The organism is Pseudomonas sp. GW456-12-10-14-LB2 (assembly GCF_002884345.1).
In the GTDB taxonomy this organism is placed as follows: domain Bacteria; phylum Pseudomonadota; class Gammaproteobacteria; order Pseudomonadales; family Pseudomonadaceae; genus Aquipseudomonas; species Aquipseudomonas paraglycinae.
Window position 1 is genome coordinate 1 of the sequence record NZ_POHV01000021.1, and the last position, 115,343, is coordinate 115,343.

Genomic DNA, 115,343 nt, shown 5'->3' on the forward strand with positions numbered 1-115,343 from the left:
GAACTCAGAAGTGAAACGATGCATCGCCGATGGTAGTGTGGGGTTTCCCCATGTGAGAGTAGGTCATCGTCAAGATTGAATTCCGAAACCCCTGTCTGCTAACGCAGACAGGGGTTTTGTCGTTTCAGTGCTCACAAAAGTCCGATATTCAAACCGCTTTGCGTGCCTTGCTGCTCCGACGAGCCTGCCATTTGCGCCACCAGATGTAGACGCCAGTTCCCGACAACCCTGCAATCAGAACACCCAATATCGCGATCATCACTTGCCCGGTGAAGCCTATGATCCGTCCCCCATGTATCGGCAACTGCAATCGATAAAACCGCTCTCCCAATGTCCCTTCTCCTGCGATCTCCTGCCCCAGTAATCGCCCGTCAGTACCGTGGAAGAACAACCAGGATTTGCCGTGGGCCTCGGTGTCATGCTGCCCAAACCCCGCACCGTAAAAGTTGTACTCAAAGCTGTAATACACCTCGCCGATCGCCGCCGTCAGCCCCAACCTTTTCCCCTCCTGTTGTGCCCTTTCGTATGCCTGTTGATAACTTAATCGGGTGATCCCCAGCTCTTCGGCAGGCATTCGTCCTCGCGCCTCATACACGCTCGGTTCAATCGGAGAAAACAGCGACACCGCGGGTTTGAAGACCTGGCTCGGCAGGTTCATCGCCACACTGCTGACGGCTATCGGCAGCAATAACAACCACAGCCACAAGCCCCCCGCCCGGTGCAGATCGAAGTTGAGTCGATAGGCATGCCCACCCTTGATCTTCCAGGCGTTCGACCACTTCTTCCAGAACGGTTTACCCCTCGGCAACGTCAGCCAGAGGGCGATGAAGCAATCGATTACCCAGGCGATGGCCACCAACCCCATCAACAGCAAACCCCAGTTGCCGGGCAGTGTCAGGTTGTAGTGAAACTCGAGAATGAACGGAACAAAGTTCTCACGCTGAAAGCAGCATTCGCCCCAATAACGCTGGCCTTTCTGCTCGCCACTGACAGGGTCGAGGTAGAACACCTGGTTGCGTTCTTTATACGGTTCGCCCGTCGCGGGATCATTTCGCGGAACCGCCGCCAGCAATGCCGTGTGGCCTGCCTCATTCGGGTACTCCATGTACCAGACCTGCAACTTCGGATGGGCCGATTGCACCACATCAACCAGCTCACCTGGCGGCAGACGCTCCCCCTCGGCCGAGGCCGCGTAAAACTCCGGATTCAACCACTCATCCAGCTCATGGTTGAACGCCAGAATGCTCCCCGTGATCCCGGCCAGCAGCAGAAAAACCGCCGTGGCCAATCCGATATACCGGTGCAATAAAACCAGAAACGAACGCATGAAAATTCCCCACAGATACGACAAAGCCAGCCCCTGAAATCAGGGGCTGGCTTTTCTATGCACAAGACAAAGGCTTAGAACTGGTAACTGACCGTCGCGGCGACGTTGCGCTCTTCGCCCATGTAGCAGAAGTCCAGACTGGCGCAGGAGGCTACGTAGGATTCGTTGGTCAGATTGTTCGCATTCAGGCGTACGTCGACACCCTTCAGACCGACCTTGCCGAGGTCATAGCCAATCGATGCGTCGAACAATGTGTAGGACGGCACTTTCATGGTGTTCTCTGCATCCGCCCAGCTATAGCCGACATAACGCACACCACCGCCCAGTCGCAGCCCGTCGAGTGCCGCGCTGTCGAACTTGTAGTCCGCCCACAGCGATGCCATATGTCGTGGCGCCTGGGTTGGCGAGTTGCCCTTGTTCTCGATCAAATTGGTCGGTGTGCTCAAGGTGCTGGTCATCGACTTCGAGTATTCAATGTCGGTGAAGGTGTAGCTGCCGAGGACTTTCAGGTTGTCGGTCAGCTGCATGTGCGCTTCCAGTTCCAGACCCTGAGAACGGACAGCGCCTACAGCGCGATAGAAGTTTTCCTGCGGCAGGTTGGTCGCCAGGTTCTCCTGATCAATGTGGAACAAGGAGGCGGTGAACAGATTGTCGGTACCCGGCGGCTGATACTTCAGGCCTGCTTCCCACTGTGTACCGTCAGTCGGTGCGAGAGGATTGCCGGCGCTGTCCGCGTAGGAATTCGGATTGAACGACTCGGAATAGCTGACGTACGGCGCGAGGCCGTTATCGAACAGATACAGTGCGCCGGCGCGACCGGTGAGCTTGGTGCGTCGATCGTTGATCTCGGTGCCGACCGGACGGCCCGCTTCGGCGATGCGGTTTTCGTCGGAGGTTTCCACCCAGTCCTGACGCAGGCCCAGCGAGAAGCGCCACTTGTCCATCTCGATCAGGTCTTGCAGGTAAACGCCGGTCTGCTCCAGGCGCCGCAGATAGCTGGTCTCGCCGTATGGCGTAATAGCCGAATTGCCATACACCGGGTTGAATGCGTTGATCGGCGCCAGGCCGCCACTGGTCCAGTCGACCACGGTTTTGCGTCGTTGATAATCCGCGCCCATCAGCACTGTGTGCTTGGTCACGCCGGTGAAAAATTCCGCCTGGAGCATGTTGTCGACGATGAACGCGTGCAGACGTTCATCACCGCCGGTGTAGTAGCGATTCAATTCGTTGCTGGTCGGCGACGTCCAGCCATAGGCGTACACCTGATCCATGTTCACTTTGGAGTCGAGGTAGCGGAAATTCTGCCGCGCGGTGAAGACGTCGTTGAAGCGGTGTTCGAACTGGTAACCGAACGACTGCTGATCACGGGAGTAACCATCGATGCCCGGCTCGCCTTCGAAGAAATGCGGCGAAATGCGATTGCCGTTGCGTTGATGAATCGTGCCGTCGGCCGGCACGCCACCGTGATAGCCGCCGTACGGGTCATGCTGCAGATACGCTTGCAGGGTCAGCGAGGTGTCTTCGCTGAAGTCGATGCTGACGGTCGGCGCTAGGGCGAAGCGCTTTTCCTTGTTGTGGTCGAACTGCGTGTCGGACTGATCCGTTAATCCGATCAGACGATAGGCGATGCGTTTGTCGTCATCGACCGGTCCGCTGAAGTCAAAACCGACACCGCGCTGGCCCTGAGTGCCGACGGTGGCTTGAACCTGGTGATAGGCCTCGTACAGCGGCTTCTTGCTGGTCAGCGCCACCAGACCGCCCGGCGAGCTGCGGCCGTAGAGCACCGACGACGGGCCCTTCAGGATATCGACACGCTCGAGGAAATACGGATCGACCTGCATGGTGCTGTAGGTGCCGCTGTCGCCCATCGACTTGAGGCCGTCGAGGTAGATGTTATCCACCGAACCGTCGTTGAAGCCGCGCATCGCCACGTAGTCGTAACGGTGCGTGGCGCCGTAAGGGTTGGTCAGCACGCCGGGGGTGTAACGCATGGCCTGGGACACGGTTTGCGAGCCTTGGTCATCCATTTGCTCACGGGTAACCACGGACACGCTTTGCGAAGTTTCCAGCAGCGCGGTACTGGTCTTGGTGGCGATCTGACTGTGCGTCGCGTTATAACCGTCCATGCTGCCCAGCGCGTTACCGAGGGCGAAGCCTTTGATGTCGGTGGTCGGCAGAGACAGTGCTTCGGTTTCTGCGACGGAGCGCAACACATAGCTGCTGCCATCCTGGCTGACCGCCTCCAGGCCCGTGCCTCCGAGCAAGTGGCTAAGGGCTTGATCGGTCGAATACTCGCCCTGCACGCCGGGTGACTGCCGGCCTTGGGTTTGCTGCGGCGTCATCGACAACGTGATGCCCGCCTGGCGCGCGAACTGGTTGAGCGCATCGCCCAGCGGCCCGGCGGCGACGTTGTAGCGGTGGCTGCTGACCTCGCTGGCATTGGCCGCCATGCTCAGGCTCGGCAACACGCCAACGCCCAGGGCGGTAGAGAACAGCGCCGCCCGAACGGCGTGACGCAACAGGCCCGATTCGGCAGAGAAATTCAGAGGGTTCTTACAGGTAACGCGCGCAGTCATTGTAGGTTTCCGTAGGCAGTCGCGAAGGCTGAGTTGAAGTGCTTACTGACTAAGCCGGACTTGCCGCGAAAACCCGCCAAAATAATTTCAGGCCACAGACTCCAGCGTCACCCACCAACGGGTGCGGTAGCGCAATTGCACCGGCAGGGTCTGCGGCAGGATCGCCAGCAGCTTGTCGGTGTCCTCAAGACGGAACACGCCGGACAGACGCAAATCCGCAATATTCGACGCACAGCTCAGAAAGCCCTGACGATACCGACCGACTTCGTTGAGGAAGTCACCCAGCCGCATGTTGCGGGTCACGATCAGCTCGTCGACCCAGGCACCGGCGTCCATGTCCAACGGCGGCGCCGGGCGAATTTGATGGTGGTCGATCAAGTAGCTCTGACCGGCGATTGCTTCCGTCGAGTTGCCGGCGGAGTGAATCGCGACCCGGCCACTGGTGACGCTCATGCGCGTGCATCCATCTTCCTGGCGCAGAATGAATCGCGCCTTGAACGGCTCGTAACTGCCATGACGACTCTGCACCCGCAGCGGTCGGTCAAATGGCGCACCTTCATCGGCACCGCCACAGGTGATGATGATTTCGCCACGGGTCAGTTTGATCAGCCGTTGCTGGGCGGTGTAATCGAGATCCACGCTGCTGGCGGTGTTGAGCTCGATCCGCGTGCCGTCCGGCAGCTGGAAGCCACGGCGCTCGCCGGTGGCGGTGGCGTAGTCGGCGCTCCACTGTTGCCAGGCGGAAGTGTCTTTGGCCAACCATCCCGCCGAGCCCATCAGCAGCGCGCCGGACAACAGCTTCAGTGCCTGACGTCGACCCAACCCCTGCGCACTGTTTTCCAGCGTATTGAACGCCACCTGCGCACCGGGCACGGCGCGCAGATTGTGGGTCAGTTCAGCTTGTAGAGACTGCACCCGTTGCCAGGCCAGTTCGTGATCATGGTGTTCGGCGCGCCATTGTTCGCACTGGCGATTCAGGCGCGGATTGCCATGGTTGTTGCGCAGACGCAGGAGCCAGTGAATGGCCTGTCGGACGACCTGTTGCGGTGGCTCGGCGCGTCGGCCGAGCGAGAGGTTATCCACCGGCATCAGTTTTCGTACCGCAACACGTAGCAGTGAAACAGCGCGTCGGCGACGTAGCGTTCTACCGAGCGCAGGGACAGGCCCATCTGCTCGGCGATCTGCTTGTGGGTCAAACCTTCGCACTGAGCCAGCAGAAACGCCTGACGCACTTTCGGCTTCAAGCCTTCAAGCATGCGGGCGATGCCTTCGAGCAGTTCGATCACCAAGGCACGGGATTCGGCACTCGGGGTTTCGGCTTCAGGCAAATGGGCGATGGTTTCCAGATAGGCGCGTTCAATTTCTTCACGGCGCCAATGATCGATCACCAAACCCCGGGCAACCGTGCGCAAGAATGCGCGAGGTGCCTTGAGTTCCAGACGCTCGGTGCGTTGCAGCAAACGCACGAAGGTGTCCTGAGCCAGATCCGCCGCATCGGCGGCATTGCCCAGCCGCGCGCGCAACCAGCCGTTGAGCCAGCCGTGATGACTACTGTAAAGCGCCTGTACTGCAAACTCAGGAGAGGACATGAACGCGACAGCCCGAACGTCACAAATGATAATTAGTCTCATTGTCATCAAGGGTTACAGAATTTGCAACCGGCGCTGCAAAACAGTCATCAAAAATTGACAGGCGAACGCTCTGGCACGCCGTTCGGCGGGAATCTGGCAGAAATGTCGTCCATTTCCCACAAAGCCCTAAGTTTTCTCCTAAGCGTGCCGACAGACTGGTGAGACATGCGTGCACCAAAGTAGAGCAGTCGTCAGAACGCTGCCTGCGCTGTACATGGAATGTTGCATCCGGAACGCATCCCCACTTTTCGCATAAGAAGTCCCATGAAATGAATCTCAAGTTCAGCCATAAAATCCTGCTGGCCGCCTCGGGCGTTGTGGTCCTGGCGTTCGCGCTGTTCACTTTGTACAACGACTATCTGCAGCGAAACACCATTCGCCAGAACCTCCAGTCCTCGGTCCAACAGGCCGGCGACCTGACCGCGAGCAGTGTGCAGAACTGGATGAGCGGGCGGATTCTGGTACTGGAAAACCTCGCACAAAACGTCGCTCATCAAGGCAAGAACGCCGACTTCCCGGGGCTGGTCGATCAACCGGCCTTCACCTCGAACTTCCAGTTCACCTACGTCGGCCAGGCCAACGGTGTGTTCACCCAGCGCCCTGACGCGAAGATGCCGGACGGCTACGATCCGCGTCAGCGCCCTTGGTACAAGCAGGCCGTGGCCGCTGACCAGACCATGCTGACCCCGCCATACATGGCCGCCGTTGGCGGTCTGGTGGTGACCATCGCCATGCCGGTGAAAAAGAACGGCGAGCTGCTCGGCGTCGTGGGCGGTGACCTGAGCCTGGAAACTCTGGTGAAGATCATCAACTCGGTGGACTTCGGTGGCCTGGGCCACGCGTTCCTGGTCAGCGGGGACGGTCAGGTGATCGTCAGCCCGGACAAAGACCAGGTGATGAAAAACCTCAAGGACATCTACCCGAACGCCGATGTGCGCATCCAGAAGGGCAACCAGAACGTGGTGCTCAACGGTCAGGAGCGCATCCTGTCGTTCACCCCGGTCGCAGGTCTGCCGAATGCCGAGTGGTACATCGGTCTGTCGATCGATCGCGACAAGGCCTACGCCGCACTCAGCCAGTTCCGTACCTCGGCACTGATCGCAATGTTCGTTGCTGTCGGCGCGATTGCGGTGTTCCTGAGCCTGTTGATCACCGTGCTGATGCGTCCGCTGATCACCATGGGCCGTGCGATGCAGGACATCGCTCAGGGTGAAGGCGACCTGACTCGCCGTCTGGTAGTGGAAAGCAAGGACGAGTTCGGTGAGCTGGGCAGTTCGTTCAACCAGTTCGTGGAGCGGATTCACGCGTCCATTTCCGAAGTGTCTTCCGCGACTCGCCACGTACACGACCTGTCGCAACGGGTGATGGCATCGTCCAACGCCTCGATCATCGGTTCCGACGAACAAAGCGCTCGCACCAACAGCGTCGCTGCGGCGATCAATCAACTGGGTGCCGCCACCCAGGAAATCGCCCGCAACGCCGCCGATGCCTCGCAACACGCCAGCGGCGCGAGCGAGCAGGCCGATGACGGTCGTCAGGTGGTCGAGCAGACGATTCAGGCGATGACCGAGCTGTCGCAGAAGATCAGCCTGTCGTGCACCCAGATCGAAACCCTGAACGCGAGCACCGACAACATCGGCCACATTCTCGACGTGATCAAAGGCATCTCCCAGCAGACCAACCTGCTGGCGCTCAACGCGGCCATCGAAGCGGCCCGTGCCGGTGAAGCCGGACGCGGTTTTGCGGTGGTGGCGGACGAGGTGCGTAACCTCGCTCACCGCACCCAGGAATCGGCGGAAGAGATCCACAAGATGATCACTTCGCTGCAGGTCGGTTCCCGTGAAGCGGTGACCACCATGAACGCCAGTCAGGCGTCCAGCGAGGAAACCGTTGAAGTGGCGAACCAGGCCGGTCTGCGTCTGGTCAGCGTGACCCAGCGCATCGGTGAAATCGACGGCATGAACCAGTCGGTGGCAGCGGCTACCGAAGAGCAGACTGCCGTGGTGGAAACCCTCAACGTCGACGTCAACCAGATCAACCTGCTGAACCAGCAGAGCGTGGCCAACCTCAATGAAACGTTGAAGGATTGCGATGCGTTGTCGCAGCAGGCCAACCGTTTGAAACAACTGGTCGACAGCTTCAAGATCTGATCGCTAGCGGTCAAAAAACAGCCCGCTGCGGAGTGATCCACAGCGGGCTTTTTCATGCCTTACACAAACAGCTTCTGCACATTGCCCATCGCATCATCGGCGAACCCCTGCACGAAATCCTTGAACCCCGGCAGTGCCTCTGGGCCGCCGCTGGCCGGTTCGGCAATGATCGTCCAGGTCGCCCGCGACTTGCCCGCGCCCAGCGATTCCACATTCATCGCCGCCCACAGATTGGCCACGCCCAGCGTGTTGTAGATCGTGGTCCAGGTCATGCTCAGCGCCTGGTCGTCCCGGGAGTTGAGTTGCTCGACCACCACGTTGCCATCCTTGAAGAACTTCTTGCGCAGCGAAGACACGCCTTCGCCGGTCATTTCGATGTGCGACAGGGCCGGAATGAAGCGGTCGAAACCGTCGAATTTGCCGACCACCGCCCACACTTGTCTGGCGTCCACCGGCACTTCCACCGAAGACACGACGTGGCAGCCGTGAGGATTCTTGATCAGGGTGTCGGGTTGCAGATTGCTCATGGTGTTGCTCCTTGGTGGTTGAGTCAGATGAAGTTGATTTCTTTCAGGTAGTCGCAGCCGCGACGCAGCAGCGCCGGAGATTTCTCCGGGTAGTGCGCGCCCATCTGCTGTACGCCGGCCTGGGCGTTGGCGTGGCCGATCAGGGAGATGTCGCCGATGTCTTCCTCGAAGCCGTTGAGGTAGAAACCGAGCACGCCGAACAGCGCGTTGTCGGCATCGACCCGGCCCAGTTGCTGCTGCCAGTCGGCGACGCTGACCAGTGAAAACTCGCTGCCGGTTTCGCGGAACGACGCAACGTAGGCGTCCCAGCTCAGAGGCTCCGGGTTGTGCAGGTTGAACACCGCTCGTTCGGCCGAATAACGGCTGGCGTGGAAGGCGATGAACCGGGCGAGAAAATCCACCGGCATCAGGTCGAAATTCAGCGCGAAGGCCGGCACCTGCCCGAGCTGGATCGAGCCCTTGAGCATCAGCATCAAGCGGTTCTTGTGCGGCTGGCAGACGCCGCTGAGGCTGTTGAAACTGATGTTGCCGGGCCGATACAGATTGACCCGCACCCCACGCTCCCGCGCCCGTTCGAGGATGCGTTCACCGACCCATTTCGACAGGTTGTAGCCGTTGCGGATGTAGATCGGCGGCGTCGGTGCGGCGGGCAGTTCCAGCACCCGGCCTGCGTCGTCGACGGTGCTGGAGGCCGACAGCGTCGAGACGAAATTGAACACCTTCTTGCTGCGCCCTTCGCACAGCCGCAGCAGTTCGAAAATCGGCTCGACGTTGTCCGCCGCCAGCGACTCGTAATCGAGCACGTGATTGACGTTGGCCGCGTTGTGCACCAGCGCGCCGAACTCGCGATCCAGTCGCTCGAAATCGTCATCGGCCAAGCCCAGTTGCGGCCGGCTGATGTCCGCCGAATAGACCCGCACCCGACTCAGGTCCAGATGCTCCAGGCGGTTCTCTCGCAGCGATTGGGCAAAGCGCTGCGCCGCCGTTTGCCCGCCGCCGTCGCGCACCAGACACGCCACCTCGCTGGCGCCCCATCCCAGCAGCGCCTCGACGATGTGCACGCCAACAAAACTGTTGGCGCCGGTGACGATCACCTTGTGCACATCGCCCATGCGGCTGATCGGCAACGGCTCGATGTCCAGCGCTCGCTCGGCGTCGGCCATCGCCTGGGCGCTGAGCACCGCGCTGTCATCGGTGCCGCGTACCAGAGTGGCGAGCTTGGCGATGGTCGGCAGTTCAATGAAGCGGTTGATCGAAATACTGCGACCGAACTCCTCCCGTAGACGCAGGAGCATGCGCGACAGCAGAATCGAGTGACCGCCGAGATTGAAGAAGCTTTCGTCGGTGGAAATGTCGCTGGTCGGCAGCTCCAGCAACTCACCCCAGATCTCCAGCAGCAGCGCTTCGTCGGCGTTGGCCGGCAGGCATTTCGGGCCGCTGTCCTGCACGCTGACCGGCAGCTCCAGCAAGGCCTTGCGGTCGACTTTGCCATTGGCGGCGAACGGCATGTTCGGCAGTTCCGTCCATGCCACCGGTTGCATGTAGTCGGGCAAAAACTGCTGTGCGTGTGCCTTCAACGACTCACGCGCGGCATCCGATTGCGGCTGCGCAAGGAACGCCAGAATCCGCCGCTGACTGTCGATCACCACCGCGATCTGCCGATACAGCTGACTCTCGCGCAGGCAGCGTTCGATCTCTTCCGGCTCGACCCGGAAGCCGCGGATCTTTACCTGATTGTCGCGGCGTCCGCACAGCTCGATACCATCCTCGCCCCACTTGGCCATGTCGCCGCTGCGGTAGGCGCGCAGACGCTGGCCGTCCGGCAACTCCAGATCCAGATAGCGTTCGGCGGTCTGCTGTGGATTGTTCAGGTAACCCAGGCATACACCGGGGCCGACGATGAACAATTCGCCCACCGTTTGCTCAGGCACCGGTTGCAGATCGTCATCGAGGATCAGCACCTGACTGTTGGCAATCGGCCCGCCGAGGGTGCGATTGCTGTCGCCCGGTTGCAGTTGTCGCGCGGTGATCAGCACCGTGGCTTCGGTCGGGCCGTAGAGGTTATGCAGCTTGCCTTGGCGCGTCAGCTGCTCGATCACGAACGGCTCGCAGACGTCGCCGCCGGTCATGATTTGCCCGACGCTTTGCAGTTGCTCCAGCGGCAGGATGCTCAACAGCGCCGGCGGCAGGAACGCGTGGGTCAGTTGCCGACGGCGAATCAGCGCCACCAGTTGCAGCGGATCACGCCGCTGGTTGTCGTCGGGCACCACCAGTTCTGCGCCTTCGAGCAGGGTCGGGAAGATGTCGATCAGCGACGAGTCGAAACTCAGCGACGAGAACTGCAACACCCGGCTCTCGGCGCGCAACTGCACGTAATCGGCGTACCACGCGGTGAAGTGCGCGAGGTTCGCCTGACTCAGCAGCACACCTTTCGGATGCCCGGTAGTACCCGAGGTGTAGAGCGCCATGCACGGCGCATCGAGCTCGGGCCGACGACGCATCAACGGTTGCGACAGATCGGCGTCGGTGCGGTCGATGCGACAGACATCCAGCCCTGGCATCGAACCGCTCAGCGGATGTTCGCCGTCGTGCAGCAGCAACAGCGCCCCGGCGTTTTCCAGAATGTACTGCTGGCGCTGAAGTGGATGGCTCGGCTCCAGCGGCAGGTACACCGCGCCGCTGCCGAGAATCGCCAGGATCGAAGCAAACAGTGCATCGCATTTCGGCAGGCAAATCCCGACTACCCACGGTTGCGGTTGTGTCTCCAGCATTGCCAACAAGCGTTGCTGGATCGCCCGGCTGTGATCATGCAACTGGCGATAGCTGATCGACTGCTCGGCGAGGTGCAGCGCCGGGCGTTCCGCGTGCTCGATCAGGCTCCGTTGCAGCCGCTCGATCACCGGGATCTGCGCCTGTTGCAGCAACGCCGAGTTGGCCGTGGCATTGAAGCGATGGACATAAGCCAGGCTGTCGAGAAACAGCAGGTTTTCCACCTGCTCGAAGTCCGGCGCACGGGCCGTCGTCGCATGCTGGAAATACTCGGCATCGCGGGAAAAGCGGCTGACCAGTAGCGCCACTTCGTCCACCACCTGCGCCAGTGTTCGCTGGCGCAGGGCCTGACCGTTGCCGGACGGTTCGTCGGCGATGGGCACGCGGCTCAGCAGTGTCGAGTTGCACAGGCACAGCAGATCGAGCACCGGCAGATCGCCGGAGCCCGTTGCACCGATGCCCAGACGCAAGGTCAGGTGCGGTGTCACGCCGTGATCCTGCGGCGCAATGCTGCCGTCATCGATCACCAGATCCACCGACGGAGCAGTCTCTGTCAGCAATGAATGACCGTGTTGTTCGAGCTCCTGCGCCAGGTCGGTCAAGACTTGGCTGCGGCCCCTCAGCAAAATATCGAGACGTCTCATGTCAGCCTCCTTGTCAAACCAGGTAGTCGCGCAGGGCGTGCTGCACGCACGGTGTGTCGAGCAGCGAGCTGTTGTGGAAAAACCGCACGATGTTGCCCACCAGCGGGTGATGGCGATTGATCGGGAAGGCCAGCCCGGCCATCTCGTCTTTCAGGGTGCGGCGGGTGGCATCGTTGACCGGCAAGGCGTCGATCAGGCGCAGGTCGAAGGACTTCTGGATGTCATTGGTCAGGTAATGGCCGATGAACACCGGCAGGATCTGCGCGATGCATTCGCGATCCGCATCGCTCGCGGTGTGCCAGTAGATGCGCACCATCCGCGCCCAGAAACTCGAGTGCCGGCCCTCGTCGAGCAAGTGATCAGCCATCAGGCCCTTGATCGACGGCTTGACCGTGTCGTCCCGGGCGAATGCCGCGACATCGCCGGTCACGGTGTTTTCGGCGATGGCCACGCAGATCAGTTCCACGGCGCTGCGCAGGTGTGGCGGAGCCAGTTCGACGGCGGCCGGAATCGCCCGGCTCAGTTCGATTTCATTCGGCAGCTCGATCGGCTCGATGCCGGTCATGGCCACCGTCTGTTGCATGAAATCCATCGCCACCAGCGCGTGGTAATCCTCGTCCACCACCACGGTCATGGCGTCGTAACGACAGGCGAACGGGAAGGGCACGGCGAAGCGATTCTTGGCGATGCTGCGGGCGGTCTTGTCGACGATCTCGGTTTCGAAAATCACCACGTCGTTGATGAATTTGTACAGCGTCTGCACCAGGGCGAAATCACGCTGTTCCGGGCATTCGCGCAGGAAGGTTTCGCTGAGCACCAAGGGCTGGCGGCTGAGCGGATAGATCAGCCGCGCGTCGTCCTCCAGCACGCGGCGTGGCCGGGTGCGAATGGTCGCGCGGCTTTCCCAGGCGTCGGCGAAAGACTGGTAGTCGGCGGCGTTCATTGGGCCACCTCCGCCAGCGGCTCACGCATGCTCAGACGCAGGCCGTCCCACAGGGCGATGCGGCTTTCCACGGCGGCGATGGCGCTGGCGTAGACTTCGGCTTCGCGCTGCGGATCGCCGTCCACCAGCCGGTCCAGCAGTTGCTCGGCGGCCGGGCCGTGGTCTTCGGAGTCGACCTCGATGTGTCGCTCCAGGTAGTAACGGAAGGTCGGCGCCTGTTCGACGCCGATGCCCCAGGCATCGAGCATGCGCTGGAACATGGTCGGGATCACGCTCTCGCGACCGTGAAGGAATGCGGCGGCAACGCTGTGACCGGGTGCATGCAGTGCGGTGTGCAAGGTGTCACGGACGAACCGCGCAGCGGCCGGATCGACCTCGACGCTTTGCAGGGCGACGTCGTAACTCACGCCTTCCTGTTGCAGCGTCACGAAGCGCTCCACCGCTGTCGTGTCCGCACCGACTTCGCGCATCGCATCGAGGTACAGTTCGAAGTGACTGTAATGCCCGTGTGGCAGCCGGTCGTCAGATTCTTCCCCGAGCACGATTTCATTGATCAGTCTTGCTGCGTGCGGATCCCGTGGCGGCAACCACGGCAGACGCGTGCAAGTCAGTTCCTGCTGCAGGCGCTTGGTCAGCGACATGAAGTCCCAGACCGCAAATACATGGGACTCCATGAATCGGCGCAATGTCGTCAAAGAATCGATTTCGGAGAAGATCGGATGAACGCTGAGTTCGGCTTTCTTTAGTGTAAGTTGCTCTTTAGTTGGCATGGTTGCGAGACTCTGGCTAATAGGGAAGTAAGGACTGCTCAATCAATCGCTAATAACGTTGAACAAGTTTCTCCAGGCGAACGACAGCCTCATTCGGTTTCGATGAAAGCAGGCAATGTCTGAAGGGCCCAAAACTACAGCGGACGGTCAAGCCGTCGCAATCAAGGCCGTACTGCAAGGTTGTGCCGGGCTTGTCATTTCGGATCCAAACTCGGCGAAGAAAAACTAATACATCGCAAAACAACTTAACAAGTTTATTTTTAATTATTTTTAGTTGGCTGTTTTTGAAGTATGAGTGGGTCTGATAAAACTTATAAGTTAAGTTTTATTTGGGCGTAGTTGCTCCTTTCGGCGTTTAATGGCCAAAATTGAACGACAAGAGTGAATGCCTCACTCGAAGCAACTTTCCAATTGAGTAATTGAATGAATATGAGGGGATGAAGTCGGGCTGTAACGGCGCCGTTTCTTCCTGTTCCCGTGACAAGGCTCCTTCCGTAGGTTCCTGGTGCGGGGACTGCTGCCGGGGCGGCGCGTCCCCGTTCTATATTGGGTTGGCGGTCCAAGGGTGCGCGTAAATCAGCGCCGCGGCTATCGTCGAAAATGACTTCCTTGCGGTGCAAATTCCGGGCTGTTCAAAGCAGGGGGAGGTTAGAGCGCAGGCGTCGATGTGCCACGGCAAATGACCGTGACCGGTGGGGGGATTTGTAAGCGGGTTATTCGCCGGGTGAGTGGAGGCTCACCCGGGAGGGAGAATTCAGCGTGCTGCTTTGCGGCTTTGGCCGGCTGAGCTGGCTAGGTAACGGGTGATCACCTCGACACCGCGATTGAGGTGTTGCTCCAGCAGTGTCACGGCGTGCGGGGTGTCACGCTCTTTCACGGCCTGCAACAACGCGCGGTGATCGTCCTGGGAGAGTTTGCCCAGGCCCATGGCCTCGAGGTTGAAGCGCAGGAAGCGTTCTTCTTCATTCAGGCCGTCTTCCACCAGTCGCAACAGCCGGCCATTGGGCGCCTTGCTGTAGAGCGCCATGTGAAACAGACGGTTGAGCCGGCCGATTTCGGTGTAGTCGTGTTCGTTTTCCAGTTCTTCGATGTAGCCGGCCGCGCGTTCGTGATCGGCCGGGGTCAGCAGCGGGATCGACTGGCGCAGCGCTTCTGACTCCAGCAGGATGCGCAGCTCATAGGTTTGCGTTGCATCGCCCTGAATCAGCGGCGCCACCACGGCGCCCTTGTGGGCAATCACGCTGAGCAGGCCCTGAGCCTCAAGTTGGCGCAAGGCTTCGCGCACCGGCATGCGGCTGACACCGAACAGGTCGGCCAGGTCCTGCTGGCGCACGGCGGTGCCGCAGGGCAGGCGCCCGTCGAGAATCGCGGCGCGCAGGGTTTCTTCGATGACCGAGCGCGCCAGATGCGCGGGAATCGGGCCGTCGACTTTGATGCTGTGGAGTGGCTTGGGCTTCTGGGTCACAACTGCACACCCTATGACTGCGGATTTGGATCCAAAGGACACTAGTGATTGCTCTACAGGTTGTCAAACCGTGTAGAAGAACCCTGTCACATCTGAAGTTTAGCGCGCCAGCGATGATCTCAGGGTGCCATTGTTTTTTGCTGGGCTAACCTTCACCATCAAGCGCTTTCCTCTCTGCCCTGGATGCCTTGCATTGGCGGTACGTTTCGCGTTCCCACGGATCGCGCGCTGGCTTGCCTGCGCGCTGCTGCTGGCCGGCATCATGCTGGGCGGCCTGCATGCCGATTGGGATTTTTCCGCGATCAGCCGCAAGGCCACGGCGCTGTACGGGCCGTTGGGTGCCGGGCAACAGCGGATCGATGCCTGGCAGAATCTGCTGGCCACGCAGAAGCAGGTCAGCGAGATGGAAAAGCTTAAAGTGGTGAACCTGTTTTTCAACAAACAGATGCGCTACGTCGAAGACATCGATCTGTGGCACGAGGTCGACTATTGGGAAACCCCTATCGAAGCCTTGTGGAAAGGCGCCGGCGACTGCGAAGACTATGCGATCGCCAAGTATTTCAGCCTGCGCCACCTCGGTGTGGCCAGTGACAAGTTGCGCATCACCTACGTCAAGGCGCTGCGCCAGAACCGCGCGCACATGGTCCTGACTTACTATTCCAGCCCTGACGCCATGCCGCTGGTGCTCGACAGCCTGATCGACCCGATCAAGCCGGCCGCCGAGCGAACCGATTTGCTGCCGGTCTACTCTTTCAATGCCGAAGGGTTGTACCTGCCGGGCGCCAAGGGCAACAAGAAGGTCGGTGACACCAAGCGTCTGTCACGCTGGCAGGATGTGTTGAAGAAAATGCAGGCCGAAGGATTTCCGGTCGAGACGACTAACTAGGAGCACGCGCTCAGATGTCTTTGTTCAAACAGCTGTTGATCGCTATCTGTCTGTTCCTGGTGGTCGCCTTCACCGGGAGCTTCATGGTCAGTCTGGAGAGCTCGCGCACCCAGTACGTCAACCAGTTGCGCTCCCACGCCCAGGATGCGGCCACGGCGCTGGCGCTGTCGTTGACGCCGAACATCGATGACCCGGCGATGGTCGAGTTGCTGGTCAGTTCGATCTTCGACAGCGGTTATTACTCGAGCATCCGCGTGGTCGACCTGAAGACCGACCAGACCATCGTCGAGCGCAATGGCATTCCGGCGGTCACCAACGTGCCGGACTGGTTCGTCAAATTGATCGGCCTGGAACCGGCCGGTGGCGATGCGCTGGTCAGCCGTGGCTGGGAGCAGGCGGCGCGGGTCGAGGTGGTCAGCCACCCGATGTTCGCTTTGGCCAAACTCTGGCAGAGCGCACTCGGCAGCCTGGGCTGGTTGCTGGTCTGCGGCGCGGTGAGTGCGGTGCTGGGCGCGTTGTTGCTGCGTCGGCAACTGAAGCCGCTGGATTACATGGTCAAGCAATCCCACGCCATCGCCCGTCGTGAGTTCCTCAGCCTGCCGGACCTGCCGCGCACGCCTGAATTGCGCCGTGTGGTGCTGGCGATGAACCAGATGGTCGAGAAGCTCAAGGCGCTGTTTCAGGAGCAGGCAGAGCGCAGTGAAAAACTGCGCACCGAATCCTATCAGGACAACCTCACCGGGTTGGCCAACCGGCGTTATTTCGAGATGCAGCTGAATGCGCGGGTGAGCAACCCGGAGCAGGCCAGTTCCGGTTATCTGCTGCTGTTGCGGGTCAAGGATCTGGCTGGGCTGAACCAGCGCCTTGGCGGTCAGCGCACCGATGAATTGTTGAAAGCGGTTGGCGAGCAACTGTCCCGAGAGTGCGCCAAATACCCGGAAACCCAGAACCTCGTCACCCGCATTCGTGGTGGTGAATTCGCCGTGCTGGCGCCGGGGCTGACCCGAGAAGAAGCGCTGCAACTGGCGCAGAGTCTCGACAGTGCCCTGAGCAGCCTGCACGCGACAGGCGCCACCGACGTGGCTGCCGTGGCTTCTATCGGCCTGGCACCGTTCGCTCACGGCGACTCGCCGCAAGCGGTCCTCAGCCTCGGCGATCAGGCGCTGGCCCAGGCCGAAGGGCAGGGCGAGCAGAACTGGGCATGCCTCGATCAGAGCCTGGTGGCGGACGTCGGTGACGATCACCACGCTTGGCACCGTTTGCTCGATCAGGCGTTGAATCAGCGGCGTTTCGAGCTGTTCTTCCAGCCGGTAGTGGCGGCGCAGGACACGCAACTGGTGCTGCATTACAAGGTGCTGTCGCGCTTGCTCGACGAGCAGGGCCAGACCATTCCCGCCGGGCGCTTCCTGCCGTGGCTTGAGCGCTTCGGCTGGACCGCGCGGCTGGACCGGTTGATGCTCGAGCGGGTGCTGGAGCAGATGGCCGGTCATGAAGAATCCCTGGCGCTGAATCTGTCCTCGGCGACCCTGGCCGATCCGCAGGCGTTGAACAAAGTGTTCGAGATTCTGCGAGCGCATTCCAACCTCGGTGCGCGCCTGACCCTGGAAATCGGCGAGGAACAATTGCCGGAGCAAGCGGTGCTGGAACAGTTGACCCGGCGCCTGCGCGAGCTCGGTTTCTCCCTGAGCCTGCAGCGTTTTGGCGGACGCTTCAGCATGATCGGCAACCTGGCGCGGCTGGGGCTGGCGTATTTGAAGATCGATGGCAGTTACATCCGGGCGATCGATCAGGAAAGCGACAAGCGTCTGTTCATCGAAGCGATCCAGCGTGCGGCGCACAGCATCGATCTGCCGCTGATTGCCGAGCGGGTCGAGACGGAAGGGGAATTGTCGGTGATTCGCGAGATGGGGTTGTATGGGGTTCAGGGGCAGCTGTTCGGTGAGCCCAAGCCCTGGAAATAATGCAGCGCCAAACTGATCGTTCCCACGCAGAGCGTGGGAGCGATCGACTGTAGGCAAATCAGATCAACCCGCCCTCATCCTCATCAATCAACTGACTCAACCCGCCCAGCGCTTCCCGCGCCTGGGTCCGGTCCATCAACTTGGCCTGGGCCGCCGCTGGCAGGTCGGTGACGCGGATCACGCCTTTCTGGGTCAGCACCTGAATCAGGTCATCGAGTACCCGGATCATTTCCAGGTCGCTCTGCTTGAGCTGTTTGAGGCTGTTCTCCACGGCCTCGTTGGCGTACCAGGCCTGGATTTCGTGGTGGTCGGCCGGCAGCGTTTCCGTGGCCTCGGCGTAGGCCGCAGCTTCCACGCGAATCAACTGACCCTGCGCATCGCGTTGCACGTAAAACATTGAGCATCCCTCGGAAATGGACCAGCGTCATGCTGTCAGCAGCATAGCCAACTGCGCGCGAGTATGCGGTGCGCCGACGAAATCGTCACCGGTTCAAGCACCGCAAACGTGACGGCCGCCCCAAGTGGGGCGGCCGTTTTTCACGCATCAGCTGTTGTTGTGGTCGACCTTGATGGTCGGATCGCTGCCGGCAATCAGGTTGTGAATGTTGGCCGTGGACCAGTTGTTGCCTTCCAGTTTGATCGTCACGTCCGGTGTGGCGGCTGCGGCATCGCCCGAGTTGAACTTGCCGCCCGAGCTGACTTGCAGCGACGACACACCGTCGACCGTGGTGATCTTCAGGAAGTTGTCGATGGTGCTGCCACTCTCACCCTGCAACAGATCACGCAGGTCGATGCGGTCGCCTTCGCTGGCCTTGAAGTCCTTGATCACGTCGTTGCCGGTGTCGCCCGCCTTCCAGACGAAGGTGTCGGCACCCGAACCACCGATCAGGATGTCGTTGCCCTGACCACCGATCAGCGTGTCGTTGCCGGTGCCGCCGAGCAGGATGTCATTGCCCTTGCCGCCGTCGAGCAGGTCGTTGCCGCCCGAGCCGAACAGGATGTCATTGCCCGCGCCGCCCAGCAGCGTGTCGTTGCCGTCGTGGGCACCGGACACATCGAACGCCTGATAGTGCTCGGTGATGTACTGGTGCACGTTGCTGGTGGTGACTTTGCTGACGTCGACCCCGGTTTCCTTGGCCACGAACGCCTGCATCGCCTGGTAACCCTCGCCGGCAATGCCGTTGAAGCTCACCAGGTCGCCGAACAGGATGTCGTTGCCGTCGCCACCGCTGACGGTGTCGTTGCCCGGCATCGTCGCTTCGGTGTGGCCGATGATCGAGTTGGCCAGGTCCTTAGGATCGATGTTGGTTTGCGGCGTCTTGTCCGAATCGTACGGTTTCAGGTCGTTGAGGCTGACACCGCTGTTGATGCCGATGGCCTCCACGTTCGACAAACCGTTGAGCAAGGCGAAACCGCTGCTGGCGTTATCGGTGGTCGTGGTCGTGGTGCTGCTGCCGTTGCCCGCCAGGCTCGAGATCTCGTAGGTACCGTCACCCTGAGCGTGGATGGTACCCAGGCTGTTCCAGCTCCAGCTGCCGTTCTTGTACGTCTGCAATACCACGGCGCCGGCAGTGTTGATACTCAGGTAGTGGGTGTTGTCGATGTAGGTGCTGAAGCTGTCGCCCAGTTTGTAGTTGCTGGTTTTCACCACGTCATCGAGCTTCACGTTGCCGTACAGCGTCGGGTTGGTCTGCTCGTTGCTCTGGTAGTAGGTCGGCTGGCCGTCGGTGATGAAGTACGTGAGGTTCTTCGCCCCGGTGTTGGCCAGCGCTTCGGCGCTCTGGAAGAAGTTCGCCGTGGCCTTGAACACGTCCTCGTAGTTGGTGCCGCCGCCGGACGACATCGAGTCCAGCACGGCCTTGAGCAAGGTCAGCGCGTTCGGGTCGTTGAGGTTCACCGACACCGACTTGTTGACCTGGGTATCGAAGTCCACCAGGAAGATGTTCACCGTGCCGGAGTTGCTGCCCAGGCTCTGCTTGAGGGTGTTGAACACCGACGTCAGCGAGTCCTTGGCGGCGTTGATTGACGAGGCGCTCATACTGCCTGAGCTGTCGACCATGAACGCGATGTTGTAGTTGGTGCCCGGCACCACGGTCAGGCCGCCGATGTCGGCGACGATGATGTCGTTGCCGTCGGTGCCGGTGACGGTGTCGTCCGCCGAAGTGGCGACCACCGCGTTGTAAACCGCTGGCACCACGGTGACCGGGATGGTCGCAGTGGTGCTGGCCGAGCCGCCGACTTGTTCGGTGGAGGTCGAGGTCACGGTCAGGTTGAACTGGCCGTTGTAGTAGGTCGGCGGGGTTACGGTCAGGGTGCCGAGGTTCCAGCCGGTGACGTTGGCGTCGCCGCTGGTGGCGGTCACGGTGAAGCTGTGGCCTGCGCCGTCGCTCAGTACCGAGCCGACCGGTGCGCCGCTGATCTTGATGCTCAGGGTTTCCGAGCCGTCGGTATCGGTCAGCGCGGTGCTGATCGACGACAGTTTCACCGTGGTGCCTTCGGCGCCGGTGTTGAGTTTGTAGCCGTCGTAATAGCCTTCGCCGTTGTTGCCGTGCAGATCGGAGACGGTCACGCCGGCATTCACCAGATCCTGCACGCCGGTGTAGATCGGCACGCCGGCACTGCTCAGGTCGATCGGCGTGCTGCCGTTGACCGACAGGTTGACGTCGTAGCTGCCCGGGCCGCTCTGGTTGTGGTGGTAGATGTCCAGGGTGTAGTAACCGCTGGTGGTCGGGGTGAACGAACCGTTGAGGTTGCCGCCCGCGCCCCACGTGGTCGAGGCCACGTTCTTGCCGCCGATGGTCACCAGCAGGCTGTCATCACCGGTGCCGCTGAAGGTATAGGTCTTGCCGGCTTCCAGATAAATCAGGCCCGAGGTTTTCGACGCAGTGCCGGCGGTCACGCTGCCGTCGGACTGCACGTTGTTCACAGTGCCGCTGGTGTTCGGCTTGCCTGCGCCGTCGATCACGTTTTTCAGGGTGGTCGAGTTGGCGCCGCTGCCGTCGGTGCCCAGGCCCGACAGACCGGTCCAGACTTCCTTGATCAGGCCGGTGGACTTCACGCTGTTGTCGGCCACCGACAGGGTCGGTGCATCCGCCACCGGCGTGATGTCGATCTTGATGGTGCCAGTGTTGCCCAGCAACTGGCCGTCGGTTGGCTGGAATTTGATCTGCGCGTAGTCGGCCTGATTGTTACCAACGCCAGTGCCACCGTAACCGTTCACACCCGACTCGTTGGCATCCGGCACGAAGCGCAGCTTGCCGGCGTCGATGTCGGCCTTGCTGACAGTCTGGTTGTTGGCGACGTCTTTCCAGGTCGAGCCGTCCAGATACTGCAGTTTGCCTTCGCCCGGCAGCTGGGTGATTTTCACGCCCAGGCTGCTGGCCGGGCTGTCGACGTCGCTGACGCCGAAGGTCGACCAGCCGAGAACCAGCGGGGTGTCTTCGGTGCCGGTGACGTTGACCGGTGCAGCGACCGGTGCGTCGTTGACCGCCACCACGTTGACCGTGGTGGTCGCGGTGTTGGAGTAGTTACCGCCATCGGTCACGGTCACGGTGATGATCCGCGGCACGGTGCTCGGGTCTTCACTGCTGTTGGTGAAGCTGATGTTCTTGATCGCCTGCATGTAGTCGGCCAGCGTCGCGTTGCCCGACAGGGTCAGGGTGACGGTGCCGTTGGTGCTGTTGGCGTTGATGGTGATGCCGTTGACGCTGTTGCCCAGATTCAGCGCATCGCCGTCCTGACGGTTGGTCAGCACGACGGTGGCGCCGGTCAGCATGGTGCTGTCCGGGTCGGTGATCTTGATGTCGGTGTCGGCAATCGACACGCCTGCGCCCGGGGTGTTCTCGGTGAAGGTCACCTTGTAGTCGGCACCCGTTGCACCGCTGGAGTTGTTGGCGTCGAGGTCGATGACCGGCGGTGCATCGTTGTCGATGATCGAGGTGCTGACGCTGCCATTGGTGCTGCTGACCGCCAGGTTTTCGAAGTTGCCACCGGTGGCCGAGTCGATCTTGACCACGAAGTTCTCGGTGCCTTCGGTGATCTTGTCGTCGATGGTCGCAACGTTGAACTGCGCGCTGCTGGCACCGGCCGGGATCTTCACGGTGTACACGCCGGTGAAGTCCGAACCGTCGGCGGCGGTGCCGCTGTAGACGATTTTCAGGGTCACTTCGGTCTGCGCCGGGTGGGTCAGGCTGACGGTGTAGCTGGCGGTCTGGCCTTCGGTCACCGAGGTGCTGCCGGTGATGCTGACGGTGGTGGTGTCGATGGTATCGGTGACGCTGGTCACGGCTGGTGTGTTGCTGGTCACCAGGTTTTCGAAATTGCCGCCGGTAGCGTTGGTGATCGTGGCCTGCACATTGCCGGCGTCCTTGTAGACGTCATCGGCTGGGGCTGGAACCGTCACGGTGCCGGTGGTTTTACCCGCTTCGATGGTGATCACCGAACCGTTGCTCAGGGTCACGGTCACTGGCGAGCCAGCGGCATTGGTCAGGGTTGCGGTGTAGGTGATCGAACCACCTTCGGCCACGGTGCCGGTCGCGCTGAGCGACAGGTTGGTGGTGTCGATGGTGTCGGTGACGGTGGTGCTGACCGGTGTCTTGTCGGCCACGAGGTTTTCGTAGTTGCCGCCGCTGACGTTGGTGATCGCGTTGGTCAGCGGCGTGTGGCCGGTCAACGCGTCGTTCGGCGCGGTAGTGGTCACGGTGCCGGTGGTTTTGCCGACTTCGATGGTGATCGACTGACCGTTGGCCAGGGTCACGGTCACAGGCGAGCCTGTCACTGGCGCGCCGACGGTCGCGGTGTAGACCACGTTGCCACCTTCGGCCGCCGTCGTGGTCGCGGTCAGCTTCACGGTGGTGGTGTCGATAGTGTCGGTGACGCTGGTCACGGCTGGTGTGGTGCTGGTGACCAGGTTCTCGAAGTTGCCGCCGGTGGCGGACTTGATCGTCGCCTGCACGTTGCCGGCGTCTTTGTAGACGTCGTCAGCTGGCGCAGGAACGGTCACGGTGCCCGTGGTTTTACCGGCTTCGATGGTGATCACGGCGCCGTTCGACAGGGTCACGGTCACTGGTGAGCCAGCGGCGTTGGTCAGGGTCGCGGTGTAGGTGATCGAGCCACCCTCGGCCACGGTGCCGGTCGCGCTGAGCGACAGGTTGGTGGTGTCAACGGTGTCAGTCACGGTGGTGCTGACCGGCGTCTTGTCGGCCACGAGGTTTTCGTAGTTGCCGCCAGAAACGTTGGTGATCGAGTTGGTCAGCGGTGTGTGGCCGGTCAACGCGTCGTTCGGCGCGGCAGTGGTCACGGTCCCGGTGGTCTTGCCGACTTCGATGGTGATTGACTGACCGTTGGCCAGATTCACGGTTACCGGCGAGCCAGTCACCGGCGCACCCACGGTAGCGGTGTAGGTGACGGTGCCACCCTCGGCCGCTGTTGCGGTTGCGGTCAGCTTCACGGTGGTGGTGTCGATGGTGTCAGTAACGCTGGTCACTGCTGGCGTGGTGCTGGTCACCAGGTTTTCGAAGTTGCCGCCCGTGGCATTGGTGATCGTGGCTTGCACGTTGCCGGCGTCTTTGTAGACGTCATCGGCTGGCGCAGGAACGGTCACGGTGCCCGTGGTTTTGCCCGCTTCGATGGTGATCACGGCGCCGTTGCTCAAGGTCACGGTTACCGGAGTGCCCGCAGCATTGGTCAGGGTTGCGGTGTAGGTGATCGAGCCACCCTCGGCGACCGAGTTGGTAGCGCTCAGGGACAGGTTGGTGGTGTCGACGGTGTCAGTGACGGTGGTCGAGACCGGGGTCTTGTCGGCAACCAGGTTCTCGTAGTTACCGCCGCTGACGTTGGTGATGGCGTTGGTCAGCGGTGCATGACCGTTCAGCACGTCGTTCGGCGCGGTGGTGGTCACGGTGCCGGTGGTTTTGCCGACTTCGATGGTGATCGACTGACCGTTGGACAGGTTTACGGTCACAGGCGAGCCGGTCACCGGCGCGCCCACGGTAGCGGTGTAAGTGACGGTGCCACCTTCAGCCGCGGTCGCGGTTGCAGTCAGCTTCACGGTGGTGGTGTCGATGGTGTCAGTAACGCTGGTCACCGCTGGTGTGGTGCTGGTGACCAGGTTCTCGAAGTTGCCACCGCTGGCGTTGGTGATCGTTGCCTGTACGTTGCCGGCGTCCTTGTAGACGTCGTCGGCTGGCGCAGGAACGGTCACGGTGCCGGCGGTTTTGCCCGCTTCGATAGTGATCACTGCACCGTTCGACAAGGTCACGGTCACTGGCGAGCCAGCGGCGTTGGTCAGGGTCGCGGTGTAGGTGATCGATCCGCCTTCGGCCACGGTGCCGGTCGCGCTGAGCGACAGGTTGGTGGTGTCGACGGTATCGGTGACGGTGGTCGAAACCGGGGTTTTATCAGCCACCAGATTTTCGTAGTTGCCGCCGCTCACGCCGGTGATGGCGTTGGTCAGCGGTGCATGACCGGTCAGCACGTCGTTCGGCGCGGTAGTGGTCACGGTGCCGGTGGTCTTGCCGACTTCGATGGTAATGCTCTGGCCATTCGACAGGTTCACGGTCACAGGCGAGCCAGTCACTGGCGCACCTACGGTCGCGGTGTAGGTAACGGTGCCACCCTCGGCCGCTGTTGCGGTCGCGGTCAGCTTCACGGTGGTGGTGTCGATGGTGTCAGTAACGCTGGTCACTGCTGGCGTGGTGCTGGTCACCAGGTTTTCGAAGTTGCCGCCCGTGGCGTTGGTGATCGTGGCTTGCACGTTGCCGGCGTCTTTGTAGACATCGTCCGCTGGCGCAGGAACGGTCACGGTGCCGGTGGTTTTGCCCGCTTCGATGGTGATCACGGCGCCGTTGCTCAAGGTCACGGTTACCGGAGTGCCCGCAGCATTGGTCAGGGTTGCGGTGTAAGTGATCGAACCACCCTCGGCGACCGAGTTGGTAGCGCTCAGGGAAAGGTTGGTGGTGTCGACGGTATCGGTCACGGTAGTGCTGACCGGCGTCTTGTCGGCCACCAGATTTTCGTAGTTGCCGCCCGTCACGTTGGTGATCGCGTTGGTCAGCGGCGCGTGGCCGTTGAGCGCATCGTTAGGTGCCGTGGTCGTCACGGTGCCGGTGGTCTTACCCACTTCGACGGTGATGCTCTGGCCATTCGACAGGTTCACGGTCACTGGCGAGCCAGTCACCGGCGCGCCAACGGTAGCGGTGTAAGTGACGGTGCCGCCTTCAGCCGCCGACGCGGTCGCGGTGAGTTTCACCGTGGTGGTGTCGATGGTATCGGTGACCTGGGTCACGGCCGGAACGGTGCTTGGCACCAGGTTCTCGAAGTTGCCACCGGTGGCGGTCGAAATGGTCGCTTCGACTTTGCCGGCGTCTTTGTAGACGTCGTCTTTCGGTGCGTCGACGGTCACGGTGCCGGTGGTTTTGCCGGCTTCGATGGTGATTACGGCGCCGTTGCTCAAGGTCACGGTCACCGGAGTGCCCGCAGCGTTGGTCAGTGTGGCGGTGTAAGTGATCGAACCGCCCTCGGCAACCGAATTGGTGGCGCTGAGGGTCAGGTTGGTGGTGTCGACCGTGTCGGTGACGGTGGTCGAGACCGGCGTTTTGTCAGCCACGAGATTTTCGTAGTTGCCGCCCGTCACACCCGTGATCGAGTTGGTCAGCGGCGTGTGGCCGTTGAGCGCATCGTTCGGTGCGGTGGTGGTGACGGTGCCGGTGGTCTTGCCGACTTCGATGGTGATCGACTGACCGTTGGACAGTGTCACGGTGACTGGCGAGCCGGTCACAGGCGCGCCCACGGTGGCGGTGTAAGTGACAGTGCCGCCTTCAGCCGCCGACTCGGTCGCGGTCAGTTTGACCGTGGTGGTGTCGATGGTGTCGGTGACTTCGGTAACCGCCGGAACAGTGCTCGGCACCAGATTCTCGAAGTTTCCGCCGGACGCATCCTTGATAGTGACTTCGACCTTGCCGGCATCTTTGTAGACGTCGTCTTTCGGTGCATCGACGGTCACGGTGCCGGTGGTTTTGCCAGCTTCGATGGTGATCACGGCGCCGTTGCTCAAGGTCACGGTCACCGGAGTGCCCGCAGCGTTGGTCAGTGTGGCGGTGTAAGTGATCGAACCGCCCTCGGCAACCGAATTGGTGGCGCTGAGGGTCAGATTGGTGGTGTCGACGGTGTCAGTGACGGTGGTCGACACCGGCGTTTTGTCGGCTACGAGGTTTTCGTAGTTGCCGCCAGTCACGCCGGTGATCGCGTTGGTCAGCGGCGTGTGGCCGTTGAGTGCATCGTTCGGCGCGGTGGTGGTGACAGTGCCAGTGGTTTTGCCCACTTCGATGGTGATCGACTGACCATTGGCCAGGGTCACGGTCACAGGCGAGCCGGTCACTGGCGCGCCAACAGTCGCGGTGTAAGTGACGGTGCCACCTTCAGCTGCCGTTTCGGAAGCGGTCAGCTTCACGGTCGTCGTATCGACGGTGTCGGTGACTTCCGTTACGGCTGGAACGGTGCTCGGAACCAAGTTCTCGAAGTTGCCACCGGTTGCGTCCTTGATGGTCACTTCAACCTTGCCGGCGTCTTTGTAGACGTCATCGGCAGGCGCAGGAACGGTCACGGTGCCGGTAGTTTTACCGGCCTCGATGGTGATGACGGCGCCGTTCGACAGGGTCACGGTCAGCGGTGTGCCGGCCGGGTTGGTCAGGGTGGCGGTGTAAACGATCGAGCCACCTTCGGCCACGCTGTCGGTCGCGGTCAGCGACAGATTGGTGGTGTCGACGGTGTCGGTCACGGTGGTGCTGACCGGCGTCTTGTCGGCGACGAGGTTTTCGTAGTTGCCACCGCTCACGCCAGTGATCGCGTTGGTCAGCGGCGTGTGGCCGTTAAGCGCATCGTTTGGCGCAGTGGTGGTCACGGTGCCGGTGGTCTTGCCCATTTCGATGGTGATCGACTGACCGTTGGCCAGCGTCACGGTGACTGGCGAACCGGTCACAGGTGCGCCGACGGTAGCGGTGTAAGTGACGGTGCCACCTTCAGCTGCCGATTCAGTCGCGGTCAGTTTGACGGTGGTGGTGTCGATGGTGTCGGTGACTTCGGTCACGGCCGGAACGGTGCTCGGCACCAGGTTCTCGAAGTTGCCACCGGTGGCGGTCGAAATGGTTGCCTCGACTTTGCCAGCATCTTTGTAGACGTCGTCTTTCGGTGCATCGACGGTCACGGTGCCGGAGGTTTTGCCGGCCTCGATGGTGATGACAGCGCCGTTCGACAGGGTCACGGTCACCGGAGTGCCGGCCGGGTTGGTCAGGGTCGCGGTGTAGACGATCGAACCACCCTCGGCCACCGAGCCAGTTGCGCTCAGGGTCAGGTTGGTGGTGTCGACGGTGTCAGTCACGGTGGTGCTGACCGGGGTTTTGTCAGCCACGAGATTTTCGTAGTTGCCGCCAGTCACGCCAGTGATCGCGTTGGTCAGTGGCGCATGGCCGTTGAGCGCATCGTTCGGTGCGGTGGTGGTGACGGTGCCCGTGGTTTTGCCGACTTCGATAGTGATCGACTGTCCGTTGGACAGGGTCACGGTCACAGGCGAACCGGTGACAGGCGCGCCGACAGTCGCGGTGTAAGTAACGGTGCCGCCTTCAGCCGCCGACTCGGTGGCGGTGAGTTTCACCGTGGTGGTGTCGATGGTGTCGGTGACGTTGGTCACGGCCGGAACGGTGCTCGGCACCAGGTTCTCGAAACCACCGCCAGTAGCGGTCGAAATGGTTGCCTCGACTTTGCCGGCGTCTTTGTAGACGTCGTCTTTCGGCGCATCGACGGTCACGGTACCGGTGGTTTTACCGGCCTCGATGGTGATGACAGCGCCGTTCGACAGGGTCACGGTCACCGGCGTACCTGCCGGGTTGGTCAGGGTCGCGGTGTAAGTGATCGAACCACCCTCGGCAACCGAATCGGTGGCCGTCAGGTTCAGGTTGGTCGTGTCGACAGTGTCCGATACCGAGGTGTCGGCGGACTTGCCGTCGACCGCCAGGTTTTCGTAATTGCCACCGGTGGCCTTGTCGATGGTCACGCTCAGCGAGCTGCCGCCCGCCAACGGGCTGTTCGGCGCGACGAAGTTCACGGTGCCGGTGGTCTCGCCGACGGCGATGGTGATGGTCTGTCCGTTGGACAGGGTCACGACGAGCGGCGAACCGGTCACTGGCGCCGTCACGGTCGCGGTGTAGACCACGGTTTCGCCTTCGGCGACGTTGGCGGTAGCGGTCAGCGACACGGTGGACGTGTCGATGGTGTCATTGACGGTGGTGACCGCCGGGGCGGTGCTGGTGACCAGGTTTTCGAAGTTGCCACCGGTGGTGGTCGAAATGGTCGTCTCGACTTTGCCGGCGTCCTTGTAGACGTCGTCCTTCGGTGCATCGACGGTCACGGTGCCGGAGGTTTTTCCGGCCTCGATGGTGATCACGGCGCCGTTGCTCAAGGTCACGGTCACCGGGGTGCCGGCGGCGTTGGTCAGGGTCGCGGTGTAGGTGATCTGGCCACCTTCGTTGACTTCCGGCGTGGCGCTCAGGGTCAGGGTGGTGATGTCGATGGTGTCGGTCACGGTGGTGCTGACTGGCGTTTTATCGGCCACGAGGTTTTCGTAGTTGCCGCCGCTCACACCGGTGATCGAGTTGGTCAGCGGCGTATGGCCGTTGAGCGCATCGTTTGGCGCGGTGGTGGTAACGGTGCCGGTGGTCTTGCCAACTTCGATGGTGATCGACTGACCGTTGGCCAGGGTCACGGTCACAGGCGAGCCGGTCACTGGCGCGCCAACGGTGGCGGTGTAGGTAACAGTGCCGCCTTCAGCAGCCGACTCGGTCGCGGTCAGTTTGACGGTCGAGGTGTCGATGGTGTCGGTGACATCGGTGACGGCTGGATCGGTGCTTGGCACCAGGTTCTCGAAGTTGCCGCCAGTTGCATCCTTGATGGTCACCTCGACCTTGCCGGCATCCTTGTAGACGTCATCGGCAGGCGCAGGAACGGTCACGGTGCCGGTGGTTTTACCGGCCTCGATGGTGATGACGGCGCCGTTGCTCAACGTCACGGTCACCGGGGTGCCGGCCGGGTTGGTCAGGGTCGCGGTGTAAACGATCGAACCGCCCTCGGCCACCGAGTCAGTGGCGCTGAGGGTCAGGTTGGTGGTGTCGACGGTATCGGTGACGGTGGTCGAAACCGGGGTCTTGTCGGCTACGAGATTCTCGTAATTGCCGCCGGAAACGCCAGTGATCGCGTTGGTCAGCGGGGTGTGACCGTTCAACGCGTCGTTCGGTGCGGTGGTGCTGATGGTGCCGGTGGTCTTGCCGACTTCGATAGTGATCGACTGACCATTGGCCAGGGTTACGGTCACAGGCGAACCCGTCACCGGAGCGCCGACGGTCGCGGTGTAAGTAACGGTACCGCCTTCAGCCGCTGACTCGGTCGCGGTGAGTTTCACCGTGGTGGTGTCGATGGTATCGGTGACTTCGGTAACAGCCGGAACAGTGCTCGGCACCAGGTTCTCGAAGTTGCCGCCGGAGGCATCCTTGATCGTGACTTCGACTTTGCCGGCGTCCTTGTAGACGTCATCTTTCGGCGCATCGACGGTCACGGTGCCGGTGGTTTTACCGGCCTCGATGGTGATGACGGAGCCGTTGCTCAACGTCACGGTCACCGGAGTGCCGGCCGGGTTGGTCAGGGTCGCGGTGTAGGTGATCGAGCCACCTTCGGCCACGGTGCCGGTCGCGGTCAGCGTCAGGTCGGTGGTGTCGACGGTGTCATTCACGGTAGTGCTTACCGGAGTCTTGTCGGCCACCAGATTTTCGTAGTTACCGCCGCTCACACCGGTGATCGCATTGGTCAGCGGAGTGTGACCGTTCAACGCGTCATTCGGCGCAGTAGTAGTGATGGTGCCGGTGGTCTTGCCGACTTCGATGGTGATCGACTGACCGTTGGCCAGGGTTACGGTCACTGGAGAACCGGTCACCGGAGCGCCAACGGTCGCGGTGTAAGTGACAGTGCCACCTTCCGCCGCCGACTCGGTCGCAGTCAGTTTGACTGTGGTGGTGTCGATGGTGTCAGTGACTTCGGTAACGGCAGGAACAGTGCTCGGTACCAGATTCTCGAAGTTGCCACCGGTTGCATCCTTGATGGTCACTTCGACCTTGCCGGCGTCCTTGTAGACGTCGTCTTTCGGTGCATCGACGGTCACGGTGCCGGAGGTTTTGCCGGCCTCGATGGTGATGACGGAGCCGTTGCTCAACGTCACGGTCACGGGAGTGCCGGCCGGGTTGGTCAGGGTCGCGGTGTAGGTGATCGAGCCACCTTCGGCCACCGTGCCGGTCGCGGTCAGCGTCAGGTCGGTGGTGTCGACGGTGTCAGTCACAGTGGTGCTGACCGGCGTCTTGTCGGCCACCAGATTTTCGTAGTTACCGCCGCTCACGCCAGTGATCGCGATGCTCAGCGGTGTGTGACCGTTGAGCGCATCGTTCGGCGCGGTGGTGGTGATGGTGCCGGTGGTCTTGCCGACTTCGATGGTGATGGTCTGACCGTTGGCCAGGGTCACGGTGACCGGCGAGCCGGTCACCGGAGCGCCAACAGTGGCGGTGTAGGTGACGGTGCCGCCCTCGGCCACCGACGTATCGGCGCTCAGCTTCACGGTCGACGTATCGATGGTGTCAGTCACTTCAGTGACGGCCGGAACGGTGCTCGGAACCAGATTCTCGAAGTTGCCGCCGGACGCATCCTTGATGGTCACTTCGACTTTGCCGGCGTCTTTGTAAACGTCATCGGCAGGCGCCGGAACGGTCACGGTGCCGGTGGTTTTACCCGCTTCGATGGTGATCACCGAACCGTTGCTCAGGGTCACGGTCACTGGCGTGCCAGCCGGATTGGTCAGCGTGGCGGTGTAAACGATCGAACCGCCTTCGGCCACGGAACCTGTAGCGCTCAAGGTCAGGTTGGTGGTGTCGACGGTGTCGGTGACTGACGTCACGGCCGGAGTCTTGTCGGCGACCAGGTTTTCGTAATTGCCGCCGCTGGTGCCGTCGATCTTCACGCTCAGCGTGTTGCCGCCGGCCAGTGCATCGTTCGGTGCGGTGTAGTTGACGCTGGCGCTGCTGGCGCCGACCGGGATGGTGATGGTCTGGCCGTTGGACAGCGTCACGACCACTGGCGAGCCGGTCACCGGTGCGGTGACGGAGGCGGTGTAAATCACCACGCCGCCTTCAACGGTGCTGGCCGTAGCGCTCAGGGAAACGGTGCTGTTGTCGATGGTGTCGGTGACGTCGGTCACCGCCGGGGTCTTGTCGACCACCAGGTTTTCAAAGTTGCCGCCCGTGGTCTTGGTGATGCTGGCGTCGACTTTGCCGGCGTCCTTGTACACGTCGTCGCCCGGTGCGGCGACGGTGATGGTGCCGGTGCTCGCGCCTTTGGCGATGTTGATCACCGCGCCGTTGCTCAGGGTCACGGTCATGGCCGTGCCGGCCGGGTTGGTCAGGGTCGCGGTGTAAACAATCGAACCACCCTCGGCGACCGAACCGGTGGCGCTCAGGCTGATGTTGGTGGTGTCGACGGTGTCGGTGACCTTGGTCACCACCGCCGAACGGTTGGCATCGACCTGTTCGAAGTTGCCGCCGCTGTGGCTGGCAATCGCGGTCTGTACCTTGCCGCCATCGATGTAAGGCGTGTTGGCCGGCGCAGGGAAATTCACCGAACCGCTGGTGGCACCGGCGGCAATGTTGATCACCGCGCCGTTGGCCAGGGTCACGGTCATGGCGGTGCCGGCCGGGTTGCTCAGGGTCGCGGTGTAGGTGATCTGGCCACCTTCGCTGACGGTGTCGCTGGCGCTCAGGGTCAGCGTGGTCTTGTCGATGGTGTCGTTGACCGTGGTGCTGACCGGCGTCTTGCTGACGTCGAGCTTCTCGAAGTTGCCGCCGCTGGCATCGGTCATGGTCACGGTGAGCTTGCTGACATCCTTGTAGACGTCATCGCTCGGCGCCGGGATGGTCACCGAACCGCTGGTCTTGCCGGCCTCGATAACGATGGTCTGGCCGTTGCTCAGGTTGACGGTCACCGGCGTCTGCGCGGCGTTGGTCAAGGTCGCGGTGTAAGTGATCGACGTGCCTTCGAGCACATAGCTTTCGGCGCTGAGGGTCAGGTGCGTGGTGTTGATGGTGTCGGCGACGTTGGTCACCGCTGGCGTCGGGTTGGCCACCAGGTTTTCGAAATTGCCGCCGGAAGTGTCCTTGATGGTCACTTCGACTTTGCCGGCATCTTTGTAGACGTCATCGGCAGGAGCCGGAACGGTCACGGTGCCAGTGGTTTTGCCGGCTTCGATGGTGATGACGGAGCCGTTGCTCAACGTCACGGTCACCGGGGTGCCGGCCGGGTTGGTCAGGGTGGCGGTGTAGATGATCTGCCCGCCCTCGTTGACGTTGCCGGTGGCGGTCAGCGATACGGTGGTGGTGTCGACGGTATCGGTGATGGTGGTGCTGACCGGCGTTTTGTCGGCCACGAGGTTTTCGTAGTTGCCGCCGCTCACACCGGTGATCGAGTTGGTCAGCGGTGCATGGCCGGCCAGTACGTCGTTCGGCGCCGTGGTAGTCACGGTGCCGGTGGTTTTGCCGACTTCGATAGTGATCGACTGACCGTTGGCCAGGGTCACGGTCACCGGCGAGCCGGTTACCGGGGCGCCAACCGTCGCGGTATAAGTGACGGTACCGCCTTCAGCGGCCGATTCGGTCGCGGTCAGTTTGACGGTTGAAGTGTCGATGGTGTCGGTGACCTGGGTCACGGCCGGCACAGTGCTTGGCACCAGGTTTTCGAAGTTGCCGCCGGTTGCGCCGGTAATGGTCGCTTCGACTTTGCCGGCATCCTTGTAGACGTCATCGGCAGGGGCCGGAACGGTCACGGTACCGGTGGTTTTGCCGGCTTCGATGGTGATGACGGAGCCGTTGCTCAACGTCACGGTCACCGGAGTGCCGGCTGGATTGGTCAGCGTCGCGGTGTAGATGATCGAGCCGCCCTCGGTCACGGAGTCGGTGGCGCTCAGGGTCAGGTTGGTGGTGTCGACAGTGTCGGTCACGGTGGTGCTGACCGGCGTCTTGTCGGCGACCAGATTCTCGTAGTTGCCGCCGCTCACGCCGGTGATCGCGTTGGTCAGTGGTGCGTTGCCGGCCAATGCGTCGTTCGGTGCGGTGGTGGTGACGGTGCCGGTAGTTTTGCCGACTTCGATGGTGATCGACTGACCGTTAGCCAGGGTCACGGTGACAGGCGAGCCAGTCACCGGTGCGCCGACGGTGGCGGTGTAAGTAACGGTGCCGCCTTCAGCCGCCGACTCGGTCGCGGTCAGTTTGACGGTGGTCGTGTCGACGGTGTCGGTCACGTCGGTGACGGCCGGAACGGTGCTCGGCACCAGGTTCTCGAAATTGCCGCCGGTGGCGTCCTTGATGGTCACTTCGACTTTGCCGGCGTCTTTATAGACGTCATCGGCTGGCGCCGGAACGGTCACGGTGCCGGTGGTTTTGCCAGCTTCGATGGTAATGACGGAGCCGTTGCTCAACGTCACGGTCACCGGGGTACCGGCCGGATTGGTCAGGGTCGCGGTGTAAACAATCGAACCACCCTCGGCGACAGTGCCGGTGGCGCTAAGGGTCAGATTGGTGGTGTCGGCCACGTCTGTCACCGTGGTCGAAACCGGGGTTTTGTCGGCCACCAGATTTTCGTAGTTACCGCCGGAAACGCCGGTGATCGAGTTGGTCAGCGGTGCATTGCCGGTCAACGCATCGTTCGGCGCAGTGGTGGTCACGGTACCGGTGGTTTTGCCCACTTCGATGGTGATCGACTGACCATTGGCCAGCGTCACAGTGACCGGCGAACCGGTCACTGGTGCGCCGACAGTAGCGGTATAAGTGACAGTGCCACCTTCAGCCGCTGATTCGGTCGCTGTGAGTTTTACCGTGGTGGTGTCGATAGTGTCGGTGACTTCGGTAACGGCCTGAACGGTGCTTGGCACCAGGTTCTCGAAGTTGCCGCCGGTTGCGTCCTTGATAGTGACTTCGACTTTGCCGGCGTCTTTATAGACGTCATCGGCTGGCGCCGGAACGGTCACGGTGCCGGTAGTTTTGCCAGCCTCGATGGTGATGACGGAGCCGTTGCTCAACGTCACGGTCACCGGGGTCCCGGCAGGATTGGTCAGGGTCGCGGTGTAGACGATCGAACCGCCTTCGGCCACGGAACCGGTGGCGCTCAGCGACAGGTTGGTGGTGTCGATGGAATCGGTGACGGTGGTGGTCGCTGGCGTCGTGTTTGGCACCAGATTCTCGAAATTGCCGCCGGTGGCACCGGTAATCGTGGTGCTGACGGTGCCGCCGTTGTTGTAAACGTCATTCGGCGCGGTCGGCACGTTGACGCTGCCGGTGGTCTGGCCGGCGCCGATGGTGATGGTCGAGCCGTTCGACAGGGTGACGGTCACCGGCGTCTGCGCCGGGTTGGTCAGGGTCGCGGTGTAGGTGATCTGGCCACCTTCGACCACGGTGCCAGTAGCGGTCAGGGTCAGGCCGGTGGTGTCTCGCGAATCGACGATCGTGGTAACGGCCGGTGTCGGGTTCGGCACCAGGTTTTCGAAGTTGCCGCCCGTGGCACCGGTGATGGTGGTGGTGACGGTGCTGCCGTTGTTATAGACGTCATTCGGTGCGGTCGGCACGTTGACGGTGCCGGTGGTCTGGCCGGCGCCGATAGTGATGGTCGAGCCGTTGGACAGGGTCACGGTCACCGGCGTCTGCGCCGGGTTGGTCAGGGTCGCGGTGTAGGTGATCTGACCGCCTTCGGTCACGCTCGGGCCCGCCGTCAGGGTGACGGTGGTGGTGTCGATGGTGTCGGTGACCTGGGTCGTGGCCGGGGTGGTCGGCGGGGTCACGGTGATGCCGTTGCCGCCGGTGGTGCCGGTGACGGTCACGTCGATCTGGGTCGGGTCGTTATAAACAGTGTCGTTCGGTGCCAGCGGCACGTTGACGGTGCCGGTGGTGGAACCGGCCGGAATCACGATCACCGCGCCGTTAGACAGGGTGATGGTCAGGTCGGTCAGCGGCGCCTGGGTCAGGGTCGCGGTGTACACCAGAACGCCGCCGGCTTCGGTAATGCTCGGCGTGGCGCTGAGGCTCAGGGTCGATTCGCGCAGGGCATTGGCGTTGGTGTCGGTGGTCTGGCCGCCAGTGATGTTCTGGGCGGCCTGGCCGGCAGCGTTGATGCCTGCGGTCGGGAAACCAATGGTCGGGTCGACACGGCCAGCGGTCGCATCGAGCATCACGAAGCTGTGACCGCCACCGGCGGCACCGCCAGTTCCTGCGGCGCTAGGGCCGGCGGCGGTGGATTCAAGGGCGGTAGTCGGGTCGACACCGGCGGCGATGGCTTGTTGCAGCTCTTCTACCGACGGCGCGGCTTGCGCGGTGGCTTCGGCCAGGTCGGTGCTGGAATCCGGGGCATCGGCGCTCCACTGAGTGTCGCGGCCCAGATCGATCGTGCGGCCATCGGCCAGTTCCAGGGACACGGCGCCGGAAACGCCGGTGTCGACCTGATCGCCGGTAAACAGCCGGTCGCCTTCAACGAGTACGCGACGGACGCCCTCTGGGGACACCACGAAAACCTGACCAACAATGCTTTTGACGATGGCAACAACACTGCTCATTGAAGACTCTCCGGGTGTCACGTTCAGTTGACTTCCATAGACCTGATGGCTGTCTGCGCCGATTCAGTCTGGACGTACTTTTAAAAAAAGATGAAACAAAGTTGACGCTGTTGTTCGTCAATATTTTGGCTAGATTCTTTCGCTATTAACTTTATGCCAAACTATTGACCTTCTGGGTGCCATCCTAAACAATCGCCCCAGTAATGTCACATTGATATTTATGCGGCGACCTGCCCTTCAGCGTGTGATCCAGTTCCGGTTTTAAACTTTCCGACATACGGTCATTCCGGTTGCCATCTTCCGACGCAGCTCGTCATTTTGCTGTGATTCAAGACAAGAAGTTCTGGGAAATCTTTACCATGCGTTCGCACCTGTTCAAGGCTCTACCCTTCGCTCTCGCCGCGTCTTTCGTACAAGCACAATCCTTACCAGAAGCCATGCAGCAGGCGCTGGATGTCCATCCGGAAATCCAGGCAGGGGTCAACAGCCGACTGGCCGCGGATTATCAATTAAAGGCTGCAAAAGGTGGATACCTGCCCAAGGTCGATCTGCTGGGCGGTTATGGCCGTGAAGGCACCGACAGCGTGACCACCCGTGCCGCCGGTGGTGGCAATCACTGGGAAACCCTGAACCGCAGCGAGTCAAGTTTGCGTCTGTCGCAAATGGTTTTTGACGGTTTTGCGACGTCCAGCGAAGTCGGGCGTCAACAAGCCACCGTCAACTCCCGCGCGTATTCCTTGCTCGGCACTTCCGAGCGCACTGCGCTGACCGTGGCCCAGGTTTACCTGGACGTGCTGACCCGTCGTGAGTTTGTGCGTCTGGCCGAGGAAAACCTCAAGAGCCACCAGCGCATCTACGACCAGATCCAGCTGCGCACCCAGCGCGGCGTCGGCAGCGGTGCCGACCTCGATCAGGCCGAAGCGCGGATGGCCCAGGCCCGCAACAACCTGATCACCGAGCAGACCAACCTCGCCGACTCGGAAACCAATTTCCTCAGCGCCGTCGGCCAGATGCCCGATCAGCTGGAGCGTCCGGCGCCGTTCATGGCGATGATGCCGGCCAACCTGAATGAAGCGCGCCAGCAGATGCTGGAAAACAGCCCGATCCTGCGTTCGGCCGAGTCCGATATCGCCGCGGCCGAGAAGCAATACGAGACTGCCAAGTCGACCTTCTACCCGCGTTTCGACGCCGAGCTGGGCCGCACCGCCGACAACGACCTCGACGGCCAGAACGGTCACAACAACGAATGGCAGGCCATGCTGCGCATGCGCTTCAACCTGTATTCGGGCGGCAGCAACAAGGCGGATCTGGAATCCAAGTCGTACCTGTCGAACCAGGCGCTGGATATCCGCAACAACGCCTTGCGCCAATTGAATGAAGAACTGGGCCTGGCCTGGAACGCCCTGAACAACGCCAACGCTCAGGTGCCGATCGCTCAGCAGTACGTTGATCACAGCACCTCGGTGCGCACCGCATATCAGCGTCAGTTCAGCCTCGGCGAACGTACCCTGCTGGATTTGCTCGACAGTGAAAACGAGCTGTTCACCGCTTCGCGGCGTCTGGCTGAAATCAAAAACATTCAGTTATTTACTCAGTATCGAATCAAGGCGACCATGGGCGAATTGCTCAAGAGCCAGGGAGTGGTCGCACCCTTGGCATCCGTTGTGCAGAACGACGTTAAGCCCAAGGTTCAGCTGCCTGGGATGAATTGAGTTGTCCCTTTTCAACTGCTAAAGAGTGTCGAGCGTGGAATCAGAAGTCAGTCGAGTTCATCTCAGTCATGATCCACGCGCGTTGCATGACGATCCGTTACTGGACGGTCTGCTCGCTCTTTGCATGCTCCACCAGAAACCCGCCAGCGCGGCGATGCTGACCACCGGCCTGCCGCTGCCCAAACAACGCCTGAGTGTCGAGCTGCTGCCCCGTGCGGCGGCGCGCGCCGGGCTGCAAGGACGGGTGCTGCAGCGCAAGCTGGAAGAGATTCCGGCGATTGCCATGCCGGCGCTGTTGCTGCTCAAGGATGGCCGCAGTGCCGTCCTGCTCGGCTGGCAGGGTGAGAACGACGCGCGGGTGCTGCTCAGCGAAAGCGACGGCGGTGAATCCCTGGTCAGCCGCGAGCTGCTGGCCGACGACTACACCGGCAAAGTGTTCTTCGCCCAGCCCCAGCACAAATTCGACGTCAACCACGGCACGCTGATCCCGCGTGCGCGCTCTTGGTTTCGCGACACCCTCAAGCGTTCGCGCTGGCTGTATGCCGACGCCATCGCCGCCAGTTTTCTGATCAACATCATCGCCATGGCCGCGCCGCTGTTCGTGATGAACGTCTACGACCGCGTGGTGCCGAACCAGGCCGAAGCGACCCTGTGGGTCCTCGCGCTGGGTATCACCGGCGCCTATCTGTTCGACCTGATCCTCAAGAGCCTGCGCAGCCTGTGCCTGGATCTGGCCGGCAAGAAAACCGACCTGATCATCTCTGCCACGCTGTTCGAGCGCATCGTCGGCATGGCCATGAAATACCGCCCCGCGCGGGTCGGCAGCTTTGCCCAGAACATCCATGAGTTCCAGAGCCTGCGTGACTTCCTCGCCTCGCTGACCCTGACCAGCCTGATCGACCTGCCGTTCACCCTCCTGATCTTCATCGTCATCGCGATTCTCGGCGGGCATCTGGTGTGGATTCCGGTGCTGGCCTTTCCGATTGCGCTGCTGATCGGCTACGCATTGCAGAAGCCGCTGGTGGCAACCATGGAACGCACCATGGCCCTCGGCGCCGAGCGTCAGTCGAGCCTGATCGAAACCCTAGCCGGCCTCGACGCGGTGAAGGTCAACAACGCCGAAAGCGAACGCCAATATCAGTGGGAGCAAACCATCGGCACCCTCAGCCGCCTCGAGCTGCGGGTGAAAATGCTCTCCGGTCTGGCGATGAACATCACCCTGCTGATCCAGCAATTGGCCGGGGTGATCATGATCGTCTTCGGCGTGTACCAGATCATCGCCGGCAACCTGAGCATGGGCGGCCTGATCGCCTGCTACATGCTCAGTGGCCGCGCCCTCAGCCCGCTGGCGTCGTTGTCCGGTCTGCTGACCCGCTACCAGCAGGCGCGGGTGACCATGACCTCGGTCGACCAGATGATGGAGTTGCCGCAGGAGCGCAATTTCGAAGAACGCCCACTGAGCCGCAAGGTGCTGCAAGGCGCGATCGAATGCCGCCAGCTCAGCTTCACTTACCCGGAGCAACAGAACCCGGCGCTGAAGAACATCAACCTGGTGATCCGTCCCGGCGAGAAGATCGGCATCATCGGCCGCAGCGGTTCCGGCAAAAGCTCACTGGCGAAACTGCTGGTCGGCCTCTATCAGCCGGACGATGGTGCGTTGCTGGTGGATGGCGTCGACATTCGACAGATCGACGTCAGCGAGCTGCGCTACAACATCGGCTACGTGCCGCAGGACATCCAGCTGCTGGCCGGCACCCTGCGCGACAACCTGATTTCCGGCGCTCGTTACGTCGAAGACGAACTTGTCCTGCAGGCCGCTGAACTGGCCGGCGTCCACGAATTCGCCCGACTGCACCCGCAGGGTTATGAACTGCAAGTCGGCGAGCGCGGGCAGAACCTGTCCGGCGGTCAGCGCCAGAACGTCGCCCTGGCCCGGGCGCTGTTGCTCAATCCGCCGATTCTCTTGCTCGACGAACCGACCAGCGCCATGGACAACACCGGCGAAGAACGCCTCAAGCAACGCCTCGCGGCGGTGGTGGAAAACAAGACCGTGGTGCTGGTGACGCACCGGGCATCGCTGCTGTCGCTGGTCGATCGCCTACTGGTGGTCGACCGTGGACAGATCCTCGCCGACGGCCCGAAAGCGGCCGTCATGGAAGCGTTGAAGAAGGGGCAGATCAGTGTTGCTTAAGTCGGGTTTCAAGGATTCGATCCGCCGCTACTTCAAGGGCTCGGCATCGCTGCAGGGCCAGCCGCTGCCAGAGGTCAACAAGGCCTTGATCGAGGACGCGCCGCGCGTGGTGCGCCTGACGATCTGGGCAATCATCGGCTTCTTCGTGTTCCTGATGCTGTGGGCCAACTTCGCCGTCATCGACGAAGTGACCAAGGGCGACGGCAAGGCGATTCCCTCGTCGAAGATCCAGAAAATCCAGAACCTCGAGGGCGGGATCGTCTCCGAGCTGTTCGTCAAGGAAGGCCAGATCGTCGAGGCCGGCGCACCGCTGGTACGGCTGGATGACACGCGATTCGCCTCCAACGTCGGTGAAACCGAGGCTGATCGCCTGTCGATGCTGCTGCGGGTCGAGCGCCTGAGTGCCGAGGTCGATGACCGGCCGCTGAATTTCCCCGAGGACGTGCTCAAAGCCGTGCCGGGTCAGGCGAAAAGTGAAGAATCGTTGTACATCAGCCGTCGTCAGCAACTGCACGATGAAGTCGGTGGTTTGCAGGAACAGTTGATCCAGCGTCAGCAAGAGCTGCGTGAGTTCACCTCGAAGCAGGCGCAGTACCGCCAGCAACTCGGTCTGCAACGCCAGGAAATCAACATGTCCGAGCCGCTGGTGGCCCAGGGTGCGGTGTCGCCGGTGGAAGTGCTGCGACTCAAGCGTGCCGAAGTGGAAACCCGTGGTCAGCTCGACGCCACTACGCTGGCAATCCCGCGCGCCGAATCGGCGATCAAGGAAGTGCAGCGCAAGATTGACGAGACCCGCGGCAAATTCCGCAGCGAAGCCCTGACCCAGCTCAACGAGGCGCGCACCGACCTGAACAAGGCCCAGGCCACCGGCAAGGCGCTGGAAGACCGGGTCAGCCGGACGCTCGTCACCTCGCCGGTGCGGGGCATCGTCAACAAGATGCTGGTCAACACCATCGGCGGCGTGATCCAGCCGGGCAGTGACCTGCTGGAAATCGTGCCGCTGGACGACACGCTGCTGGTCGAAGCGAAGATCCGCCCGCAGGACATCGCGTTCCTGCATCCGGGTCAGGAAGCCACGGTGAAATTCACCGCGTATGACTACACCATCTACGGTGGGCTCAAGGCCAAGCTGGAACAGATCGGCGCCGACACCATCACCGACGAAGACAAGAAAACCACCTATTACGTCATCAAGCTGCGCACCGAGCGCAGCCATCTCGGCACTGACGAGAAGCCGTTGCTGATCATCCCGGGGATGGTCGCGTCGGTGGACATCATCACCGGCAAGAAGACCGTGCTGAGCTATCTGCTCAAACCGATCATCCGGGCGCGCGCCGAGGCGTTGCACGAACGCTAGATCTTTATTGGCCTTTCGGGCCTCATCGCTGGCAAGTCGAATCGTCGCACCGCAGCTCCCACAGAGTTCTTTAATGAGCACACAATTGTGTTCTAACCGAGCTCCCTGTGGGAGCTGGCTTGCCAGCGATGGCGTCAGTTTGAACACCACATCCCTGTCAGTAAGTGACACAAATGGTCACTCACCATCCAGTCCATTCCTAAGCAATCGCCATATCGTTATTCGTTAACAGTATTTAAATTCCGCTTCTTATAGCTATAAAGTCAGCCTCCTGCGTACCTGCCGACCAATCGGCGCGCCGCACGACACGAACCAACACGCAATCCAGCGTGAGTTTCTGATCGACGCGCGCGCCCTTGAGCGCGCCGTGCGTGGGAGATTGATTGATGTCCGCAGCTACTGCTACCCCAAGCGCCGCGACTGTCGCGCCGCAAACCTTCGAGATCCGCCCGTTCAGCGGTGCCGTCGGCGCCGAAATCATCGGCCTCGACCTGACCCGTCCGGTCAATGATGAAGACTTCGCCCGCATCCACCGCGCGCACCTCGATCACCACGTCGTGGTGTTCCGCGACCAGCGCATCACCCCGCAACAGCAGATCGACTTCAGCCGCCGCTTCGGCGTGTTGCAGATCCACGTGCTCAAGCAGTTCCTGCTGGCCAATCACCCGGAAATCCTCATCGTTTCCAACATCGTCGAGAACGGCCAGAACATCGGCCTCGGTGATGCCGGCAAGTTCTGGCACTCGGACCTTTCCTATAAAGAGCTGCCGAGCCTCGGCTCGATGCTGCACGCCCAAGAGCTGCCGTCCGAAGGCGGCGACACCCTGTTCGCCGACATGCACAAAGCCTGGGACAGCCTGCCCGACGCCCTGCGCAAAGCCGTTGAAGGCCGCTCGGCTGCGCATTCCTACACCGCGCGTTACAGCGAAACCAAATTCGAAGGCAACTGGCGCCCGACCCTGACCCCGGAGCAATTGGCCCAGGTCGCCGAGGTTGTGCACCCGGTGGTCCGCACCCATCCGGAAAACGGCCGCAAGGCCTTGTTCGTCAGCGAAGGCTTCACCACCCGCATCGTCGGCCTGCCGGAAGACGAGAGCAAACAACTGCTCGACGAGCTCTACGCCCACAGCGTGCTGCCGCAGAACATCTATCGCCATCAATGGCAGCCACACGACCTGGTGTTCTGGGACAACCGCTCGCTGATCCACCTTGCCGCCGGTTGCCCTGCGCACCTGCGCCGCAAGCTGTATCGCACCACCATTCAGGGCGACGCGCCTTTCTGATTCGCCGGAGATCCGATCATGTCCAAACGTCTTCCATTCGCACCGCTGGCGGCGGCCATCGGCCTCGGTTTCAGCCTGATCGCCGGCAGCCTGGTGGCGCCGACCGTGGCCCACGCCGAAGGTGAAATCCGCATCGCCGAGCAGTTCGGCATTGTTTATCTGTTGCTCAACGTGGTGCGCGATCAGGGACTGATCGAGAAGTACGGCAAGCAGGAAGGGCTCGACATCAAGGTCGACTGGACCCAGTTGTCCGGCGGCGCGGCAGTCAACGATGCGCTGCTCTCCGGCTCCATCGACATTGCCGGCGCCGGTGTCGGGCCATTGCTGACCATCTGGGATCGCACCCACGGCAAGCAGAACGTCAAAGCCGTGGCCTCGCTGGGCAACTTCCCGTACTACCTCGTCAGCAACAATCCCAAGGTCAAAACCATCGCCGACTTCACCGAGAAGGACCGCATTGCGGTGCCGGCAGTGGGCGTTTCCGTGCAGTCGCGCTTCCTGCAATACGCGGCGGCGAAGCAGTGGGGCGACAAGGAATTCAATCGCCTCGACAAGTACACCATCGCCGTTCCGCACCCGGACGCCACCGCTGCGTTGATCGCCGGCGGCACCGAACTGACCGGGCATTTCTCCAACCCGCCGTTCCAGGATCAGGCGCTGGAAAATCCGAACGTGCACGTGGTGCTCAACTCCTATGACGTGCTCGGCCCGAACTCGCCGACCGTGCTGTTCGCCACCGAGAAATTCCGCAACGAGAACCCGAAAACCTACAAGGCGTTCGTCGAAGCCCTGACCGAAGCCGCGCAGTTTGCGCAGAACGATAAAGGCGCGGCGGCGGACACCTACATCCGCGTGACCAAGGCCAAGATCGACCGCGCCGCGTTGCTGAAAATCATCGACAACCCGCAGTTCGAATTCAGCGTCACGCCGAAAAACACCTACCCGCTCGCCGAATTCCTCTACCGCGTCGGCGCGATCAAGAACAAACCCGAATCGTGGAAGGACTACTTCTTCCAGGACGCCAAACCGTTGCAGGGGAGCTGATCGACATGAACGCCCCTTTGCAAGGCCACGCGGCCAGCAACCCGATCGCCACCGCGCAAGCGCTGCTGGCGGTCGACCAGGTCAGCCTCGAATACCGCACGCCGCAGCGCGTCGTGCGGGCCACCCATCAGGTCAGTTTCGAAGTCGATCAACAGGATCGCTTCGTGCTGCTCGGTCCTTCCGGCTGCGGTAAATCCACCTTGCTCAAAGCCGTCGCCGGGTTCATAGCGCCGTGCGAGGGCGAGATCCGTCTGCAAGGCCAGCGCGTCGATGCGCCGGGGCCGGACCGGATCGTGGTGTTTCAGGAGTTCGATCAACTGCCACCGTGGAAAACCGTCAAACAGAACGTGATGTTTCCGCTGCTGGCTTCGCGCACGCTGAAGAAAAAGGAAGCCGAAGAGCGCGCGCTGCATTATCTGGAAAAAGTCGGTCTGGCGGCGTTCGCCGATGCCTATCCGCACACCTTGTCCGGGGGCATGAAAGCGCGGGTGGCGATTGCCCGGGCGCTGGCGATGCAGCCGAAAATCCTGCTGATGGACGAGCCGTTCGCCGCGCTGGATGCCCTGACCCGCCGCAAGATGCAGGAGGAATTGCTGCTGCTCTGGGAGGAGGTGCGGTTCACCTTGCTGTTCGTCACCCACTCGATTGAAGAAGCGCTGGTGGTCGGCAATCGCATCCTGCTGTTATCGCCGCACCCGGGCCGGGTGAGGGCGGAAGTGCACAGTCATCAATACGATTTGCACAGCCTTGGCGGCGTGGCGTTTCAAGAGTCGGCACGGCGCATTCACCGTTTGCTGTTCGATGAAGGGCAGTCGCCGGAAGCCGAGCGCGAACTGGATTTCACCGATATCCGCATCGCTTATTGAGCCGCCTGGAGGATTGCCCGATGAGCCATTCATCATCCGTACGTCAAGAATTCGAAAACGATCTGCAACCGCTGACCAGCGTCCCGGTGGAGCGCGAGCTGCCGCTGGGCCAGCGCCTGTGGCAACAGGGCTGGCTGCGCAAAAGCGTGATCCTGATTTTGCTCGCCGTGCTCTGGGAGGTGGTCGCCCGGGTGCAAAACAACGACCTGTTGCTGCCGAGCTTTTTGCAGACCAGTCATGCGCTGTACGACGGCCTGCTCAGCGGCGAGCTGCTGGGCAAGGTGTGGATCTCGCTGGTGGTGCTGATCAAGGGTTACCTGATCGGCATCGTCCTGGCCTTCGCTCTGACCACGCTGGCGGTTTCGACCCAGGTGGGTCGGGACTTGCTCAGCACCCTGACTTCGATGTTCAACCCGCTGCCGGCGATTGCGCTGTTGCCGCTGGCGTTGCTGTGGTTCGGCCTGGGGCAGAACAGCCTGATTTTCGTGCTGGTGCATTCGGTGCTGTGGGCGCTGGCGTTGAACACTTACGCCGGGTTTCTCGGCGTCTCGGAAACCCTGCGCATGGCCGGGCGCAACTACGGCTTGAAGGGCATGCGCTTCGTGCTGTTCATCCTGATTCCGGCGGCGCTGCCATCGATCCTCGCCGGGCTGAAAATCGGTTGGGCCTTCGCCTGGCGTACCCTGATCGCCGCCGAACTGGTGTTCGGCGCCACCAGCGGCAAGGGCGGCCTGGGCTGGTACATCTTCCAGAACCGCAACGAGCTGTACACCGACAAGGTGTTTGCCGGTCTGGCGGTGGTTATCCTCATCGGTCTGCTGGTGGAGAACCTGGTATTCGACACGCTGGAGCGGGTGACGGTGAAACGCTGGGGGATGCAGCGCTGATTTTCTGATCTGCTAGCATTGCGTGCGAATCAATCCTGATCGGTCACGAGTGCTCAGCATGCAACTCCCGGACATGAACCTGTTGGTCGCCCTCGACGCCTTGCTCGACGAGGGCAGCGTGGTCGGCGCCGCGCGGCGGATGAACCTCAGCCCGGCGGCCATGAGCCGCACGCTGACGCGGATCCGCGAAGCCATTGGCGATCCGATTCTGGTGCGCGCCGGTCGCGGCCTGGTGCCGACGCCCAAGGCCCTGGAGCTGCGCGAGCAGGTGCGCGATGTGGTCGAGCAGGCGGCGCTGCTGTTTCGCTCGGCCGATGCGGTGGAACTGGGGACGTTGCGCCGGCGCTTCAGCATTCGCGCCAACGACTTCTTCGTCGGTGTGTACGGCGGCAAGCTGTTCGACACCCTCGATCAACTGGCGCCGCACTGTGAGTTGCGTTTCGTTCCCGAAGGTGATGGCGACGATGAAGCCCTGCGCGAAGGGCGGATCGACCTGAGTGTCAGCAACACCCGCCCGGTGACGCCGGAAGTCAAAGTGCAGAACCTGTTTTCCACCCACTTCGTCGGCTTGGTGCGCGAGGATCATCCGCTGCTGGATGGCGAGATCACGGCCGAACGTTACGCCGGTTTTTCCCACATCAGCATGTCCCGCCGGGGCATCGCCCGTGGGCCCATCGACACCGCTTTGAATGCCCTGGGGCTGGAGCGACGGGTGGCAGTGATTGCGCCGAGTTTCCACGCGGCGATGTTCGCCCTGCCGGACTCCGACCTGATTTTGCCGGTGCCCAAGGAAGCGCTGCTCAGCGTGCGGCGGCTGGGCTTGAAGCTGCGCTCGTTCAATCTGCCGGTCCCGTTGCCGACCCTGATGCTGACCCAGGCCTGGCACCCGCGTTTCGACAAGGATCCGGCCCACCGCTGGCTGCGTGAAACCCTCAAGACCTGCTGCGACGAAACCTGGCTGGCGGCACAGCCCTGACGATTGCGTCTGGCGCACTTATAAGCTGCCAATAAGTCAATTTTCGTCAGCACTAAGCCCTACTAACATGCTCCGGTATTTTTCCCTCCGGAGTTTGCTTGCATGACATCCCTGACGGTCACGGCACCGATTGCCGCTACCGCTCCGATGGCAGCCGCGCCACCGGTGTTCGGGGCGCGGATCATCATCGGTCTGGTCGGTGTGCTGCTGGCGGTGCTGGTGTCGGGTCTCAACGAGATGGTGACCAAGGTCGCCCTGGCCGACATTCGCGGCGCCCTGAGCATCGGTTACGACGAAGGCACCTGGCTGGTCGCCAGTTACACCGCGACCTCGGTGGCGGCCATGGCGTTCGCGCCGTGGTGCTCGGTGACCTTTTCCCTTCGTCGCTTCACCCTGTGCGCCATCGGCGTGTTCACCCTGCTCGGGGTGCTTTGCCCGTTCGCCCCGAACTACGAAAGCCTGCTGCTGATGCGCATCCTGCAAGGCTTGGCCGGCGGTGCGCTGCCGCCGATGCTGATGACCGTTGCCCTGCGTTTCCTACCGGCCAATATCAAACTGTATGGCCTCGCCGGTTATGCCCTGACCGCTACCTTCGGCCCTGGTCTCGGTACGCCGCTGGCCGGGCTGTGGACTGAGTACGTCGGCTGGCAGTGGACGTTCTGGCAAATCATCGTGCCGTGCCTGATCGCCATGGCCGCTGTTGCGTACGGCTTGCCGCAGGATCCGCTGCGTCTGGAACGCCTCAAGTCATTCAACTGGAAAGGCCTGCTGCTGGGCTTTCCGGCGATCTGCATGCTGGTGATCGGCCTGCTGCAGGGCAATCGCCTGGACTGGTTCGAGTCGAACCTGATCTGCGCTTTGCTCGGCGCCGGTTCGCTGTTGCTGGTGGCGTTTCTGATCAATGAATGGTCGCAGCCGATTCCATTCTTCAAGTTGCAGATGCTCGGCATTCGTAACCTGTCGTTCGCGCTGATGACGTTGGCCGGCGTGCTGGTGGTGCTGCTGGCGGTGGTGCTGATTCCATCGAGTTATCTGGCTCAGGTGCAGGGTTACCGGCCGGTACAGACCGCGCCGATCATGCTGATCGCGGCGTTACCTCAGTTGATCGCGCTGCCGCTGGTGGCGGCGTTGTGCAACCTGCGTTGGGTCGATTGCCGCTGGGTGCTCGGCATCGGTTTGAGCATGCTGACGCTGTCGTGCCTGGGCGGCTCGCAGCTGACCTCGGAATGGATTCGCGACGATTTCTATGTCCTGCAATGGCTGCAGATTTTCGGCCAGCCGATGGCGGTGCTGCCGTTGCTGATGCTGTCGACCGGCAGCATCCAGCCGCAGGACGGGCCGTTTGCCTCGGCCTGGTTCAACACCGTGAAAGGCCTGGCGGCGGTGGTCGCCACTGGCGTGATCGAAGCGCTGACCACTTCGCGCCTGCATTTTCACTCGACGATGCTGGTCGATCGTCTCGGCAACTCGCCGTTGGTCGCGAGCAATGACCCCGGCCTCGCCCATCGCCTGCACGAACAGGCGGTGGTGCTGACTTCTTCGGATCTTTATCTGTGCATGGCCGGCGTCGCGGTGGCGCTGATCCTGCTGATTTTCTGGCTGCCGACGCGGATCTTCCCGCCGCGCGCGCCGACCTGACTGAAATAGAAGGTTCTTATGACGACTCAAGCAAAGCAAAAACTCGCGGTGGCTGTGGCCGCTGCGTTGGCGGTCGGTGTGCTGGTGTATCTGGCGATGCCCGGCCTGTTCGGCAAGCGTACTCAGCAGAACACCAACGATGCGTTCGTTTCTGCCGACTTCACTCTGGTGGTGCCGCGTGTGGCGGGGTTCATCAAAGAGGTGCTGGTGGAAGACAACCAGCAGGTCAAGGCCGGGCAGTTGCTGGCGCTGATCGATGACCGCGACCTGCGCGCCGCCGCCGAGGCCGCCGATGCGCAAACCCTGGTCGCCCGCGCTCAATTGCAGAACGCCAGGGCCACGCTGGAGCGCCAGACCTCGGTGATCGCTCAGGCGCAGGCGTCGGTGGTTTCGGCCAAGGCTGAAATGGCCTTCGCCCAGCAGGAATTGAACCGCTATAACCACTTGGCCGGCGTCGGTGCCGGCACCGTGCAGAACGCGCAACAGGCGCGCACCCGGATCGATCAGGCCTCTGCGCGGCTGGACACGGCCACCGCGAAACTGGCGGCGGAACGTAAACAGGTCGAGATTCTGACGGCGCAGCGCGATGCCGCCGAAGGCAGTTTGAAACACGCTCAGGCCGCGCTGGAAATCGCCAGTTTCGAGCTGTCCTACACGCGCATCACCGCGCCCCAGGACGGCATGATCGGCGAGCGCGCCGTGCGGGTTGGCGCCTATGTGACGCCGGGCAGCAAACTGCTGGCGGTGGTGCCGTTGAAGCAGGCCTATGTGGTCGCCAACTTCCAGGAAACCCAGCTCACCGACGTGCAGCCGGGGCAGGACGTTATCGTGCGGGTCGACAGCCTCGGCGGCGAAGCCCTCACCGGCCGCGTCGAGAGTATTGCCCCGGCGACCGGCGTGACTTTCGCGGCGGTCAAACCGGACAACGCCACCGGCAACTTCACCAAAGTCGTGCAGCGGATTCCGGTGAAGGTCCTGCTGGATCCGGGCCAGCCGCTGGCCGAACGCTTGCGGGTGGGGATGTCGGTGGAGGCGAGCATCGACACCGAAAGCTCGGCGACGTCGGTGCGTGAGGTGACACAGCGATGAAGCGCTTTCATTCCCTGACAGTGGTCCTGAGTCTGTCGGCGCTGGCGGCGTGCACCGTCGGCCCGGACTTCCAGAAACCCGAAGCCACGCAGATTGCCGAGTGGGCAAAACCGTCAAAAACTGCCGTCAGCCAGGCTGTCAGCGAACCTTTGAACGAGCGCTGGTGGGAAGTCTTTCACGACGCGCAACTCTCGGCCCTGACCCAGCGCGCCCTGCGCAGCAACCTCGATCTGCAACTGGCCAGCAGCCGTCTGCAACAAAGCCGCGCTGCCCGTCAGGTGATCAGCGCCGACCGCTATCCTACGACTGCCGCCACCGGTAGCTACGCACGCAAACGCAACAGCGGCGAGGGCCTGAACGACCCGTCCGGGCACAACGGCGATTCTGCCTTCAACCTGTGGGATGCCGGTTTCTCCGCCTCCTGGGAGCTGGACTTCTGGGGGCGCGTACGCAGGGAGACCGAAGCCGCCGACGCCAATCTCGAAGTCGCGGAAAACGACCGTCGCGGCGTGCTGTTGGCGGTACTCGCGGACACCGCGCAGAACTACATTCAACTGCGCGGCGTGCAGAACACCCGCGCCGTCACCGAGCAGAACCTCGATGTCGCACGGCACAGCCTGAAGCTCTCGCAACTGCGCCTCAACGACGGCGTGGCCACCGATCTCGACGTCGCCGAAGCGGCCGCGCAAGTGGCGGCCATCGAATCGCGACTGCCGGCACTGGAACAACGTCAGGCGCAACTGATCAACGCCATCAGCCTGTTGATGGGCGAACCGCCGCAGGCGCTGGCGAAAGAGTTATCCACAGATGCGCCGGTGCCGCAGTCGCCGCTGACCATCGCCATCGGCCTGCCGTCGCAACTGGCCGAACGCCGCCCGGACATCCGCCAGGCCGAAGCCCGATTGCATGCCGCCACCGCCAACATTGGCGTGGCCAAGGGCGATTTCTATCCGCGCATCACCCTGTCCGGCAATCTCGGCTCGCAAGCCATGCAGCTCAGTGATTTCGGCTCCTGGGGCTCACGGGCCTTCGGCATCGGCCCGCAATTCAGCCTGCCGCTGTTCGACGGCGGCCGCCTGCGCGGCGTGCTGCAACTGCGCGAAGCCCAACAGCAGGAAGCGGCGATCGGTTATCAACAGACCGTCCTGCGCGCCTGGCACGAAATCGACGACCAGTTGACCGCCTACAACGCCAGCCAGCGCCGCCGCGACAGCCTCGCCGAAGCCGTGCGCCAGAACCAGATCGCCCTGCGCACCGCACAACAGCAATACGTCGAAGGCGTGGTCGACTTCGTCAACGTCCTCACCGTGCAAGGCGCACTGCTCGCCACCCAGGAACAATGGGTGGAAAGCTCCACCGGCGTTTCACTGGCGATGGTCGGGTTGTACCGGGCGTTGGGTGGGGGATGGGAGTCGGTGTATCCGGTGGGGGAGATGGCGCAGCGTTGATTCTCCCACCCGAATGATGGCCTTTCGCTTGACGCTAATCCCCGCTGTCGTAGACTCCGAGCATCCGTCAGGGAGTAACGGTTATGCGGCGTTTTCGTGGTTGGGTTGTCGGATTGACCTTTGTAACGTGTGCAGTTCAGGCTCAAACGCCCGCGCCAGACGATCCGCTGCTGGATAACGGCGGGGCGGCGAATGCGTCGGCCAGCAGTGAAGCGCGCGGGGTGTTGCGGGCGCGGGATCAGGCGACGCTGGCCAGTGAGTTGTCGGGGCGGATTATCGAGTTGCCGTTCAGCGAGGGCGAGTCGTTCAAGAAGGGCGATACCCTGGCGCGGTTCGACTGTTCGGCTTATCAGGCCCAGTTGAACGCCGCGCAAGCCGCCAGCCGTGGCGCCGGTGAAGAGCTGGCGCACAACCGGCAACTGGCGGCGCTCAATTCCGTCGGGCGTTTCGAAGTGGCCCGGGCCGAAGCCAAGGTCAGCGAGACCCAGGCGCAATCTCAGGTTTATCAAGTCCAGGTCAAACGCTGCAGCGTGGTTGCGCCATTCGACGGGCAAGTGGTCGAGCGCAAGGTGCAACGCTACGAAAGCGTGCCGGCCGGTGCACCGCTGCTCGATGTGGTCGACAACCGCACGCTGGAAATCCATCTGCTGGTGCCGTCGCGCTGGATGGCCAGGCTCAAGCCCGGTCAGTCGTTCAGCTTCGTGCCCGATGAAACCGGTCAGGCCATCGACGCCACGGTCAAACGCCTCGGTGCGCGGATCGATGAGGGCAGTCAGACCCTGTTGCTGGTCGCAACACTCCCCGAAGCCAAAGGCTTGCTCGCCGGTATGAGCGGCACCGCGCGTTTTCCGGAGCTTAAGTGAACGCCCCGGTGAGCGGCGCCGCCGAGCAAGTGTTCGCGCGGTTTCTCGATCTCGAACGGCAGACCCGCGCGGCCCAAGACATTTCGCAACTGGCCTACAGCCTGGTCAATGACGGCCAGTCGCTGTTCGGTTTTCGCCATGCGGCGCTGTTGATCGCCGGCAAGGTGCAGGCGGTGACCGGGGTCAGCGCGGTGGAGCCGAATGCGCCGTTCGTGGCGTTCGTCGAGCAGGCTGTGGCGCAGTTGTTCAAGCAGGATGTGCTGAAACAGGCGCGGGTGATCACGCCGGAAATGGTCGGCGAATCGATTCAGGCCGATTGGCGCAGCCTGTCGGCCATGCAAGTGTTCTGGTTGCCGCTGATCGACCGTCAGGGTCAGGTGTTCGGCGGTTTGTGGCTGGCCCGTGATCTGCCGTGGAACCCTTCCGAGCAAGTGCTGCTGTCGCAACTGGGCGACACCTACAGCCATGCCTGGCTGGCGTTGCAACCGCGAAAACCTTGGCGGCTGCGCTGGACCCGTAAACGCCAGGTGGCGCTGGTCGCCTTGTTGTTGCTCGGGCTGTTGATCCCGGTGCGCCAGTCGGTGCTGGCGCCCGCCGAAGTGGTGCCTCAGGGCGGGCGCGTTGTCGCCGCACCGCTGGACGGGGTGATCGCCGAGTTTCTGGTCAAACCCAACCAGAGCGTGAAAGCCGATGACCTGTTGCTGCGTTTTGAAAGCACGACGCTGAAGGCTCAGGCCGATGTCGCCGAGCGTGCGCTCGGGGTCGCCGAAGCGGAGCTCAAAGCCAATTCCCAGCGCTCGTTCGTTGATGCCGAATCCAGCTCCCGGGTCGACCTGCTGGCCGCCCGCGCCGAACAGAAACGCGCCGAACGCGACTACGCCCGCGAACTGCTCAACCGCAGCGAAGTGCGTGCCGAGCGCGACGGCATTGCGGTGTTCGCCGATGCCGAGCGCTGGACCGGCAAACCGGTGCAGACCGGCGAACGGCTGATGGAAATCGCCGACCCGAGCCAGGCCGAACTGCGTATCGAACTGGCCGTGGGCGACGCGATCTCGCTGGAGCCGGGCGCCGAAGTCGCGCTGTTTCTCGACAGCGACCCGTTGCAACGTCACCTCGCCACCCTCGAACGTTCGGCCTACGAGGCGCAGCCCACCGCCGGCGGCCAGTTGGCCTATCGGCTGGACGCCAATTTCGCCGACGCACCGCCGCGCATCGGCCTGCGCGGCACCGCCAAAATTTTCGGCGACCGCGCGCCGCTGGCCCTGTACCTGCTGCGGCGTCCGCTCGCCGGGCTGCGCCAGAGCGTAGGCCTTTAAATGACCCTGCCGAGCCTGCGTGCCGACCTGCAATTGTCGCCCGCGGCGCCGGCATTGGACGGTTCGCCGCGCTGGACCCTGGCCGACCCGGTGCGCGGGCGCTACTTCAAACTCGGCACGGCGGCCATGCGCCTGTTGCGCCACTGGTCGCTGGGCGATCCCGAACAAGTGCTGCGCGCCGCCAACCGTGAACCGGGGTTGCCTCTGGACGGCAACGAGCTGGCGCAACTGCTGGAGTTCCTGCGCGGTCACGATCTGATCAGTGCCCTCGACGAGCAACAGCGCGCCAGTTATCGGCTCAAGGCCCTCGTACAACGCCAGAGCCTGTGGAAAATCCTGCTGCATCAATACCTGTTCTTCCGCATTCCACTGTGGCGCCCGGACGCTTTTCTCAACCGTGCCTGGCCGTGGCTGGAGCGCTTCGGTCCGAAGGTTTTGCGCTACGGTCTGCCGGCGACGCTGGCGTTCGGGGTGTTTCTGGTGTCGCGGGACTGGCAGCGGTTCGTCGGCACCTTTCCGCACCTGTTCAGCCTCGGCGGCGCGATCGCGTTCGGCATCTCGCTGTTCTTCGCCAAGTTCTGTCACGAGTTCGGTCATGCGTTCATGGCCAAGCGCGCCGGGTGTCGGGTGCAAAGCATGGGCGTGGCGTTCATGGTCTTGCTGCCGATGTTCTACACCGATGTCAGCGATGCCTGGCGGGTCAATGATCGAAGCGCGCGACTGCTGATCGGTGCCGGTGGGGTGCTGGCGGAATTACTGCTGGCGAGCATCGCGCTGCTGGTCTGGTCGTTCCTGCCGGACGGGCCCGGTCGCACGGCGGCGTTCATGCTCGCCAGCGCGACCTGGATCACCACGCTGGTGGTCAATCTCAACCCGTTCATGCGATTTGATGGCTACTTTCTGCTCAGCGATTTGTGGGAGGTCGACAACCTTCAGGGCCGGGCCTTTGCCTTTTGCCGCTGGCGCCTGCGTGAGTTCTTGTTCGGCTATGGCGCGCCGGCGCCGGAGCCTTGGTCGCCGACGATGCAGCGGCGTTTGCTGATCTGGGGGTATGGCTCGTGGTTATGGCGTGCGGCGTTGTTTTTCGGGATCGCGCTGGCGGTCTATCACCTGTTCTTCAAGGTATTGGGGATCTTCCTGATGCTGGTGGAACTGGTGTGGTTTATCTTCCTGCCGATCATGAGTGAGTGGCGCCAGTGGTGGAGCCGCCGCGAACAGGCTCACGGCCCTCGGGTGTTGCTCAGCAGCCTGGCGGTACTCGGCTTGTTGCTGGTGCTGATCGTGCCGTGGCGCAGTTCGGTGGAATTGCCGACGATGCTCGAGGGCGGTCGCGCCAGTGCCTTGCACGCACCGACGGCGGCGCGGGTCAAAGCCGTGAAGGTCGAGGATGGTCAGACCGTGGCTCAGGGCGACGTGCTGATCGAGCTGGAATCACCCGATCTCGATTCGCGGCAGGCCATCGTTCGCCGGGAAATCCGCATCCAGCAATTGCTGATGCGCCGTCAGGCCGGCCGCAGTGAAACCGCTGCCGACGCGGGTATCGTCGAGCAGCGTCTCGCCGAAGCGGTGGCGGAATACCGTGGCCTGACCGCCCAACGCGAACGCCTGCAGTTACGCGCACCCCATGCCGGCACCGTGCGTGACCTGCTGCCGAACCTGACGCCGGGCCGCTGGCTGTCGAGCAAGGATGCGCTGGCGCGGGTGGTCGAGGACGGCACGCGACTGCGTGGTTACCTGGCCGAAGCCGAACTGTGGCGGGTCAAGCCCGGTGCCACCGGGCGGTTTATCGCCGACGACCCGATGCATGCCGCCATCGCGGTGCAACTCAATGAAATCGACACCAACGGTGTGGCCTATGTCGATCAGGAAGCGCTGACTTCCGATCACCACGGGCCGATTGCCGTGCGCCGCGATCAGCAGCAACGGGCGGAACCGGTGCAGGCGCAATACGGCGTGCGTTTGACTACGCTGGATCAGGCACCGACCCCGGTGCAGCCGCTGCGCGGCGTGGTGGTGTTGCAGGGCAGCGGCGAATCGGTGCTCGGCGTGGCCTGGCGCCGGATGGCGGCGCTGGGGGTCAGGGAAAGCGGTTTCTAGGGAGCATGAAGATGACGGACAACCTGGCGGCGGACGGATTGGTGGTGCGGCCTTCGCGGGCGTCGGACGGGCCATTTCTGCACAGCCTCTATCAATCGGCGCGGCCGGATCTGCAATGGATCGACGGCGAGCAGGAGCAAGTGCAGCAAATCGTCGCCCAGCAGTTTCAGGTGCAGGAGCAGGGCATGGGGGAAAACCATCCCAACGCCATGCACTACATCGTAGAAAAACTCGGCACGGCCATCGGCGCACTCAGCACCGATTTCGGCGTCAATGAAATCCGCGTGTTGTACCTCGCGTTCATTCCACAGGCCCGGGGCAAAGGTTACGGACGAACCGTGCTGCAAGGCGTGCAAAAAGCCGCGCAGCAAGTGCGCTGCCCGGTGGCGACGGTGGTCTGGGCCAACAACCCCCATGCGCGCCAGCACTACCTGGCGCTGGGTTTTGCGGTGGAGGAGCGCAACCCGGCGGCGGAGCGGCTGGTGTGGTATCCACAGGCTTGAGTCAGATGATCGAGTCAATGTCGAAAGTGTGGGGCGCGCCAATTCTGTGACCGTAGAGCGTTACCAGCAGCGGGTCATCCTCGGCGGCGTCAGGTGCCATGGCGAGCTGTTCTTCTGCCTGGTTTTCCCGGTGCAGCTGCCAGCGCGGCAGGCTTTCGGCCAGACGTTCCGGTTGTTCTGCCAGCGATCCATAAACATCCGTGGTCGTCAGGCGCCGGTGCCGCAGACTGGCCAGCCGTTCGCGGGTCGTGCGGATGTTCTCGATTTCATGATTGAGCGCTTCGACGATGTTTTTCCGGCTGCGCACATAGCTGTCCGGCCGTCCCGGCAAATTGCTGCGCTGGCGGCGCAACTGATCGGTGATGCGCTGCAGCGCTGTCTCAACCAGCGCGAATTCTCGCTCGGTAACCAGCGTGCGGTTTGACTCCTGTGCCTCCTGCCAACGCCGCAACACCGCCCAGCACGCCGGGATGTAGGCCCCGGTCATCGAATGGTGCCCGGCGTCGAAGATCTGCTTGAGCAACGTCGGCCGATCCGGCAGGCCGTGCCGCTGCCGGATCGCCACGTCGCAGGCTGCGTGCTGGGTGATGGTGTCGCAGCCCGGCTCCCAGAGGATTGACGACACCTGCTGGCGGCCGAACTCCACCGGCATGGCGTGTCGCAAACGGCCGTGGTGGTCGTAGGCTTCCCCGGTCCAGTTGGTGATGCCCGCGACGAACACCGACAGACCGAGCGGGACATTCACGAAGGTCAGCGCTGCCCCGGTGCCGTAGATATCGGCTTTGGTGTTCATCCAGCTGCCGGGCACGCTGGGCACCGGGTCGTTGTGGTTGACCATGCGGTGATGCACGAGATCGGCTGCACCCTTAACGAAATCCGCGTCGCCGGCGCGGGGGGCGCCGTAGGTGTAGAGCTGGATTTTGTAGCCCTCAGGCCTACGGCGGAGCATTTCGGCCAGCAGCAGCGTGATTGCGCCACCGAGGCTGTGGCCGCAGATCAGGAGTGTTTGGCCGGTGTAGAACTTTTCGAGGTAATTGACGGCGAATGCGCCAGCTTTTTTGGCCGCTTCATAGAAACCTCGATGTACCTGGCCTTCGCCTTCCGCAAACGGCACCTGCAAGGCATCGGCATCGCGTAACCCATCGGCGACGATCTCGGCGGTGCCGCGAACGGCGATCAGGATCAGTTCGTCGTTGTGGGTGATGAAGGCTTGGGTGTCGGTAGCCTCATTTCCTTCGCTTCTGTCATCAAGGAAGTGAACCTTGGCTGGATGTTCTTGCGACTCGATCCTCTTCGGGTCATTCACTTCGTACAGATCCGAGTCGAATGGAACGATTTCCAGGCGTTTGGAATACGGCACGTCTTCGTACAGAGGGTAATAGGCTTTGATTTGATTCGAGTCGACTTTCCATAGTTCGTCGGACTTGGCCAAGGCGTCGCCAAACCAATTGCCTACGCTGGGTTGCAAAGGAAAGGTCACTCGATTTTCTTTGATGGGAGCACTTTCTGGCTTCTGACCGAAGGGGCAGTAGCTCAAGGTTGCCATCAATGAGAGCTGGTACAGATTGAGTGCACAGAATTGCGGAGCTGTGGATAACATCGGTCGCAACGCGCGTAACGGGCGCACTTCAAGAACAGTGTGACGTTGTGGCATCAGAGCGACACCCAGTTTGCCGTGTTCGCGCATGATGGCTGCACAGCCGGAGTCGAGAGGGTAATCGCGATACACCTCGGGTGGCAGATGCGAGGCATATCTGACCAGGTGACGGACTTCGACTTGAAAGTAGTCTGCACCGTCAGCAATCTCGGGTCGTTCCCGTGTGCGGGTGGCATTCCGGTTCAGATAACGAGTTTTTTCGGCGCGTACCTGAAGTTCGGTTATTTTTAGGGGGTAATGTCGCCTGCTTTGCAAACTTGAGTAGAGCTGTTCCTTTCCTTCATACGATTGATCAAATAGCAACGATATAGGCCCCGCAAAGTGATAGTCCACTCTGCCCTTGCCCGCTGCATCCAGACGTCCTATGTATTTATGGCCTTCCGAATCAGTGGCGACATAGGCCAATCCAGCATAGGGCTCACCCGAGTAAAACTCATCGATGAGTTGAAAACTTGTCCATTTGCCACCGGCAGGACATGTCAGCATGCGGCCGCCTAACGGCGACGGCAGATCCTTTTCAATTGATTCCATCGTGAAACCTCCTTACTCAGTGCAACTTGGATAAATGGTGCAGACTCGGCCATCCGGCATTGTGAAAGTGCTGAAGTCGGTGTAGTTGCCATAACAAAAGGCGTACTGATCCTCAAAGTTGTCGCCTAAGCATCGCTTCCAGCCATTTGGAAAATTTACCCAGGTGTCCCTGAAGTAAGGTTGTTCTTCCCTTGCTACTTTGATTTTCATCCTCACGGTTGTGCCTGGAAGTTGATCGTGGGTGTATGCCGCAAACGGGCGCCCCGGCTGTGGAGTGCCCTGAGCATCGGTTTCCTTGCAGTCGAGTATTTTTCGCAGGATCCTCGGCTTACCTGAGGTGCGAAAAAGCCACTGACATTGGCCGTAGAAAATGCTTAGACCTTTATGGTTAAAAGTGCCTTTGTAGCGATCGTCCAATTCCGACCGTATAACAACAGCTGCACTATCAGCGCTAATGTCGCTCCAGTCCTTCCCGTAGGCGGCTCTGATGTCCAGATCAATTCGACGTATTACCATCGGGCAACCATTGATGGTCTTGCGGATGGCGATTTCGGAAACCGGCTCGTACGTTTCTCGCCAATTCCTGTTGTATCTGTTGGCTGTTTTGCGGAGGTCTATGGCTCTGCAGTTTTCACTACTATTGATCGGCTCATACTCTGCGAGGGCTTCATAGGCGAACCCTGGCGGTAGCTCTGCCGTGAAAGTGAATGTATTTGCCGGTTGGGTTTTGCACCCAGCGATGAGGGCAAGGCAAACAACCAAAGTCGCACTGCGCAGCGCGAGTCCAATCGTCGGGGAGGTCAGTGTTGGAGATTGCAGCTCCTTTTGAATTGATGTCATGGCGAAACCTCCTTATTCCGTACAGCCCGGATAAATGGTGCAGACTCGGCCATCAGGCATTTTGAATGTGCTGAAGTCGGTGTAATTGCCGTTGCAATAGGCATGCGGATCGTCATATCCATCACCCAGGCATCGCTTCCAGCCATTCGGAACTTTCACCCACGTATCCCCCCATCCGGGTTTCTCTTCCTCTGCCAAAGTAATCTTCATCCTCACCGTTTTGCCCGGCAGTTGATCAGGGTTAAAAGCCCCGAAGGTCTTCCCGTAGGCGCGTGCTCCTTGGGCATCGACCGTTCTGCAATCCAGGATTTTTCTTAGAATTCGCGGTTTGCCCGAGGTGCGAAACCACCACTCGCACTGACCTTGGAAGGTGCTTTCACCGGCCTCGTTGAATACGCCTTTGAACTGCTCCTCCAGATCATCGCGGATGAAAACCATGGCTTCGTCACCACTGAAGTCGCCCCGTGTTTTGCCATAGCTCGAATTGATCTCCAGCTCGATTCGCCTCACGACCAACGGACACCCCTTAACAATCTTGCGAATCGTGATCTCGGCATCAGGCTTGTAGTCCGTGCGCCACTTGCTGTTGAACACCGGCGCAAGGTTGTCGCGCCTGTCGAGGGTGCAGGTCTGGCCTTTCTCGGGTACGTAATGAACCACTGCGACGTAGGCAAACCCCGGTGGTAGATCGGCTGTGAATTTGAAGGTATTCGGCTGTTTGCCTTGGCAGCCCCCCAGTGCCGCGAAAACGCCGATAAGGGCGATGGTCCTGAGCTGAATCTTCATGAAGGCATCTCCCCGCTCCAGCTCTTCGAAAGCAGGTAAACCCGATCAAAGTGCTCATCCGGCGTTTCGTCCGGTCGGGGTTGCCAATGAGGCGCGAGGGTCGGGGTTTGCAGGCTCTGGATCAGCAGAAATTCCAGCCGCTCCGGCGCCAGCCAGCCCCAGGCTTCGGCCTGTGCCAGTCGCTCGCGTAGCCAGATGTGCGGGTCCTGCGAGCCCGCCAGCCCGGCGTAGGCCTGCACATGCTCGGCCAGCAGAAAACGGTGGGCATTGGCCAGACGAATCTCCATGGCGGGCTGATCGGGCATCGGCAGGTGCAGCCATGGCGGCGAGTCCGGCAGCGGATTGGTGCCGGGCGCTGGGTTGTCGGTGCTTTGCCAATGCGAGCCCTGCCAGTAACACACGCTGATCGCCGGCCCGAGATACGCCGGTAGCGCCTCGACCGGCAGATGTTCCAGCGCCCGGGCCAGCACCCGGTTGTCGTGGAAGCGGTACAGCGCCTGATGCGGACGGGTGCCGACGAGCAGCCGCTCCTGCCAGTGCCTGACCCATGCCTTCAGTTCGCCCTGACCCAGGCTGGCGAGCCAGCCCCAATGGCTGTCGGGCCTGTCGAGCAGGGCGTCGAGGCGACGGTCGTCGGGCTGGTCGAAGGTGAACAGGAACGGGCCGGTGTCCGCCAGTTCGGCGACCACGGTTTCACCGTAGACGCTGGCGTACTGCTCGTAACGGCTGCTCTTCAGCCAGCGCTGGCGCATGTCGCGTTCGTTCTGCGAGTCGAGTACCAGGCACAGGAGGCGATCCGCCCGGTGTTGCTCGATCAGCCAGTGCGGCACAAAGGATTGGCTCATGCGGCGGCTCCCTCGATCAGGCACGCTCCTCCTCGACAGGCCTCGCAGATCGGGCAGAAATCTGCACCCAGCGTTTTGCTGTCAGCCATCAAGGCGGTTTGCGAGGGAGCTACTAGTGGCGGCAGAGGCGTCGATGGCGCCAGGTCTTCAACGCTGTCGGGCAGCAGAATCGGCGCGCGTAGAAAGGCCGCCGGTGCGCCGCCGATCAGCAGGTCGCTGCTACCGAAAAGACCACCGTGATCAAGCACAAAATGCTCGCCACCGACCTTCAGGCTGATGCTTTTTCCGGCCTCCAGTACCAGATGCTCGCCAGCGCTCAAACACACCTGCCCGGCAGCTTCGACCGTCAGCGACTGACCGATCCGGGTGTGGCTGTTCTGGCTGACGTGCAGGTAGTCGCTGGCCTTGAGATGGGTCTTGCGATCACCGGTAATGGTGCGTTGCTCTTCTGCGTGGAGCACGCTGACGCTGTTGCCCTTGATGGTTTCCCGACGCTGGTTGCCGATATCCAGGTGACTGTCGTGCTCGATCTTCTGCTGCAGATCGCGCTGGGCGCGCAGATAGATCAGCTCCTGACCGGCGCGGTCTTCGATCATCAGTTCATTGAAGCCGCCGCTGTCTGGCGAACTGCGGGAGCGGAACACGCTGCGGGTCTTGTGCGCCGGCAATTCATAGGGCACCGGGTTGGCGCTGTTGGCCAGGCAACCGCTGATCACCGGATGGTCGGGATCACCGTTGAGAAACGTCACCAGCACCTCCATGCCCACGCGCGGAATGATCACGCTGCCATGGGCGTTGCCGGCCCAGTTCGTGGTGGTCCGCAACCAGCAACTGCTCTTGTCGTTGTGCCGGCCTTCGCGGTCCCAGAAAAACTGCACCTTGACCCGGCCGTAACTGTCGCAATGGATGTCTTCGCCTTCCGGCCCGGTGACCACGGCGGTCTGGGTACAGCCGATGGAAGGTTTGTCGTAGCGCAACGGCGGGCGATAGATCGCATCCCACGGTGTGGCTTCGAAATGGTTGCGGTAGCCCTGGACGAAGTCGCTTTTATCGCTCACGGCGATGTCGCTGCCGCTTTCTTCGAGCACCTGAGGCTGTTGGCCTTCGTGTTCGATTTCGGTGAGCAGCCAAAGGTCGTTCAATGCGGGGTCGGGGTGTTCTGACAACGACAGGAAATGCCCCGACACCAGCGCCGGTTCGTCGCTGTCACCCTGAGCCACGCGCTCATCGCTGCGATGACGTTCCAGGATTCGTCGGGCGAGCAGTTTGCCGTGCTCCCGGTCGAGGACTCGCCCCGGATAGACGTAATCCTCCAGATCAGGCTGACAGTTCTCGTTCGGTATCCGCGCGTCGGACTCCAGCACGATGCGCGCTCTTTCGAAATCGTAGGCGCGCCGACTGGCGCGACTGGTGCGGGTATTGAGCCCGCAGTCTAAACGGTGGATCACCGGCCGGTCGGCCACCATCGTGTTGCGCGGTTTGAACGGGGTCGGTCGGGCCAGCCTGGGAAACACGGTCTGGTCGTCGCCGAACACCAGCAGGTGCCTGTCGAGGCTGTGGCGAAAGTGATAGTGCAGGCCGTCTTCCTGGCACAGGCGCTGGATGAAGTGCAGGTCGGATTCGTTGTACTGCACGCAATATTCACGATCCGGCAGGGCCTGGCCGATCTGGAACAGGTAGCCATCCGCGTGAATGCCATGTTCCTGAAGAATCTGCCCGATGATTTGCGCAACGCTCAGGTGCTGAAAAACCCGCTGATTGAAATGATGGCCCAGATTCGTCAGACATGGCGCGAGGGTCAGGTGGTATTGCGTCAGCCGGTACCCGATATCGTCCTTTCCGATGTGCTGGATCTGTCCATGAACGCCATGGCCGTGGTCATCGAAGGCCAGAAAAGCCTGCCGGTGCATGAGGCCGGGAAGATCGATGTCCGGTCTCGGGCTGACCAGTTTGACGTCGAAGGAGTAAGGCTGGCTGATGGATTCGGTGCCGGTGAAGGACAGCACCTGCAGGTCGTGTTTAAAGGCGTCGGTGATGAGGCGCAAACGAGCATTGGCATTGAACATCCGTTGTTCCTTGTCCTGTGACAGATTCGGAACAACGCTACCAAGATGAACCGCGAATTTATGTCGGACGTTTCCCAATTCATTCGGTTTAAAAGCCCGGATTACAAGGGCTTTAGCCGCATCCTGCGGAATCGCCCTACAAGATTTTCAGAGTGGCGAATCAGTTGAACGAAATGCAGAAATACCCCAACTGCGGATCCCGCCCCAGCGCCGGCACCCGCGACACGAAGATGTCCTCTACCCGACCGAGTTCCGGCAGCTCCAGCGCGCATAAACCGTCGACGAATCCGGTCGGCACCAGGCTGTTGAATTCGAGGCAGAAGGGCATGCGTTCGCTGTAGCGGGTTTTCGCCGCGGGGACCTCATCAAGGTGCTCGATCCGGATCGGCAATGCCGTGCCATCGGGCAGGTGCAGCGTGCGTTGCTGTCCGAGCAACGGCTGGACGTGTTGAATCTGAACCGCTTGCAGCATGGTCTGACTCCAGTGAAAAAAGAACGGCCGGGAGCGGTGAAGCCCCCGGCGTTTGCTCAGTTGCGCGACGGGAACAGGCCGTTCAGGGCAACGCTGAAGTTGAGGACGAGGGCCGGGTTCAGGATCGGCAGTGGCTGGCTGCCGCCGGTGGAGGAAATGTCCCCGGTGACGGTGGTGGTCACACCCTTGAGCGGCACCGGTGTGGCGCCTTGGGCGTCGGAGTAAATGTTCGCCGAACCCGGGCCGCCGCCGGAGGCGCCGATGTACGAGTTGGTGGCGGTCGGCACGGTCGCCGGATTGCTGGCGGGTACGGCCAGGGACAAGGCCGTGTTGGCGGTGAGGCCGGTCATCGCGTGGGTGTGGTTGGGCATGTTGGCGATGGTGGCGGTGACGTTTTCGGTGCCGTACACCTGACCGATGACGCGCGGCGTCAGGCCCAGTCCGGTGCCTTGTGCGACGGGCACGCGACCTTGCAGGTTGGGCAGTTGAAAGTTGGTCGTGCCATTGCCGCCGTAGTAAGTGCCCAGCAAGGCGAACAGCGCCTGGTATTGCGAGATGCCCAGGATTTGCCCGTTGCACAAGGCCCAGCCACTTGGGGCGAAGTTGAAGGCGAACGGTTGAATCGTACCCATAAAGACTTCCATGGTTCCTCATCCTTCTGTTGTGTGGTCGGCGCGCCGCGCGGTCGCCCTTGTTGTCGGGCCGGTCGAAACGTTGTGCTGACTCCTTCCTTTTGCGCGGGCAGGTCACGCCACGCCGTAGCGTAGACCCGGATCGACGGACTTGCCGGACGTCGTCGTGGCCGCGCGTCGACTTCGGTGCTGGCCTACAGTGTTGGCAGTTGATGACGCAATTGTGTTCGCAAAAACGCTGAGGGGAGGTTGATGGAGGTCCTTCGCGAGACACCGCTGGGAGATACTCAGGATCCGTTCGCCGCACCGAATGCCGGTGTCCGGCGCCTGTTGCGCTGGGCGCGCGAGCACTGGTTGATACCGATCCTGCTGCTGGCCACCGTGGTGCGTTTTTATGACCTGACGGCTGCCGCGATCTGGGGCGATGAAGGTTCGAGCCTGCTGCTGGCGCGCTATTCGCCGGGCGGGATCTGGACGCATGCCGCGTTCGATGTGCATCCGCCGCTGTACTTCATGCTGCTGCACGGCTGGATCGGCGTGTTCGGCGACGGCCTCCTGGCCATTCGCAGCTTCAGCGCACTGGCCGGCATCGCCACGGTCGGACTCGGCGTGAGCCTGGTCGACCGGCTGGCCACTCGCCGCGCGGCGATCATCGCGGGGGTGTTGCTGGCGCTGCTGCCGACGGCGGTGCGCTACAGCCAGGAAGTGCGCATGTATGCGTTGCTGGGTTTGCTGCTGATCGGTGCGACGCTGGTGCTGGTCAAGTGGATCAGGCGACCGCAGCGTCACCGCTATCTGCTGATCTATGCGCTGCTGATGACGGCGGCGTTGTACACCCACTATTTCGCCGTGCTGGCGGCGCTGAGCCATTGGCTGTATCTGGGGTTGATCCGCCTGTTGCCGGGTTATCGCCTGAAGCATCTCCAGCGCAAGGATTGGTGGCTGGCCAATCTCGCCATCGTCGTGCTCTACCTGCCGTGGCTACCGAACCTGATCGACCTGCTGCAACACATGGACGCGCTCAAGGCCGGCGGCGATGTGGGCTGGGAAGATCCGGTGACCCTGTCTTCGCTGCCGTCGATGATCTGGCTCTGGTTGATTCAGGACGAGGGCGAACATCTCCCGTTGCTGCTGTTCGGCGGAGTGCCCCTGGCTTTGCTGGTGCTGGCGGCTGTCGCCGTTGCCCGTGATCGCAGCGTGAACCATGGCAGCGTGCTGCTGGCGGTCTACACCGGCGTGCCGTTGTTGCTGGTGTTCGCGGTGTCTTTCATTACGCCGATGTTCATCGAGCGTTACCTGACTGCCTACGCGCTGGGGCTGCCGATGCTGGCGGCGCTGGCCATCGACCGTCTCTACAGCAGCGTGCGCGTGCTGGCGATGGCGGTGCTGCTGTCGCTGGTCGGGGTCGAGATGATCGGGGTGAACAACAACGCCACGGTCGACCGCAATGACCAGTTCAACGTCATGGTCGATTACGTCAACCGCCACTTCGCCAGCGGCGACCGGATCGTCACCAGCGACATGCTCTGGTACCTCAGTTACGTCTATTACAACCGCACTGAGGCTCAAGTCCGGCTGTTTACGCCGCCCACTGCCGAAGGGCGCTCGACTCGCCCGAACCATTATGGTTTCGGCACGCTGGTGTCCGATGAGGTCTACCTTGATCGGTTGGGAGACCTGCCGAAGGACAGTGCCCGGGTCTGGTTAATCGGTGATCTGGACATGGAAGTACCCGATCCATTTCTGCCCTTGCCTGCGACCTGGCAACTGCGGGATCAGGTGCAGGCGGGCGGGGCGAAAGCGCGCCTTTTTTCGGTGCAGGCGCCCGATGGATCGGGAGAAAACTGACTTAAACGCTTCACCATTTTATTCGCGATAAAAGCTAAGTTTTTAAGTCCGTTTTGCTCTTTTCTGATATCAAAACACTACTAGTCGAATGGGTATTGTTGGATTACGCTCATCAGACAAAAGGACTTACAAATACGGTGAAGGGATTGCAGCAGTTCCACTTTATCTCCGGCTTGCCGCGCTCAGGTTCTACCCTCCTTTCTGCGATCCTCCTGCAGAACCCTCGCTTTCATGCCGGCATGACCAGTCCGGTCGGCGCGCTGTTCTCCGGTGTCCTTGAACAATGCAGTGCCGGCAGCGAATTCGGCGCGGTGATCGACACCGACATGCGCCGCCGCCTTTTGCGCGGTCTGTTCGATTCCTATTACGCCGACAAGGCCGACAAACCGGTTGTATTCGACACCAACCGCCAGTGGTCTGCGCGACTGCCGGCCATCAACGACCTGTTCCCTCAAGCCAAGGTCATCGCCTGTGTGCGCAACGTCGCCTGGGTGATGGACAGCCTGGAGCGGCTGTACCGCGCCAATCCTTTCGAAAACACCAAGCTGTTCGGCGATGCGGTCGAGCGCAACACGGTCTACAGCCGCTGCGAAACCCTGGCCCAGCGCAATCGCCTGGTGGGTTTTGCCTGGGCGGCGCTCAAGGAAGCCTATTACGGCGAGCACGCCGATTCGCTGCTGATCGTCGATTACGACCTGCTGACCCAAGCCCCGGAGCGGGTGCTGCGGCTGGTCTACGACTTCATCGGCGAACCCTGGTTCGAGCACGATTTCGAGCACCTGGCCTATGACGCGCCAGAGTTCGACCAGGCCCTCGGTGTGGCTGGCCTGCACAAGGTCAAACCCAAGGTCGCCCTGCAGTCGCGGCGCACGATCCTGCCGCCGGACCTGTTCAAGCAATACGCCGATCTATCCTTCTGGCTCGATGGCTCAGCCAGCGCTGCCAATGTCATTCGTATGAAGTCCGACGCCGCGATCAGTTGATCGCGGCGTTTTCATTGATGCGTCAACAACTGTGTTCGAGTCCGGGTGAGCAACATGTGGTGGAGCAAGCAGAAGTCGCGGGTTACCGAAGGCCAACGGACGCTGGCGGCGCCCATGATCATGTCGCTGGAACCGCGCATGCTGTTCGACGGCGCCGTCGCGGCCACTGTGGCCGACACTGCCGCCCAGGCTGACAGCCATGCCACCGCCGATGCCGCGAAAGCGCCGGTCGCCGACCACCCGAGCGCCAGCAAGGACACCCATGGCCAGGCCGATGCTACGCCCGCCGCCAGCCCGGTAGCCGTGCCGGGGCAGAGCGTGGTGTTCGTCGATTCCCGGGTCAAGGATGCCGACAGCCTGCTCAAGGGCGTGGCCCCCGGCACGCAAGTGGTCAAGCTCGATGCCGGCAAGGACGGTTTGCAGCAGATCGCCGATTATCTCGACCAGCATCAGGGCGTGAGCTCGGTGCAGATCATTGCCCACGGCAATGCCGGTGACCTGTGGCTGGGCAACAGTTATCTGTCGGCCGACAACGTTGCCCAGCGCAGCGCGATCCTGGCGGAAATCGGCAAGGACATGAACGCTGGCGGCGACATCCTGATCTACGGCTGTTACACCGCCGAAGGGGATCGTGGCCTGAGCTTCGTCGACTCGCTGGCGCAGCTGACCGGCCGCGACGTGGCCGCCTCCAGCAACCGCACGGGCTTGGGCGGCGACTGGGATCTGGAGATCGCCACCGGCACCATCGAAAGTGCCAACGTGCTGTCGACCCAGGCGATGAGCGAATACCAGTGGGGCCTGGCCACCTGGACCGCCACCAACAATGCCAACACCGGGGTCGGCTCGCTGCGCGCAGCGCTGGCGTCGGCGCAGAACGGCGACATCGTGACCTTCAGCTCCGGGATGACGGTGCAGCTCACCTCGGAATTGCTGATCAACAAGAACATCACCGTCGATGGTGACCTGAACAATGACGGGGTTGCCGACGTCACGCTCGATGGCCAATACCGGACCCGAGTGGTGGAAATCACCTCCGGCAGCACGGTGACCCTGGATGGTCTGGTCATTACCCGTGGCCTGGTTTCGGGCAACGGCGGTAATGGCGGCTACGGCGCAACCGGTGCCATGGGCGGGGGGATTTTCAACGCCGGTATCCTCACCCTGAACAACGTCTCGGTCACCGGCAACGCGGCGGCCGGTGGCGGTGGTGGCGGGGGTGTCACCGGTGCGTTCTACGGCGGTGCCGGTGGTGGTGGCGGTGGTCTTGGCGGTCAGGGCGGTGGTCATGGCGGTACGGCCGGGCCGGGCACCGGTACGCTGGGCGGCCAGGCCGGCAGCGGTGGTGTCGGCGGCTACGGCGGTGGCTACGACGCGACGCACATGGGCGGGCGCGGCGGCTCGACCACGGGCGGCGCGGGCGGTGTGGGCGTGTCCTATTACAGCAACGGCGGCAATGGCGGCACGGCCAGCAACGGCACGATTTCCATCGGTGGCGGCGGTGGCGGCGCTGGCTGGGACAAGGTCGGCGGCGCAGGCGGCAATGCAGCCGGCGGCATTTACAACGCTTCCACCGGCACGCTGAAAATCGTCGGCACCTCGGTCATCAGCAACAACATCGGCGCGGGCGGCGGTGGCGGTGGCGGCAGTGGCCAGGGCAGCAATAACTTGAACGGCGGCGACGGCGGACGAGGTGTCGGCGCGATCTGGAACCAGGGCGGCACGGTACTGATCACGGCCTCCAACTTCAGCTCCATCACTGGCAACGCGGCGGGCAGCGGCTCCGGTGGCGCAGAACTGGGCGGCGGCGTGACGGGCTCTGTACCCTTGGCCTTCGCGGCGATCTACAACAACGGCGGCACACTCAACACCGCTTATGTGGAACCACCGACCGCCACCATCGTGATGGCCGACACCGCCCTGAAAATCGGCGAAACCTCGCTGGTGACCATCACCTTCAGCCGGGCGGTGACCGGGTTCACCAACGCCGACCTGACGATTGCCAACGGCACGCTGACATCAGTGAGCAGCAGCGACGGCGGCCTGACCTGGACGGCGACCTTCACGCCGACCAACAACATTACCGACAGCACCAACCTGATCACCCTCGACAACACCGGGGTGACCGCGATCAACGACGGCGTGGCGGGTGTCGGTACGACCAACTCCGTCAACTACGCCATCGACACCGCGCGGCCGACCGTGACCATCGTGATGTCCGATACGGCGTTGAAGATCGGCGATACGTCGCTGGTGACTTTCACCTTCAGTGAAGCAGTGACCGGTTTCACCAACGCCGATCTGTCTATCGCCAACGGCACGTTGAGCGCAGTGAGCAGCAGCGACGGCGGCATCACCTGGACCGGAACGTTCACCCCGAGCGCCAGCATCAGCGATACCACCAACCTGATTACCCTGGACAACACCGGTATCGCCGACCTTGCCGGTAACGCCGGCACCGGCACCACCGATTCGGTCAATTATGCGATCGATACCGTGCGGCCGACGGCAACCATTGTGGTGGCCGACACCAATCTGGCGGCCGGTGAAACCTCGCTGGTGACCATCACCTTCAGCGAAGCGGTCAGCGGCTTCACCACCGCCGACCTGACCGTGGCCAACGGGACCCTGAGCGGTTTGAGCAGCAGTGACGGCGGCATCACCTGGACCGCCATGCTGACGCCGACCACCAACATTACCGACACCACCAACCTGGTCACCCTGGATAACACCGGGGTTGTCGATCTCGCCGGCAACGCCGGCAGTGGCACCACCAATTCCAACAATTACGCGATCGACACCGCGCGTCCGACCGCGACCATTGTGGTCGCAGACACCGCGCTGAAAATCGGCGAAACCTCGCTGGTGACTATCACCTTCAGCGAAGCGGTGACCGGTTTCACCAACGCCGACCTGACCATTGCCAACGGCACGCTGACTGCCGTGAGCAGCAGCGACGGCGGCATTACCTGGACGGCGACATTCACGCCGACCGCCAGCATCACCGACGCGACCAATCTGATCACGCTGAACAACACCGGCATCGCTGATCTGAACGGCAACGCCGGCAGCGGCACCACCGACTCCAACAACTACGCCATCGATACCGTGCGCCCGACCGCGACCATCGTGGTGACCGACAACAACCTGCGGATCGGTGAAACCTCGCTGGTGACCATCACCTTCAGTGAAGCGGTCAGCGGTTTCACCAATGCCGATCTGACGATTGCCAACGGCACCTTGAGCGCAGTCAGCAGCAGCGACGGCGGCATCACCTGGACGGCGACGTTCACCCCGAGCGCCAGCATCACCGATACCACCAACCTGATCACCCTGGACAACACCGGCATCGTCGACCTGGCGGGCAACGCCGGTAGCGGCACCACCGATTCGAACAATTATGCGATCGATACGGTGCGGCCAACCGCGACCATCGTGGTCGCCGACAGCAACCTCACTGCCGGCGAAACCTCGCTGGTGACCATCACCTTCAGCGAAGCGGTCAGCGGTTTCACCAACGCCGACCTGACGATTGCCAACGGTACGCTGACCGCCGTGAGCAGCAGTGACGGCGGCATCACCTGGACTGCGACGTTCACGCCGAACGTGGGCGTCAATGACGCGACCAACCTGATCACCCTGGCCAATACCGGCATCGCCGACCTTTCGGGCAACACCGGCAGCGGCACGACCAACTCCAATAACTACACCATCGACACCGTGGTGCCGACCGCGACCATTGTCGTGGCGGACTCCAGCCTGAAAATCGGCGAAACCTCGCTGGTGACCATCACCTTCAGTGAGGCCGTGACCGGTTTCACCAACGCCGACCTGACCATCGCCAACGGCACGCTCAGCGCGGTCAGCAGCAGCGACGGCGGCATTACCTGGACGGCCACGTTCACGCCGACCACCAACATCACCGACGCCACCAACCTGATCACGCTGGACAACACTGGCGTGCAGAACCTGTCGGGCAATGCCGGCAGCGGCACCACCGATTCGAACAACTATTCAATCGACACGGTGCGTCCGACCGCCACCATCGTGGTCGCCGACACGGCGCTCGGCGTCGGCCAGACCAGCTTGGTGACCATCACCTTCAGCGAAGCCGTGACCGGTTTCACCAACGCCGACCTGATCATCGCCAACGGTACGCTGAGCGCGGTCAGCAGCAGCGACGGCGGCATCACTTGGACGGCGACGTTCACGCCGGCGGCGGGCATCACCGATACCACCAACCTGATCACCCTGGATAACACCGGCATCACCGACCTGGCAGGCAACGCCGGCAGCGGCACCACCGATTCCAACAACTATGCGGTCGACAGTCAGCGTCCGACGGCGACCATCGTCATGAGCGACATTGACCTGCGTCCCGGCGAAACCGCGCTGGTGACCATCACCTTCAGCGAGGCGGTGACCGGTTTCGACAACTCTGACCTGAGCGTCGCCAACGGCACGCTGAGCAATGTCTCGTCGAGCGACGGCGGCCTCACCTGGACGGCCACCTTCACGCCGAACATCGGTGTCAGCGACCTGACCAACCTGATTGTCCTGAACAACACCGGTATCACCGACCTGGCCGGCAACACCGGCACTGGCACCACCAACTCGGCCAATTACCAAGTGCAGACCCAGGTGCCGACTGCCACCATCGTGGTAGCCGACCCTGCGCTCAAGGCCGGGGAAACCTCGCTGGTGACCATCACTTTCAGCGAAGCGGTCAGCGGGTTCGACAACAGTGACCTGACCATCGCCAACGGCACGCTGAGCAACGTCAGCAGCAGTGACGGCGGCATCACCTGGACCGCGACGTTCACCCCGACTGCCAATGTCACTGACGCCACCAACCTGATCAGCCTGAACAATGCCGGAGTGACCAACGTCTCAGGCAACAGCGGTATCGGCACCACCGATTCCAACAACTTCGCCATCGACACCGCGCTGCCAACCGCCACCATTGTGGTTGCCGATAACCGCCTCGGTATCGGTGAAACCACCACCGTGACCTTCACCTTCAACGAAGCGGTGATCGGGTTCGATCTGGGGGACATCAGCGTCGCCAACGGTTCGTTGTCAAACCTGACCAGCAGCGACGGCGGCGTGACCTGGACCGCAACCTTCACGCCGACAGCCAACGTCAACGATCCGACCAACCTGATCCTGATCGACACCGGCGGCGTCCAGGACCTGGCCGGCAACCTCGGGGCGAGCATCGCCATCTCCAACAACTACATCCTCGACGCGACCCGGCCGACGGTGAACATCGTGGTCGCCAATCCGAATCTGGGCATCGGCCAGAGCACCACGGTGACCTTCACCTTCAGCGAGGCGGTGAGCAATTTCGACCTGTCCGACCTGAGCGTGACCAACGGTGACCTCAGCAACCTGACCAGCAGTGACGGCGGCAAGACCTGGACCGCGACTTTCACGCCGACCGCGAATGTCACCGACCCGAGCAACTTCATTGCGCTGGACACCAGCAACGTCACCGACCTTGCGGGCAACGCCGACAGCACGGTGGCGGTGTCGAACAACTACGCCCTCGACAGCGAACGGCCGACCGCGACGGTGGTGATCGCCAATCCGAACCTGGGCGTCGGTCAGACTTCGCAGGTGACCATCACCTTCAACGAAGCGGTGAGCGGTTTCGACCTGTCGGACCTCAGCGTAGCCAACGGCACTCTGTCCAACCTGAGCAGCAGCGACGGTGGCAAGACCTGGACCGCGACCCTGACGCCGAACGCCAACGTCAACAGCGCCAGCAATGCGATCAGCATCAACACCGCCGGGGTCAGCGACCTGTCGGGCAACAGCGGCAGCAGCGTCAGCAGTTCCGGCAATTACGTGATCAACACGGTGCCTGTGCCTCCTGTGACACCGACTACTCCGTTGATCGTGGTGACACCGGATCCGGAGTTCCGCAGCAGCGATCCGGTCGCGCCGCCGCCACCGCCGAACGTTCCGCTGCAGCCGATCGTCTTCACCGCGCCCACTGGCGACCTCGGTTCACCGCTGACTTTCGCGCCGTTGTTCGAGCAACGGGTGATCGGCAACGGCATCCGTCCGCTGGGGGATATTTTCATCAACCGCGGTGCATTGAGCCCGAGCTTCATTGCCCAGGTTTTCAGCAGCAGCGACAACCTGGGTGACGGTTCCGGTCATGGCTTCCTCGGGTTTGGTGGCGGTGATGGCGGGGTGTTCGGCAGCAGCACGCTGTCGAGCCTGTTCAATCAGGACAGCAGCACCGAGCGCGATTCGCTGAATGCCTTCGACCGTCATTCGATCAAGGGCGGCGATATTTCCCAGGGCCTGCGCGGTGTGTTCGGCGCGCCGACCCTGGGCCAGCAACTGCAACAGATCAAGGACAGCGAGCAGCACCGGGTCGACAACCTGGCGGCAGCACTGCAACAGGTCGGCATCAGCGAAATGCCGGCCTGACAACACACAACAACTCACATATGTGCGGGACCTAGGGGCGATCCAGGGATGAAGAAAAGTCAGAAGTTGTTCGGCGCCAGCCTGCTGGCGCTGGCGATCAGCGGATGTGCAGTGACCAGTGAACCGATCGAACGCAGTGTCAGTGAACAAAGGGCCCGGGCCGACCTGCAAAGCATGTACAAGGGCCAGGAGCCGCTGAGCGGTCCGCTGACCCTGCACCAGGCCATGGCCCGCGCGGTGAAATACAACCTCGAAGGCCGCTTGAAAATCATGGAGGAAGCGCTGGCCAAGCGGCAGCTCGACCTCGCCAGTTTCGACATGCTGCCGCGCATGGCGCTGGACGCCGGTTACGTCGGACGCAACAACGTCAGCGCCTCCAGCAGCCAGAGTGTGCGTACCGGCACTCAGTCTCTGGAACCGTCGACCTCACAGGACCGCGACCGTGACGTCGCCGACCTGACCATGGTCTGGAACGTCCTCGATTTCGGTGTCAGCTACATCAGCGCCAAGCAGCAGGGCGACCAGCGCCTGATCGTTCAGGAGCGCCGGCGCAAGGTGATCAACACCATCGTTCAGGACGTGCGCTCGGCCTATTGGCGGGCGATGGCTGCCGAACGTTTGCTCAAGCAGATCGACAGCCTGATGGCGCGAGTCGACACCGCCCGCCGTAACAGCGAAAGCATGAGTGAACAGCGCATCGGCGATCCGGTGCAGTCCCTCGGTTACCAGCGTTCGCTGATTGAGGCGACCCGGCAACTGGAAGAACAACGCCGCGCGCTGTCGCTGGCGAAAACCGAACTGGCGACCCTGATCAACCTGCCGCTGGGCACCAACCTGACCCTGGCCACCGATGACGGTTACCGGATCCCGGAACTCAAGGTCGATCTGAGCAAGCTCGAGCAGGAAGCCCTGACCAGCCGCCCGGAACTGCGCGAGCAGGATTACCAGACCCGGATCAGCGCCGCCGAAACCCGCAAGGCCATGCTGCGTCTGCTGCCGGGTCTTGAGTTCTCCGCTGGCGGGCATTACGACAGCAACTCGTTCCTGGTCGAGCAGGGCTGGGCCGACTACGGCGTCAAAGTCACCTGGAACCTGTTCAACGTGATCTCTGCCCCGGCGGCTATCGATGTGGCGAAGGCCGGTGAAGAAGTGGCTGCTGCACGCCGTCAGGCGATGTCGATTGCGGTGTTGGCGCAGCTCTACGTGGCCAACGCCAACTATCAGGAGGCGCTGCGCCAGTTCAAGACCAACCAGCAACTGTCGGACATCGACGGGCAAATCGTCGGTCAGTTGCGTAACCGTCGTCAGGCCGACGGCATTGGTGAGCTGGACCTGATTCAGGGCGAGCTCAACACCTTGCAGGCCGACTTGCGGCGTGACCTGTCTTACGCCGATCTGCGCAATGCCTATGGCCAGATCTTCGCCAGCGCCGGCCTCGATCCGCTGCCGGATCAGGTGCAGTCGACCGAAGTGCAGTCGATCGCCACCGCCCTGGCCAACCGCGAAGCCGCGTGGGCCTCGGGGGATATTTCGCTGCCGGTGGCCCATGCCGCCGCGCAGTGACGTATTGGCGCCGACTGCCAGCATCAGCCGTGCCCAACGCGAGGCCCGCAACGGCCATCGCGGCACGGCGATGCTGCTGACCGGTTTGCCGGCGGCGGGCAAATCGACCCTTGCCCAGGCGTTGCATGCCGAGTTGTTCAGTCGTGGTCTGCAAAGTGTGGTGCTCGATGGCGATGGCCTGCGCGTCGGGCTCAACCGTGACCTGGGTTTTACCGATGCCGACCGCCTGGAAAACATCCGCCGCGCCAGTGAGCTGGCGGCGTTGCTGGTGGAGAACGGGCAGATCGTGATTCTGGCGATGATCGCGCCGCTGGCGGATCTGCGCGAGGTGTTTGCCCGTCGTTTGGGCGAGGACTATCGCGAGGTCTGGTGCAGCGCCGCGCTGGCGGTGTGCGAGCAGCGCGATCCGAAAGGGCATTACGCCCGGGCCCGGCGTGGCGAGCTCGCCGGGTTCACCGGCGTGTCGGCGCCTTACGAGGCGCCGGCCCAGGCTTCGCTGGTGCTCGACACCGGCACGCTGACGGTCGAAGCCTGTCTCGACCGGTTGCTGACTTGGCTCGGCGAATCCGCGGTGTTGCCCAAGGCATGAGCCGGCCGGCGTTCTCGCGATTGCCGCTGACCGCGGATCTGCCATTGCTGTTGCAGGCGCTGGCGGCGATTGACGACGCTGCCTGGCGCGGTCATTTCAACACCGCTTATTTCGCCGGCGACTGGAGCGGCGTGGCGCTGATTTCTGCCGCCGATGCGCTGACCGAACTGTCCCCCGGCAGCGCCGAACCCGTTCAACGCGCCCCTTGGCTGAATGATGGTCGCTGGCAGCAGGCCCTGCGGGATCTGCCGCTGGAAATTGTCAGTGCGCGGCTGTTGCGACTGGGCCCGGGCGGGCAGATTCATGAGCATCGCGACTACGATCTAGAGGGCGCGGACGCCGATTTGCGCCTGCATATTCCACTGCTCAGTCCGCCTGCCGTGGACTTCTGGCTCGACGGCCAGCGGATGCCGATGGCGAAGGGAGAATGTTGGTTTCTCGATCTCGCCCGACCGCATCGGGTCGACAATCGCGACAGCACGGTTCGGGTTCATCTGGTGCTCGATTGCCGCCCCGCGCCCTGGCTGGAGCAGATGATTGTTGACGGTTTGCCGAGCACTCCGCTGCCTGATGGCGCGGAGACGGCGCTGCAGCGATTTCAACGGTTGCTGGTCACGGATCCGTTGCTGTCCGCAACGTTGCAGGCATTGCACGACCCCGAATCATTCACCGTCCAGACGCTGGTGTTGGCCGCTGAACGAGGCCTGCATTTTTCCCGTGAAGAACTGCTGGCGGCGATGCGCAATGGTCGTCGGTCATGGAACGAACAATGGCGTCTGTGAATTTCGACGGCTGGTTACCGATCCGCATCTGGAAAACCGTCGGGCAATGGCAGGTCGACTGGTGCTGGTTTGGCGACACATCGCTGCATCAGCCGTTCTTTCGTGAAGCCGTCGAAGACGCGTTGCGCCTGCCGTTCAATCAGGCGTTCCGCCGGCAAACGCCCTTGTCGGCGCTCATGGATTGGCAGGCGCTCAGTCCGGGTCTGCTACCGAGCGCCTTTATCCTTCACGCCTCGCGGTGTGGCTCGACGCTGATCAGCCAGATGCTCGCCCGGCTCGACGATCACATCGTGGTCTCGGAGCCGCCGCCCCTTGACGCCTTGCTGCGTAGCGATCTGCCGGGCGAAGAACGCCGCGCGGCCATCGCCGGATTGCTCTCGGCGTATGGTCAGCGGCGGCGCGGTACGGAGCAGCGGCTGGTGATCAAGCTCGACGCCTGGAACATCGGTGAATGGCCGCTGCTGCAGCAATGCTTCCCCGATACGCCGTGGCTGTTTTTGTATCGCGATCCGCTGGAAATCGCCGTCTCTCACCTGCGCCGCCCCGGCCTGCACATGGTGCCGGGTGCACTCGGCGATTGTGTGCTGGACGACGATTTGCCGTTCGAGGGCAGCGAGGATTTCATCGCCCGGCGGCTGGGGCGCCTGCTGGAGGCGGGGTTGGTGCATTGCCGTGATTCTGCCGGGCTGGCGCTGAACTACAGCGAATTGCCCGACGCGATGAGCGGGCGGCTGGCGCGGTTTTTCGGGCTCAGCGCCAAGCAGTGTGAACAGGCGCTGACAGCGACGGCGCAGCACGCGAAGCAGCCGTCACAACCCTTTGTCGTCGATGGCGAACACAAACGCCGGGAGGCATCGGCGCTGTTGCGGGCACGGATCGAAGATTGCGCCCGTGCGCCCTATGCCGCGCTGGAACGCTTGCGCGCGCTTACGATTTCGCCGACAGATCCGCCATCCCCTTGAGCAGTTCGATCGGCAACGGAAAGACGATGGTCGAACTCTTGTCGCCGGCAATCGAACTCAAGGTCTGCATATAGCGCAGCTGCATGGCGCCGGGCTGGCGGCCGAGCATTTCGGCGGCCTGCATGAGTTTTTCCGAGGCCTGCAATTCGCCTTCGGCGTGGATCACCTTGGCTCGCCGTTCCCGCTCGGCTTCGGCTTGTTTCGCGATGGCGCGCACCATTGATTCGTTGAGATCGACGTGCTTGATTTCGACGTTGGCGACCTTGATGCCCCAGGCGTCGGTCTGGGCGTCGAGCACTTGCTGGATGTCGATGTTCAGGCGTTCGCGCTCGGCCAGCAGTTCGTCCAGCTCATGTTTGCCGAGCACTGCGCGCAGGGTGGTCTGGGCCAGTTGGCTGGTGGCCATGAGGAAATCTTCGACCTGGATGATCGCTTTCTGTGGGTCGAGCACTCGGAAGTACAGCACCGCGTTGACCTTCACCGACACGTTGTCGCGGGTGATCACGTCCTGTGGCGGCACGTCGAGGACGATGGTGCGCAGGTCGACCCGAACCATTTGCTGCACCACCGGAATCAAAAGGATCAGCCCCGGCCCCTTGACCTGCCAGAAGCGTCCGAGCTGGAACACCACGCCGCGTTCGTATTCGCGCAGGATGCGGAACGTCGAGCCGGCCAGGGCGATCAGCAACAGCAGCAGCGCGACAAAACCGATTTGCAGACCCATGATCACTCTCCGAGCGGTGCCGCGTCAGTCGCGGCCACTTGCAGCAACAGACCCTTGCGCCCGACCACGCGCACCGGTTGCCCGGTGTGCAGCGGCGTGGCGCTCAGCACCTGCCAGCGTTCTCCTTGTAATTGCACCCAGCCGTTGCGGCTGTCTTCCGGTTGCACCACCGTCACCGCCGTGACACTGCCGAGCAGGCCGGCATCGCCGCTGACCGGTTGGCGCGGTCGGGTTTTCAGGGCGCGGATCAGCAATGCGATCAGCAACAGGGCGCTCACCAACCCGAGGCCGATCATCATCGGCACCGGCAGTTCGGCGTTGCTCAGGATCAGCGCGCCGATCACGAACATGACGATACCGCCGAGGCCGATCAGCCCGTAGTTGGGCAGCGCGGCTTCGGCGATCAGAAATGTGATGCCCAAGGTAATCAGCCACAGGCCGACCGGACTGACGGCGGTAAACGGACCGTCCGCCGCAACCACCGATCCACTCAGCAGCAACAGGGCAAGCGCACAGCAACGGATGTTCACGTGACCCTCCGCGAGAGTCAGGACTTGTTCTTACAGTCTAGTTGAGGCTGCGGCTGGATGATTTTTGATCAATTTGCCTGTCTCGCCAGTGGGCGGATTTCCCGGTGTTTGCAGCTCGCCGGACTAGACTTTCAAGTACAGCCACAGCGTTTCATTACCGTCCGCCGCGCAGCGTCGGCGGGCACCGAGGTGCATCATGCGTATGGCCAAGAAAGTGCAGAGCAGCCTCAACCGGGCGCAATGCGAATATGACATCGTCACCCACCCGCACTCGTCCAGCAGCCTGGAAACGGCGCGGGTCTCCGGGATTGCCGCAGAACGGGTGGCCAAATCGGTGATCCTGGACGACCGTCACGGGCACTACCTGATGGCGGTGCTGCCCGCCAGCCGCCACTTGGACTTGAGCAAAGTGCGCAGCAGCGGCGAATGGCAAATCACCCGCGAAAGCAATCTGGCGCACATTTTCGACGACTGCGAACGCGGCGCCGTACCGCCACTGGGCGATTCCTACGGCCTGGACATGGTCATCGACCCGCTGCTGACCCGGCAGAAAGACATCTACCTGGAAGCCGGCAACCACAACAACCTGCTGCACATGAGCATGCCCGAATTCCTGAAAATGGTGCCGCATGCGCAGGTGCGGGAGTTGAGTCAGTAGGTTTGCGGCGTTTTTGACGACGCTAATCGCGAGCAGGCTCGCTCCCACAGGTTCTGCGCTAGACCTGTGGGAGCGGGCCTGCTCGCGAAAAATCTTTCACACCCTATAAATCTCGCAGGAGTTCCGACATGGAAAACCCGACGCACAGCCTCCCATCCCTGTTCAAGCAACTCGGCCTGGACAACGACCCGGTCAGCATCGACCAGTTCATCGCCACCCATTCTCCGCTCAAACCGGAACTGCACCTGTGCGACGCGTTTTTCTGGACCAAGAGCCAGGCGGATTTCCTGCGCGACGAGATTCTCGATGATGCGGATTGGGCGGAGGTGGTGGATCAGTTGGATGTGATGTTGAGGAAGGGGCGGGGGTAATTATCAGCTTGCCGTTCGTAAGCTGAATCGACTCATCCGGTTGCCAGTAATGCTTCCTTAGACCAGAATTACGACCTCAATTGAGGTCTTTTATTATGCAAAGTGTTCTGGCCGATATGGCTGTCAGTGTTTCTGAACTGAAAAAAAACCCCTCCGCAGTGCTAAACGGCGCGCACGGAGGAGCAGTTGCTGTCCTGAATCACAACCGGGTCATGGGCTACATGGTGCCGGCTGACGTTTACGAAGCCATGATGGAGCGGCTCGATGATCTCGAGTTGGCAGAAATCGTTCGTTCTCGCAGTCACGAGACTCCCATACCGGTAAGCCTGGATGACCTATAAGCTCGAATTTCTGCCTTCCGCTCACAAAGAGTGGAACAAACTGGGTCATACGCTGCGTGATCAATTTAAGAAGAAGCTGGCTGAGCGTCTTGAGCGTCCGCGTATTCCGGCTGACTCGCTCCACGGCATGCCTGATTGCTACAAGATCAAACTCAAAGCGTCCGGTTATCGACTGGTTTACCAAGTGATCGAAGAGCGGGTGGTTGTCTCGGTAGTCGCCGTGGGTAAGCGCGAGCGAAGCGACGTCTACGAAAACGCGAAAAGACGTTGAGTTGAAGCACGCAACCCAATTTGTTTCAAAACTTGACTGAATTTCCCCACCAATGCGATATTGATAGTTAGCAAACTAACAGTGTGCATTCCCTCGTGCCGAATAACCTCGACGCTCTCCAGATGAATATCAGTAGTGCCATGGTGGTGGCCGCCAGGCATTGGCGGAAGATCTGCCAGACCACGCTGGTCAATTATGGAATCTCCGAAGCCTGCGCCGTCCCGTTATTGATGATCGGGCGGCTGGGCGAGGGTGTGCGCCAGGTGCAGGTGGCGCAGGCGGCAGGGATGGAGTCGCCGTCGCTGGTACGCCTGCTCGATCAGTTGTGTCACGCCGGGTTTGTCTGCCGCACCGAAGATGCCCAGGACCGTCGCGCCAAATGCCTGAGCCTGACCGACACCGGCCGTGAGCTGGTGCAAGCGGTGGAGGCGCAACTGGTGCGTCTGCGTCATGAAGTGCTCGAAGGCATCGACCAGCGCGATCTGGAGGCTACGCTTCGGGTACTGAGAGCTTTTGAGGCGGCCACTCCGCCAACGGTGATCAATCCGTGAACGGGTTTTTTTCCGGCATGCCCCCCGCGCGGGACTGGTTCTACGGGATCCGCACGTTCGCGGCCTCGATGACCGCGCTGTACATCGCCTTGCTCATGCAGATGCCGCGTCCTTATTGGGCGATGGCCACGGTGTACATCGTTTCCAGTCCGTTCCTCGGCCCGACCAGTTCCAAGGCGTTGTATCGCGCGATCGGTACGTTTCTCGGTGCGGCGGCGGCGGTGCTGTTCGTGCCGATGTTCGTCCAAAGCCCTTACGTGCTGGTGGTGGTCATCGCCTTGTGGACGGGGATTCTGCTGTTCCTGTCCCTGCACCTGCGCACCGCCAACAACTACGCGCTGATGCTGGCCGGCTACACCTTGCCGTTGATCGCCCTGCCGGTGGTGGATAACCCGCTGGCGGTGTGGGACGTGGCGGAGTCGCGGACTGAAGAGATCTTTCTCGGCATCGCCGTGGCGGCGGTGGTCGGCGCGATGTTCTGGCCACGGCGCCTGGCACCGGTGTTCAACGATGCCGTGGGCAAGTGGTTCGCCGACGCCACAACTTACAGTCTGAAATTCCTCAGCCGCGACGTGCAGCCCGAAGAGGTCGCAGCCCTGCGCATGGCGATGGTCGGCAGTTTCAACAGCCTGGAGTTGATGATCGGCCAGTTGCCGCACGAAGGTGCGCGGCCGCAGACGGTGCGCAACACCAAGGAACTGCGCGGGCGGATGATCCATCTGCTGCCGGTGATCGACGCCCTTGAGGATTCGCTTTACGCCCTCGAACGGCGCACGCCCGAGCTGGTGGAAAAATTCGCCCCGCTACTCACCGCGACCCGCGAATGGCTTGGCCACAAAGACGCCGATCTGGAACGCTGGCAAGCGCTGCGGGATCAGCTCGAAGCGCTGCAACCGAGCGCCGAAGCCCTCGAAGATCGCAAGCAGTTGCTGTTTTCCAACGCGCTGTATCGCCTCGGCGAGTTCATCGATCTGTGGCAGGACTGCCGCAGCCTGCAGGACGCAATCCTGTGCGAGCGCCAGGACAGCTGGCGCGCGGTGTATCGTCACTGGCGCCTCGGTCGCCTGACGCCATTCATCGACCGCGGGCTGATGCTGTATTCGGTGGCCTCGACCATTCTGGCGATCATCGTCGCCTCGGTGTTGTGGATCCTGCTCGGCTGGACCGACGGCGGCAGCGCGGTGATTCTGGCGGCGGTGTCGTGCAGCTTCTTCGCCTCGATGGACGACCCGGCGCCGCAGATCTACCGGTTCTTTTTCTGGACCGGGATGTCGGTGCTGTTTGCCAGTCTGTACCTGTTTCTGGTGCTGCCGAACCTGCATGACTTTCCGATGCTGGTGCTGGCGTTCGCGGTGCCGTTCATCTGTGTCGGCACCCTGACGGTGCAGCCACGCTTCTACCTCGGCATGCTGCTGACGCTGGTCAACACTTCTTCGTTCATCAGCATTTCCGGTGCTTACGACGCGGACTTCTTTGCCTTCGTCAATTCCAACCTGGCGGGCCCGATCGGGTTGTTGTTTGCGTTTATCTGGACGCTGATCGCCCGGCCGTTCGGCGCCGAACTGGCGGCCAAGCGCCTGACCCGTTTCAGCTGGAAAGATATCGTCAGCATGACCGAACCGGCCAACCTCGCCGAACACCGACAGCTTGGCGTGCAACTGCTCGACCGCCTGATGCAGCACCTGCCGCGTCTGGCGCTGACTGGCCAGGACACCGGTATCGCCATGCGCGAAGTGCGCGTGGGGCTGAACCTGCTCGACCTGCTCGCCTACACGCCGCGAGTGACGGGCGCACCGAACGCGCTGCTCAAGCAAGTGGTGGCAGAGGTCGGCGAATATTTCCGGGCCTGTCTCAAGGCCGGCGAACGCCTGCCGGCACCAAGCGCTTTGCTGATGACCATGGATCGCACCCGCCGCGCGCTCAATGGCCATGGCGATGAAGAAACCCGACTCAACCTGTTGCATGCCTTGAGCGGTTTGCGGCTGGCGCTGTTGCCCGGTGTGGAATTCGTTTCCAACGCAGAGCCCGAAGAACCGCTGCCCGAAGGAGCGCCCCTATGATCGGTGATCTGGACATCAGCGGCATTTTCCTGCCGACCCTGCTGGTGTTGATGGGCATCACTTATGTGCTGTTTGTTTTGGTACACGGCGTGCTCACACGCCTGCATTTCTACCGTCTGGTCTGGCACCGGGCATTGTTCAACGTGGCTCTCTACGCCGTGATGCTGTACGGCGTGGATTCACTCAGTCGATACCTGATGACATGAAAAAACCGTTTCTGACCCTCGGTCGCGTCGTTCTGACGCTGCTGATCGTGACTTTCGCCGTCGTCGTGGTCTGGCGCATGGTGATGTATTACATGTTCGCGCCCTGGACCCGCGACGGCCACATTCGCGCCGACATCGTGCAGATCGCCCCGGACGTGTCCGGGCTGATCCAACAGGTCGAAGTGAAGGACAACCAGTTGGTGAAACGCGGTCAGGTGCTGTTCAGCATCGACCAGGACCGTTTCAAACTGGCGTTGCGCCAGGCCAGGGCGGCTGTCGCTGATCGCGAAGAAACCCTCGCACAGGCGCAGCGTGAAGCTAAACGTAACCGTGGCTTGGGCAATCTGGTGCCGGCCGAACAGCTGGAAGAAAGCCAGTCGAAGGTGGCCCGCGCGCAATCGGCCCTGGCCGAAGCGCTGGTGGCGGTGGACAGCGCTCAGCTCAACCTCGATCGCTCGGTGATCCGCAGCCCGGTGGACGGCTACGTCAACGACCGTGCGCCGCGTTCGCAGGAATTCGTCACCGCCGGGCGTCCGGTGTTGTCGGTGGTCGACAGCAATTCGTTCCACATCGACGGCTATTTCGAAGAAACCAAACTCGACGGCATCCACATCGGGCAGTCGGTGGATATCCGCGTGATCGGCGACCGCGCTCGCCTGCGCGGGCACGTCGAAAGCATCGTCGCCGGTATCGAAGACCGTGACCGTTCGAGCGGCAGCAACCTGCTGCCCAACGTCAACCCGGCGTTCAGCTGGGTGCGTCTGGCGCAACGGATTCCGGTGCGCATTGCCTTCGACGACGTGCCGGATGACTTCCGCATGATCGCCGGGCGTACCGCCACCGTGTCGATCATCGACGATCAACCGCAGGAGCCCACGCAATGAACAGGGCCCTGATGGTCGCCGGACTGGGCATGATGCTGTCGGCCTGCTCGATGGTCGGGCCGGACTATCACGTGCCCGAAGACGCGGCGATCCAGCGCAAGGATTTCCAGGGCGACCTGGCGGTGGCCGGCAAACCGGTGGTGTCGGCCCCGGTGTCGGCGGACTGGTGGCGGCTGTATCAGGATCCGCGTCTGGATCAACTGGTGCAGCAGGCCATGGCCTCCAACACCGATCTGCGGGTGGCGGCGGCGAACCTGTCGCGGGCCCGTGCGCAGGTCGATGAAGCCGAAGCGGCCGGTGGCTGGAGCGGCGGCGTGAAGATGGGCGCGCAACGCTTGCAGGAATCCGGCGAGGCGTTCCTGCTGCCGGAGAAAGTGCCGGTGGCCAACATTGGCGATATCGGCATCAGCGCGTCCTACCAGTTCGACCTGTGGGGCACGCTGCAACGCGGGATCGAAGCGGCGAAGGCCAACGCCGACGCAACCCAGGCCGCGGCCGATACCGCGCGCATCACCCTGGTCGCCGACGTGGTGCGGGCCTACACCCAGGTCTGCGCGGCGAACGAGGAACGGGAAATCGCTCAGCACTCCCTCGATCTGCAATCCCAGAGCACTACCCTGATCCAGCGTCTGCGCGATGCCGGGCGCGGCGACGAAACCCAGGTCACCCGTTCGCAGACCCAATTCAAATCCCTGCGCGCCGACATGCCGCGCTATGAGGCGGCGCGGCAGGCCGGGTTGTTCCGTCTGTCGATGCTGCTGGCCAAGCCTGTCGATCAATTGCCGGCCGGCACCGCGACCTGCGCCGAACTGCCGAAAATCGCCCAGTTGGTGCCGGTGGGCGATGGCGCTGCGCTGCTCAAGCGTCGGCCGGACATCCGTCAGGCCGAGCGGCGTCTGGCGGCTGCGACGGCTGGTATCGGTATCGCCACCGGCGAGCTGTACCCGGACATCAGCTTCGGCGCGACGATCGGCACTGTCGGCATTCTGGACAACCTTGGCAAACCGTCCACCAACCGCTGGGGCTTCGGCCCGTCGCTGAGCTGGAGCGTGCCGACCAACGGCGCCCGGGCCCGAATCCGCGAAGCCGAAGCCACGACCCAGGGCGCGCTGGCGCATTTCGACGGCGTGGTGCTCAACGCCATCCGCGAAACCCAGACCGGCCTGTCCCAGTACTCCGCGCTGCTGCAACGCCGCGATGCGCTGGCCGATGCCGAGCAGTCGGCGAAGCTGGCGGCCGACCAGACGCACCGCTTCTTCCAGGCCGGCCGCGAGTCATTCCTCGCCGACCTGCAGGCCACCCGCACCTACACCGACGTCACTGCGCAACTGGCCGCCGCCAACACCCAGGTTGCCATGAGCCAGATCGATTTATTCCTTGCCCTGGGTGGCGGTTGGGAAAGCGGACGAACGCAAGCCTCGAGCGCCAGCAAACCCTGAGGCCGTTGCTATGCTTTGAAGTATTGAAAGGGCGCCCCGAACCAGGCGCCTTTTCAGTGCACATCGCTAGCGCAGGTCTAGGGGAAACCAATAATGAAAAACCCTTACGCTCTCGGCTTCTGGTGCGCCCTGGTAGCCCTGGTGCTGCTGTCGGCCACCTATTTCTACGGCATCATGCTGGCCCACCAGATCGACAAGGCAATGGTCTTCCTCGACAGCACCGTGGCGCTGATCGCGGTCATGGCGATCGTGGTCGTGGCGTCGGCGCTGGTGCAGACCCAGCGACTCAAGAAACGCCAGCTCGAGCAAAGCAAGACATTGCTGCTGATCTGGGACACCAAGGTCGCGCTGCGCAAAGTCGAAACCGTGTTCGACCGCTACTTCTGGGGCGGCTACTGGCAACCGGGGCGGACCTTCGCCGAAGTCATGGGCGAGCTCACCGGCACGCCGCTGGAAAAAAGCCTCGAAGCTCTGAAAAAACAATGTCTGGCCCTCGACCGACAAGTCGCCGGCGACGGCTGGCACTGGCTCAACAACGCCCGCGAACTGTCGGACGTCGCAACCGCCATGGCCCGCGAGCGTTATCAACTGGACTTCTGCGACCCGCGCAGCGACGGGCCGGGCGGGACGGTGATCGACCGGGATTTCGAAGTGCTGGTGTACACCTGGACCGCACGGCTGAAAAGCTTCGACCATCAGCTCGACGAGATCGAGGTGCAATATTCCTGATCATTAAAAGATCGCCGAACCCGGCGATCTTTTTGTTTGTCCATGTCTCGTGGACATTCTTTAACCTTTAAACATTGGGCCGCGTCGCACTGCCAGTGCTAATCTCCACCGCTAAATTCAGCGGAGTCGCGCCACGGCCCGGTCACGGGTTCAGGGAAGACGACCACACTTTCAGCCACGGAAATCGATCAGGTCATTCATGAATAAATCAGCAGGCGTGCTTCTCGGAATTGTTGTGGCCATTGGCGCCATCAGCGTAGGCGGGGCCTGGTACACGGGCACCAAAATCGAAGGCGTGCTGAACAATGCCGTCGCCAACGCCAACAGCGAGTTGCAGACCGCCATGGCCGGCTCCAACGGCAGTGCATCGCTGGAGCTGGTATCGCTTGAGCGCAACACCTTCAGCAGCACCGCGCACTATCGCCTCAAGGGCGAGGGTGAAATGTTCGGCGAGACGCCGGTCGAGTTGCTGTTCGTCGATCACATCGAACACGGCCCGCTGCCGTTCTCGCGACTGGTGTCGCTGAAATGGCTGCCGGTCATGGCCACCAGTCACTACGAACTGGAAAAGACCCCGATCACCGAAAAATGGTTTGCCGCCACCAAGGGCGCGGCGCCGCTCAAAGGTGTGGTCAACATCGGCTACGACCAGTCCACCACCGGCAACCTCGAACTGCTGCCACTGGAAACTGCGCTGGATGAAAAATCGAACCTGAAGTTTTCCGGTTTGAACATGGATATTTCCGCCAGCGCTCAGGCCCAGAAGGTCAAGGCCGACGGCTACATGGACAGCCTGCGCCTGACCACGGTCGCCGAAGACCAGACCCCGGTGCAGATCGAACTCAACGGCCTGACCCTGGCCAGCAACCTCGCCAAGAGCACCTACGGCTACTACACCGGCGAGAACACCCTGGAGCTGACCAGCAGCAAGACCACCTTCGGCGCCAAACAGTCGGTACTGGGCGTGAAGAACTTCGAGATGAAGAACCGCACTGAAGAGAACGGCAGCAACGCCTCCGGCCGTGCCGACTACAAGGTTGCTGAAGTAACCCTCAACGACAAGAAGATCGGTTCGGCCAACCTGGCCATGAGCCTGAAAAATCTCGACATCCCGTCGGCCATGTCGCTGATGCAGATCTACCAGACCAAGCTGCAGCCATACGAAAAAGCCGCTGCCGAAGCCACCGCCGCCGGCCTGCCGGCACCGGAGCTGAACCTGACCGAAGCCGAGTCCACCCAGGTCAAGGCCGACCTGCAGAAACTGCTGGCGGCCGGGCCGCAATTGGCGCTGGAAGACCTGTCGCTGAAAACCGCCAACGGCGAAAGCCGGGCGAATCTGGTGCTTGATCTGACCAAGCCTGCGTCGATGGACCTGCCACCGGATCAACTGGGCAAACAGTTGATCGCGCTGCTGGACATCAATGTGTTGGTGTCCAAGCCGATGCTGGTCGATCTGCTCAGCGTCCAGGCGCAAATCGATGGCCAGACCGATGCCAAGGCCATCGTCGACCAGGCCAGCGCTGGCGCCGACATGTTCGCCGGCATGGCCGTTGGTTCGCAGTTGGCGACACTGGATGGCACCAACGTTGTCACCAAGCTGCATTACGCCGCCAATCAGGTTGAATTCAACGGCCAGAAGATGACCGTCGAGCAGTTCGTGGGCTTCCTGATGAGCAAGTTCGGCAGTATCGAACAGCCTCAGTAAACGCCTCGCGCGTCACCGAAACGCCCGGCCTCTGCACCCGCAGACGCCGGGCGTTTTGCTGTCTGGCATCCGGGTTAACGGTTAGCCGGGGCCAGTCATCGTCACGAATCTGAACAATTATTGTGTTCTGAATATTGATCTACGCTTGCGTGCAAGACTGCTTGGATAAGCTTGGCTGAGCGTTTTTTGCTTGGCCTCCGTTACGAAATGGGCAAGGGGGGGCGTTGCTACCCGGCTGGCCATGTAAGGATGCTGACGAATGCCGCGTATTGATGTTCCTGTATTACATCGTGGTTTACGCCCTTTGTTTCGAGTCGCGCTGTGCAGCCAGTTGCTCTGGCCGGCGTTCGCGTTCGCCGACACGGCCTACGATCAAATGGTGCTCGACGCCCGGGCCGGGCATTACACGCCCGCGCTGACCGTTTTGCGTCAGGTACCGCCGGCCCAGGCCACCACCGGCCAGGTCAGCGATCACCTGCAAATTGCCGGTTGGGCCGGGCTCGACGCCGAAGTGGTGCAGGTCTACGAGACTCAGGGTCGTGGCCGGGCACTGCCGGTTCAGGCGCTGACCGCCACCGCCCGGGCCTACCGCAACCTCAAACGCTGGGATCAGGCGATCGAGGTCTACAACAAGGCCCTGACGCTGGAGCCGGACAACGCCGACCTGCAACTCGGTCTGGCGCTGACCCAGGCCGACTCCGGCAAGCCCGACGAAGGGGTGATCCGCGCCCGTTCGCTGGTCGCCGCCAAACCCGATGATCCTTCCCGCCGACTGGCGCTGGGCTACGCCCTGAATCGCGCCGGCAAGCCGTACGACGCGCTGTTCGAATACGACCAGGCTTTCGTTCGCGCCGGCAACAAACCCGAGGTCGCTCGCGAATACGTGGTCGCCCTGCAAAAGGCGCGTCTGCCGGAGCCGGCACTGCGGCTGGCCAAACGGCGTCCAGGGCTGATCGATCCCGTCACCTTGCGCCGTCTTGAAGGCGATCTGGCTGCGGAACGCGTGCGACTCGCCGAACTGGCCACCCGCAGCGAAAAAGAACGCTACGTGATCGCTGATCGCGCCCTGGCCGACTACGACCAGTTGCTCGCCACCTGGACTCCGGACGCCACTGCCCACGACGACGTGACCCGCTGGCGCATCGACCGCATGGGCGCGCTCAAGGCCCGGGCGCGCACCGCCGAAGTCATCAGCGAATACCAGAAGCTGCAAGCCGAAGGCGTGAAGATCCCGACCTACGCCCTGCGCTGGGTGGCGGCGTCCTATCTGGATCAGCGCCAGCCGGAAATCGCCACCGATCTTTACCGTCAGGTGCTGGCAGCGCCGGACGCCGATGTCGGCGACCGACTCGAAGACACCACGGCGCTGTATTACTCGCTGCTGGAAAGCGACCGCGCCGAAGAGGCGCGCAAAGTCGCTGAAGATCAGGCCAGGGCTCAGAAGCCGCGCGTCGAACTCAAGGGCCTGCCGATCGGCAACCCCAACGACGAATGGATGGACGCCCAGCAACTGGCGGCGCAGGCCGGCACCTACGGTTCCGACCTGCCTCACGGCGAAGAACGCTTGCAGACCCTGGTGGATCAGGCGCCGGGCAATATCGGCCTGCGCCTGGCCCAGGCGGACTTGTACCTGGCCCGCAACTGGCCGCGCCGCGCGGAAAATCAGCTCAAGGAAACCGAGAGCATCGCGCCGCGCGACATGGGCCTGGAAGTCGCACAGGCCCGCACCGCCATGGACCTGCAGGAATGGCGGCAGATGGATGCGCTGACCGATGACGTGGTGGCGCGCTTTCCTGACAACCGTCAGGTCCAGCGTCTGGCCCGTGAACGCGAAGTGCACGACATGTCCGAGCTGCGCGTCGAAGCCTATGGCGGCAAGGCCAACGGAGGCAGCGGTGGCGATGCCGGCGCGGTCTCCGGCAGCCGCGATTTCGGCATCCAGACCACCCTTTACAGCCCGCCGATCGATGAAGACTGGCGGGTGTTCGCCGGGGCCGGATACGCCACCGGCGATTTTGCCGAAGGCACCGGCCACCACCGCTTCCAGCGTGTCGGTCTGGAGCGTCGTACTCGCGACATGACCCTTGAAGCCGAGGTGTCGAATCATTCCTATGGTTTCGGCGACAAGCAGGGCGCGCGTCTGGCGATTGCCCGCGATATCAACGACCACTGGCAATACGGCGGCAGCCTTGAATACCTCTCGGCCGAAACCCCGCTGCGGGCGTTGAACAGCGATATCAAGGCCAACGGCGGCAGCGGTTTCATCCGCTGGCGCGCCAACGAGAGCCGCGAGTGGCGGCTGTCGGTCAGCCCGTCGCACTTCAGCGACGGCAACAATCGCGTCGAAGCCTTGCTGACCGGAAAAGAGGGCGTCTACAGCGCGCCGAACCTGCAAGTCGACGCGGGCCTGGAAGTGGGCACCAGCCACAACTCCAAGTCCGATGACGTGCCGTACTTCAACCCGAAGTCGGACTTCAGCGTCATGCCGCTGCTGAACGTCAATCACGTGCTGTACCACCGCTACGAAACGGTATGGAGCCAGCAATTCCAGGCCGGCGCGGGGACTTACAGCCAGCGTGATCACGGCACCGGCGGCATGGCATTGCTCGGTTACGGCCAGCGCTACGCCTGGAACGACGTGTTCGAGGTGGGCGGTTTGTTCAGCGTGATCAACCGGCCCTACGACGGTGACCGGGAAACCGATCTGCGTCTGCTCGTCGACCTCACTTTCCGCTTCTAGAAGAGTTTGAAGATGCCTTTGATTTCGCGTTTCATCCTTCTGCTGGGAGTGCTGCTGGTCAGCGCCTGCGCCCAGCAAGCCCCGGCCTTCGTGCCGCCGTCCGAGCGACCGCTGGCAGCCAATGAAAAGCCCTGGCCGAAAAACCACGTGCTGGGCATTGCCTACCACGACGTCGAAGACCGTGATCCCGATCAGGCAGTGGTGGCGGTGCGCACCGAGCGCCTGCTCGAACAGCTCGCCTGGTTGCGGGAGAACAACTACAAACCGGTGACGGTCGACCAGATCATGGCCGCGCGCAAAGGCGGGCCGGAACTGCCGCCCAAGGCGATCCTGCTCAGCTTCGACGACGGTTACTCAAGCTTCTACACCCGCGTACTGCCGGTGTTGCGCGCCTACAACTGGCATGCGCTGCTGGCGCCGGTCGGCACCTGGATAGATACGCCGCTGAACCAACCGGTGGACTTCGCTGGCACGCCGCGTCCGCGCTCGGACTTCCTGACCTGGGCTCAGGTGCGGGAAATCTCGCAATCGGGCCTGGTGGAAATCGCCGCTCACACCGACGCCAGCCACAAAGGCATCCTCGCCAACCCGCAAGGCAACCTGCAGCCGGCGGCCGCGACCCGACGCTACGATCCAGTGAGCAAACGCTACGAATCCGAAGCCGATTTCCAGGCGCGGATCCGCGCCGACGTGCAGGCGATCTCGGAGAAGATCCGCAAGAACACCGGGAAGAAACCGCGCGTCTGGGTCTGGCCTTACGGGACGGCGGACGGCACGTCGCTGACCGTGGTCAGCGAAGAGGGCTATGAAATGGCCCTGACCCTCGATGACGGCCTCGATGCTCTCGACAACCTGATGAGCGGGCCGCGTTTCCTGGTCGCCTCCGACCCTGACGGCGAGCACTTCGCCAACAGTGTGGTTGGCGTGCAATCGGAATTCACCATGCGCGTCGTGCATGTGGATCTGGACAACGTCTACGACCCGGATCCCGCGCAGCAGGAAATCAACCTCGGCAAACTGATCCAGCGCATGGCCGACATGGGCGCCAACACCGTGTTCCTGCAAGCCTTCGCCGATCCGAAGGGCGATGGGCTGGTGCATTCGTTGTACTTCCCCAACCGTCATCTGCCGATGCGCGCCGACCTGTTCGACCGCGTCGCCTGGCAATTGCGCACCCGGGCTCACGTGAAGGTCTTTGCGTGGATGCCGGTGCTGAGTTTCGAACTGGATTCGAAGCTGCCACGGGTGACTCGCTGGGATCCGAAGACCGGCACGACCGCTGTCGACCCGGATCAGTACAAACGCCTGTCGCCGTTCGACCCCGAGGTGCGGCGGATCATCGGCGAGATCTACGAAGACGTGGCACGCCTGACCTCGGTCGACGGCATCCTCTACCACGACGACGCAGTGCTTTCGGACTTCGAAGACGCCGGCCCTCAGGCGCTGAAGGCCTATGCCGCCAACGGCCTGCCGGGCTCGATCGCCGCTCTGCGTGACGATCCGGTGGCGATGCAGCGCTGGACGCGCTTCAAGAGCCGCTACCTGATCGACTTCACCAACGAACTGACCGCCAAGGTGCGCGCGATTCGTGGCCCGCAAGTGCTCACCGCACGCAACATCTTCGCTGAGCCTGTGCTCAATCCGCACAGCGAAGCGTGGTTCGCGCAGAACCTCGACGACTTCCTCGGGACTTACGACTGGACGGCGCCGATGGCCATGCCGCTCATGGAAAAACAGACCCATGCGCAATCCGGCCCGTGGCTCGAAGAGCTGGTGGCGAAGATCAAACAGCGCCCTGGTGCGCTGGACCGCACGGTGTTCGAACTGCAAGCCCGAGACTGGACGAAAAAAGATCAGGCCGACATCGACGGCGCACAACTGGCCGACTGGATGAGCCGCCTCAAGCGTCAGGGCGCCACCAGTTTCGGCTACTACCCGGACAACTTCCTCGAGAACCTGCCGGACCTGAAAACCGTGCGGCCTGCACTCTCCAACAAATGGAACCCATGACATGCTGGATAGACTGCTGGCCCTGCTTGTTCTGGCGATCGTCCTCGGCGTCCCGCTGGGGCTGATCTTCCTGGTCACCGGGCAATTCCTGATGGACTTCGTGTTCTTCTACCCGCTGTTCATGTCCGGGTTGTGGATTTCCGGTGGCCTGTATTTCTGGCTGCACTGGGAGCGGCACTGGCCGTGGAAGGACGACACCCTGCCGCCACCGCTGGAAGGCGAACCGCTGATTTCGATCCTGATCCCTTGCTACAACGAGGGCGACAACGCCGCCGACACCATCCACGCGGCGCTGGCGCAGCACTACCCGAACATCGAAGTCATCGCGATCAACGACGGCTCCAAGGACAACACCGCCGAAGTGCTGGATGCGCTGGCCAAGGAAGACCCGCGGCTGCGCGTGCTGCACCTGGCGGAAAACCAGGGCAAGGCCGTGGCCCTGCGCATGGGCGCCATCGCGGCGCGCAGCGAATATCTGGTGTGCATCGACGGTGACGCGCTGCTGGCGCCGAACACCGCTGCTTATCTGGTGGCGCCGATGCTGGACAACGCACGACTGGGTGCGGTGACCGGCAACCCACGGATCCGCACGCGTTCGACTCTGGTCGGGCGGGTTCAGGTCGGCGAGTTCTCGTCGATCATCGGGCTGATCAAGCGCACCCAGCGGGTGTTTGGGCGGATCTTCACCGTGTCGGGGGTGATCGTCGCGTTCCGTCGCACGGCGCTGAACCGGGTCGGCTACTGGAGCCCGGACATGATCACCGAAGACATCGACATCAGCTGGAAGCTGCAACTGGACCACTGGAGCATCTTCTACGAGCCCCGTGCCCTGTGCTGGATCCTGATGCCGGAAACCCTGCGCGGTCTGTGGAAGCAGCGCCTGCGCTGGGCCCAGGGCGGTGCCGAGGTGCTGTTCAAGAACATTCGCGGGATCTGGCAGTACCGTCACCGTTACCTGTGGCCGCTGCTGTTCGAATACTGCCTGTCGACCGGCTGGGCGTTCACCTTCCTGTTGTCGGTGATCTTCTGGGGCGTCGGCAAGTTCGTGGTCATGCCTGAAGCCATTGCCGTCGATCACCTGATGCCCCCGGCGTTTACCGGTCTGCTGCTTGCGTTTGTCTGCCTGGTGCAGTTCGCGGTCAGCATCATCATTGACCGTCGTTACGAACCGGGCCTGGGCAAGACCATGTTCTGGGTGGTCTGGTATCCGATTGCGTTTTGGTTCGTCAGCCTGCTGACCACGCTGGTCAGTTTCCCCAAAGTATTGTTCGGCCAACACCAGAAGCGTGCGCGCTGGGTCAGTCCCGACCGGGGTATCAAGCCGCTCGGGGACGATGAAGAGGAGGTTATCAAATGAAAATCATCCGGACCCGCCAACGGCCGTTTCTGGTGGTGGTCGATGCGTTCTTCACGGTGCTGGCCTGGATCGGTCTGCTGTATCTGCTGGCGCGCGGTTTATGGCCGCTGATCGAGACCCACGAAGGCGGGCCGCGCATCGACAATTCGGCGTTCGAAGCCCTCGGCACTTTGCAGATTTATCTGTGGGTGGCGCTGGTCAACGCAGTTATCCTGATCGGCTGGGCGCGCTATCAGCAACGCAAGAGCCGAAGCTTCGCTCAGCGCCGCCTGCCGTCCCCGGTGGTCGACGATGAGGGGCTGAGCCGCAGCTTCAAACTGTGCGACGAGCGCTTTCAGAAGCTGCGCGGGCCGGGCGTGATGACCATCCACAACGATCAGGACGGCGATGTCAGTCATGTGGTGCCGCATCTGTGGCCGGTTCAGCCGCAGGAGCTCCCGCCACCGCTGGCCCCGCTGGAGCATCCTCGGGTGATCTTTCTGCACGCCGAGGACGACGACAACCGCGAGCCGCTGAACCGGATCACCTGACGGCGCGAATCAGCCGCCAGGCTTCCTCCATCGGCAGCGGTTGCTTCATGCGTTCGGCCAGCAGCGCCATCGCCCGTTCCTGCTCACAGGCCACCGCCGCCACCACCACGCCCTTGCTCCCGAACAGCCCGATAAATGGCGGCTGTTCGGGTTCGCCGATGAATTCGACTGCATCCCACGCCTCGGCGTGGCCGAGATAGTCGTAGTTGCGGCCGAAATGCCAGGTCCAGAAATACGGCACGTCGAGGTAATGCTCATCGCCACCGAGCAGGTTCGCGGCGGCGATTCGCGCGTGCTGCTGGGCCAGGCGCCAGTGTTCGATGCGTTGCGGTTTGCCGTTCAGCGGGAAGGTGGCGATATCGCCAATGGCCCACAGACTGTCCGCGGCACGCAGGCCGGCATCGACTCGCAAGGATTGATCGTCCTCGCGCAGCAGATCGCCGAAGGCTTCGGTGGCCGGATGCACGCCGATTCCCGCCAACACCAGATCCGCCGACAGGCGCAGGCCGTTGTCGAGCAACACCGCCTCGACCTTGCCGTCGCCGGTGATCTCCCTGGCTTCGTGATCAGTGATGAATTTCACGCCGTTTTCTTCGTGCAGCGCACGGATCGCCTTGCCGACGGCTTCACCGAATTGCGCCGCGAAGGGAATCGCATGGCGCGCCAGCACCGTCACCTCGAGACCGTGCTGGCGCAGGGCCGAAGCGCATTCGAGCGCAATGAAACTGTCACCGATGATCACCGCGCGCTGACCGGGTTGGGCGGCGTCCATGATGGATTGCGCCTGGGCTTTGGAGCGCAGGACAAACACCTGGGGCAGGTCGGCACCGGGCAGTTTCAGCGCGTTGGGCGCTGCGCCGGTGGCCAGCACCGCCGCGCTGTAATGCAGTGTGCGGCCATCGCTCAGGTGAAGGGTTTTGGTATCGGCATCGAGCCCGGTGACCTCGCCTGAAACCCGGTTGATGTGCTGTTCGCGGTAAAAATCGTCATCGCGCAGGGGCGGGGTTTCCGGCGGCGGCATTTCCCCGGACAGCACGAATTTGCTCAGCACCGTGCGGTCGTAGCCGGCGTCCGGCTCGCGGTCGATCAGCACGATCCGCCCGCCGAAGCCTTTTTCCCGCAGGGCGGCGGCGCAGGCCGTTCCCCCGGCACCGGCGCCGACGATGACAAAGGTGCGCGGATCGTCCTGCGGCGGAGTGTGCGGATCCGGCAGCGGCTGGTCATCGACCCATACTTCGTCGCCGCGCAGTTCCAGCGGATAGCGCTTGAGACTGTCCAGCGCCGGAGGCTCGCACAACGCGCCATCTTCGGCGCGAAAAGCTGCCTTGTGCCACGGGCAGATCAGCCGGCCGTGGCACAACGCACTTTCCGCCAGCGGCGCGCCGGCATGCGGGCATTGCCCCTGAAAGGCGCGCAACTGGCCGGCGGCGCGCAGCAGGACGATCTTGCAGTCGCCGATCTGCACCTCCAGCCCACGGTCTTCAGGCACATCGGCGAAACGGGCGACACGGTGCAGGGTCATGGTCGTGCTCCTCACAGGCATTTCTCTTACGAGTTTGGGCCGCATTGCGAGGTTCAGCCATTTCCCACTGCCACGGCACGAACGGTACGGCTATAGTTTGCAGGCCGACGAAGGCCCAACTGCACAAGGTGCTCCCGGAATGACCCGATTGACCTCTCTCAACCCTTGGCTGGCGGCCGTTGCCGTCGCCCTTTGCGTGCAGTTTCCGGCGCAGGCCCAGGAGCGTTTCACCCTCAGCATTCCCGGTGTGTCGGATAACCGCCTGTTCACCTCGGCGGCGGCCAGCGATGCGGCCGGTTGCGGCGGCAAGAACCAGTCGCCGGCCCTGAGCTGGAATGCCGGCCCCAGCGGAACCCTGAGCTACGCCATCGTCATGCACGATCCGGACGGCCAGAAAGGTTCGGGTGTCGATCACTGGATTCACTACGGGATCAAGGCCACGACCCGGCAGATTCCGGCGGGTGTCGGCGCCAAATCGGCCCTTGAAGGCGTCGGTGGCACCAACAGCAAAGGCACCACCAGCTACATCGGCCCGTGCCCGCCGGTTGGCGACAGCGCGCACCACTACATCATCCAGATCTACGCCCTGGATCTGGCCCCGGACGCCTTGCCGGCCGGCCTGACCCGCGCCCAGCTGATGGAAAAGATCAAAGGCCACGTGCTGCGCAACAGCAGTGCGGTGCGGCGTTATCACCGCTGAAAAAATTTCGGCGAGGTTTAACCCGAACTGACAGGGCTGCCCGTCTCAGGGGATGAATGGATCAATTCTTCCCCGAGGTCAGCCCCCATGTCCCTTCCTTCCACGCTTCTGCGCCCCCTTGCTGCCAGTGTGTTGCTGGTGGTTGCCGGTTGCGGTGTTTCCTCCAGCCCGGAAACCACCGTCGCGCCGCCTCCGGCGCAGACCGAACTGAAATCCTCCGTGCAGCCCGAATTGGTCATGGCCGATAGCGCGATGGCCAAGCGCAGTGCACTGGCGGCGCCGATCGCCAGTTTTGCACCGATGCCGGCCAGTGAAAGTTATCCACAAGGCTATCGTGACGAACAACGCGAGCAGTACGCCAAGCTGGCCGACAACCCGATCCACAGCGTCGCCGAAACCCCGGTCTCGACCTTCAGCGCCGACGTCGACACCGGCGCCTACGCCAATGTGCGGCGCCTGCTCAATCAGGGTCGACTGCCGCCGGAAGGCGCGGTGCGGCTGGAAGAAATGGTCAATTACTTTCCCTACGACTACGCGCTGCCGAGCGATGGCTCGCCCTTCGGCGTGACCACCGAACTGGCCGCTTCGCCGTGGAACCCACACACACGCTTGCTGCGCATCGGCATCAAGGCCTCCGACCGCGCGGTGGCGGAACTGGCCCCGGCCAATCTGGTATTTCTGGTGGACGTGTCCGGCTCGATGGACCGCCCCGAAGGCTTGCCGCGGGTCAAAAGCACCTTGAAGTTGCTGGTCGATCAATTGCGCGAGCAGGATCGGGTATCGCTGGTGGTGTATGCCGGCGAATCCAGAGTGGTACTGGAGCCGACTTCCGGACGGGAAAAGGCGAAAATTCGCACAGCCATCGAGCAATTGACCGCCGGTGGCTCGACCGCTGGCGCTTCAGGCATCGAGTTGGCTTATCAGATGGCGCAGCAGGCGTTCATCCCCAAAGGGATCAACCGCATCCTGTTGGCCACCGACGGTGACTTCAACGTCGGCATCAGCGACTTCGATAGCCTGAAACAAATGGCTGTGGATAAACGCAAGACCGGGATTTCCCTGACCACCCTGGGTTTCGGTGTGGATAACTACAATGAACACCTGATGGAACAACTGGCCGATGCCGGTGACGGCAATTACGCCTACATCGACAACCTGCGCGAAGCGCGCAAGGTGCTGGTGGATCAACTCGGTTCGACCCTCGCCGTGGTAGCGAAAAACGTCAAGTTGCAGGTCGAGTTCAACCCGGCGCAGGTCAGCGAATACCGCCTGCTCGGTTACGAGAACCGCGCGTTGAAGCGTGAGGATTTCAGCAACGACAAGGTCGATGCCGGTGAAATCGGTGCAGGCCATACGGTGACGGCGTTGTATGAAATCGTCCCGACAGGCGAGAAGGGCTGGCTGGAACCGCTGCGTTACGGAAAAACCGATGCAGTGGTTTCCGAAAAGAAAGGAGAATTGGCAATGCTGCGTGTGCGATATCAAAAGCCTGAGGGTGGGAAAAGTCTGCTGATCGAGCGGCCGATTGCCAGTCAGGTTGCTCCGGCCAGTGAAGACCTGCGCTTTGCTGCCGCCGTCGCCGCGTTTTCCCAGCAACTCAAGGACGGCCGCTACACTGGCGAATTCAGCTTGAAGGACACCGAAGCCCTGGCGCGAGGTGCCCGTGGTGATGACCGCTTCGGCCTGCGCAACGAATTCGTGCAGCTGGTTGAACTGGCGCAGAGCCTGCGTACTTCTACTGCCTCCAGCGCGATGTCCACTGAGCGACGGATTGAATAGTGAGCCGCCTCAAAGGCTTCATCACACAGCTGTTTGCCTCCGCCGACAGCCTTGAGGCCAGCAGCGACGAATCGCTGCTGGCCCGTTATCGCGAGGGTGACGGCAAGGCGTTCGAGATCCTGTACGCCCGTCATCGGCAAAGTCTTTATCGGTTTCTGCTCGGTTTGAGCGGCAAACCTGAACTGGCCGACGAGGTTTTCCAGGAGACCTGGCTGAGCCTGATCCGCAGTGCCAGTCAGCCACAAGGCCGGGCGACCTTTCGTACGTGGTTGTTCCAGATTGCCCGCAATCGCCTGATCGACCACTGGCGCAAACACGGCGCCCGGCAACCGTTGCATGACAGCTACGACGAACAGACCCACGCCGTCAGCGACGACGCCTCCGATCCCGAACAACTGCTCAACCTCAGCCGCGACAGCCAGCGCTTGGAGAGCGCTCTGCAATCCTTGCCCGCCGACCAGCGCGAAGTGTTCATGCTGCGCGCCCACGGCGACCTCGATCTGGCGCAAATCGCCAGCCTCACCGAAACACCGCTGGAAACCGTCAAGAGCCGCTTGCGCTACGCCCAGCAAAAACTGCGTCGGCTGCTGGCCGAGGAGGTACTGACATGACGGACGCCCGCCCGACACCCGAAGAGCAAGTGCTCAAGCACGTGCGCGAACAGCACAACGCCGAGCCGCCGGCGCATCTCGATGCGCTGATCCTCAACGCCGCCCACCGTGAAACCCCGGCACCACGGCAAAACCTGTGGCAACGCTGGCTCAAGGCCTGCCAGCAACCGCGCTATCAGGTGGTTTTTGCCAGTCTGGTCGGCATCGCGCTGATGCTGTCGCTGGTGCAACGCGCGCCGGAACCCGTTGCTCAATACGATTTCGCCCCCGCCGCGAAACCGGCTGCGCCAGTGGCCCGCCAGGAGGCCCGATCATTGTCGGCGCCCGCCGGCGCGCTTTCTGCGCCTGCACCCGCAATGGCTCCCGCGCCAATGGCGGAAATGGCCGCACCGATGCAGAGCGAATCGATCAGCGCCGACACGGCGGACGAAGCCAAGGTCAGCAAGCGCGCCGCCGCCCCGGTCAACGGTCTTGACGCGCAACTGCGTGAAGTCCTGCGCCTGCGCGAGTCCGGCCAGTCGCAAGCGGCCGACAGCCTGTTCAACAACCTGCACAAGCGCTACCCGAACGTGAATCTCGACCTGCGACTGGAAAAAATCCGCAAGAACTGACCGTATCAGCCATCCGCCATTTGGCATTGACCCGCAAAAACGCGCACTATCGGGTCATTGCCGATGCGCTGGAGGATGCCGTGGCCCAAAAAATCGACCGCATCGCCCAAATGCTCAACTGCCCGGTGAAGGGTGAGGAACTGCGGCGGGCAGTGACGGAGAGTCGCAAGGAGTTTCTTCTGGCCAAGCAGGCCGAAGAGGATCTGGAGCAAGACGTTCTCGATGATGACTTGATCGAGGACGAAGAAGACGATGATGAATACGACGAGTTTGACTGGACGACGGAGTGAGTCGCCAGCCAGCAGGCACAAAAAAGCCCCGGACCTTGCAGTCCGGGGCTTTTTCGTTTTGTTCATGGCGCACCAGGCGGGATTCGAACCCACGACCCCTGCCTTCGGAGGGCAGTACTCTATCCAGCTGAGCTACTGGTGCAGCGGGCGACATCATACCTAGGTCGGCTCGGGGCGTCCATGCCGGGTTTTGGTGCGTATTGTCAGTGCGCATGTCGGTTGAAAAGCACTGCATTCCATAAAGCTGTAACGTCCTGCAAAAGGCTCGCTTGGCGCTTTTGAGAGGCTGTTCTATGGTTTCCCTGCGACCCGAGCTGTTGGTACGTTGATCTGAAATGTTCAGCAATTGCGGCGTTTTTGTTCTTTTTTTCGAACGCCCTATTGTCCTTCAACCCCTTTGAACCTAGGATTCGTTTGAGATTTCAAACGCTCCTTATCCAGGTGCTGAGCCGCACGCGTTTTGAGTCGTGCGCTATTGATGTGCCAGCCCGGTGAATGATTTCCCTGACGGCAGCCTTGCGAGGCGCCTTTCTACAATCATAATTTTGCTCCGCGCCTTGCGCGGTGCTGTTAAGGAAAGCCGACATGCAGCTTAAAGACACCCAGTTGTTCCGCCAGCAAGCCTTCATCGATGGCGCATGGGTCGACGCGGACAGCGGTCAGACGATCAAGGTCAACAACCCGGCCACCGGCGAGATTCTGGGCACCGTGCCGAAGATGGGCGCTGCCGAAACCCGCCGCGCCATCGAAGCCGCCGACAAGGCGTTGCCGGCCTGGCGTGCACTGACCGCCAAGGAGCGTGCAGGCAAGCTGCGTCGCTGGTTCGAACTGATGATCGAGCACCAGGACGACCTCGCTCGCCTGATGACCCTCGAGCAGGGCAAACCACTGGCCGAAGCCAAGGGCGAAATCGTTTACGCCGCTTCGTTCATCGAGTGGTTCGCCGAAGAAGCCAAGCGCATCTACGGCGATGTGATTCCGGGCCACCAGCCGGACAAGCGCCTGATCGTGATCAAGCAACCGATCGGCGTTACCGCTGCCATCACCCCGTGGAACTTCCCGGCGGCGATGATCACTCGTAAAGCAGGTCCGGCGCTGGCCGCCGGTTGCACCATGGTGCTCAAGCCTGCTTCGCAAACTCCGTTCTCCGCATTCGCTCTGGCCGAACTGGCCCAGCGCGCCGGCATCCCTAAAGGTGTGTTCAGCGTGGTGTCCGGCAGCGCCGGCGACATCGGCAGCGAGCTGACCAGCAACCCGATCGTGCGCAAACTGTCCTTCACCGGCTCGACCGAAATCGGTCGTCAGCTGATGTCGGAATGCGCCAAGGACATCAAGAAAGTTTCCCTGGAACTGGGCGGCAACGCGCCATTCATCGTGTTCGACGACGCGGACCTGGATAAGGCCGTCGAAGGCGCGATCATTTCCAAGTACCGCAACAACGGCCAGACCTGCGTCTGCGCCAACCGTCTGTACATTCAAGATTCGGTCTACGATGCGTTCGCCGAGAAGCTGAAAGTGGCAGTCGCCAAGCTGAAAATCGGCAACGGTCTGGAAGAGGGCACCACCACTGGCCCGCTGATCGACGAGAAAGCCGTGGCCAAGGTGCAAGAGCACATCGCTGACGCGGTGAGCAAAGGCGCAACCGTTCTGGCCGGCGGCAAGCCGATGGAAGGCAACTTCTTCGAGCCGACCATCCTGACCAACGTGCCGAAAGACGCTGCCGTGGCCAAGGAAGAAACCTTCGGTCCGCTGGCGCCGCTCTTCCGCTTCAAAGACGAAGCCGACGTGATCGCGATGTCGAACGACACCGAGTTCGGTCTGGCTTCGTACTTCTACGCTCGCGACCTGGGCCGTGTGTTCCGTGTGGCTGAAGCCCTGGAATACGGCATGGTCGGCGTCAACACCGGGCTGATCTCCAACGAAGTCGCGCCGTTCGGCGGCATCAAGGCCTCGGGCCTGGGCCGTGAAGGCTCCAAGTACGGCATCGAAGATTACCTGGAAATCAAATACCTCTGCCTGGGCATCTAAGCCTCGGTAGAAGATCGCTGTAAACGCAAAGGGCACGAGAGCGCTGTCCCTTTGCGTCGTTTCAAACCGGAATTTTCTCTGCGGCCGGGAACGCCGTGGCAGTCGATCATCGCATGCTGCCACCGCCGATTCCTCCCGCTTTATCCTTGAACCACGCCGCCCGATGAGCGGCGAATGAGGACTGTAATGAGCAAGACTAACGCTGAACTGATGGCCCGTCGTACCGCAGCTGTTCCACGTGGTGTTGGCCAGATTCACCCGATCTTCGCCGAGTCCGCGAAAAACGCGACCGTGACCGACGTTGAAGGTCGTGAATTCATCGACTTCGCTGGCGGTATCGCTGTACTGAACACCGGCCACGTGCACCCGAAAATCATCGCTGCCGTGACCGAGCAGCTGAACAAGCTGACTCACACCTGCTTCCAGGTTCTGGCTTATGAGCCGTACGTTGAGCTGTGCGAGAAAATCAACGCTCGCGTACCGGGCGACTTCGCCAAGAAAACCCTGCTGGTGACCACCGGTTCCGAAGCCGTTGAAAACGCCGTGAAGATCGCTCGTGCCGCCACTGGCCGCGCTGGCGTGATCGCCTTCACCGGCGCTTACCACGGTCGCACCATGATGACCCTGGGCCTGACCGGTAAAGTCGTGCCTTACTCGGCCGGCATGGGCCTGATGCCAGGCGGCATCTTCCGCGCGCTGTACCCGAACGAACTGCACGGCGTGAGCATCGACGACTCGATCGCTTCCATCGAACGCATCTTCAAGAACGACGCCGAGCCGAAAGACATCGCCGCGATCATCATCGAGCCTGTACAGGGTGAAGGTGGTTTCTACGTCGCACCGAAAGAATTCATGAAGCGTCTGCGTGCCCTGTGCGACCAGCACGGCATCCTGCTGATCGCTGACGAAGTGCAGACCGGCGCTGGCCGTACCGGCACTTTCTTCGCCATGGAACAGATGGGTGTTGCTGCCGATCTGACCACCTTCGCCAAATCCATCGCTGGCGGCTTCCCGCTGGCCGGTGTGTGCGGCAAGGCCGAATACATGGACGCCATCGCGCCAGGCGGCCTGGGCGGCACCTACGCCGGTAGCCCGATCGCTTGCGCCGCGGCCCTGGCCGTGATGGAAGTGTTCGAAGAAGAAAAACTGCTGGACCGTTGCAAAGCTGTCGGCGAGCGTCTAGTCACCGGCCTGAAAGCCATCCAGGCCAAGTACCCGGTGATCGGCGAAGTCCGTGCCCTGGGCGCGATGATTGCCGTCGAGCTGTTCGAAAACGGCGACAGCCACAAGCCAAACCCGACCGCCGTCGCGGCTGTCGTGGCCAAGGCGCGTGACAAGGGCCTGATCCTGCTGTCCTGCGGCACCTACGGCAACGTGCTGCGCGTCCTGGTACCGCTGACCTCGCCGGACGAGCAACTGGACAAAGGTCTGGCGATCATCGAAGAGTGCTTCTCGGAGCTGTAATCCGTAGCACCGTGTGATCGGATCGACAAAAAACCCGCTTCGGCGGGTTTTTTCATGCCTGGAGAAACACGGGCGCGGTTTTCAGGTTGTACCGAATCGCCAGCATTGGCTAAGGTTCAAGCATTGCAAGGGAGGGCGAGCATGACGGCCGTCGATTTACCCGCTGTACCAAGAGTCCTGATTGCCGAGGCCGACCCGTGGTCTCGTGACCTGCTCAAACAAGTGTTGCTGAATGTGCGCTGCGATGCGCGGCTGGACCTGTGCGCCGATGGCCAGGAGGCAATGACGCTGCTCAGCGAAGTCCCCTATGACCTGGCGATCGTCGACTGGGAGTTGCCCGGCGTCGATGGCTTGAGCGTGTTGCGCAGTGTCCGCCAGCGCAAACGCAATCCGCCGCTGCCGTTCATTCTGATGAGCAGTCGCAACGACAGCGCCAGCGTGCGCGAAGCCCTGCCGCTGGCGCCGACCGCCTACCTGGCCAAACCCCTGAACATGGAAAGCCTGACCGAGCGTTTGCAGGGATTGCTGCTGAATGCCGGCGAAGAAGTGTTCTGTGAAGTACCGGCGCTGGCGCCGGGCATGACCCTCTCGGTTTTCCTCGAACGTCGCCGCGAGCAGGCCGACGGCGCACCGCTGATGACTGACGTGCAGGTGGCGGTCAAACGCAGCCTCAACCCCAACGGCCTGGACCTGAAGCTGCTGGAAGAGGAAATCCGCACCGATCCGCAGATCACCGCCGTGTTGATTGCCGCGTCGAACAGCGCCGCTCAGCATCATGGCGCGCCGGTGCAGACCCTGGCGCAGGCGCTGCATCGCCTGGGCACCGGGCAAAGCATGAATCTGATTCTTGGCCTTGCACTCAAACGCAGCGCCCGACTCAGCGACCCGTGCCTGGCGGATTACGCCGAGCGCTATTGGGGCTTGTCGCTGCACACCGCCGAGTACGCCCGCACCTTGGCGCGTCTGCTCGATCTGGATCAGGAACGCTGCTACTGCGCCGGGATGCTCCATCGCCTCGGCGATCTGGCGTTGCTGCGTTGTCTTCAAGAGTGGAAGCAGGCCGGCGGCGAGCTGGATGAACTGGAAGAAGTCGGCGATGCGCTGGCCGAATTCGGTGCGGCGTACGGTTCGGCGTTGCGCACTCGCTGGCGCCTGCCGCTGGAACTGCGCGAGCTGATTGCCTCGGTCTACCAGCTCGGTGGCGGGGTGTATTCCCGCGAGGCACTGGTGATGAACATGGCGGCGCAGATGGCGCGGCTGACCGAGCATGAGGGCGTTGAGGAGCTGGCGAAGAGCCGCACGGCGCGCTTGCTCAAAATCGGCTTGCCGGAGCTGATGCGGATGCGCAAATAGCGGCTTGATTGCGCATCCGCTCTTGAATCAGGCGGAAATGATCCGGTTCTTGCCCTGCCGTTTGGCCTCGTACATAGCCGCGTCTGCGCGGGCGAACAGGGTGTCGAGGCTTTCATCTTCCGGGGTAAGGCTGGTCAGGCCCTGGCTGACGGTGATGCCGAACGTCTGATCACCGTGGTTGAAGTTCAAGCGCTGAATTTCCCGTTGCAGCCGTTCGGCCACCTGCATCGCCATGTCCGGCGCACAGCCCGGGAAAACCGCAGCAAACTCTTCACCGCCAATCCGCCCGAACAGGTCGCCCCGGCGTAACGAGGCACGACCGCATTCGGCGATTCGTTGCAGCACGTTGTCGCCTTCCGGGTGGCCGTAGGTGTCGTTGATCACTTTGAAGTCATCGATGTCCAGCAGCAGGAACGCCATTTGCGCACCTTGCAGGCGGGCTTGTTCAAATTCCCGGTGGGCGCATTCGAAGAAGTGCCGGCGATTGCTGCTCTGGGTCAGCACGTCGGTGGTGGCCAGTCGCTGGAGCTCGGTTTCCATCTGCTTCTTGTCGGTGATGTCTTCGGCGATGCCGACGATGATCACCGGTTGCCCTGGTTCCTCCTGACGGTTTATGAAGCACTTGTCGCTGATCCAGCGCACCTGGCCGTCGGCGGCGATGATCCGGTATTCGCGGTCTTCCACGGCGCCTTTGTGCAGCACTTCGGCGAGGCTGCGTTCGGCGTATTCCAGATCGTCCGGGTAGATGCTGTCGCGCCACTGGTTGTAGTCGGCCAGCAACAGGCCCGCGGAACGACCGAAGATCCGCTCGTAAGCGGGGCTGACGTACAACACCTGACGGGTTTCCCAGTTGAAGGCCCACAGCACGGCGTTGACGCTGACCAGCAGCGAACTGAACAGCTGCTCGCGTTCGCTGAGCCGGGCGACTTCGCCCTGGGCGTGCATCAATGCCATCAGGGTTTGCGCGGCCTCGGGCCACTGGGGAGGGGATGAGTCTTTTTGATTGTTGTTGACCATCGACACGAATCTCAAAGGGCGTGCCGGGAAGTCGACAACGGCCACGGGAAAGCCCGCCGGGGGTGGCGAAGTGTCTTTGAGATAGGGGAACGGGGGTGAAGTTCCGAAGGGTGCGCCCTGGAACGGGGCGCACCGATCAACGGCATCAGGCGGCGACAGGGCGCAGCGAGTAGGTTTTCAACTGGTCGGCGAATTCACGCAAGGACTGGATGCCACTGGCCTCGGCCTCGTGTACCCATTCCTTGATGGCGGCGAGCATGTCGTGGCCATTTGCGCTGGTCTTGACCCAGATCTGCTGCAGGGCCAGACGTTTCTCGTAGATTACCTTCAGCGCCTGGCTGTGCTCGAGCATGTTCTGGATGCGCGCGTGGTGGCGATCTTCCAGCAGGCTGGTTTCACGGGAAAGCAGACGCTTGGCCCGGTGGAACTGGTGGCGTACCGAATGATCGACCTTGGCCAGTTCCTGTTTGACCAGCGGGCCAATCACCAGCTTGCGGTACTGGGCCATGATCTGGAAGCGGTTGTTGAGGATCGCCATGGCGGTGTCCATGTCCAGGCTGCCCTTGCCTTCGACGCGGTGGGCGATCGGGGCAACACGCTGGACCTTGGCCAGGCGCAGGAAGCTGAAGACCTGGATCCAGGCCCAGCCGAGGTCGAACTCCCACTTCTTGACCGACAGCTTGGCCGAGTTGGGGTAGGTGTGATGGTTGTTGTGCAGTTCTTCGCCGCCGATCAGGATGCCCCATGGCACCAGATTGGTCGCCGCGTCGCGGCATTCGAAGTTGCGGTAGCCGACGGCATGGCCGAGACCGTTGACCACACCGGCCGCCCAGACCGGAATCCACATCATCTGGATTGCCCAGATGGTGATGCCGATGGTGCCGAACAGCAGCAGGTCGACGACGGCCATGATCGCCACGCCCAGCAGCCGGTAACGGCTGTAGAGGTTGCGTTCGATCCAGTCTTCGGGGCAGTTCTTGCCGTAGATGCGCAGGGTTTCCGGGTTCTGCGCTTCTTCGCGGTACAGCTCGGCACCTTTGCGCAGGACCGTGGACAGACCCTTGACGACCGGACTGTGCGGGTCATCTTCGGTTTCGCATTTGGCGTGGTGTTTGCGGTGGATGGCGGTCCACTCGCGGGTGTTCTGCGCCGTGGTCAGCCACAGCCAGAAACGGAAGAAATGCTTCAGCCCGGCATTCAGCTCCAGGGAGCGATGGGCCGAGTAGCGGTGCAAGTAGACCGTGACGGCAACGATCGTCACGTGGGTCATCACCAGGGTGACGGCGACCAGCGACCAGGCCGACAAGCCAAGAAAACCTTCGTACCACATAGGCTATAGGGCCCTCGATAAAGAAAAAACAGCCGTTGCATTATCACCAAGCACACAGATAAAACCAGTCGCCCTTTCAGATAAGAGATGGCTGGATGTTTCTTGACCTATAATCCCGACATTTTTGTAGGGACATGGACGGCCGAATGTCTGCCACTTACCGCGATGCCTTGCGTGCAGCGCTGCTTTACCTGGTCCTTGCCGTGGTCTGGCTGCAAGGTACTGGTTATTTATTGAACAGTTTCTTCGATAGCTCTGACGAGTTGCTGCGCTGGCAACTGATCAACGGCTACCTGTTCGTGGCGCTCAGCGCCGGGTTGATCTTCCTGGCCCGGGCGCGGCTGTTCGAATGCCTGGGCATCGGCGCCCGATTGCGTGAACGCCAGGCGGATCGCGAACGCCTGCGTCAGGCCGCTGCGGTATTCGATTGCACCCGCGAAGGCGTGCTGGTCACGGACCGGCAGGGGCTGATCGTGCACGTCAATCGCGCCTTCATGGAAATCACCGGTTATCAGCGCGAGGAAGTCATTGGCCAGCAGCCCAGCCTGTTCAAGTCCGGGCACCATCCGCCGGGGTTCTATCAGGCGATGTTCGCCACCTTGCAGGCGAAGGACGAGTGGAGCGGCGAGATCTGGAACCGCCGTAAAAGCGGCGAGATCTACCCGCAGTGGCAGACGATCCGGGTGATCCGCGATGAAGACGGTCGGCTCAGCCACTACGTCGCGGTGTTCTCAGACATCAGCGCGATCAAAGATTCCGAGCATGAACTCAAGCACCTGGCCCACCACGATCCGCTGACCGACCTGCCCAACCGCCTGCTGTTCAGCGATCGCGCCGAACAGGCGCTGGCATCGGCGCAGACCCACAAGCGCGGTTGCGCGCTGCTGATGATCGATCTGGACCATTTCAAACTGATCAACGACAGCCTCGGCCACAATATCGGTGACCGTCTGCTCAAAGCGGTCGCCGCACGTTTGCAGGCATTGTTCGGGCCGGGCATCACCCTGGCGCGGCTGGGCGGCGACGAGTTCGCGGTCCTGCTGGAAAGTTGTCCACAGCCGGCGCAGGCGGCGGCGCTGGCTCAGCGCATTCTCGATGCGCTCAAGGAGCCGTTCTGCCTCGACGGACATGAGCTGTTCATCAACGCCAGTCTCGGTATCAGCCTGTTTCCCAGCGATGCACTAAGCGCCGAACAGCTGTTGCGCAACGCCGATGCGGCGCTGTTCAAGGCCAAGAGCAGTGGCCGTAACGGTTACGCGCTGTACACCGAAGAACTCACGGCCCACGCCCAGCAGCGGGTCGAAATCGCCTTCGAATTACGCCGCGCGCTGGAACAGCGGGAGCTGCGGGTCTACTACCAACCGGTACACGACCTGAAAACCAGTCGCCTGATCGGCGTCGAGGCGCTGGTGCGCTGGGAGCATCCGCAGCGAGGCCTGGTTTCGCCGGCAGAGTTCATCCCGATTGCCGAGCGCACCGGGCTGATCTCGGAAATCGACGCCTGGGTCATGCAGCAGGCCTGTCGGCAGATGTGCAAATGGCAGCAGGCCGGGGTGGTGCTGTCGTTTGTCGCGGTTAACGTGTCCTCGCGGTTATTCGCTCGCCGCGAGTTGTATCAGCAGGTGGCGCAGGTGCTGCACGAAACCGGTCTGGATCCGGCCTATCTGGAACTGGAGGTCACCGAAAGCGCGGTGATGGACGATCCGGAGGTCGCGCTGGAGCAGATGCATCGTCTGCGCGAGCTGGGCATTCGTCTGGCCATCGACGACTTCGGCACCGGTTATTCGTCGTTGCTGCGGCTCAAGCGCCTGCCGGTGCAGAAGCTCAAGATCGATCAGGGATTCGTCGCCGGCCTGCCGTGGGACGAGGACGACGCGGCGATCGTCCGGGTGATTATCGCCCTGGCCCGCAGCATGGGCATGCAGGTGCACGCCGAGGGCATCGAGCAGGCGGAACAGGCGACGTTCCTGCTGGGCCAGGCCTGTGATCTGGGGCAGGGCTACTGGTTCGGGCGGCCGGTTCCGGAAGCGCAAATCGACTGGAATCGGGCGCCCTTGATCGGTTAAGGGCGGCCTGCGGCGGGTTTGTCGGCGGGCAAATCCGCCGCAAACCCTTGCTGCATCACATAATGTTTTCCAGTTATATAAACATTCTTAAATAGTCTTTTTAAGAATATCCGCGCCTCTCTTATATTGCTCCCACGCCGAATGCAGTGCCGCCCACTGCCAGGCATATCCCATACAAAGGAGCAGCACCATGAGCGCATCCCTGCGTAGCGTTGACGGTCAGGACGAAAGCACCATTTTGCGCGAAATCCAGAGCGCCTTGCGCGACCTGCGTTTCGGCGCGGTGGAAATCACTGTGCATAACGCCCAGGTGGTCCAGATCGAACGCAAAGAGAAATTCCGTCTGCAGCAACCGGGTAACAAACCGGCCTGATTCGTAGTCTGCGGCAGCTCCTGCGGGGAGCTGTTGGCAGAAGCTGCCACAGGCTGCGGTCGTTGAATGAGCAACCCGATTCCAGCAATCCATAAGAAAAAGCCACCACCAAGAATTCCAGGAGCTTTCACCATGTCGTCGATTCGCCGTTACGCTTTGGCCGCCCTGGCCAGTGCTGTGTTTGCCGGTTCCGCGGTTGCCAAGGATTACGAACTGCTCAACGTGTCGTATGACCCGACGCGCGAGCTGTATCAGGACTACAACGCCGAGTTCGTGAAGTACTGGCAGTCGGAGCACGCCGGCGACACCGTGAAAATCCAGCAATCCCACGGCGGTTCGGGCAAGCAGGGCCGTGCGGTGATCGATGGTCTGCGCGCCGATGTCGTGACCCTGGCCCTGGCCGGCGACATCGACGAAATCGCCAAACTCGGCAAGACCCTGCCGGCCGACTGGCAGAAGCGTCTGCCGGAAGCCAGCACTCCGTACACCTCGACCATTGTGTTCCTGGTGCGCAAGGGCAACCCGAAAGGCATCAAGGACTGGGGCGACCTGGTCAAGAACGACGTCTCGGTGATTACCCCGAACCCGAAAACTTCCGGCGGTGCGCGCTGGAACTTCCTCGCCGCGTGGGCCTACGGCCTGAAAGCCAACGGCGGCAACGAAGCCAAAGCCAAGGAATACGTACAGACCCTGTTCAAGCACGTTCCGGTTCTGGACACCGGCGCCCGTGGCTCGACCATCACCTTCGTCAACAACGGTCAGGGTGACGTGTTGCTGGCCTGGGAAAACGAAGCCTTCCTGGCGCTGAAAGAAGACGGCGGCAAGGACAAGTTCGACATCGTCGTGCCTTCGCTGTCGATCCTCGCCGAACCACCGGTGGCCGTGGTCGACAAGAACGCCGAGAAGAAGGGCAACGAGCAGATCGCCGAAGCCTACCTCAAGCACCTGTACAGCCCGGCCGGCCAGGAAATCGCGGCGAAGAACTTCTACCGCCCGCGTGACAAGGACGTGGCAGCCAAGTACGCCCAGCAGTTCCCGAAACTGGAGCTGGTGACCATCGACAAGGACTTCGGCGGCTGGAAAACCGCACAGCCGAAATTCTTCAACGACGGAGGCGTGTTCGACCAGATCTATCAGGCGCAGTAAGTTTCAATAGCCTAAAACGAGCCCCGGATTTATGTTCGGGGCTTTGCGCGTTCTCAAACCAAGGACTTTTATGTCGCGTCGTATCTCCCCCGTCATACCCGGCTTCGGGCTGACGCTGGGCTACACCTTGGTGTACCTCAGCCTGATTGTGCTTATCCCGCTGGCGGCGATGTTCGTCCACGCCGCCCAACTCACCTGGGATCAGTTCTGGACGATCATCTCCGCGCCCCGCGTTCTCGCCGCATTGAAGCTGAGCTTCGGCACCGCGCTGTGCGCCGCGATCATCAACGGCATCATCGGCACGTTGCTGGCCTGGGTGCTGGTGCGCTACACGTTCCCGGGACGCAAGGTGATCGACGCGATGATCGATCTGCCGTTCGCCCTGCCGACCGCCGTGGCCGGTATTGCGCTGACGGCGCTGTACACGCCGACCGGGCTGGTCGGGCAGTTCGCCGCTGACCTCGGTTTCAAGATCGCCTACACCCCGCTCGGGATCACGTTGGCGCTAACCTTCGTGACCCTGCCGTTCGTGGTGCGCACGGTGCAGCCGGTGCTGGCCGACATCCCGCGTGAAGTCGAAGAGGCGGCCGCCTGCCTCGGTGCCAAACCGTTGCAGGTGTTCCGTCACATCCTGCTGCCGGCGCTGTTGCCGGCCTGGCTGACCGGTTTTGCACTGGCGTTTGCCCGTGGCGTCGGCGAGTACGGTTCGGTGATTTTCATCGCCGGCAACATGCCGATGAAAACCGAGATCCTGCCGCTGCTGATCATGGTCAAGCTCGACCAGTACGATTACACCGGCGCTACCTCCATCGGCGTGTTGATGCTGGTGGTTTCCTTCGTCCTGTTGCTGCTGATCAACTTGCTGCAGCGGCGCATCGAAACCCCATAAGGAGGCGCGAACCATGTCCCAATCGTCTATTGCGGCCGCTTCCTCGGCCAACGCCGCCCGCCGTGGCAGCGCCACTTCGCGGCGGATCCTGATCGGCCTCGGCTGGCTGATTTTCTTCCTGTTTCTGGTGCTGCCGCTGTTCATCGTGGTGTCGCAGGGATTGAAGAACGGCCTTGGCGCGTTCTTCACCGCGATCTTTGAGCCGGATGCCTTGTCGGCCCTGAAACTCACCGTGATTGCGGTGCTGATTTCGGTGCCGCTGAACCTGGTGTTCGGCGTCAGCGCCGCATGGTGCGTGAGCAAATACTCGTTCCGTGGCAAAAGTATGCTGGTGACGCTGATCGACCTTCCGTTCTCGGTGTCGCCGGTGATCGCAGGTCTGGTCTACGTGTTGATGTTCGGCGCCCAGGGCCTGTTCGGGCCGTGGCTGCAGGATCACGACATCCAGATCGTCTTCGCCCTGCCGGGCATCGTGCTGGCGACGATCTTCGTCACCGTGCCGTTCGTGGCCCGTGAGCTGATCCCGCTGATGCAGGAACAAGGCACTCAGGAGGAGGAAGCCGCGCGTCTGCTCGGCGCCAATGGCTGGCAGATGTTCTGGCACGTGACCGTCCCCAACATCAAATGGGGCCTGATCTATGGCGTGGTGCTGTGTACCGCGCGGGCCATGGGTGAGTTCGGTGCGGTGTCGGTGGTCTCCGGGCACATTCGCGGGGTGACCAACACCTTGCCGCTGCACGTCGAGATCCTCTACAACGAATACAACCACGTGGCCGCGTTCGCCGTGGCGAGCCTGTTGCTGATCCTGGCGCTCTTCATCCTGCTGCTCAAGCAGTGGAGCGAAAACCGTATCAACCGCCTGCGCGCCAGCGCCGCGGAGGAATAATTCATGTCGATCGAAGTGCGTAACGTCAGCAAGAATTTCAATGCGTTCAAGGCGCTGGACAACATCAGCCTGGACATCCACAGCGGTGAACTGGTAGCGCTGCTCGGCCCGTCGGGCTGCGGCAAGACCACGTTGCTGCGCATTATTGCCGGTCTGGAAACCCCGGATAACGGCAACATCGTGTTCCACGGCGAAGACGTATCCGGCCACGACGTGCGGGATCGCAATGTCGGTTTCGTGTTCCAGCACTACGCTTTGTTCCGCCACATGACGGTGTTCGACAACGTCGCGTTCGGCCTGCGCATGAAGCCGAAGAACCAGCGCCCGACTGAAAGCCAGATCGCGACCAAGGTCCACGAGCTGCTGAACATGGTGCAACTGGACTGGCTGTCGGATCGTTATCCGGAGCAACTGTCCGGCGGCCAGCGTCAGCGTATCGCGCTGGCCCGCGCCCTGGCGGTAGAGCCGAAAGTGCTGCTGCTCGACGAGCCGTTCGGCGCCCTCGACGCCAAGGTGCGCAAAGAGCTGCGCCGCTGGCTGGCGCGCCTGCACGAAGACATCAACCTGACCTCGGTGTTCGTGACCCACGACCAGGAAGAGGCGATGGAAGTGGCCGACCGCATCGTGGTGATGAACAAAGGTGTGATCGAGCAGATCGGCTCACCGGGCGACGTCTACGAAAACCCGGCCAGCGATTTCGTCTATCACTTCCTCGGCGATTCGAACCGCCTGCATCTGGGCGATGACAATCACGTGCTGTTCCGTCCGCACGAAGTGTCGCTGTCGCGGCATGAGCTGGAGGATCACCACGCCGCTGAAGTCCGCGATATCCGGCCGCTGGGCGCGACCACGCGGGTGACGTTGAAGGTTGAGGGGCAGAGCGATCTGATCGAGGCGGAAGTGGTGAAGGACCACGACAGCCTGACCGGTTTGGCGAAAGGTGAGACGTTGTTCTTCAAGCCGAAGGTCTGGCAGAAAGTCGCCAACGTTTGATCTCGCTCGTTCCCACGCTCTGCGTGGGAACGCCGCTATGGACGCTCCGCATCCACTGTGACGCGGAGCGTCACGGGATTCATTCCCACGCAGAGCGTGGGAACGAGCGAGCCGGGCAGTGGTTCAGACAGCCGCACGATTCGGATTGACCCGCACCACACCCGCCCGCGCCTCGATCTGCTCTTTCAGCTCATGCCGCATCCCGAGCATGAACGCCAGCTCGGCCACTACAAACAGCGGCCCGACAATCAGTCCGCTCAAGTCATCGACAAACGCCGGTTTGCGCCCTTCATAGTGGTGCCCGACAAACTGGATCGCCCAGCCGATCACGAACATCGCCAGACCGCTGCTGAGCCAGACCATGGTGCTCTGCTGCGCCAATACATGTCCGGCCCAGACCGATAGCCCCATCAACACGGTCATCAAAACCCCGAGCTTCAGTTCCAGACGCAGGTAAAACCACGCCGAAGCAAGGGCAGCGATCACCGCCGGGGAGATCCACAATCCGCCCACCGACCATTCCGGCCGCGACAACAGCACGGCCACCGCCACCACAATCAGCGGAATCCCGATAAAGTGGCTGGCGATGTTGCGCGGGTCACGGTGGTAAGCGGCGTATTGACTCAAATGATCGACGAGGCTTTTCATTGTTGTTCCTCCTGTAGGGTGATCGAATCATGCCCCGGGTTCACGGCTCGCTCTGTCAGGCAGGCGACAGTCTTTAGGAGAACGCATGGATAAGGTCTGGCGCGAGCGCCTGCTGACCGGGCAATGGTTCAGTCATCTGCCTTCGTCCTTTCAGGATAGTCTGCTGGCAGCGGCCCGGGAGCGGCGGCTGTCGGCGGGGCAGCGGCTGTTCCAGCGCGGTGATGCGCCGTGCGGGTTGTACGCGGTGCTCGATGGTGCGGTGCGTATCGGCGCGGTCAGCGAGCAGGGCAAGGAGGCGTTGCTGAGCCTGGTGGAAGCGCCGCACTGGTTCGGCGAAATCTGCCTGTTCGACGGCCAGCCCCGCACCCACGATGCCTACGCGGTCGGGTCTTGCACCTTGCTGAACATTCCCCAGGCCACGCTGCTGAAAATGCTCGACGAGCAACCCGTCTACTGGCGGCATCTCGCTCTGTTGATGAGCCACAAACTGCGCCTGACCTTCATCAATCTCGAACAGCTGAGCCTGCTGCCGGCCCCGGCGCGACTGGCCCATCGCTTGCTGATGATCGCCGAAGGCTACGGCGAACTCGACCCACCACGCCGGGTGCTGCAACTGCCTCAGGAACAGCTGGCGTCGATGCTGTCGCTGTCGCGGCAGACCACCAACCAGATCCTCAAGGACCTGAAAGATCAGGGAATTATTGGTCTCGGCTATGGGGAAATCGAGATTCTGGACATGGAAAAACTGCGTGCCACCTGTCAGATCTGACAGTGGTGGGCTCCTATTGGGCGGTGTACAACAAGTGTGTCAAATACGACCGCCCAAGGAGTTGGAACCGATGAACAGTAAAGCTACCGGCACCGCTGATTACTCTAACCTCCCTATCAATAAAAGCGTCCCCGCACCAGTCGTTGTCAAACCCCAAGGTGACGTCAACAACCCGGTTGAATTTTCGGGTACTGGTCTGGCTGGGTGGTGGGTATGGATCATGAAAGTTCCGATTGATGGTGACTCGTTTGCTTCAACTCAAGTCGGCCCGGATGGTATTTGGTCTGTGAAAGAGAAACTGCTTGCAGCTGAATATGAGGCTTTCGCTGTGCAGACGGATAATCGTGAAAGGTCTGATTGGAGCCCGTTTTTCAAGTTCAAGGTCGAATAAGGACGCACCAGCCGCAAGCTGATTTCCAACCCTGCCGCACTGGGACGGTTAGTGAAGTAGAAAGCCCCTGAACATTCAACATTGCTGTCGATGGGCAGGGGCTTTTTTGAGGAGTCTGTTTGAGTTACGAACCGCGATAAGTGGAGAAACCATACGGGCTCAGCAGCAACGGAATGTGATAGTGCTGATCCGTCTGCTTCACTTGAAAGATCACCGGAATCTCCGGAAAAAACGTCTCGTGCTTTGTCTTCTCGAAGTACTCGCCTGTCTTGAATACCACCCGATATTCACCCGCCTCGAACGGTTTGTTCGCCGGGAACAGTTCGGCGATCCGCCCCTGTTCATTGGTGGTGCCCTGCGCCAGCGGCTGCCAGTCCTGGCCGACATGGCGCTCCAGCGTCACGTTGATGCCCGGCGATGGCAGGCCGTTTTCCAGATTGAGTACATGCACGCTCAGCGGATTGCCGGCGGCCAGCGCCAGGCTCGAAAAAGCGCTCAGGCCGAGCGCGGCAAAAGTCATGCGCAGTGGGGTCATGGTGATGCTCCTGGGTTCAAATACGGTTGATGGAAAGGCCGACGATGTCGGCAGCCTTGATCGCGCAGTTCTCGTCTTGCTCGCCGCCGCCGGAACCGGCCACGCCCATGGCGCCGACCAGTTCCTTGCCAGCGAACAGAGGGATGCCGCCGCCGAGCAAAAGCAGCTCGTCGAGGGTGTTGAGGTTGGCGGTTTCCGGGTTGCTGCGGGCGCGCTCGGCGAACAACCGGGTCGGGGTTTTCGTCGACAGCGCGGTGTAGGCCTTGCGTTGGCTGGCGACGGTGTTGTGCGGGCCGATACCGTCGCCGCGCAAGGTCACCAATAGGTTGCCGCCACGGTCGAGCACCGATACCGTGCCGGTGCAGTTTTCCAGCGCTGTGTCGGCCAGCAGCCGTGCGGTTTTCAGATCGAGATCGGCGTGACGGGGTAGCTCAGGCGCGGCGATTGCGGCAGTGCCGAGGCCGATTGCCAGGCTGGCAACCAAGTATTTAGCGGACATGGGTAGGCTCCAGAAGCGAAGGCCGCCACCTTATCCGCCGGTCCCCGTCGAAACCTCGTCAGCCGGATTACAAGTTTGTAATGGGCAACGCCGCCGAAGGAGCCTAGCCTGTGCCTCTGATCAATCGAGGTGTGCCATGCGTTTGCTGGTCGTAGAAGATGAAGCCAAAACTGCGAATTTCCTCGCCAAAGGGCTGGGCGAGTCGGGTTTTGCCGTGGATGTGGCGCTCAATGGTCTCGACGGGCGCTACTTCATCGAGCAGCAGGAATATGACCTGATCATCCTCGACGTGATGTTGCCGGGCCTCAACGGCTGGCAATTGCTGCAGTTGATCCGCCAGCGCGGCGCCACGCCGGTGCTGTTCCTGACGGCGAAGGACGCTATCGAAGACCGCGTGCGTGGCCTCGAACTGGGGGCGGATGACTATTTGCTCAAGCCATTCGCCTTCGCCGAACTGCTGGCGCGGGTGCGCACGTTGTTGCGGCGCGGGCCGATGCGCGAGGCCGAGTCGTACAGCATCGCTGACCTGGAAATCGACGTGCTGCGCCGCCGGGTCAGCCGTGGCGGCCAGCGCATCGCCCTGACCAACAAGGAATTCGCCCTCCTGCATTTGCTCGCCAGCCGACAGGGTGAAGTGCTGTCGCGCACGCTGATTGCTTCGCAGGTGTGGAACCTGAATTTCGACAGCGACACCAACATGGTCGAAGTCGCGGTGCGTCGGCTGCGTTCGAAAGTCGATGATCC

The 115,343-nt window shown here is 62.1% G+C and carries 83 protein-coding genes and 1 tRNA gene (1 of these 84 running past the window's edge); 57 read left to right on the forward strand and 27 right to left on the reverse strand.

Translation table 11 applies throughout. From position 1 onward, the window contains the following. Window positions 1–148 precede the first annotated feature (148 nt). The 4 genes from C1X29_RS16025 to C1X29_RS16040 all read right to left on the reverse strand — a co-directional run bounded on the left by C1X29_RS16025 (window position 149) and on the right by C1X29_RS16040 (window position 5,492). Window positions 149–1,327, reverse strand: coding sequence for a PepSY domain-containing protein (locus C1X29_RS16025; RefSeq protein ID WP_102717880.1), 1,179 nt, complete (start codon window positions 1,325–1,327; stop codon window positions 149–151). Window positions 1,328–1,401: 74 nt separating this feature from the next. After that, a complete protein-coding gene (locus C1X29_RS16030; RefSeq protein ID WP_102717881.1) occupies window positions 1,402–3,903 on the reverse strand; it encodes a TonB-dependent siderophore receptor in 2,502 nt (833 codons plus the stop codon). 87 nt (window positions 3,904–3,990) lie between these two features. After that, the gene (locus C1X29_RS16035; RefSeq protein ID WP_102717882.1) at window positions 3,991–4,992 is read right to left on the reverse strand and encodes a FecR domain-containing protein; all 1,002 of its coding nucleotides are present in this window, start codon (window positions 4,990–4,992) and stop codon (window positions 3,991–3,993) included. After that, window positions 4,992–5,492 (reverse strand): sigma-70 family RNA polymerase sigma factor, encoded by a 501-nt coding sequence (locus tag C1X29_RS16040; protein ID WP_085748543.1) that lies wholly within the window; start codon window positions 5,490–5,492, stop codon window positions 4,992–4,994. Before C1X29_RS16040 ends, C1X29_RS16035 begins: the two co-directional genes overlap by 1 nt. 311 nt (window positions 5,493–5,803) lie before the next feature. Here C1X29_RS16040 and C1X29_RS16045 point away from each other — a divergent pair, with 311 nt between their 5' ends. After that, window positions 5,804–7,684 (forward strand): methyl-accepting chemotaxis protein, encoded by a 1,881-nt coding sequence (locus C1X29_RS16045; RefSeq protein ID WP_102688636.1) that lies wholly within the window; start codon window positions 5,804–5,806, stop codon window positions 7,682–7,684. Window positions 7,685–7,743: 59 nt separating this feature from the next. Here the strand turns inward: C1X29_RS16045 and C1X29_RS16050 are convergent, their stop codons facing one another. The 5 genes from C1X29_RS16050 to C1X29_RS16070 form a co-directional block, all read right to left on the reverse strand. Further along, the gene (locus tag C1X29_RS16050) at window positions 7,744–8,211 is read right to left on the reverse strand and encodes an SRPBCC family protein (RefSeq protein WP_102688635.1); all 468 of its coding nucleotides are present in this window, start codon (window positions 8,209–8,211) and stop codon (window positions 7,744–7,746) included. 23 nt (window positions 8,212–8,234) lie between these two features. Continuing rightward, complete coding sequence (locus C1X29_RS16055; RefSeq protein ID WP_102717883.1) at window positions 8,235–11,624, reverse strand: non-ribosomal peptide synthetase; 3,390 nt, start codon at window positions 11,622–11,624, stop codon at window positions 8,235–8,237. A 13-nt stretch (window positions 11,625–11,637) separates the two neighbouring features. Next, complete coding sequence (locus C1X29_RS16060) at window positions 11,638–12,567, reverse strand: diiron oxygenase (protein WP_102717884.1); 930 nt, start codon at window positions 12,565–12,567, stop codon at window positions 11,638–11,640. Then, window positions 12,564–13,337, reverse strand: coding sequence for a DUF3050 domain-containing protein (locus C1X29_RS16065; RefSeq protein WP_102688632.1), 774 nt, complete (start codon window positions 13,335–13,337; stop codon window positions 12,564–12,566). Before C1X29_RS16065 ends, C1X29_RS16060 begins: the two co-directional genes overlap by 4 nt. Before the next feature lie 754 nt (window positions 13,338–14,091). Further along, window positions 14,092–14,802, reverse strand: a complete 711-nt coding sequence (locus C1X29_RS16070; RefSeq protein ID WP_085748538.1) for a GntR family transcriptional regulator — start codon at window positions 14,800–14,802, stop codon at window positions 14,092–14,094. Window positions 14,803–14,995: 193 nt separating this feature from the next. Between C1X29_RS16070 and lapG the strand changes: the two genes are divergently transcribed. Continuing rightward, a complete protein-coding gene (gene lapG, locus C1X29_RS16075) occupies window positions 14,996–15,688 on the forward strand; it encodes a cysteine protease LapG (protein ID WP_085748537.1) in 693 nt (230 codons plus the stop codon). A gap of 14 nt (window positions 15,689–15,702) precedes the next feature. Next, a complete protein-coding gene (gene lapD, locus C1X29_RS16080; RefSeq protein ID WP_102717885.1) occupies window positions 15,703–17,649 on the forward strand; it encodes a cyclic di-GMP receptor LapD in 1,947 nt (648 codons plus the stop codon). A 58-nt stretch (window positions 17,650–17,707) separates the two neighbouring features. On the opposite strand, the gene C1X29_RS16085 is transcribed toward lapD, so the two are convergent. Together C1X29_RS16085 and C1X29_RS16090 are read right to left on the reverse strand one after the other, a co-directional pair. Continuing rightward, complete coding sequence (locus C1X29_RS16085) at window positions 17,708–18,046, reverse strand: tryptophan synthase subunit beta (protein WP_085613332.1); 339 nt, start codon at window positions 18,044–18,046, stop codon at window positions 17,708–17,710. Between the two features lie 147 nt (window positions 18,047–18,193). Further along, window positions 18,194–35,326 (reverse strand): LapA family giant adhesin, encoded by a 17,133-nt coding sequence (locus C1X29_RS16090; protein WP_102717886.1) that lies wholly within the window; start codon window positions 35,324–35,326, stop codon window positions 18,194–18,196. 359 nt (window positions 35,327–35,685) lie between these two features. On the opposite strand from C1X29_RS16090, the gene C1X29_RS16095 reads away from it, so the two are divergent. The 15 genes from C1X29_RS16095 to C1X29_RS16165 all read left to right on the forward strand — a co-directional run bounded on the left by C1X29_RS16095 (window position 35,686) and on the right by C1X29_RS16165 (window position 54,596). Next, window positions 35,686–37,038 carry a TolC family outer membrane protein gene (locus C1X29_RS16095; RefSeq protein ID WP_102688570.1) on the forward strand — a complete coding sequence of 451 codons (1,353 nt, stop codon included), beginning with the start codon at window positions 35,686–35,688 and terminating at the stop codon, window positions 37,036–37,038. A gap of 34 nt (window positions 37,039–37,072) precedes the next feature. Further along, window positions 37,073–39,229, forward strand: coding sequence for a type I secretion system permease/ATPase (locus tag C1X29_RS16100; RefSeq protein ID WP_085748533.1), 2,157 nt, complete (start codon window positions 37,073–37,075; stop codon window positions 39,227–39,229). Further along, window positions 39,219–40,586: an HlyD family type I secretion periplasmic adaptor subunit gene (locus C1X29_RS16105; RefSeq protein ID WP_011331851.1), complete on the forward strand. Its 1,368-nt coding sequence runs from the start codon at window positions 39,219–39,221 to the stop codon at window positions 40,584–40,586. Before C1X29_RS16100 ends, C1X29_RS16105 begins: the two co-directional genes overlap by 11 nt. A gap of 386 nt (window positions 40,587–40,972) precedes the next feature. Further along, on the forward strand, window positions 40,973–41,869 hold the full coding sequence (locus tag C1X29_RS16110) for a TauD/TfdA family dioxygenase (RefSeq protein WP_085613330.1): 897 nt from the start codon (window positions 40,973–40,975) through the stop codon (window positions 41,867–41,869). 18 nt (window positions 41,870–41,887) lie between these two features. Continuing rightward, window positions 41,888–42,913: an ABC transporter substrate-binding protein gene (locus C1X29_RS16115; RefSeq protein ID WP_007957722.1), complete on the forward strand. Its 1,026-nt coding sequence runs from the start codon at window positions 41,888–41,890 to the stop codon at window positions 42,911–42,913. A gap of 5 nt (window positions 42,914–42,918) precedes the next feature. Continuing rightward, window positions 42,919–43,779, forward strand: coding sequence for an ABC transporter ATP-binding protein (locus C1X29_RS16120; RefSeq protein ID WP_085748531.1), 861 nt, complete (start codon window positions 42,919–42,921; stop codon window positions 43,777–43,779). Between the two features lie 20 nt (window positions 43,780–43,799). Continuing rightward, the gene (locus C1X29_RS16125) at window positions 43,800–44,666 is read left to right on the forward strand and encodes an ABC transporter permease (protein WP_011331855.1); all 867 of its coding nucleotides are present in this window, start codon (window positions 43,800–43,802) and stop codon (window positions 44,664–44,666) included. 58 nt (window positions 44,667–44,724) lie between these two features. Then, window positions 44,725–45,642, forward strand: coding sequence for a LysR family transcriptional regulator (locus C1X29_RS16130; RefSeq protein WP_039773030.1), 918 nt, complete (start codon window positions 44,725–44,727; stop codon window positions 45,640–45,642). Between the two features lie 102 nt (window positions 45,643–45,744). Further along, entirely contained in the window at window positions 45,745–47,280 is a 1,536-nt protein-coding gene (locus C1X29_RS16135) for an MFS transporter (RefSeq protein ID WP_102717887.1), read from the forward strand. An 18-nt stretch (window positions 47,281–47,298) separates the two neighbouring features. Further along, window positions 47,299–48,369 carry an HlyD family secretion protein gene (locus tag C1X29_RS16140; protein ID WP_102717888.1) on the forward strand — a complete coding sequence of 357 codons (1,071 nt, stop codon included), beginning with the start codon at window positions 47,299–47,301 and terminating at the stop codon, window positions 48,367–48,369. Further along, complete coding sequence (locus C1X29_RS16145; RefSeq protein ID WP_102717889.1) at window positions 48,366–49,817, forward strand: efflux transporter outer membrane subunit; 1,452 nt, start codon at window positions 48,366–48,368, stop codon at window positions 49,815–49,817. Before C1X29_RS16140 ends, C1X29_RS16145 begins: the two co-directional genes overlap by 4 nt. A gap of 83 nt (window positions 49,818–49,900) precedes the next feature. Beyond that, the gene (locus C1X29_RS16150) at window positions 49,901–50,680 is read left to right on the forward strand and encodes an efflux RND transporter periplasmic adaptor subunit (protein ID WP_085748527.1); all 780 of its coding nucleotides are present in this window, start codon (window positions 49,901–49,903) and stop codon (window positions 50,678–50,680) included. After that, on the forward strand, window positions 50,677–51,996 hold the full coding sequence (locus C1X29_RS16155) for an efflux RND transporter periplasmic adaptor subunit (RefSeq protein ID WP_085748526.1): 1,320 nt from the start codon (window positions 50,677–50,679) through the stop codon (window positions 51,994–51,996). Before C1X29_RS16150 ends, C1X29_RS16155 begins: the two co-directional genes overlap by 4 nt. Next, window positions 51,997–54,093, forward strand: coding sequence for a biotin/lipoyl-binding protein (locus C1X29_RS16160; RefSeq protein ID WP_102717890.1), 2,097 nt, complete (start codon window positions 51,997–51,999; stop codon window positions 54,091–54,093). 5 nt (window positions 54,094–54,098) lie between these two features. Beyond that, on the forward strand, window positions 54,099–54,596 hold the full coding sequence (locus tag C1X29_RS16165; RefSeq protein ID WP_102688565.1) for an N-acetyltransferase: 498 nt from the start codon (window positions 54,099–54,101) through the stop codon (window positions 54,594–54,596). Between the two features lies 1 nt (window position 54,597). Here C1X29_RS16165 and C1X29_RS16170 read toward each other — a convergent pair whose 3' ends face one another. From C1X29_RS16170 to C1X29_RS16200, 7 genes are all read right to left on the reverse strand, one after another. After that, window positions 54,598–56,784, reverse strand: a complete 2,187-nt coding sequence (locus tag C1X29_RS16170) for a lipase family protein (RefSeq protein WP_102688566.1) — start codon at window positions 56,782–56,784, stop codon at window positions 54,598–54,600. A 12-nt stretch (window positions 56,785–56,796) separates the two neighbouring features. Continuing rightward, window positions 56,797–57,624 carry a hypothetical protein gene (locus tag C1X29_RS16175; protein WP_219733687.1) on the reverse strand — a complete coding sequence of 276 codons (828 nt, stop codon included), beginning with the start codon at window positions 57,622–57,624 and terminating at the stop codon, window positions 56,797–56,799. 12 nt (window positions 57,625–57,636) lie between these two features. Beyond that, complete coding sequence (locus C1X29_RS16180) at window positions 57,637–58,410, reverse strand: hypothetical protein (protein ID WP_102717891.1); 774 nt, start codon at window positions 58,408–58,410, stop codon at window positions 57,637–57,639. Beyond that, window positions 58,407–59,255, reverse strand: a complete 849-nt coding sequence (locus tag C1X29_RS16185; protein ID WP_102717892.1) for a DUF4123 domain-containing protein — start codon at window positions 59,253–59,255, stop codon at window positions 58,407–58,409. The genes C1X29_RS16180 and C1X29_RS16185 overlap by 4 nt, the downstream gene beginning before the upstream one ends. Beyond that, window positions 59,252–61,321, reverse strand: a complete 2,070-nt coding sequence (locus tag C1X29_RS16190) for a type VI secretion system tip protein VgrG (protein ID WP_102717893.1) — start codon at window positions 61,319–61,321, stop codon at window positions 59,252–59,254. Before C1X29_RS16190 ends, C1X29_RS16185 begins: the two co-directional genes overlap by 4 nt. A gap of 160 nt (window positions 61,322–61,481) precedes the next feature. Further along, window positions 61,482–61,793: a hypothetical protein gene (locus C1X29_RS16195; RefSeq protein ID WP_102717894.1), complete on the reverse strand. Its 312-nt coding sequence runs from the start codon at window positions 61,791–61,793 to the stop codon at window positions 61,482–61,484. Window positions 61,794–61,849: 56 nt separating this feature from the next. Beyond that, window positions 61,850–62,437, reverse strand: a complete 588-nt coding sequence (locus C1X29_RS16200; protein ID WP_064382667.1) for a phage tail protein — start codon at window positions 62,435–62,437, stop codon at window positions 61,850–61,852. A 240-nt stretch (window positions 62,438–62,677) separates the two neighbouring features. On the opposite strand from C1X29_RS16200, the gene C1X29_RS16205 reads away from it, so the two are divergent. The 7 genes from C1X29_RS16205 to C1X29_RS16235 all read left to right on the forward strand — a co-directional run bounded on the left by C1X29_RS16205 (window position 62,678) and on the right by C1X29_RS16235 (window position 75,593). Next, window positions 62,678–64,273, forward strand: coding sequence for a glycosyltransferase family 39 protein (locus tag C1X29_RS16205; RefSeq protein WP_102717895.1), 1,596 nt, complete (start codon window positions 62,678–62,680; stop codon window positions 64,271–64,273). A gap of 137 nt (window positions 64,274–64,410) precedes the next feature. Next, window positions 64,411–65,256 carry a sulfotransferase gene (locus tag C1X29_RS16210; protein ID WP_011331872.1) on the forward strand — a complete coding sequence of 282 codons (846 nt, stop codon included), beginning with the start codon at window positions 64,411–64,413 and terminating at the stop codon, window positions 65,254–65,256. A 54-nt stretch (window positions 65,257–65,310) separates the two neighbouring features. Further along, window positions 65,311–71,697 (forward strand): Ig-like domain-containing protein, encoded by a 6,387-nt coding sequence (locus C1X29_RS16215; protein ID WP_102717896.1) that lies wholly within the window; start codon window positions 65,311–65,313, stop codon window positions 71,695–71,697. A 48-nt stretch (window positions 71,698–71,745) separates the two neighbouring features. Then, window positions 71,746–73,260: a TolC family protein gene (locus C1X29_RS16220; protein ID WP_102717897.1), complete on the forward strand. Its 1,515-nt coding sequence runs from the start codon at window positions 71,746–71,748 to the stop codon at window positions 73,258–73,260. Beyond that, complete coding sequence (gene cysC / locus C1X29_RS16225; protein WP_064382671.1) at window positions 73,244–73,849, forward strand: adenylyl-sulfate kinase; 606 nt, start codon at window positions 73,244–73,246, stop codon at window positions 73,847–73,849. Before C1X29_RS16220 ends, cysC begins: the two co-directional genes overlap by 17 nt. Continuing rightward, window positions 73,846–74,631, forward strand: a complete 786-nt coding sequence (locus C1X29_RS16230; protein ID WP_102687444.1) for an aspartyl/asparaginyl beta-hydroxylase domain-containing protein — start codon at window positions 73,846–73,848, stop codon at window positions 74,629–74,631. Before cysC ends, C1X29_RS16230 begins: the two co-directional genes overlap by 4 nt. Next, window positions 74,619–75,593: a sulfotransferase family protein gene (locus C1X29_RS16235; RefSeq protein WP_102687445.1), complete on the forward strand. Its 975-nt coding sequence runs from the start codon at window positions 74,619–74,621 to the stop codon at window positions 75,591–75,593. The genes C1X29_RS16230 and C1X29_RS16235 overlap by 13 nt, the downstream gene beginning before the upstream one ends. On the opposite strand, the gene C1X29_RS16240 is transcribed toward C1X29_RS16235, so the two are convergent. Together C1X29_RS16240 and C1X29_RS16245 are read right to left on the reverse strand one after the other, a co-directional pair. Then, window positions 75,559–76,317, reverse strand: a complete 759-nt coding sequence (locus tag C1X29_RS16240; RefSeq protein WP_007957673.1) for a slipin family protein — start codon at window positions 76,315–76,317, stop codon at window positions 75,559–75,561. The genes C1X29_RS16235 and C1X29_RS16240 overlap by 35 nt on opposite strands. Window positions 76,318–76,319: 2 nt before the next feature. After that, entirely contained in the window at window positions 76,320–76,847 is a 528-nt protein-coding gene (locus tag C1X29_RS16245; protein WP_085746279.1) for an NfeD family protein, read from the reverse strand. A gap of 196 nt (window positions 76,848–77,043) precedes the next feature. On the opposite strand from C1X29_RS16245, the gene C1X29_RS16250 reads away from it, so the two are divergent. The 15 genes from C1X29_RS16250 to pgaD all read left to right on the forward strand — a co-directional run bounded on the left by C1X29_RS16250 (window position 77,044) and on the right by pgaD (window position 92,699). Beyond that, complete coding sequence (locus tag C1X29_RS16250; RefSeq protein ID WP_007957669.1) at window positions 77,044–77,505, forward strand: aminoacyl-tRNA deacylase; 462 nt, start codon at window positions 77,044–77,046, stop codon at window positions 77,503–77,505. 128 nt (window positions 77,506–77,633) lie between these two features. After that, entirely contained in the window at window positions 77,634–77,876 is a 243-nt protein-coding gene (locus C1X29_RS16255; RefSeq protein WP_085608554.1) for a DUF2789 domain-containing protein, read from the forward strand. Window positions 77,877–77,971: 95 nt separating this feature from the next. Then, entirely contained in the window at window positions 77,972–78,217 is a 246-nt protein-coding gene (locus C1X29_RS16260) for a type II toxin-antitoxin system Phd/YefM family antitoxin (RefSeq protein ID WP_039773014.1), read from the forward strand. Next, entirely contained in the window at window positions 78,207–78,488 is a 282-nt protein-coding gene (locus tag C1X29_RS16265) for a type II toxin-antitoxin system RelE/ParE family toxin (RefSeq protein WP_039773012.1), read from the forward strand. The genes C1X29_RS16260 and C1X29_RS16265 overlap by 11 nt, the downstream gene beginning before the upstream one ends. Before the next feature lie 122 nt (window positions 78,489–78,610). Beyond that, entirely contained in the window at window positions 78,611–79,039 is a 429-nt protein-coding gene (locus C1X29_RS16270; protein ID WP_011331882.1) for a MarR family winged helix-turn-helix transcriptional regulator, read from the forward strand. Continuing rightward, complete coding sequence (locus tag C1X29_RS16275; protein WP_102687449.1) at window positions 79,036–81,099, forward strand: FUSC family protein; 2,064 nt, start codon at window positions 79,036–79,038, stop codon at window positions 81,097–81,099. Before C1X29_RS16270 ends, C1X29_RS16275 begins: the two co-directional genes overlap by 4 nt. Next, the gene (locus C1X29_RS16280) at window positions 81,096–81,305 is read left to right on the forward strand and encodes a DUF1656 domain-containing protein (RefSeq protein ID WP_007957657.1); all 210 of its coding nucleotides are present in this window, start codon (window positions 81,096–81,098) and stop codon (window positions 81,303–81,305) included. Before C1X29_RS16275 ends, C1X29_RS16280 begins: the two co-directional genes overlap by 4 nt. Next, window positions 81,302–82,189, forward strand: a complete 888-nt coding sequence (locus C1X29_RS16285) for an HlyD family secretion protein (protein WP_102717898.1) — start codon at window positions 81,302–81,304, stop codon at window positions 82,187–82,189. Before C1X29_RS16280 ends, C1X29_RS16285 begins: the two co-directional genes overlap by 4 nt. Beyond that, complete coding sequence (locus C1X29_RS16290) at window positions 82,186–83,628, forward strand: efflux transporter outer membrane subunit (protein ID WP_102717899.1); 1,443 nt, start codon at window positions 82,186–82,188, stop codon at window positions 83,626–83,628. Before C1X29_RS16285 ends, C1X29_RS16290 begins: the two co-directional genes overlap by 4 nt. 93 nt (window positions 83,629–83,721) lie before the next feature. Then, window positions 83,722–84,357, forward strand: a complete 636-nt coding sequence (locus C1X29_RS16295) for an NADH:ubiquinone oxidoreductase subunit N (RefSeq protein ID WP_085746283.1) — start codon at window positions 83,722–83,724, stop codon at window positions 84,355–84,357. Window positions 84,358–84,556: 199 nt separating this feature from the next. Next, window positions 84,557–86,062 carry a YdgA family protein gene (locus tag C1X29_RS16300; RefSeq protein WP_102717900.1) on the forward strand — a complete coding sequence of 502 codons (1,506 nt, stop codon included), beginning with the start codon at window positions 84,557–84,559 and terminating at the stop codon, window positions 86,060–86,062. A 259-nt stretch (window positions 86,063–86,321) separates the two neighbouring features. Next, on the forward strand, window positions 86,322–88,802 hold the full coding sequence (gene pgaA, locus C1X29_RS16305) for a poly-beta-1,6 N-acetyl-D-glucosamine export porin PgaA (protein WP_102717901.1): 2,481 nt from the start codon (window positions 86,322–86,324) through the stop codon (window positions 88,800–88,802). A gap of 12 nt (window positions 88,803–88,814) precedes the next feature. Beyond that, on the forward strand, window positions 88,815–90,812 hold the full coding sequence (gene pgaB, locus C1X29_RS16310) for a poly-beta-1,6-N-acetyl-D-glucosamine N-deacetylase PgaB (protein WP_102717902.1): 1,998 nt from the start codon (window positions 88,815–88,817) through the stop codon (window positions 90,810–90,812). A 1-nt stretch (window position 90,813) separates the two neighbouring features. Continuing rightward, window positions 90,814–92,169, forward strand: a complete 1,356-nt coding sequence (gene pgaC / locus C1X29_RS16315; protein ID WP_085746287.1) for a poly-beta-1,6-N-acetyl-D-glucosamine synthase — start codon at window positions 90,814–90,816, stop codon at window positions 92,167–92,169. Then, window positions 92,166–92,699, forward strand: coding sequence for a poly-beta-1,6-N-acetyl-D-glucosamine biosynthesis protein PgaD (gene pgaD, locus C1X29_RS16320; RefSeq protein ID WP_074689361.1), 534 nt, complete (start codon window positions 92,166–92,168; stop codon window positions 92,697–92,699). Before pgaC ends, pgaD begins: the two co-directional genes overlap by 4 nt. On the opposite strand, the gene C1X29_RS16325 is transcribed toward pgaD, so the two are convergent. Then, window positions 92,692–94,221, reverse strand: coding sequence for an FAD-dependent oxidoreductase (locus C1X29_RS16325; RefSeq protein WP_102717903.1), 1,530 nt, complete (start codon window positions 94,219–94,221; stop codon window positions 92,692–92,694). The genes pgaD and C1X29_RS16325 overlap by 8 nt on opposite strands. A 139-nt stretch (window positions 94,222–94,360) precedes the next feature. Here C1X29_RS16325 and C1X29_RS16330 point away from each other — a divergent pair, with 139 nt between their 5' ends. From C1X29_RS16330 to C1X29_RS16350, 5 genes are all read left to right on the forward strand, one after another. Continuing rightward, window positions 94,361–94,921 carry a YbhB/YbcL family Raf kinase inhibitor-like protein gene (locus tag C1X29_RS16330; protein ID WP_102687455.1) on the forward strand — a complete coding sequence of 187 codons (561 nt, stop codon included), beginning with the start codon at window positions 94,361–94,363 and terminating at the stop codon, window positions 94,919–94,921. Between the two features lie 87 nt (window positions 94,922–95,008). Further along, complete coding sequence (locus C1X29_RS16335) at window positions 95,009–96,700, forward strand: VWA domain-containing protein (RefSeq protein WP_102717904.1); 1,692 nt, start codon at window positions 95,009–95,011, stop codon at window positions 96,698–96,700. Window positions 96,701–96,729: 29 nt separating this feature from the next. Next, complete coding sequence (locus C1X29_RS16340; RefSeq protein ID WP_240866618.1) at window positions 96,730–97,311, forward strand: RNA polymerase sigma factor; 582 nt, start codon at window positions 96,730–96,732, stop codon at window positions 97,309–97,311. Next, window positions 97,308–97,922, forward strand: a complete 615-nt coding sequence (locus tag C1X29_RS16345; protein ID WP_085746292.1) for a hypothetical protein — start codon at window positions 97,308–97,310, stop codon at window positions 97,920–97,922. The genes C1X29_RS16340 and C1X29_RS16345 overlap by 4 nt, the downstream gene beginning before the upstream one ends. 20 nt (window positions 97,923–97,942) lie before the next feature. Further along, entirely contained in the window at window positions 97,943–98,212 is a 270-nt protein-coding gene (locus C1X29_RS16350; RefSeq protein WP_219733607.1) for a hypothetical protein, read from the forward strand. A 65-nt stretch (window positions 98,213–98,277) separates the two neighbouring features. On the opposite strand, the gene C1X29_RS16355 is transcribed toward C1X29_RS16350, so the two are convergent. After that, window positions 98,278–98,354 (reverse strand) — tRNA-Arg (locus C1X29_RS16355). A gap of 443 nt (window positions 98,355–98,797) precedes the next feature. Here C1X29_RS16355 and gabD point away from each other — a divergent pair. The 3 genes from gabD to C1X29_RS16370 all read left to right on the forward strand — a co-directional run bounded on the left by gabD (window position 98,798) and on the right by C1X29_RS16370 (window position 103,057). Continuing rightward, window positions 98,798–100,240: an NADP-dependent succinate-semialdehyde dehydrogenase gene (gene gabD, locus C1X29_RS16360; RefSeq protein WP_102717905.1), complete on the forward strand. Its 1,443-nt coding sequence runs from the start codon at window positions 98,798–98,800 to the stop codon at window positions 100,238–100,240. Window positions 100,241–100,426: 186 nt separating this feature from the next. Further along, window positions 100,427–101,704: a 4-aminobutyrate--2-oxoglutarate transaminase gene (gene gabT / locus C1X29_RS16365; RefSeq protein WP_007957613.1), complete on the forward strand. Its 1,278-nt coding sequence runs from the start codon at window positions 100,427–100,429 to the stop codon at window positions 101,702–101,704. Window positions 101,705–101,845: 141 nt separating this feature from the next. Next, window positions 101,846–103,057 (forward strand): response regulator, encoded by a 1,212-nt coding sequence (locus C1X29_RS16370; RefSeq protein ID WP_102687459.1) that lies wholly within the window; start codon window positions 101,846–101,848, stop codon window positions 103,055–103,057. 27 nt (window positions 103,058–103,084) lie between these two features. On the opposite strand, the gene C1X29_RS16375 is transcribed toward C1X29_RS16370, so the two are convergent. Continuing rightward, window positions 103,085–104,074 (reverse strand): sensor domain-containing diguanylate cyclase, encoded by a 990-nt coding sequence (locus tag C1X29_RS16375; protein WP_102717906.1) that lies wholly within the window; start codon window positions 104,072–104,074, stop codon window positions 103,085–103,087. A 145-nt stretch (window positions 104,075–104,219) separates the two neighbouring features. Beyond that, window positions 104,220–105,404, reverse strand: coding sequence for a delta-9 fatty acid desaturase DesA (desA, locus tag C1X29_RS16380; RefSeq protein WP_039772978.1), 1,185 nt, complete (start codon window positions 105,402–105,404; stop codon window positions 104,220–104,222). Between the two features lie 146 nt (window positions 105,405–105,550). Between desA and dibA the strand changes: the two genes are divergently transcribed. The 6 genes from dibA to C1X29_RS16410 all read left to right on the forward strand — a co-directional run bounded on the left by dibA (window position 105,551) and on the right by C1X29_RS16410 (window position 111,757). Beyond that, on the forward strand, window positions 105,551–107,470 hold the full coding sequence (gene dibA / locus C1X29_RS16385) for a phosphodiesterase DibA (RefSeq protein ID WP_102717907.1): 1,920 nt from the start codon (window positions 105,551–105,553) through the stop codon (window positions 107,468–107,470). Window positions 107,471–107,660: 190 nt separating this feature from the next. After that, window positions 107,661–107,843, forward strand: coding sequence for a sulfur starvation response protein OscA (oscA, locus tag C1X29_RS16390; protein ID WP_007952821.1), 183 nt, complete (start codon window positions 107,661–107,663; stop codon window positions 107,841–107,843). A gap of 132 nt (window positions 107,844–107,975) precedes the next feature. After that, window positions 107,976–108,989: a sulfate ABC transporter substrate-binding protein gene (locus tag C1X29_RS16395; protein WP_007952819.1), complete on the forward strand. Its 1,014-nt coding sequence runs from the start codon at window positions 107,976–107,978 to the stop codon at window positions 108,987–108,989. A 70-nt stretch (window positions 108,990–109,059) separates the two neighbouring features. Further along, window positions 109,060–109,878 (forward strand): sulfate ABC transporter permease subunit CysT, encoded by an 819-nt coding sequence (gene cysT, locus C1X29_RS16400; RefSeq protein WP_007952818.1) that lies wholly within the window; start codon window positions 109,060–109,062, stop codon window positions 109,876–109,878. 13 nt (window positions 109,879–109,891) lie between these two features. Then, a complete protein-coding gene (gene cysW / locus C1X29_RS16405; RefSeq protein WP_007952817.1) occupies window positions 109,892–110,764 on the forward strand; it encodes a sulfate ABC transporter permease subunit CysW in 873 nt (290 codons plus the stop codon). Window positions 110,765–110,767: 3 nt separating this feature from the next. Continuing rightward, on the forward strand, window positions 110,768–111,757 hold the full coding sequence (locus C1X29_RS16410; protein WP_102687462.1) for a sulfate/molybdate ABC transporter ATP-binding protein: 990 nt from the start codon (window positions 110,768–110,770) through the stop codon (window positions 111,755–111,757). A 123-nt stretch (window positions 111,758–111,880) separates the two neighbouring features. On the opposite strand, the gene C1X29_RS16415 is transcribed toward C1X29_RS16410, so the two are convergent. After that, window positions 111,881–112,405 (reverse strand): DUF962 domain-containing protein, encoded by a 525-nt coding sequence (locus C1X29_RS16415; RefSeq protein WP_102687463.1) that lies wholly within the window; start codon window positions 112,403–112,405, stop codon window positions 111,881–111,883. A gap of 85 nt (window positions 112,406–112,490) precedes the next feature. Between C1X29_RS16415 and C1X29_RS16420 the strand changes: the two genes are divergently transcribed. Then, window positions 112,491–113,174 (forward strand): Crp/Fnr family transcriptional regulator, encoded by a 684-nt coding sequence (locus C1X29_RS16420; RefSeq protein ID WP_102717908.1) that lies wholly within the window; start codon window positions 112,491–112,493, stop codon window positions 113,172–113,174. A gap of 70 nt (window positions 113,175–113,244) precedes the next feature. Then, complete coding sequence (locus C1X29_RS16425) at window positions 113,245–113,565, forward strand: hypothetical protein (protein WP_085746300.1); 321 nt, start codon at window positions 113,245–113,247, stop codon at window positions 113,563–113,565. Between the two features lie 124 nt (window positions 113,566–113,689). Here C1X29_RS16425 and uraH read toward each other — a convergent pair whose 3' ends face one another. Continuing rightward, on the reverse strand, window positions 113,690–114,100 hold the full coding sequence (gene uraH, locus C1X29_RS16430) for a hydroxyisourate hydrolase (RefSeq protein ID WP_102717909.1): 411 nt from the start codon (window positions 114,098–114,100) through the stop codon (window positions 113,690–113,692). 16 nt (window positions 114,101–114,116) lie between these two features. Continuing rightward, on the reverse strand, window positions 114,117–114,599 hold the full coding sequence (locus tag C1X29_RS16435; protein ID WP_102687467.1) for a heme-binding protein: 483 nt from the start codon (window positions 114,597–114,599) through the stop codon (window positions 114,117–114,119). A gap of 136 nt (window positions 114,600–114,735) precedes the next feature. On the opposite strand from C1X29_RS16435, the gene C1X29_RS16440 reads away from it, so the two are divergent. Continuing rightward, window positions 114,736–115,343, forward strand: partial view of a heavy metal response regulator transcription factor gene (locus C1X29_RS16440; protein WP_085697973.1) — the 5' portion only. The gene runs 73 nt beyond the window's last position; 608 of the gene's 681 nt are visible here — the first part of the coding sequence; its start codon is at window positions 114,736–114,738; the stop codon falls past the right edge of the window.

Excerpts from the sequence above, each read along its gene's own strand:
- pgaD (WP_074689361.1), top strand. The coding sequence starts at position 92,166 with ATGAAAATCATCCGGACCCGCCAACGGCCGTTTCTGGTGGTGGTCGAT.
- C1X29_RS16060 (WP_102717884.1), bottom strand. The coding sequence starts at position 12,567 with ATGAACGCCGCCGACTACCAGTCTTTCGCCGACGCCTGGGAAAGCCGC.
- C1X29_RS16290 (WP_102717899.1), top strand. The coding sequence starts at position 82,186 with ATGAACAGGGCCCTGATGGTCGCCGGACTGGGCATGATGCTGTCGGCC.
- C1X29_RS16085 (WP_085613332.1), bottom strand. The coding sequence starts at position 18,046 with ATGTTTTACGTGCAACGCGATGCGCAGGGTCAGTTGATTCGCGTGGAA.
- C1X29_RS16235 (WP_102687445.1), top strand. The coding sequence starts at position 74,619 with ATGGCGTCTGTGAATTTCGACGGCTGGTTACCGATCCGCATCTGGAAA.
- C1X29_RS16090 (WP_102717886.1), bottom strand. The coding sequence starts at position 35,326 with ATGAGCAGTGTTGTTGCCATCGTCAAAAGCATTGTTGGTCAGGTTTTC.
- C1X29_RS16040 (WP_085748543.1), bottom strand. The coding sequence starts at position 5,492 with ATGTCCTCTCCTGAGTTTGCAGTACAGGCGCTTTACAGTAGTCATCAC.
- C1X29_RS16435 (WP_102687467.1), bottom strand. The coding sequence starts at position 114,599 with ATGTCCGCTAAATACTTGGTTGCCAGCCTGGCAATCGGCCTCGGCACT.
- C1X29_RS16035 (WP_102717882.1), bottom strand. The coding sequence starts at position 4,992 with ATGCCGGTGGATAACCTCTCGCTCGGCCGACGCGCCGAGCCACCGCAA.
- C1X29_RS16160 (WP_102717890.1), top strand. The coding sequence starts at position 51,997 with ATGACCCTGCCGAGCCTGCGTGCCGACCTGCAATTGTCGCCCGCGGCG.
- C1X29_RS16330 (WP_102687455.1), top strand. The coding sequence starts at position 94,361 with ATGACCCGATTGACCTCTCTCAACCCTTGGCTGGCGGCCGTTGCCGTC.
- C1X29_RS16300 (WP_102717900.1), top strand. The coding sequence starts at position 84,557 with ATGAATAAATCAGCAGGCGTGCTTCTCGGAATTGTTGTGGCCATTGGC.
- C1X29_RS16150 (WP_085748527.1), top strand. The coding sequence starts at position 49,901 with ATGCGGCGTTTTCGTGGTTGGGTTGTCGGATTGACCTTTGTAACGTGT.
- cysT (WP_007952818.1), top strand. The coding sequence starts at position 109,060 with ATGTCGCGTCGTATCTCCCCCGTCATACCCGGCTTCGGGCTGACGCTG.
- C1X29_RS16205 (WP_102717895.1), top strand. The coding sequence starts at position 62,678 with ATGGAGGTCCTTCGCGAGACACCGCTGGGAGATACTCAGGATCCGTTC.
- pgaB (WP_102717902.1), top strand. The coding sequence starts at position 88,815 with ATGCCTTTGATTTCGCGTTTCATCCTTCTGCTGGGAGTGCTGCTGGTC.
- C1X29_RS16375 (WP_102717906.1), bottom strand. The coding sequence starts at position 104,074 with ATGGTCAACAACAATCAAAAAGACTCATCCCCTCCCCAGTGGCCCGAG.
- C1X29_RS16165 (WP_102688565.1), top strand. The coding sequence starts at position 54,099 with ATGAAGATGACGGACAACCTGGCGGCGGACGGATTGGTGGTGCGGCCT.
- C1X29_RS16115 (WP_007957722.1), top strand. The coding sequence starts at position 41,888 with ATGTCCAAACGTCTTCCATTCGCACCGCTGGCGGCGGCCATCGGCCTC.
- C1X29_RS16185 (WP_102717892.1), bottom strand. The coding sequence starts at position 59,255 with ATGAGCCAATCCTTTGTGCCGCACTGGCTGATCGAGCAACACCGGGCG.
- C1X29_RS16180 (WP_102717891.1), bottom strand. The coding sequence starts at position 58,410 with ATGAAGATTCAGCTCAGGACCATCGCCCTTATCGGCGTTTTCGCGGCA.
- C1X29_RS16025 (WP_102717880.1), bottom strand. The coding sequence starts at position 1,327 with ATGCGTTCGTTTCTGGTTTTATTGCACCGGTATATCGGATTGGCCACG.
- C1X29_RS16190 (WP_102717893.1), bottom strand. The coding sequence starts at position 61,321 with ATGTTCAATGCCAATGCTCGTTTGCGCCTCATCACCGACGCCTTTAAA.
- C1X29_RS16395 (WP_007952819.1), top strand. The coding sequence starts at position 107,976 with ATGTCGTCGATTCGCCGTTACGCTTTGGCCGCCCTGGCCAGTGCTGTG.
- C1X29_RS16135 (WP_102717887.1), top strand. The coding sequence starts at position 45,745 with ATGACATCCCTGACGGTCACGGCACCGATTGCCGCTACCGCTCCGATG.
- C1X29_RS16195 (WP_102717894.1), bottom strand. The coding sequence starts at position 61,793 with ATGCTGCAAGCGGTTCAGATTCAACACGTCCAGCCGTTGCTCGGACAG.
- C1X29_RS16065 (WP_102688632.1), bottom strand. The coding sequence starts at position 13,337 with ATGCCAACTAAAGAGCAACTTACACTAAAGAAAGCCGAACTCAGCGTT.
- C1X29_RS16250 (WP_007957669.1), top strand. The coding sequence starts at position 77,044 with ATGCGTATGGCCAAGAAAGTGCAGAGCAGCCTCAACCGGGCGCAATGC.
- desA (WP_039772978.1), bottom strand. The coding sequence starts at position 105,404 with ATGTGGTACGAAGGTTTTCTTGGCTTGTCGGCCTGGTCGCTGGTCGCC.
- C1X29_RS16055 (WP_102717883.1), bottom strand. The coding sequence starts at position 11,624 with ATGAGACGTCTCGATATTTTGCTGAGGGGCCGCAGCCAAGTCTTGACC.
- C1X29_RS16220 (WP_102717897.1), top strand. The coding sequence starts at position 71,746 with ATGAAGAAAAGTCAGAAGTTGTTCGGCGCCAGCCTGCTGGCGCTGGCG.
- cysW (WP_007952817.1), top strand. The coding sequence starts at position 109,892 with ATGTCCCAATCGTCTATTGCGGCCGCTTCCTCGGCCAACGCCGCCCGC.
- C1X29_RS16030 (WP_102717881.1), bottom strand. The coding sequence starts at position 3,903 with ATGACTGCGCGCGTTACCTGTAAGAACCCTCTGAATTTCTCTGCCGAA.
- gabT (WP_007957613.1), top strand. The coding sequence starts at position 100,427 with ATGAGCAAGACTAACGCTGAACTGATGGCCCGTCGTACCGCAGCTGTT.
- C1X29_RS16140 (WP_102717888.1), top strand. The coding sequence starts at position 47,299 with ATGACGACTCAAGCAAAGCAAAAACTCGCGGTGGCTGTGGCCGCTGCG.
- C1X29_RS16425 (WP_085746300.1), top strand. The coding sequence starts at position 113,245 with ATGAACAGTAAAGCTACCGGCACCGCTGATTACTCTAACCTCCCTATC.
- oscA (WP_007952821.1), top strand. The coding sequence starts at position 107,661 with ATGAGCGCATCCCTGCGTAGCGTTGACGGTCAGGACGAAAGCACCATT.
- pgaA (WP_102717901.1), top strand. The coding sequence starts at position 86,322 with ATGCCGCGTATTGATGTTCCTGTATTACATCGTGGTTTACGCCCTTTG.
- C1X29_RS16285 (WP_102717898.1), top strand. The coding sequence starts at position 81,302 with ATGAAAAAACCGTTTCTGACCCTCGGTCGCGTCGTTCTGACGCTGCTG.
- C1X29_RS16410 (WP_102687462.1), top strand. The coding sequence starts at position 110,768 with ATGTCGATCGAAGTGCGTAACGTCAGCAAGAATTTCAATGCGTTCAAG.
- dibA (WP_102717907.1), top strand. The coding sequence starts at position 105,551 with ATGTCTGCCACTTACCGCGATGCCTTGCGTGCAGCGCTGCTTTACCTG.
- C1X29_RS16255 (WP_085608554.1), top strand. The coding sequence starts at position 77,634 with ATGGAAAACCCGACGCACAGCCTCCCATCCCTGTTCAAGCAACTCGGC.
- C1X29_RS16045 (WP_102688636.1), top strand. The coding sequence starts at position 5,804 with ATGAATCTCAAGTTCAGCCATAAAATCCTGCTGGCCGCCTCGGGCGTT.
- C1X29_RS16175 (WP_219733687.1), bottom strand. The coding sequence starts at position 57,624 with ATGACATCAATTCAAAAGGAGCTGCAATCTCCAACACTGACCTCCCCG.
- C1X29_RS16370 (WP_102687459.1), top strand. The coding sequence starts at position 101,846 with ATGACGGCCGTCGATTTACCCGCTGTACCAAGAGTCCTGATTGCCGAG.
- cysC (WP_064382671.1), top strand. The coding sequence starts at position 73,244 with ATGCCGCCGCGCAGTGACGTATTGGCGCCGACTGCCAGCATCAGCCGT.
- C1X29_RS16415 (WP_102687463.1), bottom strand. The coding sequence starts at position 112,405 with ATGAAAAGCCTCGTCGATCATTTGAGTCAATACGCCGCTTACCACCGT.
- pgaC (WP_085746287.1), top strand. The coding sequence starts at position 90,814 with ATGCTGGATAGACTGCTGGCCCTGCTTGTTCTGGCGATCGTCCTCGGC.
- C1X29_RS16265 (WP_039773012.1), top strand. The coding sequence starts at position 78,207 with ATGACCTATAAGCTCGAATTTCTGCCTTCCGCTCACAAAGAGTGGAAC.
- C1X29_RS16345 (WP_085746292.1), top strand. The coding sequence starts at position 97,308 with ATGACGGACGCCCGCCCGACACCCGAAGAGCAAGTGCTCAAGCACGTG.
- C1X29_RS16130 (WP_039773030.1), top strand. The coding sequence starts at position 44,725 with ATGCAACTCCCGGACATGAACCTGTTGGTCGCCCTCGACGCCTTGCTC.
- C1X29_RS16325 (WP_102717903.1), bottom strand. The coding sequence starts at position 94,221 with ATGACCCTGCACCGTGTCGCCCGTTTCGCCGATGTGCCTGAAGACCGT.
- C1X29_RS16295 (WP_085746283.1), top strand. The coding sequence starts at position 83,722 with ATGAAAAACCCTTACGCTCTCGGCTTCTGGTGCGCCCTGGTAGCCCTG.
- C1X29_RS16125 (WP_011331855.1), top strand. The coding sequence starts at position 43,800 with ATGAGCCATTCATCATCCGTACGTCAAGAATTCGAAAACGATCTGCAA.
- lapD (WP_102717885.1), top strand. The coding sequence starts at position 15,703 with ATGTCTTTGTTCAAACAGCTGTTGATCGCTATCTGTCTGTTCCTGGTG.
- C1X29_RS16170 (WP_102688566.1), bottom strand. The coding sequence starts at position 56,784 with ATGGAATCAATTGAAAAGGATCTGCCGTCGCCGTTAGGCGGCCGCATG.
- C1X29_RS16260 (WP_039773014.1), top strand. The coding sequence starts at position 77,972 with ATGCAAAGTGTTCTGGCCGATATGGCTGTCAGTGTTTCTGAACTGAAA.
- C1X29_RS16095 (WP_102688570.1), top strand. The coding sequence starts at position 35,686 with ATGCGTTCGCACCTGTTCAAGGCTCTACCCTTCGCTCTCGCCGCGTCT.
- C1X29_RS16335 (WP_102717904.1), top strand. The coding sequence starts at position 95,009 with ATGTCCCTTCCTTCCACGCTTCTGCGCCCCCTTGCTGCCAGTGTGTTG.
- C1X29_RS16230 (WP_102687444.1), top strand. The coding sequence starts at position 73,846 with ATGAGCCGGCCGGCGTTCTCGCGATTGCCGCTGACCGCGGATCTGCCA.
- C1X29_RS16270 (WP_011331882.1), top strand. The coding sequence starts at position 78,611 with ATGAATATCAGTAGTGCCATGGTGGTGGCCGCCAGGCATTGGCGGAAG.
- C1X29_RS16110 (WP_085613330.1), top strand. The coding sequence starts at position 40,973 with ATGTCCGCAGCTACTGCTACCCCAAGCGCCGCGACTGTCGCGCCGCAA.
- C1X29_RS16145 (WP_102717889.1), top strand. The coding sequence starts at position 48,366 with ATGAAGCGCTTTCATTCCCTGACAGTGGTCCTGAGTCTGTCGGCGCTG.
- C1X29_RS16240 (WP_007957673.1), bottom strand. The coding sequence starts at position 76,317 with ATGGGTCTGCAAATCGGTTTTGTCGCGCTGCTGCTGTTGCTGATCGCC.
- C1X29_RS16215 (WP_102717896.1), top strand. The coding sequence starts at position 65,311 with ATGTGGTGGAGCAAGCAGAAGTCGCGGGTTACCGAAGGCCAACGGACG.
- uraH (WP_102717909.1), bottom strand. The coding sequence starts at position 114,100 with ATGACCCCACTGCGCATGACTTTTGCCGCGCTCGGCCTGAGCGCTTTT.
- C1X29_RS16280 (WP_007957657.1), top strand. The coding sequence starts at position 81,096 with ATGATCGGTGATCTGGACATCAGCGGCATTTTCCTGCCGACCCTGCTG.
- C1X29_RS16420 (WP_102717908.1), top strand. The coding sequence starts at position 112,491 with ATGGATAAGGTCTGGCGCGAGCGCCTGCTGACCGGGCAATGGTTCAGT.
- C1X29_RS16120 (WP_085748531.1), top strand. The coding sequence starts at position 42,919 with ATGAACGCCCCTTTGCAAGGCCACGCGGCCAGCAACCCGATCGCCACC.
- gabD (WP_102717905.1), top strand. The coding sequence starts at position 98,798 with ATGCAGCTTAAAGACACCCAGTTGTTCCGCCAGCAAGCCTTCATCGAT.
- C1X29_RS16050 (WP_102688635.1), bottom strand. The coding sequence starts at position 8,211 with ATGAGCAATCTGCAACCCGACACCCTGATCAAGAATCCTCACGGCTGC.
- C1X29_RS16200 (WP_064382667.1), bottom strand. The coding sequence starts at position 62,437 with ATGGAAGTCTTTATGGGTACGATTCAACCGTTCGCCTTCAACTTCGCC.